General features: G+C 64.7%; 102 protein-coding genes and 1 riboswitch (1 of these 103 only partly in view). Of the genes, 56 read left to right on the forward strand and 46 right to left on the reverse strand.

Annotated features, from left to right (window positions below; translation table 11 throughout):
* From AQZ49_RS04095 to AQZ49_RS04110, 4 genes are all read right to left on the reverse strand, one after another.
* Window positions 1-1,957 (reverse strand): TonB-dependent receptor (locus AQZ49_RS04095; protein WP_231738729.1); only part of this gene is annotated, 1,957 nt, incomplete at its 3' end.
* Window positions 1,958-2,189: 232 nt separating this feature from the next.
* A complete protein-coding gene (locus AQZ49_RS04100; RefSeq protein ID WP_082701309.1) occupies window positions 2,190-3,167 on the reverse strand; it encodes a FecR family protein in 978 nt (325 codons plus the stop codon).
* On the reverse strand, window positions 3,164-3,805 hold the full coding sequence (locus AQZ49_RS04105; protein ID WP_231738733.1) for an RNA polymerase sigma factor: 642 nt from the start codon (window positions 3,803-3,805) through the stop codon (window positions 3,164-3,166). Before AQZ49_RS04105 ends, AQZ49_RS04100 begins: the two co-directional genes overlap by 4 nt.
* Window positions 3,802-5,874 (reverse strand): AMP-binding protein, encoded by a 2,073-nt coding sequence (locus AQZ49_RS04110; RefSeq protein WP_067613200.1) that lies wholly within the window; start codon window positions 5,872-5,874, stop codon window positions 3,802-3,804. Before AQZ49_RS04110 ends, AQZ49_RS04105 begins: the two co-directional genes overlap by 4 nt.
* Before the next feature lie 330 nt (window positions 5,875-6,204).
* Here AQZ49_RS04110 and AQZ49_RS04115 point away from each other — a divergent pair, with 330 nt between their 5' ends.
* The 10 genes from AQZ49_RS04115 (at window position 6,205) to AQZ49_RS04160 (ending at window position 17,107) form a co-directional block, all read left to right on the forward strand.
* The gene (locus AQZ49_RS04115; RefSeq protein WP_067613202.1) at window positions 6,205-7,902 is read left to right on the forward strand and encodes a WD40 repeat domain-containing protein; all 1,698 of its coding nucleotides are present in this window, start codon (window positions 6,205-6,207) and stop codon (window positions 7,900-7,902) included.
* Entirely contained in the window at window positions 7,902-8,468 is a 567-nt protein-coding gene (locus AQZ49_RS04120; protein ID WP_067613204.1) for an NADPH-dependent FMN reductase, read from the forward strand. The genes AQZ49_RS04115 and AQZ49_RS04120 overlap by 1 nt, the downstream gene beginning before the upstream one ends.
* Window positions 8,465-9,499: a formylglycine-generating enzyme family protein gene (locus tag AQZ49_RS04125; RefSeq protein WP_082701318.1), complete on the forward strand. Its 1,035-nt coding sequence runs from the start codon at window positions 8,465-8,467 to the stop codon at window positions 9,497-9,499. The genes AQZ49_RS04120 and AQZ49_RS04125 overlap by 4 nt, the downstream gene beginning before the upstream one ends.
* The gene (locus tag AQZ49_RS04130) at window positions 9,496-10,749 is read left to right on the forward strand and encodes an ATP-grasp domain-containing protein (RefSeq protein WP_067613206.1); all 1,254 of its coding nucleotides are present in this window, start codon (window positions 9,496-9,498) and stop codon (window positions 10,747-10,749) included. Before AQZ49_RS04125 ends, AQZ49_RS04130 begins: the two co-directional genes overlap by 4 nt.
* A gap of 241 nt (window positions 10,750-10,990) precedes the next feature.
* On the forward strand, window positions 10,991-11,641 hold the full coding sequence (locus AQZ49_RS04135; protein ID WP_197410911.1) for a protein-L-isoaspartate O-methyltransferase family protein: 651 nt from the start codon (window positions 10,991-10,993) through the stop codon (window positions 11,639-11,641).
* Between the two features lie 157 nt (window positions 11,642-11,798).
* Complete coding sequence (locus tag AQZ49_RS04140) at window positions 11,799-14,099, forward strand: TonB-dependent receptor (RefSeq protein WP_197410912.1); 2,301 nt, start codon at window positions 11,799-11,801, stop codon at window positions 14,097-14,099.
* A 175-nt stretch (window positions 14,100-14,274) separates the two neighbouring features.
* Window positions 14,275-14,685, forward strand: coding sequence for a PepSY-associated TM helix domain-containing protein (locus tag AQZ49_RS04145; protein ID WP_067613212.1), 411 nt, complete (start codon window positions 14,275-14,277; stop codon window positions 14,683-14,685).
* Window positions 14,686-14,692: 7 nt separating this feature from the next.
* Complete coding sequence (locus AQZ49_RS04150) at window positions 14,693-15,514, forward strand: hypothetical protein (protein WP_156428124.1); 822 nt, start codon at window positions 14,693-14,695, stop codon at window positions 15,512-15,514.
* Entirely contained in the window at window positions 15,502-16,731 is a 1,230-nt protein-coding gene (chrA, locus tag AQZ49_RS04155) for a chromate efflux transporter (RefSeq protein WP_067613216.1), read from the forward strand. Before AQZ49_RS04150 ends, chrA begins: the two co-directional genes overlap by 13 nt.
* Before the next feature lie 181 nt (window positions 16,732-16,912).
* Entirely contained in the window at window positions 16,913-17,107 is a 195-nt protein-coding gene (locus AQZ49_RS04160; RefSeq protein ID WP_067613218.1) for a hypothetical protein, read from the forward strand.
* A 49-nt stretch (window positions 17,108-17,156) separates the two neighbouring features.
* On the opposite strand, the gene AQZ49_RS04165 is transcribed toward AQZ49_RS04160, so the two are convergent.
* On the reverse strand, window positions 17,157-17,834 hold the full coding sequence (locus AQZ49_RS04165; protein ID WP_231738735.1) for a TetR/AcrR family transcriptional regulator: 678 nt from the start codon (window positions 17,832-17,834) through the stop codon (window positions 17,157-17,159).
* 142 nt (window positions 17,835-17,976) lie between these two features.
* Between AQZ49_RS04165 and AQZ49_RS04170 the strand changes: the two genes are divergently transcribed.
* Genes AQZ49_RS04170 through AQZ49_RS04205 form a run of 9 tightly spaced genes read left to right on the forward strand, consistent with a single transcriptional unit; the run spans window position 17,977 to window position 27,051 of the window.
* Window positions 17,977-19,155, forward strand: a complete 1,179-nt coding sequence (locus tag AQZ49_RS04170) for an amine dehydrogenase large subunit (RefSeq protein WP_067613219.1) — start codon at window positions 17,977-17,979, stop codon at window positions 19,153-19,155.
* Complete coding sequence (locus tag AQZ49_RS21695; RefSeq protein ID WP_082701322.1) at window positions 19,155-19,649, forward strand: MauE/DoxX family redox-associated membrane protein; 495 nt, start codon at window positions 19,155-19,157, stop codon at window positions 19,647-19,649. Before AQZ49_RS04170 ends, AQZ49_RS21695 begins: the two co-directional genes overlap by 1 nt.
* Window positions 19,649-20,239, forward strand: coding sequence for a redoxin family protein (locus AQZ49_RS04175; RefSeq protein ID WP_197410922.1), 591 nt, complete (start codon window positions 19,649-19,651; stop codon window positions 20,237-20,239). Before AQZ49_RS21695 ends, AQZ49_RS04175 begins: the two co-directional genes overlap by 1 nt.
* Window positions 20,240-20,242: 3 nt before the next feature.
* Window positions 20,243-20,791, forward strand: a complete 549-nt coding sequence (locus AQZ49_RS04180; protein WP_067613221.1) for a methylamine dehydrogenase light chain — start codon at window positions 20,243-20,245, stop codon at window positions 20,789-20,791.
* Complete coding sequence (locus AQZ49_RS04185; protein ID WP_067613223.1) at window positions 20,788-21,234, forward strand: c-type cytochrome; 447 nt, start codon at window positions 20,788-20,790, stop codon at window positions 21,232-21,234. Before AQZ49_RS04180 ends, AQZ49_RS04185 begins: the two co-directional genes overlap by 4 nt.
* Window positions 21,231-21,665, forward strand: coding sequence for a cytochrome c family protein (locus AQZ49_RS04190; RefSeq protein WP_067613225.1), 435 nt, complete (start codon window positions 21,231-21,233; stop codon window positions 21,663-21,665). The genes AQZ49_RS04185 and AQZ49_RS04190 overlap by 4 nt, the downstream gene beginning before the upstream one ends.
* Before the next feature lie 29 nt (window positions 21,666-21,694).
* Window positions 21,695-23,971, forward strand: a complete 2,277-nt coding sequence (locus AQZ49_RS04195) for a TonB-dependent receptor (protein ID WP_067613227.1) — start codon at window positions 21,695-21,697, stop codon at window positions 23,969-23,971.
* A 30-nt stretch (window positions 23,972-24,001) separates the two neighbouring features.
* On the forward strand, window positions 24,002-25,405 hold the full coding sequence (locus AQZ49_RS04200) for an aldehyde dehydrogenase family protein (protein WP_067613229.1): 1,404 nt from the start codon (window positions 24,002-24,004) through the stop codon (window positions 25,403-25,405).
* Window positions 25,406-25,410: 5 nt separating this feature from the next.
* The gene (locus tag AQZ49_RS04205) at window positions 25,411-27,051 is read left to right on the forward strand and encodes an AMP-binding protein (protein ID WP_067613231.1); all 1,641 of its coding nucleotides are present in this window, start codon (window positions 25,411-25,413) and stop codon (window positions 27,049-27,051) included.
* Between the two features lie 13 nt (window positions 27,052-27,064).
* Here the strand turns inward: AQZ49_RS04205 and AQZ49_RS04210 are convergent, their stop codons facing one another.
* The 5 genes from AQZ49_RS04210 to AQZ49_RS04230 form a co-directional block, all read right to left on the reverse strand.
* Window positions 27,065-28,453, reverse strand: a complete 1,389-nt coding sequence (locus AQZ49_RS04210) for a peptide MFS transporter (protein ID WP_067613233.1) — start codon at window positions 28,451-28,453, stop codon at window positions 27,065-27,067.
* Window positions 28,454-28,540: 87 nt separating this feature from the next.
* On the reverse strand, window positions 28,541-28,903 hold the full coding sequence (locus AQZ49_RS04215) for a hypothetical protein (RefSeq protein WP_369819068.1): 363 nt from the start codon (window positions 28,901-28,903) through the stop codon (window positions 28,541-28,543).
* Window positions 28,904-28,918: 15 nt separating this feature from the next.
* Window positions 28,919-29,239, reverse strand: a complete 321-nt coding sequence (locus AQZ49_RS04220; RefSeq protein ID WP_067613236.1) for a hypothetical protein — start codon at window positions 29,237-29,239, stop codon at window positions 28,919-28,921.
* An 87-nt stretch (window positions 29,240-29,326) separates the two neighbouring features.
* On the reverse strand, window positions 29,327-30,664 hold the full coding sequence (locus AQZ49_RS04225; protein ID WP_067613237.1) for a sensor histidine kinase: 1,338 nt from the start codon (window positions 30,662-30,664) through the stop codon (window positions 29,327-29,329).
* Window positions 30,654-32,054 carry a sigma-54-dependent transcriptional regulator gene (locus AQZ49_RS04230; protein ID WP_067613238.1) on the reverse strand — a complete coding sequence of 467 codons (1,401 nt, stop codon included), beginning with the start codon at window positions 32,052-32,054 and terminating at the stop codon, window positions 30,654-30,656. The genes AQZ49_RS04225 and AQZ49_RS04230 overlap by 11 nt, the downstream gene beginning before the upstream one ends.
* 447 nt (window positions 32,055-32,501) lie before the next feature.
* On the opposite strand from AQZ49_RS04230, the gene AQZ49_RS04235 reads away from it, so the two are divergent.
* From AQZ49_RS04235 to AQZ49_RS04250, 4 genes are read left to right on the forward strand one after another with little or no spacing between them, the layout of a single operon-like run.
* Window positions 32,502-33,794, forward strand: a complete 1,293-nt coding sequence (locus tag AQZ49_RS04235) for an efflux RND transporter periplasmic adaptor subunit (RefSeq protein WP_231738738.1) — start codon at window positions 32,502-32,504, stop codon at window positions 33,792-33,794.
* 11 nt (window positions 33,795-33,805) lie between these two features.
* Window positions 33,806-34,486: an ABC transporter ATP-binding protein gene (locus AQZ49_RS04240; RefSeq protein WP_067613241.1), complete on the forward strand. Its 681-nt coding sequence runs from the start codon at window positions 33,806-33,808 to the stop codon at window positions 34,484-34,486.
* Between the two features lie 12 nt (window positions 34,487-34,498).
* Entirely contained in the window at window positions 34,499-36,919 is a 2,421-nt protein-coding gene (locus tag AQZ49_RS04245; RefSeq protein ID WP_067613243.1) for an ABC transporter permease, read from the forward strand.
* Window positions 36,920-36,929: 10 nt separating this feature from the next.
* The gene (locus AQZ49_RS04250; protein WP_231738758.1) at window positions 36,930-38,171 is read left to right on the forward strand and encodes a TolC family protein; all 1,242 of its coding nucleotides are present in this window, start codon (window positions 36,930-36,932) and stop codon (window positions 38,169-38,171) included.
* 67 nt (window positions 38,172-38,238) lie between these two features.
* Here the strand turns inward: AQZ49_RS04250 and AQZ49_RS04255 are convergent, their stop codons facing one another.
* Window positions 38,239-39,348 (reverse strand): HlyD family secretion protein, encoded by a 1,110-nt coding sequence (locus AQZ49_RS04255; protein WP_067613245.1) that lies wholly within the window; start codon window positions 39,346-39,348, stop codon window positions 38,239-38,241.
* 77 nt (window positions 39,349-39,425) lie between these two features.
* On the opposite strand from AQZ49_RS04255, the gene AQZ49_RS04260 reads away from it, so the two are divergent.
* The 7 genes from AQZ49_RS04260 to AQZ49_RS04285 all read left to right on the forward strand — a co-directional run bounded on the left by AQZ49_RS04260 (window position 39,426) and on the right by AQZ49_RS04285 (window position 44,137).
* Window positions 39,426-41,027: a DHA2 family efflux MFS transporter permease subunit gene (locus tag AQZ49_RS04260; RefSeq protein WP_082701324.1), complete on the forward strand. Its 1,602-nt coding sequence runs from the start codon at window positions 39,426-39,428 to the stop codon at window positions 41,025-41,027.
* A 30-nt stretch (window positions 41,028-41,057) separates the two neighbouring features.
* The gene (locus AQZ49_RS04265; RefSeq protein WP_067613248.1) at window positions 41,058-41,651 is read left to right on the forward strand and encodes a TetR/AcrR family transcriptional regulator; all 594 of its coding nucleotides are present in this window, start codon (window positions 41,058-41,060) and stop codon (window positions 41,649-41,651) included.
* 156 nt (window positions 41,652-41,807) lie between these two features.
* On the forward strand, window positions 41,808-42,515 hold the full coding sequence (locus tag AQZ49_RS04270; protein ID WP_067613250.1) for a hypothetical protein: 708 nt from the start codon (window positions 41,808-41,810) through the stop codon (window positions 42,513-42,515).
* Window positions 42,516-42,588: 73 nt separating this feature from the next.
* Entirely contained in the window at window positions 42,589-42,924 is a 336-nt protein-coding gene (locus tag AQZ49_RS04275; RefSeq protein ID WP_156428125.1) for a hypothetical protein, read from the forward strand.
* A gap of 75 nt (window positions 42,925-42,999) precedes the next feature.
* The gene (locus tag AQZ49_RS22115) at window positions 43,000-43,146 is read left to right on the forward strand and encodes a lmo0937 family membrane protein (RefSeq protein ID WP_156428126.1); all 147 of its coding nucleotides are present in this window, start codon (window positions 43,000-43,002) and stop codon (window positions 43,144-43,146) included.
* 36 nt (window positions 43,147-43,182) lie between these two features.
* The gene (locus AQZ49_RS04280; RefSeq protein ID WP_067613253.1) at window positions 43,183-43,695 is read left to right on the forward strand and encodes a DUF1003 domain-containing protein; all 513 of its coding nucleotides are present in this window, start codon (window positions 43,183-43,185) and stop codon (window positions 43,693-43,695) included.
* Between the two features lie 61 nt (window positions 43,696-43,756).
* The gene (locus AQZ49_RS04285) at window positions 43,757-44,137 is read left to right on the forward strand and encodes a DUF3775 domain-containing protein (protein WP_197410913.1); all 381 of its coding nucleotides are present in this window, start codon (window positions 43,757-43,759) and stop codon (window positions 44,135-44,137) included.
* 50 nt (window positions 44,138-44,187) lie between these two features.
* Here AQZ49_RS04285 and AQZ49_RS04290 read toward each other — a convergent pair whose 3' ends face one another.
* The gene (locus AQZ49_RS04290; RefSeq protein ID WP_231738761.1) at window positions 44,188-45,252 is read right to left on the reverse strand and encodes a zinc-dependent alcohol dehydrogenase family protein; all 1,065 of its coding nucleotides are present in this window, start codon (window positions 45,250-45,252) and stop codon (window positions 44,188-44,190) included.
* Window positions 45,253-45,491: 239 nt separating this feature from the next.
* Between AQZ49_RS04290 and AQZ49_RS04295 the strand changes: the two genes are divergently transcribed.
* Window positions 45,492-45,989, forward strand: a complete 498-nt coding sequence (locus tag AQZ49_RS04295) for a Spy/CpxP family protein refolding chaperone (protein ID WP_082701326.1) — start codon at window positions 45,492-45,494, stop codon at window positions 45,987-45,989.
* Window positions 45,990-46,058: 69 nt separating this feature from the next.
* Window positions 46,059-46,400, forward strand: coding sequence for a hypothetical protein (locus AQZ49_RS04300; RefSeq protein WP_067613260.1), 342 nt, complete (start codon window positions 46,059-46,061; stop codon window positions 46,398-46,400).
* Between the two features lie 353 nt (window positions 46,401-46,753).
* Here the strand turns inward: AQZ49_RS04300 and AQZ49_RS04305 are convergent, their stop codons facing one another.
* The 3 genes from AQZ49_RS04305 to AQZ49_RS04315 form a co-directional block, all read right to left on the reverse strand.
* Window positions 46,754-47,539, reverse strand: coding sequence for a slipin family protein (locus tag AQZ49_RS04305; RefSeq protein WP_067613262.1), 786 nt, complete (start codon window positions 47,537-47,539; stop codon window positions 46,754-46,756).
* Window positions 47,540-47,612: 73 nt separating this feature from the next.
* Window positions 47,613-48,728, reverse strand: coding sequence for an OmpA family protein (locus AQZ49_RS04310; protein ID WP_067613265.1), 1,116 nt, complete (start codon window positions 48,726-48,728; stop codon window positions 47,613-47,615).
* Between the two features lie 59 nt (window positions 48,729-48,787).
* Window positions 48,788-49,351, reverse strand: a complete 564-nt coding sequence (locus AQZ49_RS04315) for a lipid-binding SYLF domain-containing protein (protein ID WP_197410914.1) — start codon at window positions 49,349-49,351, stop codon at window positions 48,788-48,790.
* Between the two features lie 439 nt (window positions 49,352-49,790).
* Between AQZ49_RS04315 and AQZ49_RS04320 the strand changes: the two genes are divergently transcribed.
* Entirely contained in the window at window positions 49,791-50,366 is a 576-nt protein-coding gene (locus tag AQZ49_RS04320; RefSeq protein ID WP_197410915.1) for a DUF1269 domain-containing protein, read from the forward strand.
* Between the two features lie 46 nt (window positions 50,367-50,412).
* Here AQZ49_RS04320 and AQZ49_RS04325 read toward each other — a convergent pair whose 3' ends face one another.
* The 6 genes from AQZ49_RS04325 to AQZ49_RS04350 all read right to left on the reverse strand — a co-directional run bounded on the left by AQZ49_RS04325 (window position 50,413) and on the right by AQZ49_RS04350 (window position 61,231).
* Window positions 50,413-54,750 carry a chemotaxis protein CheB gene (locus AQZ49_RS04325; protein WP_197410916.1) on the reverse strand — a complete coding sequence of 1,446 codons (4,338 nt, stop codon included), beginning with the start codon at window positions 54,748-54,750 and terminating at the stop codon, window positions 50,413-50,415.
* 117 nt (window positions 54,751-54,867) lie between these two features.
* Entirely contained in the window at window positions 54,868-55,059 is a 192-nt protein-coding gene (locus AQZ49_RS04330) for a Thivi_2564 family membrane protein (protein ID WP_067613269.1), read from the reverse strand.
* 154 nt (window positions 55,060-55,213) lie between these two features.
* Window positions 55,214-56,275 (reverse strand): 2OG-Fe(II) oxygenase, encoded by a 1,062-nt coding sequence (locus AQZ49_RS04335; RefSeq protein ID WP_067613271.1) that lies wholly within the window; start codon window positions 56,273-56,275, stop codon window positions 55,214-55,216.
* A gap of 75 nt (window positions 56,276-56,350) precedes the next feature.
* A complete protein-coding gene (locus AQZ49_RS04340) occupies window positions 56,351-58,795 on the reverse strand; it encodes an HAD family hydrolase (RefSeq protein WP_156428127.1) in 2,445 nt (814 codons plus the stop codon).
* 89 nt (window positions 58,796-58,884) lie between these two features.
* Window positions 58,885-60,204: an HD-GYP domain-containing protein gene (locus AQZ49_RS04345; RefSeq protein WP_067613272.1), complete on the reverse strand. Its 1,320-nt coding sequence runs from the start codon at window positions 60,202-60,204 to the stop codon at window positions 58,885-58,887.
* A gap of 100 nt (window positions 60,205-60,304) precedes the next feature.
* Window positions 60,305-61,231, reverse strand: coding sequence for a DMT family transporter (locus tag AQZ49_RS04350; protein ID WP_067613530.1), 927 nt, complete (start codon window positions 61,229-61,231; stop codon window positions 60,305-60,307).
* 172 nt (window positions 61,232-61,403) lie between these two features.
* On the opposite strand from AQZ49_RS04350, the gene AQZ49_RS04355 reads away from it, so the two are divergent.
* On the forward strand, window positions 61,404-61,955 hold the full coding sequence (locus tag AQZ49_RS04355; RefSeq protein ID WP_067613274.1) for a hypothetical protein: 552 nt from the start codon (window positions 61,404-61,406) through the stop codon (window positions 61,953-61,955).
* Here the strand turns inward: AQZ49_RS04355 and betC are convergent, their stop codons facing one another.
* From betC to AQZ49_RS04390, 7 genes are all read right to left on the reverse strand, one after another.
* Window positions 61,956-63,485, reverse strand: coding sequence for a choline-sulfatase (betC, locus tag AQZ49_RS04360; RefSeq protein WP_067613276.1), 1,530 nt, complete (start codon window positions 63,483-63,485; stop codon window positions 61,956-61,958).
* Between the two features lie 91 nt (window positions 63,486-63,576).
* On the reverse strand, window positions 63,577-64,212 hold the full coding sequence (locus AQZ49_RS04365; RefSeq protein WP_067613278.1) for an N-carbamoylsarcosine amidohydrolase: 636 nt from the start codon (window positions 64,210-64,212) through the stop codon (window positions 63,577-63,579).
* Window positions 64,212-65,399, reverse strand: a complete 1,188-nt coding sequence (locus tag AQZ49_RS04370; RefSeq protein WP_231738764.1) for a CaiB/BaiF CoA transferase family protein — start codon at window positions 65,397-65,399, stop codon at window positions 64,212-64,214. Before AQZ49_RS04370 ends, AQZ49_RS04365 begins: the two co-directional genes overlap by 1 nt.
* A gap of 3 nt (window positions 65,400-65,402) precedes the next feature.
* A complete protein-coding gene (locus AQZ49_RS04375) occupies window positions 65,403-67,289 on the reverse strand; it encodes a hydantoinase B/oxoprolinase family protein (protein WP_067613281.1) in 1,887 nt (628 codons plus the stop codon).
* Between the two features lie 13 nt (window positions 67,290-67,302).
* Entirely contained in the window at window positions 67,303-69,351 is a 2,049-nt protein-coding gene (locus tag AQZ49_RS04380; protein WP_067613284.1) for a hydantoinase/oxoprolinase family protein, read from the reverse strand.
* 53 nt (window positions 69,352-69,404) lie between these two features.
* Window positions 69,405-70,313, reverse strand: coding sequence for a hydroxymethylglutaryl-CoA lyase (locus AQZ49_RS04385; protein ID WP_067613286.1), 909 nt, complete (start codon window positions 70,311-70,313; stop codon window positions 69,405-69,407).
* The gene (locus tag AQZ49_RS04390) at window positions 70,313-71,020 is read right to left on the reverse strand and encodes a GntR family transcriptional regulator (protein WP_082701333.1); all 708 of its coding nucleotides are present in this window, start codon (window positions 71,018-71,020) and stop codon (window positions 70,313-70,315) included. The genes AQZ49_RS04385 and AQZ49_RS04390 overlap by 1 nt, the downstream gene beginning before the upstream one ends.
* 170 nt (window positions 71,021-71,190) lie before the next feature.
* Between AQZ49_RS04390 and AQZ49_RS04395 the strand changes: the two genes are divergently transcribed.
* Window positions 71,191-73,707 carry a TonB-dependent receptor gene (locus AQZ49_RS04395; RefSeq protein ID WP_067613288.1) on the forward strand — a complete coding sequence of 839 codons (2,517 nt, stop codon included), beginning with the start codon at window positions 71,191-71,193 and terminating at the stop codon, window positions 73,705-73,707.
* 6 nt (window positions 73,708-73,713) lie between these two features.
* Here AQZ49_RS04395 and AQZ49_RS04400 read toward each other — a convergent pair whose 3' ends face one another.
* From AQZ49_RS04400 to AQZ49_RS04415, 4 genes are read right to left on the reverse strand one after another with little or no spacing between them, the layout of a single operon-like run.
* Complete coding sequence (locus AQZ49_RS04400; RefSeq protein WP_067613289.1) at window positions 73,714-74,679, reverse strand: alpha/beta fold hydrolase; 966 nt, start codon at window positions 74,677-74,679, stop codon at window positions 73,714-73,716.
* A gap of 15 nt (window positions 74,680-74,694) precedes the next feature.
* Window positions 74,695-75,576 carry an SGNH/GDSL hydrolase family protein gene (locus AQZ49_RS04405; protein WP_197410917.1) on the reverse strand — a complete coding sequence of 294 codons (882 nt, stop codon included), beginning with the start codon at window positions 75,574-75,576 and terminating at the stop codon, window positions 74,695-74,697.
* Window positions 75,569-76,876 (reverse strand): glycoside hydrolase family 1 protein, encoded by a 1,308-nt coding sequence (locus AQZ49_RS04410; protein ID WP_067613293.1) that lies wholly within the window; start codon window positions 76,874-76,876, stop codon window positions 75,569-75,571. The genes AQZ49_RS04405 and AQZ49_RS04410 overlap by 8 nt, the downstream gene beginning before the upstream one ends.
* Before the next feature lie 41 nt (window positions 76,877-76,917).
* The gene (locus tag AQZ49_RS04415) at window positions 76,918-79,239 is read right to left on the reverse strand and encodes a TonB-dependent receptor (RefSeq protein ID WP_067613295.1); all 2,322 of its coding nucleotides are present in this window, start codon (window positions 79,237-79,239) and stop codon (window positions 76,918-76,920) included.
* Between the two features lie 165 nt (window positions 79,240-79,404).
* On the opposite strand from AQZ49_RS04415, the gene AQZ49_RS04420 reads away from it, so the two are divergent.
* The 5 genes from AQZ49_RS04420 to AQZ49_RS04440 all read left to right on the forward strand — a co-directional run bounded on the left by AQZ49_RS04420 (window position 79,405) and on the right by AQZ49_RS04440 (window position 83,634).
* A complete protein-coding gene (locus AQZ49_RS04420; protein ID WP_067613297.1) occupies window positions 79,405-80,043 on the forward strand; it encodes a TetR/AcrR family transcriptional regulator in 639 nt (212 codons plus the stop codon).
* 124 nt (window positions 80,044-80,167) lie between these two features.
* Window positions 80,168-80,629 (forward strand): cache domain-containing protein, encoded by a 462-nt coding sequence (locus AQZ49_RS04425; protein WP_231738769.1) that lies wholly within the window; start codon window positions 80,168-80,170, stop codon window positions 80,627-80,629.
* Between the two features lie 123 nt (window positions 80,630-80,752).
* Complete coding sequence (locus tag AQZ49_RS04430; protein WP_067613298.1) at window positions 80,753-81,148, forward strand: hypothetical protein; 396 nt, start codon at window positions 80,753-80,755, stop codon at window positions 81,146-81,148.
* 48 nt (window positions 81,149-81,196) lie between these two features.
* The gene (locus AQZ49_RS04435) at window positions 81,197-83,179 is read left to right on the forward strand and encodes a TonB-dependent receptor plug domain-containing protein (protein ID WP_067613300.1); all 1,983 of its coding nucleotides are present in this window, start codon (window positions 81,197-81,199) and stop codon (window positions 83,177-83,179) included.
* A 95-nt stretch (window positions 83,180-83,274) separates the two neighbouring features.
* Window positions 83,275-83,634, forward strand: coding sequence for a c-type cytochrome (locus AQZ49_RS04440; protein WP_067613301.1), 360 nt, complete (start codon window positions 83,275-83,277; stop codon window positions 83,632-83,634).
* 125 nt (window positions 83,635-83,759) lie between these two features.
* Here AQZ49_RS04440 and AQZ49_RS04445 read toward each other — a convergent pair whose 3' ends face one another.
* Together AQZ49_RS04445 and AQZ49_RS04450 are read right to left on the reverse strand one after the other, a co-directional pair.
* Window positions 83,760-85,172, reverse strand: a complete 1,413-nt coding sequence (locus tag AQZ49_RS04445; protein ID WP_067613303.1) for a porin — start codon at window positions 85,170-85,172, stop codon at window positions 83,760-83,762.
* A gap of 191 nt (window positions 85,173-85,363) precedes the next feature.
* Complete coding sequence (locus AQZ49_RS04450) at window positions 85,364-86,308, reverse strand: PQQ-dependent catabolism-associated beta-propeller protein (protein ID WP_369819077.1); 945 nt, start codon at window positions 86,306-86,308, stop codon at window positions 85,364-85,366.
* 242 nt (window positions 86,309-86,550) lie between these two features.
* On the opposite strand from AQZ49_RS04450, the gene pedF reads away from it, so the two are divergent.
* The 4 genes from pedF (at window position 86,551) to AQZ49_RS04470 (ending at window position 90,499) form a co-directional block, all read left to right on the forward strand.
* Complete coding sequence (gene pedF, locus AQZ49_RS04455; protein WP_369819078.1) at window positions 86,551-87,000, forward strand: cytochrome c-550 PedF; 450 nt, start codon at window positions 86,551-86,553, stop codon at window positions 86,998-87,000.
* The gene (locus tag AQZ49_RS04460; RefSeq protein WP_067613309.1) at window positions 86,993-87,859 is read left to right on the forward strand and encodes a substrate-binding periplasmic protein; all 867 of its coding nucleotides are present in this window, start codon (window positions 86,993-86,995) and stop codon (window positions 87,857-87,859) included. The genes pedF and AQZ49_RS04460 overlap by 8 nt, the downstream gene beginning before the upstream one ends.
* Window positions 87,860-88,011: 152 nt before the next feature.
* Window positions 88,012-89,763 carry a methanol/ethanol family PQQ-dependent dehydrogenase gene (locus AQZ49_RS04465; protein ID WP_067613311.1) on the forward strand — a complete coding sequence of 584 codons (1,752 nt, stop codon included), beginning with the start codon at window positions 88,012-88,014 and terminating at the stop codon, window positions 89,761-89,763.
* Window positions 89,764-89,827: 64 nt separating this feature from the next.
* Complete coding sequence (locus AQZ49_RS04470; protein WP_231738772.1) at window positions 89,828-90,499, forward strand: response regulator transcription factor; 672 nt, start codon at window positions 89,828-89,830, stop codon at window positions 90,497-90,499.
* Between the two features lie 12 nt (window positions 90,500-90,511).
* On the opposite strand, the gene AQZ49_RS04475 is transcribed toward AQZ49_RS04470, so the two are convergent.
* From AQZ49_RS04475 to AQZ49_RS04500, 6 genes are all read right to left on the reverse strand, one after another.
* Window positions 90,512-92,749: a hybrid sensor histidine kinase/response regulator gene (locus tag AQZ49_RS04475; protein ID WP_067613313.1), complete on the reverse strand. Its 2,238-nt coding sequence runs from the start codon at window positions 92,747-92,749 to the stop codon at window positions 90,512-90,514.
* A complete protein-coding gene (locus AQZ49_RS04480; RefSeq protein WP_082701335.1) occupies window positions 92,746-93,894 on the reverse strand; it encodes an FIST N-terminal domain-containing protein in 1,149 nt (382 codons plus the stop codon). Before AQZ49_RS04480 ends, AQZ49_RS04475 begins: the two co-directional genes overlap by 4 nt.
* 141 nt (window positions 93,895-94,035) lie before the next feature.
* Window positions 94,036-94,455 (reverse strand): DUF779 domain-containing protein, encoded by a 420-nt coding sequence (locus AQZ49_RS04485; RefSeq protein ID WP_067613317.1) that lies wholly within the window; start codon window positions 94,453-94,455, stop codon window positions 94,036-94,038.
* A complete protein-coding gene (locus AQZ49_RS04490; protein ID WP_067613319.1) occupies window positions 94,442-94,762 on the reverse strand; it encodes an EthD family reductase in 321 nt (106 codons plus the stop codon). Before AQZ49_RS04490 ends, AQZ49_RS04485 begins: the two co-directional genes overlap by 14 nt.
* Before the next feature lie 62 nt (window positions 94,763-94,824).
* Window positions 94,825-96,345, reverse strand: a complete 1,521-nt coding sequence (gene adh / locus AQZ49_RS04495) for an aldehyde dehydrogenase (RefSeq protein WP_067613321.1) — start codon at window positions 96,343-96,345, stop codon at window positions 94,825-94,827.
* A 258-nt stretch (window positions 96,346-96,603) separates the two neighbouring features.
* Window positions 96,604-97,173, reverse strand: coding sequence for a rhodanese-like domain-containing protein (locus AQZ49_RS04500; protein ID WP_369819071.1), 570 nt, complete (start codon window positions 97,171-97,173; stop codon window positions 96,604-96,606).
* Window positions 97,174-97,231: 58 nt separating this feature from the next.
* On the opposite strand from AQZ49_RS04500, the gene AQZ49_RS04505 reads away from it, so the two are divergent.
* Window positions 97,232-97,999, forward strand: a complete 768-nt coding sequence (locus AQZ49_RS04505) for a quinoprotein dehydrogenase-associated SoxYZ-like carrier (RefSeq protein ID WP_067613323.1) — start codon at window positions 97,232-97,234, stop codon at window positions 97,997-97,999.
* Window positions 97,996-99,006, forward strand: a complete 1,011-nt coding sequence (locus AQZ49_RS04510; RefSeq protein WP_067613325.1) for a quinoprotein relay system zinc metallohydrolase 1 — start codon at window positions 97,996-97,998, stop codon at window positions 99,004-99,006. The genes AQZ49_RS04505 and AQZ49_RS04510 overlap by 4 nt, the downstream gene beginning before the upstream one ends.
* Here the strand turns inward: AQZ49_RS04510 and AQZ49_RS04515 are convergent.
* The 3 genes from AQZ49_RS04515 to AQZ49_RS04525 are packed head-to-tail and all read right to left on the reverse strand — an operon-like array spanning window position 98,996 to window position 101,115.
* Entirely contained in the window at window positions 98,996-99,964 is a 969-nt protein-coding gene (locus AQZ49_RS04515) for a gluzincin family metallopeptidase (protein ID WP_067613327.1), read from the reverse strand. The genes AQZ49_RS04510 and AQZ49_RS04515 overlap by 11 nt on opposite strands.
* Window positions 99,965-100,002: 38 nt before the next feature.
* The gene (locus AQZ49_RS04520) at window positions 100,003-100,722 is read right to left on the reverse strand and encodes a cytochrome c biogenesis CcdA family protein (protein ID WP_067613329.1); all 720 of its coding nucleotides are present in this window, start codon (window positions 100,720-100,722) and stop codon (window positions 100,003-100,005) included.
* A 6-nt stretch (window positions 100,723-100,728) separates the two neighbouring features.
* Window positions 100,729-101,115 carry a thioredoxin family protein gene (locus AQZ49_RS04525; protein ID WP_067613331.1) on the reverse strand — a complete coding sequence of 129 codons (387 nt, stop codon included), beginning with the start codon at window positions 101,113-101,115 and terminating at the stop codon, window positions 100,729-100,731.
* A gap of 142 nt (window positions 101,116-101,257) precedes the next feature.
* Here AQZ49_RS04525 and AQZ49_RS04530 point away from each other — a divergent pair, with 142 nt between their 5' ends.
* The 9 genes from AQZ49_RS04530 (at window position 101,258) to cobO (ending at window position 108,557) form a co-directional block, all read left to right on the forward strand.
* The gene (locus AQZ49_RS04530; RefSeq protein WP_067613333.1) at window positions 101,258-101,797 is read left to right on the forward strand and encodes a sigma-70 family RNA polymerase sigma factor; all 540 of its coding nucleotides are present in this window, start codon (window positions 101,258-101,260) and stop codon (window positions 101,795-101,797) included.
* A complete protein-coding gene (locus AQZ49_RS04535; protein ID WP_067613335.1) occupies window positions 101,794-102,435 on the forward strand; it encodes a DUF1109 domain-containing protein in 642 nt (213 codons plus the stop codon). The genes AQZ49_RS04530 and AQZ49_RS04535 overlap by 4 nt, the downstream gene beginning before the upstream one ends.
* Window positions 102,436-102,521: 86 nt before the next feature.
* Window positions 102,522-102,803, forward strand: coding sequence for a BufA2 family periplasmic bufferin-type metallophore (locus AQZ49_RS04540; RefSeq protein ID WP_067613337.1), 282 nt, complete (start codon window positions 102,522-102,524; stop codon window positions 102,801-102,803).
* Between the two features lie 133 nt (window positions 102,804-102,936).
* Window positions 102,937-103,818 (forward strand): MNIO family bufferin maturase, encoded by an 882-nt coding sequence (locus AQZ49_RS04545; RefSeq protein ID WP_067613339.1) that lies wholly within the window; start codon window positions 102,937-102,939, stop codon window positions 103,816-103,818.
* Window positions 103,815-104,564, forward strand: coding sequence for an HvfC/BufC family peptide modification chaperone (locus AQZ49_RS04550; RefSeq protein ID WP_067613341.1), 750 nt, complete (start codon window positions 103,815-103,817; stop codon window positions 104,562-104,564). Before AQZ49_RS04545 ends, AQZ49_RS04550 begins: the two co-directional genes overlap by 4 nt.
* Window positions 104,565-104,660: 96 nt before the next feature.
* Entirely contained in the window at window positions 104,661-105,560 is a 900-nt protein-coding gene (locus AQZ49_RS04555) for a LysR family transcriptional regulator (RefSeq protein ID WP_067613343.1), read from the forward strand.
* Between the two features lie 161 nt (window positions 105,561-105,721).
* Complete coding sequence (locus AQZ49_RS04560) at window positions 105,722-106,834, forward strand: NADH:flavin oxidoreductase (protein WP_067613345.1); 1,113 nt, start codon at window positions 105,722-105,724, stop codon at window positions 106,832-106,834.
* Between the two features lie 33 nt (window positions 106,835-106,867).
* Window positions 106,868-107,094, forward strand: a riboswitch (cobalamin riboswitch).
* A 261-nt stretch (window positions 107,095-107,355) separates the two neighbouring features.
* Window positions 107,356-107,928 carry a hypothetical protein gene (locus AQZ49_RS04565; protein ID WP_156428128.1) on the forward strand — a complete coding sequence of 191 codons (573 nt, stop codon included), beginning with the start codon at window positions 107,356-107,358 and terminating at the stop codon, window positions 107,926-107,928.
* On the forward strand, window positions 107,925-108,557 hold the full coding sequence (gene cobO / locus AQZ49_RS04570) for a cob(I)yrinic acid a,c-diamide adenosyltransferase (RefSeq protein ID WP_067613349.1): 633 nt from the start codon (window positions 107,925-107,927) through the stop codon (window positions 108,555-108,557). Before AQZ49_RS04565 ends, cobO begins: the two co-directional genes overlap by 4 nt.
* 61 nt (window positions 108,558-108,618) lie before the next feature.
* Here the strand turns inward: cobO and AQZ49_RS04575 are convergent, their stop codons facing one another.
* Window positions 108,619-109,557, reverse strand: coding sequence for an AraC family transcriptional regulator (locus tag AQZ49_RS04575; protein ID WP_067613351.1), 939 nt, complete (start codon window positions 109,555-109,557; stop codon window positions 108,619-108,621).
* A 182-nt stretch (window positions 109,558-109,739) separates the two neighbouring features.
* A complete protein-coding gene (locus tag AQZ49_RS04580; RefSeq protein WP_067613353.1) occupies window positions 109,740-112,568 on the reverse strand; it encodes an ATP-binding protein in 2,829 nt (942 codons plus the stop codon).
* A gap of 606 nt (window positions 112,569-113,174) precedes the next feature.
* Between AQZ49_RS04580 and AQZ49_RS04585 the strand changes: the two genes are divergently transcribed.
* Window positions 113,175-114,071 carry an AraC family transcriptional regulator gene (locus AQZ49_RS04585; protein WP_067613355.1) on the forward strand — a complete coding sequence of 299 codons (897 nt, stop codon included), beginning with the start codon at window positions 113,175-113,177 and terminating at the stop codon, window positions 114,069-114,071.
* Window positions 114,072-114,157: 86 nt separating this feature from the next.
* On the opposite strand, the gene AQZ49_RS04590 is transcribed toward AQZ49_RS04585, so the two are convergent.
* A protein-coding gene (locus AQZ49_RS04590; RefSeq protein WP_197410918.1) for an OmpW/AlkL family protein crosses the window boundary here: on the reverse strand, window positions 114,158-114,431 show its end. 422 nt of this gene lie beyond the right edge of the window; 274 of the gene's 696 nt are visible here — the last part of the coding sequence; the start codon falls outside the window, past its right edge — the gene reads right to left on this strand; its stop codon occupies window positions 114,158-114,160.

Raw genomic sequence — 114,431 nt, forward strand, 5'->3', positions numbered from 1 at the left:
GCGGCGTGGTGGAACGAAACGGGTTGCCATAGGCGAACACATTGCCGGCCCGATCGAGTGGATTGTTAACGGCAAAACCGAGGTGCGTTTTCCCCCAATCCGCATCAATGTGCAGATCGCTGTCGAGAATGTTGCCCATGCGGCGATCCAGCGCCGGTTCAAAACTGAGCCGTGCGGGCCCGGTATAGCGCATGCCCCAGCGCAGGGCCCACTGCGCGCCGGCAAGTCCGAATTGGCGCGAAAGCGCACCTCGCAACGTATAGTCGGGCACCGCGGGCAAGCGTGCGTCATCCAGCGCAATGCCGAGCGCGTCATGCACCAGTCGGGCCGATTGCACGGTGGCGCCCAGTTCCAGCCTTGCATTGCGCCCAAGGTTGCGTTGCACGCTCGCCTCCAGCCCAGCGATGGCCGCATCGCCGGCATCGCGGGTTTCAATCAGGCCATTGGGCAACAGCAGGTCCGACTGCATGTTGTGCCACCACGTATAGAAACCGCCGACGTCGATCTGGCCATCACGCCATTCCTGGCGCCAGCCTGCCTCGATCGTGGTCAGTCTGTCACCGGGATAGGGATGGATGGCGCCATCGGTGTCATAATCCAGCCCACCTTGCCGATTGGCCATGCCGAACCGCACGAACAGCAACCGTCCGGTTTGCGGCCGCCACGCCAGGGCCGCCGTCGGGGCAACACCCAACTGATGGACTTCATCGGAGCCCGACGCGGTCAACCCCTGCCGGTGTTCGTTGAGCACATTCTGGAACAGTCTGCCCCCGCCCTCGATATCGAATTGCGGGGTCACCGGCAGTGTGACGTCCGCATAGATACCGGTGTCGGAATCGGCATGGTGCGAGGTGTCGATCTGCAACGTTGTACCGGCCCCGTTCGAGCCAAGCGAGCGAGTCTCGGTTTCCCACGCCTCGACGTGCGACAAGCCGGCCAACCAGCGCAGCGACCCCAGTTCACCGTTTACCCGAACTTCGTTGTCCCACACGGCGTATTGGCGCAAGTCGTTGAACAGGGCAGGGTTCGCAAGGCCGAAATCACTGGCGCCTTGTGTCGCATCAAGCGTGTCACCCACCTGGTGGGCCGTATAACCCATCACGAGAACGACATTGCTGGCGCCAAGCGGCCCGGCGGCGCGCAAGGCCACGTGGGTAAGATCGTTGTCGTGTGGCTCGGCCAGTTGCGCGGGGCGCGCCAACGCACCCGATGCATATGTGTATTGGCTGTCGGCAGTATTCAGTTCCTGCACCAGAGCCGTCAGATCAATCCGCCAATCGGCGCCAAGGCGCCAGCCCAGCGCCCCGCGTGCGCCAAATACCCTGGCCCGGTTGCTGTCATCCCGCGCACCGGTCTTGATCCAGCCCGGTTCATCCGACGCGTAAACCACCAGGCGCACGGCCACCATGTCGTTCACCACCGGCATATTGAGAATGGCCGAGCCGGAGGCGCCAACTCCGCCATGATCGACGGCCTCCGCCCCGGCCGTGATGCTCGCCGTGGCCCGAGCGAGGTCTGCCTGGTTGGTCACCACATGGTAGATGCCGCCCAGCGCACCGGTTCCGTATAGAGAACCCTGCGGACCCTTCAGCAGTTCCACGCGATCGACATCAACGAGCCTGAGATCGGGATCGGGCGCCGAATACGTCAGGCGGGAATCATCGACGATAACCGCGACAGTGGATTGGCTGGTCCCATCGAACGGGCTGTCGGCAACACCGCGCAGGAACATGCGGTTCCGTCCCGGCCCAAGATCGGTCAGCGTCAATCCGTCCAGTTCGGCGGCAACCAGTTCCGTGCTGGCATTGGCCCCGCCGCGCACATCTTCCATTCGAAAGACCGAGATCGCCATTGGCAGCGTAGAGCGGGTCTGCTGACGTTTTGCCGCCGTGATGACGATATCCTCGCCGGGCGGCAGGGGCGGCTGGACGCCCTGACGAAGTCCCGCTTTGGGCATCGGTGCCGGCTCGATCCGCCAGGCAGTGGGCCCGATCCGCCGCGCGATGTATCCTGTTCCCGCCAGCATATGCGCAAGCGCGGTTGCAAGGCGGGTTTCGTTATGGACGGGTCGCGTCACGACTGCGGGCAACGGGCCGACAGTTCCGATGGCTACGCCGGATGCTTCGGCGACACGCTGCAAGGCGGCCGCCAGTGGCAAGCCGGGCAAGGTAAACCGTCGATGGAGCGCTTCAGCCTCTGTGCGGGCGCAGGCTGCCGGGGGCGACCAACCGGTCGCCATGAGGACCGCGGACAATATCCAGCCCCATGAGCTGGGCAAGATCACGCACCGCCCTGTTCCCATCGACCGTTACCAGCGACCCCGAAAAACGAAGGTGCTCCAGATCGCCGGGCACCGTAACACGCGCCCCTGCATAACGGTTAAGATCACCAACGACCAGAGCGAGCGGGACGCTGTTATAATTGAGCTGATGATGGCGCCACCCGCCCATGGGTGAAATTCCGACAGTTTCGATCAGGACTTGTCCTGCCTGTCCATCAAACCTGAGCGATTGTCCTGCCTGCAACGGAGCGGGCGTGTCCATGGACCGGGCATCGACACGGACATGTCCCTCGGCAACCTCGACCCTGGCATTTTCCGGATCGGACTGGATGTCAAAGCTGGTGCCGATGTCATGCACCGTCACGGGGCCGGCGGTGATTGCAAGCGGCCGGGCCGGATCATGACGAATGGTAAAATAAGCACCGCCTTCCAGGGCAAGGTCACGCTCATCATGCCCGGAAATGGTCAGGCGACTGCGAGGCGCCAGATCGATTGTCGAGCCATCCGTCAGTTTGACGGGCATCGCGTTGGCGGCGGTGGCATAGACCCGCGCCTGAGGCACCTCGCGCCCCGGAAACCACACGAAGCCGATAGCAACAGCCGCCGCCGCCACCAAGGCCCAGGCCGACAACCTTGCACGCCGGCCCGGAAATGAACGGGTCGGCGCCTGGTGTTCAGCCAGGGCGGCGCGGATTGCGTCACGGTGATCGAGCAGGGTGGCATCCATGCGCGCGATGTCCTGATAGCACGCACGATGGCGCGGATCGGCCTCCAGCCAGAATGTGAACACATCCCAGTCCATCGCATCGTCTGCGCTGGCCACATGCCAAATGATGGCTTCATCGATGATCCGGCCGAGATCCGTCCTGTCGTCGCGATCCATCATGTCAAAGGCTCCGCTGGAGGCGTTCCCTCGCTCCGTGTCCCCAGACCAGACGCCATTGCGTCGCGATATCCGCAGTTGATCAAGGCCTGCCGCAAATGTTTCATGGCCACCGCAAGATGTTTTTCGACCCCGCTGCGACTGATACCCATCGTTCCGGCAACATCGGCCTGCGACATGTCGTCAAAGCGATAGAGCAGCAGCGCACGGCGCGCGCCCGCTGGCAGACCGGCGATGGCCCGGGCCAGAATTTCGGCTTCCTGACGCTGCTCGACCATGGCGTCGGCCAATGGCGCGGGATCGGGCCGGTCTTCCGGCATGGCGGTGGACGCACCATCCGCCTCCAGCCAGCCCCGATCCCGCGCCATGGCCCGCCGCGCGCCCCGCGCATGGTCCAACGCCAGATTGTTGGCCATGCGAAACAGATAGGCACGCGGATTGTTGACCGGCCCCGTCGCGCCGACCGCAAGTTTGATCCACAGGTCCTGCGCCAGATCATGTGCCAATTGCGGATCGCCCGTCCGTGCCGCCAGAAACCGCACCAGGGCGGGTCGGCAATCGGCAAAGACCGCCGCCAATCCGCCAACAGGACCATTCGCATCGGAACCGGTTTCGGCAAGGGGCATCTTCACACCGGTCATCGATACCCTTTGGCAAGGCGCATGCCGCGTTCCCGCGAATCGTCGTGACGAGATTCCAGCGAGATCGCCGTGAACATGACGCCCAATAGACCGAAAGCTGTCCGGGCCATGGACAAAACCGCCGTCTGATCCTCTGGATCGGTTATATCGTTCACAAGCGCCTCGAACAGATGGATGGATTTGCGATCGCGCGCGTGGATGGCGGCAAGACACAGCAGGGCGTCAGGCGGCGGGTCGCGATTGGTGGCCAACGCGCTGGCCCCATGCTGCACCAATCCCATGCCGACGCATTCCATGGCATAAGCCATGCCTGCTATCGCAAGGGGATTGCGTTCACCTGTTTCGCGCAAGGCATGCTCGATCATCAGACCGGCCGCGGAATGGTGCTCCGGCTCGAAAGCAAGCGCGGCATGGCCTCCGGCCCCGACCACCGCATTGAAAATGGCTGCCTTGCACGAGGCCTGGTTGGCTTCATAGGCGTCAAGGGCTGCAACCAGCCCCGGTCGATGCGCAAGCCGCGCACGGATCATCCGGACCGCGGCCATGACATGGCGCAAATGGTGATGCGCCTGCCCGAGATAGGCCAGATATGTCGCGCGACTGATGGTGCCCGACAGACCGGCATGCATGTGCGCCAATGCCAGAAAGGCAAGCCGCTGGCGAACGGTCGCCGCCTCCAGCCGGGTAAAAAAGGATGGTTCTGCGTCGAGCCACTGCGCACTGATCGCGTGCCGGTCCAGCCGGTCACCATCCGCAGTCCGGGCGCTTGTCCGCGCAAATGGCGAAACCTCCTGCCAGATATCGATGCGTGCATAGGCGGGCAGTTCGGCATTGACACTGGCCACCGCAGCATCGAGGTCGGCCAAGGGACTGGCCGGCACCAGCAGCGCGCGCGGCAGGGGCATACCATCCCCATAGACCATGGCCTGCGCCACACCTGGTTGCGCGAGCAGCCGCTCTTCCAGCCAGCGTGTTGCAACGGTGTGGCCATGGCTCGTTGCGATCACGCCGGGTTTGCGCCCGTCGACCCACAGCCGACCGGCCTGATCGATATGGCCAAGATCGCCGGTGTGCAGCGGCCACGACGCGTGGGAGGAAATCCCCTGCTGGCTGTCCAGCAGGATCTCCCCGTCAGGAGCCAGTCTTGCCCGCAGATGCGGCAAGACCCGCCCAACTGCGCCAAGCGGGTCGCCTTCGGCTGCCTCAAGCGCGACGATCGATCCTGCCTTGGGCACGCCATAGCCCTGCCGGACCGGCAATCCCAACTGCCTCGCGCGCGCGAACACGGCGGGCGGAACCCGTCCGCCGACCACCGCGACAATCGACAGATCAGGGCAATCAACCCCCGTCGTTTCGATCGCCGCAACCAGTTGCATCAGCAGTTCGGGTACCAGGATCAGGGTCGTAATACGGTGTTGGGCGACAAACGCCGCCAGCACCTGGCATTCGGGATGGAGCGGATCAGCCATGCCGATCAGCGCCTGTGGCGGACAAACATAGGTGCCGCCCGCAAGCAAAGTCGCAAACATGCCGCAGACCGCTTCCAGCAGGGTCCCCGGAGGCAGGACCGCCAGATGCCGCCCCGCCGCGTGATCGCCCAGGGCCGCGACCACATTGCGGGCCACCATCACCAGATGGTCGCCATCAAAAGCCATCACCTCCGGCGTGCCGGACGCGCCGGAGGCATAAGTGATCCAGGCTGTTCCGGCGGGAAAGCGACAGGTTGAACCGTGCCGCGGGACGTGTGTGCGGTGCCCGATCTGTCTGGCACGACAGTCGCTGATGACGTTCTGACGTTCGTTTTCAGAGAACGCGGCGGAAAGCGACAGGACGGGAATCCCGGCGGCAAGCAATGCCAGTTCCATCACCACCATGTCCGCGCAATAGTCGCCTTCCAGCACGACAGGATCAGGCAGAGCGGCAAGATCGGCATCAACCAGCGCCTGGGCGCGTGCCTCGACGGTGTCTGCCAGATTGCCGTACGTCATCGTCGGACCGACGATCGGCTCGATGGCAACGGCATCCGGGCGGAACGCGGCATGGGCCAGAAGTTGGGCTGAAACCGTCATGCGGCCTGACCAAACCACCCGGATCCGCCCGCAGATGATGCAACAGACCATGGCTTGCCGGCCCGACAGCGGCGAGCCATGGAGCGATCGGATGCGCGCGTTGGCGTTATGCGGATGGGCATATGACCACCCCGAGACGCCGCGCGCAGTGGGGCGCCTCAGTCGGTCGCGCAAAAAAGTTCGCACCGCGCGATCTTATCGAGCAGCCGGTATCCGCAATTTCCCTGAATCGGGAGCATCGATAGTCTTTACCATGCCGATTTACGTTTGCGATTGAAGGTGTCGATCGGGGCTTGGTGCACCGCCGATCGATCCCGCCGGAAGCACATTATGCATCATTCAGGTCCGATCGCGGGCGTCGCCGCCCAAGGCCCCTGGGTCGCCACTGCAGGCTATGACAATCGGCTGATCCTGTGGGATGCCGTCACGCGCTTGCCGGTCGCACGGTCCACGCACGATCATCTGGTCAACGCCTGCGATTTCAGCCACGATGGTCGCTATCTCGTCAGCGCCAGCAGCGACTATTCGGCGCGCATCTGGTCGCTGCCCGATCTTCGCCTGATCGCGGTTCTGACCGGTCATGACGATGATGTCGACATGGCACGCTTTTCGCCCGACGACAGCCTGGTTGCGACATGCGCGCTGGACCGGGTCGTGCGGGTGTTCGGTGCCGACGGCGTTCTGCGCCACGCCATGCAAGGCCATACCGGCAATATCCTCTCGCTGGCATGGCTCGATGACCACCGTTTCGTAACCAGCAGCGTCGATGGAACGTTGCGCACCTGGCATGCCGACAAGGGCATGTGCCTTGGCGTTGACGATCTGGGCATGCGCAGCGATTGCGTCGAGATCACCCGCGATGGCCGGATCATGGCAGGCGATGATCTGGGGCGCATCGCGGTCGTGCAGGGCGGCACACCGATCTTTGTTGCAGGCCACCAGGCCGGGATCAAGAAGCTGGTCATTGCCCGCGATGGCCAGCGCATGGTGACACTGGGCTATGACCGGATGCTGGCCGTGTGGGATGTGACAGCCGCCATTCCCCGCATGGTCGCCCGCTCCGAAATTCCGCCGCAAGTCTGGGCACGGGCCGCTGCGGTCTGCCCCGATGGACGCATCGCAGTGGGCAGTTTTGGAACGACGTTTGGCCTGTTCGACCCGCAGACCGCGCTGTGGGATATGGAAGGCGTTTCAGCAGGTCCGGCCATCAACGCGATCATCGAACAGGCCGGAACCATCCTGACAATCGGCGACGCCGGCGCATTGCAGGCCGATGGCGCCTTTGCGGGGAACGTCGGATCGTTGTGCAATTTCCTGTGCGCAGCACAAGGACGTGTGTTGACCGGTGGCCATCTGGGCGAAATCTGCGATGCGGCAAGCGGGGCCGTTCTCTACCGCCATCACGCGCCGCTCAACTGCGCGACATCGTTTGCCATGGGCGGCACGCCGCATGTCGCGATCGGCGCCTATACCGGCGAGATCCTGCTGTTCGAGGTCGGGTCGGACCTGACCCTGGTTCGCGTTATCCACCCTTATGCCCATGCCGTCAAAAGCCTGGCTTCGGCCGGTGGGCTGTTGTTTTCCGTCTGTGCCAACACCGATATCGCATGGCACGACCCCGCGACCGGCACTGAAATCCGCCGCTTGGCCCATGCCCACACCCGTATCGCCAACGCGGCATGCGCGCTGGCCGACGAAGGCTTTGCCAGCGTGGGGCGTGACCGGATGCTGCGGCTGTGGCTGAACGATTGCGCACCGGCGTTCCGGACACCCCATCCCAATTCGGTCAAATGCATGGCGGCAAGCCCGTGCGGCCGCTGGATCGCCAGCGGCAGTTATGGCGGCACGGTCGCACTGTTCGATCGCGCCACGCGCAGCTTTCTGCCGATGCGACGGATCAGCAAGGCGGGCATTTCGGCGTTGTGCTGGAGCGAAACCGGCGGATGTTTTCTGGCGGCCAGCTATGCCGGCGAGGTGATGCCTCTGCCGATACCCGAGACCCTTCTTGCGCAGCGGGCCGCGGCCTGATGCGCATCCTTTTCCTGTGCGGCAGCGCCAGGGCGGCCTCGCACAGCGCCCGTCTGCTGGATCTGTGTGTGGCACACCTGCCGTCGGGCACGATAATCGACCGGCTGTGTCCTGCCGAGATCAGCCTGCCGCTCGTCAATCCCGATCTCGAAACCGATCCGACGCTGCTGGTCGCATTGCGCGCCTTGCACGACCGGTTTGCCAGGGCCGATGCGATCATCCTCGCCGCCCCGGAATACAACGCCGGGATCGCGCCGTTTGTGAAAAACACCATCGACTGGATCTCGCGCCTGCCATGGATCGAGCGCGGAACCGACAATGCCTTTGCCGACAAGCCGGTGCTGATGCTGGCGGTTTCGGGTGGCACGGGCGGCGCCTTGATCCCGGCGCTTCGCGCGGTGCTGGGCTATGTCGGGGCGATCGGCTTTGGAGAGAGTTTTGTGCTGCCCTTTGCCGATGCCCAATGGGATGCGGGCGGCACGCTGACAGAGCCCGCGCTGGACGAGCGGCTGGCCCGGCTGACAGTCCGATTTTGTCACTGGGCCCGGCAAAAGGACGCCGCATGACCGCACATGCCCGCCTGTTCCAGGCACCGGTCTGGCACCAACCGAGGCTCGATGCCGCGCATTGCGCCAGTGGCACGATGACGGATCGCGAGCGCCTGTCCTTGCCCGACAGGCTGGTGGTCACCGACCTGCAAACCCGGGTCGGCGATGCCATGGCCAGCTTGCACGCGACACCTGTCGCAACTTTGCTGGCCATCGTCGGTGCAAAGCCACAATCGCTGGCGCGTCGCATCGCCGCCGGCCATCATCTGGCACTGTTGGGCGATCCGCGCATCGACACCATGGCACCCGACATGCTGGACCTCGCCGGCGGCCATGTCGAAATCGGGATTGACCCGGCCGATATCGAAGGCACCGTGGCAACGCTCGCACATTTGGGCATCGCGCGCGATTGGATCGCGAAAGAGGCGCCGCGTCATCGCGTGACGCTCGTGCCATATCGCATCGCCCGCTTTCCGGTGACCAATCGCGAATACCGTGATTTCCTGCTCGACACCGGCCATTGCGAAATGCCGAGCAGTTGGACGTCGCGTCGCTATCCCGTCGAGCGCGCCAATCATCCGGTCTACACCGTTTCGCCCGCATCGGCCGATGCCTATGCGGCATGGCTGGCCGCGCACACCGGGCGGGCATTTCGCCTGCCGACCGAGGCCGAATGGGAACATGCTGCGGCTGGACCGCAGGGGCGCGAATATCCGTGGGGCGCACATTTCGACCCGGCGCTGGCCAATACCGGCGAATGCGGCTTGTTCGACACGTCTCCTGTGGGTGTTTTCGTTGGCGGCGAGGCGCCATGCGGAGCGGCCGACATGGGCGGCAATGTCGAGGAGTTTACCGCAGACACATATGCAGCCTATCCCGGCGGCGATTTCGTGGCGGACCATCTGGTGCAGATACACGGCGCCTACCGAGTGGCACGCGGCGGTTGCTTCTCGCGGTTTGGCGACCTGGCGCGCACGCGGCGGCGTCACGGCCACAATCCGCGCTCGGCGGCCTATGCGATGGGCTTTCGTCTGGCAGAAACACCATGAGTCATCTGCTGATCGTCGAGCTGCCCGGCGGCAATGACACCGACATTTTTGCAGCGGCGCTGCACGCAGGACACCGGTTCACCTTGCTGACGGCCGATGCCCGGCATTATCGGGCGCAGGCCGAAGTGGCGCCATGGCTGGCCCGCGCCGAGGCGGTGATCGAGGTGCCCGGCTTTGCAATCGGGGATGCTATGGCAAGTATCGCATCCTGCAAATTTGACGCCATCGTGTGTTTGCAGGATTTGCGCATCGTCGAGACGGCCCTCATCGCACAGGCGCTTGGCCTGCGTCATCTCAATCCCGCGACGGCATCCTTGGCGCGCAACAAGGCAGCCGTACGGTCCCGCCTTGCCGATGCAGGCATCGCCCAGCCCCCCTATGCCGTCACGACAGGCCGCGAAGACCTGATCGCAACCGTCGACAGGCTGGGTCTGCCGCTGATCGTCAAGCCGGTCGACGGCTTTGGCTCCCAGCATATTTTCGCCCTGCGTGATGCGGCTGATCTGGTGTTGCTGCGGGCCTTGGCCGGCCCCGTTGCCGCCGGGCCAGGCGATTACGGGCTGGGTGTGGCAGCGCAAGGGCAATTGCTGGTCGAACGGCTGTTCGATGGCACGCTCATCGGCTGCGACACGATGAGCGCCGATGGCCATCATGTGCTGTTGGGCGTCAACGAGAAGCTGTTCTATCCGCCGCCCTCGTTCGCCATTTGCGGTGGTTGTCTGACCACCAACGCCGGGCAGTTCGGCGCTCTGGAAAGCTGGCTGTTTGCCGTGCTCGACGCGATCGGGTTCGATCATGGCGCGGCGCATGTTGAAGTGATGCTGACCGCCGACGGCCCGCAACTGGTCGAAGTCAATCCCCGGTTGGTCGGCGCGCGCATTCCCCGCCTGATCAGTGCGGCGCGCGCGCGATCGGCGCATGCCGATCTGATCGATCTGCACCTGCACGGCCGATTGCCGAAGCTGACCCCGCCAATGCATGCGGTCACGCGTTGGCTGACGGCACCGCGCGCCGGCCGACTGGCCGCCGTGACCGTGCAGCAGCAATCCGACCCCGCGCTGGTCGAGGTGATGCTGCTCGCCCGGCCCGGCGACACGGTGCGGCCACCACTCGACAATGCGGACAGGCTCGGCTTCGTCATGACCTGCGGCACGGACCGCGCCGCCATCGAAGCCCTTGCAGAGCGCATCGTCGAGGCGACCCACATAAGCGTGGTGCCGGACGGCATTGACCTTAGCGGTAGCGGTTGATCGGGATTGGACCGTCCGACCTCATATTATGTCGCCACATCGACAACGGTGATGCGGCTGCCATGTCCAAACGCTGGCTATGAAAGGCCCGAAATTGGGATACCTTGCCGACACCATCGCCGACCTTCAGCGCGGATCGACAACCGATGCGGGGCGTTCGCTTGTCGATCTGTGGCGCGAAGACGCCAAGATTGAATGGCTCTTGCAGGCACCTGCAGATGCCCGTCAGCGACGCACCCTGATGATCGATGCCATCCGCAGCAGAATGCAGGCACTGGCGGATCGGATCGATCCTTCGGCAATCGCCCGCGCACTCGGCGCCATGGCGCTGGTTCCCCGTGAACGCTTTGTCTGCCCGCTCATCGATGATTTTGCCTATCTGCCCATGCCGCTGGCAATCGGCCTGGAGCAGACCATTTCCCATCCCGAACTTGTTGCGGTATTGGCCGGCGCGGCTGATCCGCGTGGCGGACATGTGCTCGATGTCGGAACGGGGTCGGGGTATCAGGCCGCTGTACTTGGCCAGATGGCCGCGCGCGTCACGTCGGTCGAAATCCTGGAACCGCACGCACGACTGGCCCAACGGCGTCTTGCCAGCCTCGGCTATGGCAACATCGACGTGCGGGTCGGTGACGCGGTTGCCATGGGGGTCTGCACACCCGATACTTATGATGCCATCGTTGTCGCCGCAGGCAGCAGCGAAATTCCCCTGGAGTTCCTCTCGGCCCTAAAGCCGGGAGGGCGTCTGGTTATGCCCGTCGGCCCGAGCCAGGACGACGAGCAACTGGTTTTGGCGGAAAGGTTGAACGCCACCCAATGGCGCCAATCCACGCTGCGCCCGGCCCGGTTTGTGCCGTTGACGGGCAAGGGCCAGCGCCAGACAGCGCAGTGAGCAACCACCCCGGGTCAGCCCCGTGTTGCGCTTGCACGCAGCAACCACCTGAAATCCTGTGTCGGGTGGCCATTTGAGCGGCATTCCAGGCTTTGTCACATGATTGACACAGCCCAGACCTAGCCCCGCTCCCGGGCGTCTAAACGGGAGTATGATCATGAGAAACCTCCACTTGCTGCTATGCAGTTCTGCCGCGGCATTGTTGTCTTCGTTGCCCGCCATGGCCGATGCCGCTCCGCCCGCAGGCGCCCCTCCTGTGACGTCGGCCACCACCACCGCAACCGGGACCGAAGGGACCGATGTTTCGCAGATCGTGGTCACGGCCGAAAAGAACGACGCCGCCACCAACGCCCCCTCGAAAGCCTCGATCTACGAGACCCAGCCGGAATCGCTGATCACGCACAAGTTCATCGAACAATCGACGCCTGAAAGCGGTGACTACACCACCACCGTGGCGATCGCCCCGTCGGTCAACAGCTTTGGTGCGAATGGCGGCGGCGTTGGCGATGTCGGCAGCGCGACCATGCGCGGCTTTCAGGACGGCCAGTTCAACATCACCTATGACGGCATCGCCTTTGGCGACGCCAACGACACCACGCACCACCCGGCAGCGTTCTTCCCCAGTTCGACCATCGGCACCTCGGTGGTCGATCGCGGACCGGGTGCGGCGGGCGACATGGGGCAGGCCAACTTCGGCGGCGCGCTCCACTTGTTCTCGCCCCAGGTCAGCGACACCATGGGCGCCAGCCAGAAAGCGACGTATGGCAGCTTCAACACGCAGTCCTATGTCACCACGATCCAGACCGGCGCGATCAAGGAGCTGGGCGGAGCCAAGCTGCTGCTGAGCGCCGATATCCGATCATCGGATGGCCAGTTGACCGACATGGGCGGGGTCAGCCGCAATTTCCTGGCCAAGCTGGTGGTGCCGATCGGCAGTGATGCAACATTGACCGCGTTCAGCTCGATCAACCACATCCGCTATAACCAGACCGACAACACTTCGGGTACGATCGTCGGCTTTGGCATCAGCGGGCCGCAACAGGCGGCCTATGGCATCAACTTTGGACTGAACAACGATCCCACCGACGAACATTGCACCTGCTATAACTATGTTATCAAAAATACCAGTTTCAACTATCTGAATCTCAAGTGGAATGTTGCACGCGGCATCACCGTCGAAGACCACCTCTACTATTATTACTACGACAACCAGACCGTCTCGGCGCAAAGCGCGGGCGATCTGCTCAATCCGCCGACGACGGGACCGGATGCCGGAACCAGCTATTTCGTCAATGCCGCCGGGGTCACCACCACCGACATCGCCGGATACAAAAAGCAGAACAAATACGACACCTACGGCAACATTCTGCGCGTCAATGCCGATCTCGGCTTTGGCACGTTGCGCGCCGGGGGCTTGTACGAACATTCGAACGCCACGCGCTTTATCGCCAATTATGACCTGACCAACAACACCCCCGATACCACCGCAACGTATGGTTCGGCCGCCGCGGTGGCTGGCCCCAACACGTCGGTTCCCGCGTCGCTGGCCAATTATCAGTATTACGAGCCGTCGAGCTGGAACCAGGTCCAGGTGTTTGCCGATTTCGAATGGCGGCCGCTGGAAAACCTGACCATAACGCCGGGGATCAAGCAACTGCACTACGTCCGCAGCGTCGACAACGCGCTCGAAACCGGCACCGCGCTCGATGGCACCGGTGTGTTCTATTCCAACGGCAGCCGCACTTATAACAAGACGATGTGGTTCATCACCGCCAATTACCGGGTCCGGCCCAACTGGTCGTTCTATGCGCAGGCCGCGACCGGTTTCCTGGTGCCGCCGGTCAAGACCGTGTCGGCGGTGGCGGGCGGCACGGTTTCGCCGACAGCGCCGCAGACCACCACGACCTATCAGATCGGTTCGGTCTACACTGCGGGCAAGCTGACGCTGGATGGCGATTATTACTATATCGATGCCAACAACGTGCTCGTGGCAGACAAACACAGTGGCTGCTTTTGCTACCTCAATGACGGCAAGGGCCGCTATTACGGTTTTGAAGCGCAGGGCGCCTATCACATCGGCTATGGCTTCACCGGTTTTGCCAACGGATCGATCAACGTCGCGCGCAATACCAACGATGGCAACCCGGCCGACGGCGTGACCTATTTCACCAACTCCCCCAAGCGCACCGCCGCGTTCGGCCTGATCTACGACTATCACAAGCTGCAGGCGAGTGTGTCGGACAAGATCATCGGTCCGCAACTCGCGAGCGATGGCACGACCTGGCTCAATTCCTATGCGACGGTCGATGCCTCGGTGGCTTACGATCTTGGCCATGTGAAGCTGAAACTGGCCGTGTTCAACTTGTCCAATGGTCGCCCCCGGTTCGACTATGATGGCACCTACTCGGTCTATCAGGTCGGCCGTCAGGTGCAGGGAACCGTGCAAGTCAAGTTCTGACAGCGACGCCCATCAAAATCCTGACCGTTGTCTGCCATCCGAGCGCAAGATACTATCCCGGTTGCGGGAGTGTCTTGCGCTTTGATGTTCAGGCAAACCGGGGGTACCAATCGTGATGATGACCGCCTGGTGCCGGCCAGAGCAAACGGGTCATTGAAACCGAAAGGACAGATTTTTGCGCAAATGGCATCGCTGGCTGGCAGTTTTCGCCGGCGTCTTTATCGTATGGATCGCCGCCACCGGCATGGTCGGACAAATCATCTCGCTGGCAGGCGGCGAAGGTCACGATGCGCCCCCGGCTGCGGTTGCCGCTCCGGTGGCCAGTGGTACCCCTGGTATCTCTTATCCCATACCGAACGGGACTGATGGTTCGCCGGTTCCGGCCAAACCACATCGCAAACAGCAGGATCTGTACCATTTCATCATCGATCTTCATTCGGGCGCCTATTTCGGCATGTTCGGCAAGGTGATTTCGGCCATCATCGGCGCCGCATTGCTGTTCTTTGCGATTTCCGGAATGTGGATGTACCTCAACATGTTCCGCAAACGGAAAACCATCGGCCGCGCGGGCGTGTTCTGGAAATAGGCACCCGATGACCTGGGCGGAGCCAGCAGCGATGATAAAGGTCTGTGGCATCCGACTTGGGGTCAGTTCGCTGGTCCCGTTGCTGCTGGTGTCAGCCCTGGCGGTTTTGCCTGATCGGGCCTGCGCGGGCCCGCCATTCGAGACCGATGACCCGGAACCCGTCGAATTGGGCCATTGGGAGGTCTATACTTTTGCTGCCGGCGCCGTTGGCAACCACGATGCAACCGGGCTCGGTCCGTCGCTTGAGGTCAATTACGGCGCGGCCCCCAATCTTCAGCTCCACGTCATCGCGACAACCGCCTATGATGCGCCCTCGGGAAGTCCGGCGGCTTTTGGCATCGGCGATACCGAACTCGGCATGAAATATCGTCTTATCAGCCCCGGCGAGCACGACTGGTATCCCGAAGTCGGGGTGTTCCCCCTGATCGAACTGCCCTCTGGCAAAGCCGGTCGCAATCTTGGGGCCGGGCAGGTGCAAGTATTTCTGCCGCTGTGGCTGCAGAAAAATCTTGGCAAGTGGACGACTTATGGCGGCGGTGGGTATTGGCTCAACCCCGGTCCCGGAAACCGCGACTACTGGTTCACCGGTTGGCTGGTGCAAAGACAGATAACCGCGAAACTGGCCCTGGGTGGCGAGCTTTTCCACCAGACCGCTAGCATGGTGGGGCGCGGCGGCTCGACCGGCTTCAACTTCGGTGGCCAATATGATGTTTCGGACCACCACCACCTGTTGTTCTCGGCCGGCCACGGCGGACTGTCCTATGCGGTGGACGGGGCGGCCGTGAGCCATCCGGGGACATATTATCTGGCCTACCAATGGACGTTCTGAGCACCCATATCGACGATGCCCCGCCACGATCGCCGGCGTTGGCGCTGGAAGTGTTTGCGGTGGCACTGGGCCTGGGTCTTACCTCGTTTGGCGGTCCGGTCGCGCACATCGGCTATTTTGAGCGGACGTATGTCCGTCGGCGAAAATGGCTGACTTCGGACGAGTTTGCAGGGTTGGTGGCGCTGTGCCAGCTCATACCGGGCCCGGCCTCCAGCCAGTTGGGCTATCTGATCGGGTTGCGCCGGGCGGGCTGGGCAGGAGCCTTTGCCGCCTGGGTGGGCTTCACACTGCCATCGGCGGTGCTGATGTTCACGTTTGCGCTGTTCGTGCCGCAATTTTCGGGTCGGTCTGCCGATGCCTGCATGCACGGGCTCAAACTGGTGGCGGTCGTGATTGTCGCGCAGGCAATCCTGAGCATGACCAGGGCACTGTGTCCCGACGTGGCAAGGAAAAGTATCGCCGTGCTGGCGGCAGCCGTCCTGCTGCTGATCGGTTTGCCGGGATTGCAGGTGCCGGTTCTGACTGGCGGCGCGCTGCTTGGCGTGATGCTGTGCAGGAACGCACCTGCACGGCGCCATGCTCCGCCGTTGCCGATCGGCCCCGTACTGGGCGTGTTCTCGCTTGCCCTGATGCTGGCGCTGATGGCCGTCACCGGCCGCGATCATTCCTTGCTGGCGCTGGCGGCGATTTTCTATCGTTCGGGCGCGCTGGTGTTCGGCGGGGGCCATGTCGTGCTGCCACTGCTGCGCGCCGGTCTGGTGCCCGCAGGCTGGCTGAACGACACCACGTTCCTGTCCGGCTATGGTGCGGCGCAGGCGATGCCCGGGCCCTTGTTCACTTTTGCAGCCTACCTCGGCGCGGCGGTGGCCCCCCAGCATGCCAGCGTGTCAACCATGGCCCTGTGGTCGGCAGCGGCATTGGGGGCGATTTTCCTGCCCGGAATGCTGATTGCCGTGGCGGGCCTGTCGGTCTGGAACTGGGTGAATAGGCATGCGCAAGCGCGCGCGGCCCTGGCCGGTGCCAACGCGGCGGTCGTGGGGATCCTGGGGGTGGCGTTTTGCACGCCAGTCTGTTCAAGTGCGATCTTGCGCCCCACCGATCTCGCGATCGCCGCGTTGGCCTTTGTCTTGCTGATACGGTTTCGCCTGCCACCTGTTGCGATCGTCGCCATGTGCATCGCCGCGTCCACTATAGTATCGGCCCATGGGGCGGTTTGAGCCATCCTGCCGTTTTTTGAGCGTGTTCGAGGGCGCTGCTCCGGTGGTCCGATTCCGGCATTTGCGACCGTGCCATCCGGTTGGCGGGACGCCACTGTCAAAAACAATCCCCGTCGAATTGGCCTGAGAGCCCGGCGCAACCGAATAAGTCCCCGACGCCCGGCTGTTGTACGATCTCGGCATGGTGGCAGCGGCCCGCGCACGTCTGGGTGATGTGCCACAAGGCTATGATTCGCCCGATTATCGCTATGCGTTGAATGAATTTTGCGATGAAACCGGGGCGGCTGCCCTGCTGAAGGCAGATCTGGCTGCGGCGCCCGCCGACACGCTGTTGCATGACGACACCGGCGCCCGTGCTTGTCCAAGCCAAAGATGAAAATCGGAGGCTGATGCTGGCACGATGAACCACGGTCGGCCAGGTTTTCTCAAATCTCCGGCACATAAGTATTAACAATATTTATGAAACTTTTGATCGATATCCGCTTTATCTGTGGCATGGATGACAGAAATGGCTTTGCATACCCTGCAAAAACTGTCGACCCTTCCATCGAAAACGAGATGAACAGGGAAAGATCGTCGCAGTCCTTCTGCTGAAGATCGGGTCGCATCAGGGCGACGATATCATTGATAGGGGCCCTGGCCCTGGCATAGAGTTCGTGCATGCGATCATGGACAAACTGGTCATGATTTGACAGGGCCCATAGCTCGGGAAACAGGCGCGTGGTCTTTTTGCTCTGGATATCCTCCAGAACCAGGCTGCAATATCGTTCCAGCCGCTGTTCCGGTGTCAGACCGCTTTGATAGACGGTGGTTTCGAATTCGCGTTCATAAGCGGAAATCACGGCTTCCAGCAATTCGCGCACGAGTTCCTCCCGCGTGCGATAATGGTAGGTAAGGTTGCCGAACTTGATCCCGCAAGAGGCTGCGATGCGTCGCATCGACATTGCCTGCCAGCCTTCTTCGATCAGTATCCCCAGCGCAGAACGCAAGATCATCTCGCGCGTTTCATGGCCCTTTGTATAGCCGACTGTGCGACTGGGCACGATCAGGTCAGGGACCAGCACATCATCGACAGGGTCTTGCGACATCAGCAAACGCTCCATGGCATCGCCGGGAAGGGGGTCTCCCGCAAATTAGGTCACTAGACAAATTTAGGTCAATTGACAACTTTTGAAATGTGGCGGCATTGTCGCGCTCTGGTCACACCTGCCGTCGGCGGGCGTTTTCATGGGGAGGACACGGGCAATGCGGTGGTTTGTCGGCTTGCTATCATCTGCGCTGGCCGTGGCGAGCGCGCAGCCAGCGCTGGCCCAGGCCGCATCGGTGTCCGCCGCGTTGCCGGTCGAACCGATCCCCACGGTCACCGCGCTGCCCGCCCAATGGCCCAGGAGCTGGGTGCTGATCAACGATTTCAATTTCAATTCGATCGTCGATGGCCGGGTGGTAGTGGTCGATACCGCCTCGGCCAATCAACCGCTCAAAGGGATCGTGCGGTCGGCGCAATTCGGCAATTCCTTGATCTCCACCCGGCGTGGCGAACTGTTGACCGCCGAAACGTTCTATTCACGGCTGACGCGCGGCACGCGCACCGATGCGATCACGTTCTGGAAACTGGGCGATCTGCAACCCGGCGGCGAAGTGGTGCTGCCTGGCGGCAAGCGCCAGTTGTCGGTGACGTATCCGCAGTTGTTCCAGTTCACCAATGCCGAAAAATGGGCGCTGGTGGCCAATTTTACCCCCGCACAGACTGTCAGCGTGGTCGATCTCGATGGCCGCAAGGTGCTGGGCGAGGTCGATTTGCCTGGCTGTTCGCAGATCTACCCCACCGGCGCGCGCGGCTTTTCCAGTTTCTGCGCCGACGGTTCGCTCTATTCGGTCACGCTCGATGCGGCGGGCAAAGTGTCGGGCACCGCGACGATCAAGGCCGTGCAGGATATCGACAACCAGGCCTTGTTCAGCACGCCGGCGTGGATCGGCCAGACCGCCTGGTTTGTCGGCCAGCGCGGGCTGATCCAGGGGTTCGATTTTTCGGGCCCCTTCGCCAAAGTGATCCCCGGTGCATTCAGCGTCGGCACTGCCGATGGCGCCGCGCCCGAATGGCGCCCGGGCGGCTGGCAGGTGATCAACGCCGATACTGCCGGGCATCTCTATGTGCTGATGAACCCCGCCGGACACGAAGGCGGCCACAAGGATGGCGGCACCGAAGTCTGGGTGTTCGACCCCGCCCACAAGACACGCATCGCGCGTATACCGCTAAAGGCGCAGTCGCTGGCGCTTGCCGTGACGCATGAGGATGTCCCGCATCTGGTACTCGCCCGCGCCGACGGGGTGATCGACATCTATGACGCCGCCAGCGGTGCGTTTGTGCGCACGCTGGGCGCCACGGTCGCGTTCAACCCCATCGTCATCACCCCGGTGCCCTGATGCGTGCGCTGGCCTTGTTCCTCGCGCTCGTGCTGGCGCTGTCGGCGGCCCACAAGGCGCATAGCAGCGACCGGCTGAGCACGGCCACCGGGCGGCTGGCGGGGGTGTCGGGCCCGCTCGCCACCGTGCTGATGGTCATGATCGGCGCGATCGAGGCGGTTGCCGCGCTGTGCCTGGTGCTGCCGGGCGGGCTGTTCGCCGGGGCACTGATCGCCGCGCTGGTATGGTCGGCCTATGGCCTGGCCCTGTGGCGGCACCGTGGCGCGACGCTCGATTGCGGGTGCGATCTGGTGGCGCGGCCCCATCGCATCGGCCGCCCGCAAATCCTGCGCCCCGTGGTGCTGGCGCTGCTGGCGCTGGTGCTGGCCATGCTGCCACAGCAGTCACCCGACCCGCTGGCCGTCGATGTGATGGCCGCGTTCGGGGCGCTGGCGCTTTATCTTGCCGCGCTGGAAATCATGGCGATTCCGCGCCCTCGCTGGAGGACTTCGTGATGGTGATTTCGCAATTGCTGCTGTGGGCGGCGGTGATCGTCGAGGCGCTGCTGATCGCCGCGCTGGCCCGCCAGATCGGCGTGCTGCACGAACGGATCGCGCCGGCGGGCGCGCTGTCTTTGCCGCAAAGCGTGAAAGTCGGTGAGACGGCCACGCCGCTGACGCTGACCACGGTGGACGGCGCCGCGCTTGTGGTGGGCGGTCGGCGCGACGGGCGCAGCCAGTTACTGTTCTTTGCCTCGCCCGATTGCCCGGTGTGCAAATCGCTGTTGCCGGTCGTCCGCTCGGCCGCGCGCGCCGAAGCGGGCTGGCTCGACATCGTGATTGCAGGGGACGGCGCGCTGGCCGGCTATCGCCAATTGGCCAGGGCGCACGGGTTGGAGGACATGCCGATGGTGCTGTCCGAAGCGCTGGGCCGCGCCTTCGGCGTGTCGAAACTGCCCTATGCGGTGCTGATCGACGAAGCGGGACGGGTCGCCTCGACCGGGCTCGTCAACAGCCGCGAACATCTCGAAAGCCTGTTTGTCGCCAAGGAACATGGGGTCGCCTCGATCCAGGAATTCCTGGCCAAGCGAAACGGAGAAGCCTGAGCCATGGCCGGTCTGGACAAATTTGCCGAACATCTGACGCGCACGATCGCGCGCGGCACCTCGCGCCGCAGCCTGCTGGCCAAGCTGGGCCTCGGGATGACCGGCGCCGCCGCCTTTCCGGTGTTGCCGGTGGCGCGCGCCGCCACCCATCCGCAGGGCCCGGCGCATCTGCCGGTCACCTCGGGCAACATTCAGGACCCGGGTGACCGCACCAGTTGCGATTACTGGCGCTATTGCGCGATCGACGGGTTTTTGTGCACGTGCTGCGGCGGCGCGGTCAACGCCTGCCCGCCGGGCACCGAAATGAGCCCGATCACCTGGATCGGCACTTGTACCAATCCCGCCGACAACCGCGCCTATATCATCAGCTATAACGACTGTTGCGGTACGACATCGTGCGGGCAATGCCTGTGCAACCGCAACGAGGGCGACCGCCCGCAAGTGCGCGCGCAGTCGAACAACGATTACGACTGGTGCCTTGGTCTCGGCAGCAGCGTCTATTCCTGTTCGACGGCGGTGATCGTCGGTGTCGCGCTGGATCATCCCAAATGAAGTGGGCGCTGGCGCTGATCCCGGCGATCCTGATCACCACCGGCGCGCAGGCGCAGGACGGCGCGGCAGTGTTTGAACGCTGCGCCGCGTGCCACACCGCCACGGGCGCAGGCGTGCCGGGCGCGTTTCCCCCGCTCAACCGCGATGTGCGCACGCTGGCGGCGCGGCCCGAGGGCCGGCGCTATCTGGCGCTGGTGGTGATGGTCGGGCTGATCGGCCCGCTACAGGTCGAAGGACAGACATTTCGCAATGTCATGCCTGCGCAAAGTGGGCTCGATGCCGCCGCCGTGGCCGCCGTGCTCAACCATGTCGGCACACGCATCAGCCATGATGGCCCCCCGTTCCGCGCGTTCTCGGCCGCTGAAGTGGCGGGCTATGCCGCCGATCCTGGCAAAATGGGCCCGGCCGACCTCGCCGCGCTTCACGCACGGCTGGCGCCATGATGCGCCGCGCGGTGCCGGCGCTGATGGCGGGGCTGGCGCTGGCCGGGGCTGCGCCGGGCGGGCGTGATGCCGATCAGGCGCATGTCGATTATATGCTCAAATGCCAGGGCTGCCATCGCCCCGATGGCAGTGGCGATGACCGGTCGGCCCCGCCGTTGCGCGGCATGGTCGCCCGGTTTCTGGGCGCACCGGGTGGCCGCGAATTTCTGGGCCGGGTGCCCGGCGTGGCAACCGCCAATCTCGACGATGCGCGGCTGGCCAACTTGCTGAACTGGACGCTGTACCGGTTTGACCCTGACCATGTGCCGGGCAATTTCCGACCTTACACGGCGGCGGAACTCGGCCTGTTACGCCAGCAACCCCTGCGGCTCGACCGCGTCGCGACAAGAACGCGGCTGGTCGCAGGTTTCACAACCGCAGGAAAACCATGAAAATTTAGCCATTCCGGGAGGGGATAGAGATGAACAAGGACCTGCTGCGGCACGCATCGCGTGCCGCAATGATGATCTGCGGCCTGGGCACGGCGATGCCCGCACTGGCGCAGACCGCACCGGCGCCCGCCGCCGATACGGCAACCGGGCCGGAAATCCTGGTGGTCGCGCAAAAGCGCAAGGAACGCGCGCAGGACATTCCCGGCACGATCGTCGCGATCAGCGCCGAGACGCTGGCGCGGGCGCATGTCACACAGGCGGGCGATATTGTCAGCCTGGTGCCCAACCTGCATTCGTCGAACACCACCGGGGATTCGACGCCGCTGTTTTCGCTGCGCGGCATTTCGATGTCGGACTATTCGCTCAACCAGGACGGCCCGATCGCGACGTATTACAACGAAGTCTACAAGGGCAATCCGGCGCTGCTCGGGCTCGGTTTCTTCGATGTCGATCACCTTGAAGTGCTGTCCGGCCCGCAAGGCACGCTCTATGGCAAGAACACCACCGGCGGCGCGGTCAACCTGATCGACCGCGCGCCGACGTTCGACACCAACGGCTATGCCACGGTTGGCTTTGGCAATTACAACGCCTTCACCGGATCGGCGGCGTTCAACACCGCGCTCAGCCCGACACTGGCGCTGCGCGTGGCGGTGACCGGCGACGTGGCCGACGGCTGGTTCAAGGACGTGACCCCCGGCCAGCCCGCGTTCGATTCAAAGCGCGACTGGGGTGCGCGCGTGTCGCTGCTGTACAAGCCCAACAGCCAGTTCAGCGCCCTGCTGCGGCTCGAGCAGACATTTCAGGACCCCTATAACTACGGCATCTATGCCCAGCCCGGACCGGGCGGCGAAGGGGCCAGCGTCTATGCGCCGGGCAGCCCGCTGATCTATGCGCGCCCCGCCTCGCTCGGCAATTGGCAAACCCAGTCGTACAACGATGGCCGTCGCCGTAATCTGACGCAATCGGCGTCGCTGACGATGAACTATGACTTCGACAACGGCCTCGCGCTGACATCGATCACATCATACGATTATGGCGATCTGGTCATCCCCGAACACACGTCGGGCGCGCCCAACGATTCGATCGCGATCTGGTATTATGACACCGCCCGCCAATTCACCCAGGATCTGCGGCTGACAACCAAGTGGTCCAGGCCCTGGAATTTCATCCTCGGCGCCTATTACAACCGCGAAATGGTGTGGAATGCCAACCGGTTCCAACTGTTCACCGATCTGCCCCCGGTCAGCGATGCCAGTTGCGCCGCCAACGCCTATTCGGCCGATTGCATTGTGCAGAACCAGTTTAACCAGTTGAAGCACAGCTATGCGCTCTATTTCGACGGCAACTGGCGGCTCGGCAATGTCGTGCTCCGCGCGGGGCTACGCTATAACTGGGACGACGGGCGCCAGTACAATTTCAATTCGATCGTCTATGGCCCGACTGGCGATCCGCTGTACAACAACATTCCCGGCACTGGCACGTCCAATCTGGGCGCCACCGCCGCGCAAAGCTTTTCGACCAGCCGACTGACCGGGAAGCTGGGGATCGATTACATCGTCGATCGCAATGTGCATTTTTATGGCACGTGGAGCACAGGCTATCGCGGCAACAGCTTCAACGCGCAGGCATTTTTCCTGCCGCAGGAATTCAACCAGGCGCTGCCCGAAACCATTTCGGCGTTTGAAGCGGGCGAAAAGGGGCAGTTCTTCAACCGTCATCTGACGGTCAACCTGGCCGGGTTCTACTACCGCTATCACGATCAGCAATTCATCAGCGTCGATCCGACCACCGCCGCGCAAACATTGGTCAATCTCGACCGGTCGCATATCTATGGCGCGGAAAGCCAGATCGCGCTGTGGATCAATGACAAACTGTCGCTGCACAGCAACCTCGGCTGGCTGAGCGCCAAAGTCGACCAGGGCGTGGTCGATGGCCTGAACGTATCGGGCAACCAGTTGATCAACGCGCCGCATTTCTCGATCGACGGCGGTATCGACTGGACCGTGGCTGAGGGCAATTTCGGCGCGATCTCGTTGCATCCTTTGCTCAGCCATGTGTCGAGCCAATTTTTCGACATCCACAACAAGGCATTCCTGACGCAGAACGGCTATGAACTGTTCGATGGCCACATCGACTGGGTCTCACCCGACAAGCAGTGGACGCTGACGGTGTGGGGCAAGAACATTGCCAACCGGTTCTATTTCACCTCGCGCTATGATCTTGAAACCGGATCGGCGTTCAATTTCATCTACAACCACATCGGCGCGCCCCGCACCTTCGGCTTCACGCTCAGTCGCAAGTTCTGATAAACCGGATACAAAAAACTGGAGAGGTTCATGGCTGACTATCGTATGCTCATCGGCGGGCAACTGGTCGATGCTGCGCAGCATCTCGATGTGATCAATCCGGCCACCGGCGCGGCGTTTGCGCGCGTGCCGCGCGCCAGTGTCGCCGATGCCGATGCGGCGATTGCCGCCGCCAAGGCGGCGCAACCTGCGTGGGGTGCCACGCCGATCGCCGATCGCCGCCTCGCCCTGACCGCGCTGGCCGACGCGATTGCCGCCAGGGCTGCCGAACTGGCGCGGCTGGTGACCCTTGAACAAGGCAAACCGCTGCCCGAGGCGCAAGGCGAACTGGCGTGGACCGAGGGCTATCTGCGCCACTATGCCACGCTGGATTTGCCCGACCGGATCATTCAGGACGACGACACCGGCTATATCGCCGTGCGCCATCAGCCGCTCGGCGTGGTGGTGGGGATCATCGCGTGGAATTTCCCGCTGCTGGTCGCATGCTGGAAAATCGGGCCCGCCGTGCTGGCGGGCAACGCCATCGTGCTCAAGCCCGCACCGACCACCCCGGTCACCGCGCTGGTGCTGGGTGAAATCTGCAAGGAGGTGTTTCCGGCGGGCGTGGTCAACGTGATCACCGATGCCAACGATCTGGGGCCGCACCTGACCGCGCATCGCGATGTGGCCAAAGTGGGCTTCACCGGATCGACCCCCACGGGCAAGGCCATCCTGGCCAACAGCGCTGACACGCTGAAACGCATCACGCTCGAACTGGGCGGCAACGATGCGGCGATCGTGCTGAACGATGTCGATGTGCGCGCCGCCGCCGCCGGGATCTTTGCCAGTGCCTTCCTCAATTGCGGGCAGGTCTGCCTGGCCATCAAGCGCGCCTATGTCCACGCCGATATCCATGACGCGATGTGCGCCGAACTGGCGCGTCTGGCGCAAGCGGCGGTGGTCGGCGACGGGCTGGAACAGGGCACCACGATCGGCCCGATCCAGAACGCCGCGCAGTACGAAAAGGTCAAGGCCTTCCTCGACAGCGCCCGGCGCGATGGCACGGTGATCGCAGGGGGCCAGGCGATCGGCCGCGCGGGCTATTTCATCGAGCCGACGATCGTGCGCGACGTGACCGACGGGGCGAACATCGTCGATGAGGAACAGTTCGGCCCGATCCTGCCGGTGATCCGCTTTGACGACATCGACGATGTGATCGCCCGCGCCAACAGTGGCGATTATGGCCTGGGCGCATCGGTGTGGAGCGGCGATGTCACCCGCGCCGCAGACCTTGCCGCGCGGCTGCAGGCGGGGCAAGTGTGGGTCAACCAGCATATCGCCATCGGACCGCACATCCCGATGGCCGGGTTCAAGCAATCGGGGCTGGGCGTCGAACAATCGGTCGAGGGGCTGGCCGAATATACCCAGCTTCAGGTCATCAACATCGCGCGGTAGGGATCATGACCGAGCAACTTTCCATTTCGCGGGGCCCGACCGACACACCCCTGCTCGATGTCACCATCGGTGCGGCGCTGCGCGATGCGGCGGCGCGCTGGGGCGATCGTCTGGCGCTGGTGTCGCGCCATCAGGGCATTGCCTGGACCTGGGGGCAATTCGATGCGCACGTTGACCGTATTGCCACGGGCCTGATCGCGCGCGGCGTGCGCGCGGGCGACCGGGTGGGGATATGGGCGCCCAATTGCGCCGAATGGGCGGTGATCCAGTTTGCCACTGCGCGGATCGGCGCGATCCTGGTCACGATCAACCCTGCCTATCGCACCAGCGAAGTCGAATATGCGTTGAACAAAGTCGGCGCCTCGGTGCTGGTGACGGCGGCGCGGTTCAAGTCGAGCGATTATATTGCCATGCTCGCCGAAATCTGGCCCGCCCGCACGCCCGGCCTGCGACTGGTGGTCACGCTGGGCGACACCGAACACCCGGCATGCCTGCGCTGGGCCGATCTCGGCGCGCCGGTCGATCGTGCGCAACTCGATGCCGCCGGTGCCGCGCTTGGCCCGGATGATGCGATCAATATCCAGTTCACCAGCGGCACCACCGGCCTGCCAAAAGGCGCCACGCTGACCCATCGCAACATCCTCAACAACGGCTATTTCACCGGCCGCACGCTGCATCTGACCCCGGATGACCGGATCTGCGTGCCAGTGCCGCTCTATCACTGTTTCGGCATGGTGCTGGGCAATCTGGCGGCCGTCACCAGCGGCGCGGCGGTGGTCTACCCTTCCGACAGTTTCGACCCGCAGGCGGTGCTCGATGCGGTCGGGGCCGAAGGGTGCACCGCGCTCTATGGCGTGCCGACGATGTTCATCGCCCTGATCAACCATCCGGCGCTGGCCATGGCGCGCACCGATACCTTGCGCACCGGGATCATGGCCGGATCGCCCTGTCCGTTGGCGACGATGCGCGAAGTCATGACGCGGCTGCAGATGGATCAGGTGACTATCGGCTATGGCATGACCGAGACCAGCCCGCTGACCACCCAGACCGCGACCGACGATCCCATCGCATACCGTGTCGGATCGGTCGGCCGCGTGCATCCCCATGCCGAGGCGCGGATCATCGGCCTCGACGGGCAGACCCTGCCGCGTGGCCAGCAGGGCGAATATTGCGCGCGCGGCTATGCCGTGATGCAGGGATACTGGGACGAACCGGCGCGCACGGCCGATGCGATCGATGCCGAGGGCTGGATGCATTCGGGCGATCTGGCGACGATGGACGAACAGGGCTATGTGCGGATTACCGGGCGGATCAAGGACACGATCATTCGCGGGGGCGAAAACATCTCGCCGCGCGAAATAGAGGAATTCCTGCTCGACCACCCCCACATTGCCGATGCACAAGTGTTCGGCGTAGCCGACGCGCGGTTTGGCGAGGAAGTCTGCGCCTGGGTGATCGCGCGGCCCGGCGCCAGCCTGACTGCCGAGGATGTGGTGGCGCACTGTCGCGGGCGCATTGCGCATTACAAAGTCCCGCGCCACGTCCGCGTGGTCAGCGCCTTTACGATGACGGTCACCGGCAAGGCCCAGAAATTCGAGATGCGGCGGGCGATGGAGGCCGAACTGGCCGCTGCCGAACGGGCGTAGGCGCCCACCTGCCTCAGGCGCTGGCCGGTTCGGCGATCAAGCGTTTGGCCACGGTCAGCTTGAACAGGCTGAAGGCAACCAGACCCACGGCAGCGCTGGCGACGTGCAACAGCCAGAACTGCGGGGTGGGCATCGACGAATACCAGCCGCCGACCACGCCCACCACTTTGTTGGCGGCAAAGAACGCCAGATAGTAGATCCCGGTAATCGTCGCGCTGAGCGCACGCGGGGCCAGCCTGGTAAACAGCGCCAGGCTGACCGGCAGGATGTGCGCAAAGCCGATCGAATTGAACAGGTGAAACATCGCCGGCCAGAACAACCCGATCTTGCCGCCACCGGCCTGCGTCGCCGCCAGCCACAGGCACAGGCCCGCCGCCATCGAAAACACGCTGCCGATGATAATCTTGCCCAGTTCGTCGGGTTCGGTGCCGGTGCGCGCCACGCGCCATTTCCAGAATGCGGCAACCGCCACCAGCATCGAAAAGCTGAGCGTGGCATCGAGCGTGATCATCCAACTGGTCGGCAAAGTATGGCCCATGAATGTCAGTGCGAACGCCGCGTCGGCCCACACGAGATAGGCGTTGAAAATCTCCTGATTGGTCAACAATGCCACCGCCAGCACCGGCACCAGCAGGCAGATCGCCAGAATGCGCCCGCCATCGCCGCGCACCAGCGTTGCGCGCGGCGACCCGCCGCCGGTCTGGCGCGCCACGGCGCCTGGATCGGCGGGCAGCCAGGGCTTTGCCGCAAGATAGATCAGCAACCCGGCGACCATCACCACGCCCGCGCAGCCAAAACCCCAATGCCAGCCAAGGTCTTCGCCCAGCGTGCCCGAAATCAGCGGCGCGGCGATCACGCTGACATTGATCGCCACGTAGAAAATCTGGAACGCCATCGCCCGGCGCAGATCGCCGGGGCGATAGAGTTCGCCGACCTGGCAGGCGATATTGCCCTTGAACAGGCCGACACCGACCACCAGCGCGATCAGGGCAAACAGAAATGCGCTTTCGATCGCCATCAGAAAATGGCCGATCGCCATCACTGTCGCCCCGGCAATCAGCGTGGCGCGACGCCCCAGCCAGCGGTCCGCGATAAAGCCGCCCGCGATCGGGGTTAGATAGACGAGCGCGGTATAATCGCCGAACAGCGCCGATGCGAGTGGCTGACCCGATTTGCCGTACCAATGCTGCGACAGCCAGCCAAGGCCCTGCACATGGCCGACATGCGCGGGCAGCAACAAGTATTTGACCATATAGAGCGTCAGCAGTGTCTGCATCGAATAGTACGAAAACCGTTCGCACCCTTCGACCACGGCCAGAAACCCCAGCCCTTTGGGATGGCCCAGAAATGCACGATCGCTGGCATCGGTTTCCGGTTCGAGCGAAGCGTCTTCAAGGATCATTGCGTCATTTCACTCGGCATTTCCCGTTTGCAGGCAAGATTGCGGTGCGTGTCGCGATTGCGCAACCGAATTCTGGCGCGGCAGCGATCACTGATAATGCAGGGTATTCTCGAACCCGGTGTTGTCTTTGCCCATCCTGGCCAGTTTTCTCAGGTTGGCGCGCAGATGCCGTTCAAAGCGGCGGTCATCATAGATACCCGTCGCCCGATAGTCGTCCTGACCGAGCAATTGTTTGATTCGAGAAGCAAAAGCGGCCTGATCAGCGGTGTACGCGGGGGCCTTCACAGCACGGCAGACCCATTCCTCGGCGGCCGCCTTGTCATAGTCGTCCCGGGCTTCATATCCCTGCATCTCGGCCGCGACCTGATCGCGCCCCGCAGCGACGATACGGTTTTCCAGCCATTGGCGAACCAGATCACCGTCCCACGCCTTTGACGAAACGCCCATCATGCCCTCCTTCATGGCCTAGTTACCGTCGGCGTCGACCGTAAAGACCACCGGCTTGCCGCGCGATGCGGGCTCCCACCCGGCCAGCAGGGCTGCGCGGATGCCGCGCGCCACAATGGCGTCGCCAATTTGCAGACGGCCGCGCTGCAAACCTTTCAGCAGGCGTTTGGGCGGGGGAAATTCCAGCAAGGCGCCGCGCTGCGTTCCTTGCCGGAGCAGCGCAACAACTGTGCCCTGCCAGCCCTCGGACTCGCTCCATTGCGGTTCGCGCTGGACCTCCCAGTCATAGGGGTGCCCCTCAACTTCAACGGTTCCGGCTAGCCTGTGGGTCTTTGACATGTCGATGCGACTAGCACGTTTCCGGCGGCAAACCACCGGAATGCCGTCGTCTGGTCGGTTCGCTTCCCAATTGCGACGCGGGGCCGCTCAGATCAGGATCTCGAACCCGAAATCGGGGCCCTGCCTGATCATCGTGATCGCGCCGCGATGGAGCAGCACCACCTGCCGCGCAAAGCTGAGGCCTACACCGGTCCCGGCGGGCTTGGTGGTAAAGAAGGGCAGGAAGATATCTTCCGCCAGTGCAGGCGACACACCCGGACCGTTGTCGAGGATGGTTATGCGGGTCCGGCCGGTAGAGGTTTCGGCAAAGGTGATCGCAATGCGTGGCTCGGCCGCGTGGCCGACGGCTGCTTCGCCGCCGTTCTTGAGCAGGTTCAGAATCACTTGCCCCAGCAGATCCGCGTCGGCCTTCATCTGCTGCGAAGGCCGGGCCAGTTTGCGCGACACCGTCACGCCCTGGCCTTGTGGCGAGGCGCCGAAGATCTGCACGAACTGCGCTATCCAGGTTTCGATATCGAAAGTGGTGATCGCGAGCGAGGGCGTGCGGCTGAATTCGCGATAGCTTTCGACAAAGTGCAGGATACCGGCGGCGCGGCGCGCCAGCGCTTCGACCGCCACCCGCGCATCGGCGATGCCCGGATCTGCGCCGGTATCGGCCTGCGCGACCAGCGCGGCGGCGGTTTCGGCCAGCGATGTCACCGGCGTCATCGAATTCATGATTTCGTGCGTCAGCACGCGCACCAGATCGGTCTGCGCGGCGACTTCTGCGGCGTCGAGTTCGCCCTGTATCACTTCGATCGAGACGATCCGCCAGGTTTCGCCGTGTTGCTCAACCTCCGCGGCGGCCACCATGGCGCGCTGGTCCAGCCCGTCGAGATGCACCCGGCAATGCCTGCGCTGGCCCGGCCCGATTGTTTCGAGCGCCTTGACCAGCCCTTCGCCATAGCGCGCAAAAGCGGCGATATCGCGTTCGTGCCCACTGCCGAACAGGCGCCGCGCGGCCTTGTTTGCCGGGCGCACTGTGCCGGTGGGGCTGATCGTCAGCAGCGCGCCTGGCGTTTCATCGACCAGGGCTGAGGCAAAATGGTTTTGCGATGCCAGATTGGCGCGTTCCTGGCGCAGCCATGAGATCACGCCGTCAAACGCCATGCCCAGTTCGTCGAACCCGGCGCCTTGCTGACGTTGCGCAAAACCTTGCGTCAGGTCGCGATGGTCGAGCGCTGCAACAAACCGGGCAATCGCCATATTGGTGCGTTGCGTGCGTTGCCACAACAGCGCCGCGATGCCCGCAGCACCGATCAGCAGTGCCAGCTTGGTGGCCTGCAATTCGGGCAGGGGCCAGATTGCGATCAGCACGGCCAGGGTCGCTGCCAGCGCAAGGATCAGCGCGGCCAGGCTTGCCGCATGGCGGGCCCTAAAGGCCATGTTTTTCCATCCGGCGATAGAGCGTGCCTCTGGTCAGGCCCAGTTCGGCGGCGGCGTTCGAGATATTGTAGCCATGCTTTCTGAGCGCGCGTTCGACCAGCGCGCGTTCGGCGCGGTCGAGATTGAGATCGTCGGGCGCGGGTGTGGCAAAGGGTGCGCTGCCGACGCCAGCCGCCGGTGCCGGGCGGGTGCTGGGCAGGGGAAAATCCTCGGGCATAAACCGGTCGTTTTCGCACAGGATCACCGCGCGTTCGGCCGCATGCCGCAGCGCCCGCACGTTCCCCGGCCAGTCATAGGCGACCAGCATCGCCAGGGTCTCGTCGGTCAGCGCGCGCAAGGGCCTGGCATAACGGCGGGCATAGATCGCCAGAAAATGGTCCAGCAACAGCGGGATGTCTTCGCGGCGATCACGCAGCGGCGGCAATTCGATTTCGACAGTGTTGAGGCGGAACAGCAGATCCTGCCGAAACCGGGTTTCGTCGGCAAGCTGGGGCAAGGGCAGGTTGGTGGCCGAAATGACGCGCACGTCAAAGGGCACCGGCCGCGTCGCGCCGACCGGTGTGACCTGGCGCTGTTCCAGCGCGGTCAGCAACTTTGGTTGCAGATGCAGCGGCAGATTGCCGACTTCGTCGAGGAACAGGGTGCCGCCGTCGGCCGCCTGAAACCGTCCTGCCCGGTCGGCCCGCGCGTCGGTAAACGCGCCCTTGACGTGGCCGAACAGTTCGGAATCGAACAGGCTTTCGGCCACGGCCCCCAGATCGACAGTCAGCAGGATATCGTCCTTGCGCCGCGAATGGCGGTGCAGTTCGCGCGCGACGAGTTCCTTGCCGGTGCCGTTTTCGCCCAGGATCAGCACGTTGGCATCGGTCGGCCCGGCCTTTTCGATCAGCGAATGGACCCGCGCCATGGCGGGCGAGGTGCCCAGCAGCGACGAGGCGCCGACCGGCGCGGCGATCGTGCGCGCCTTGGCCTTTTCGGTCCGGGCGCTGCGGCGCGACACACGCAATTCGGCCGCATTGCGCACGGTCGCGGTCAGGCGTTCGTTCGACCAGGGTTTCGACACAAAGTCGGTCGCGCCGCGTTTCATCGCCTCGACCGCGATTTGCACACCGCCGTGCGCAGTGATCAGCACGATCGCTGCATCGGGATCTTCGTGGCGGATGCGGTCGAGCCAGCGAAAGCCCTCGGCCCCGTCGGTGGCGCCGCGCGAGAAATTGGCATCGAGCAATATGGCGTCGGGCTGACGCGCGCGCATCCGTTCGAATGCCGCTTCGGGCGTGCGGAACAGTTCGACGTCGCGAAACAGGTGGCGAACCACGAGTTGCGCCGCCAGCAGGATATCTTCGTCATCATCGATGACAAAGCAAAGGTCGAAGCGTGGGGTCGGCATCGGCGTCTCCGGGGAAGCGGCTAATCTGGCACCTATCAACAATCGTGCCAATGTCCGATTCCGGGCGCCGGATTGTCCACGACCGGACACTGCCTTTGCGGCCGGCTTCGGTCAAATCCATGGAAAAGCGCGATTGTTGCCCCTCGGGCCGATTTGGCACGCATTCTGCGTAGCGATGCAAATCGGCACCCCGCCGATCGTCTGCAAGGATCGAACCAATGGCCCGTTTTCGCTATTTCGCCCTGCCTGCCCTGGGCAGCATCACCCTTACCTTCGGCCTGTTTGCGCTCGCTGCCCCCTCGATCACGCAGCTCGTCACCGGGTTTGCCGTCTGACGTGACGGGTCGCCGCCACTGTCCGGAACCGGACAGTGCGTGTCCGGTTCCGGACATCGTGGCGCCGCCGTTCCGGCCCTTTCGTTTTTCGCACATCTTTCACGAGGCAATCATGGCATCGTCCAGCCCCGATGGGCCAACGTCGATTTCCGGCGCGACCATGGATCGGGTTATCGCCAGACCCGCATGGCGCTGGCGCAGCCGCCGTATGCTGGCGTACACCCTGCCGCCGCTGGCGATTGCCGCTGCCGCGTTCGGCTGGCAGCAGATGCCCGCCAGTGGATCAACCGACATTGCCGCTGCCGACATCACCATCAGCCCGGTCGAACGCGCGCCGTTTGCCGACGTCCTGCCGGTGCGGGCGACCGTTGCACCGGCGGTGACCACCTTCATCGGCGCCGTGGCCGGGGGGCAGGTCGAAAAGCTGCTGGTGCAGGATGGGGCGCGGGTGGTTGCGGGCCAACCGCTTGCGACGCTCGACAATCCCACGCTCAAGCTCGATATCCTGACCCGCGAGGCCGCCATCGCCAGCCAGCTTGGCAGCGTATCGGGCGAAGATCTGTCGCTCGAACGCAACCGGCTGGACCGCACCAACCAGATTTCGACCGCCGATTATGATCTGTTGAAGGCCCAGCGCGACTTGTCGATCCGGCGCCAGTTGCACGATCAGGGCTTTGTGTCCGACGAAGGCGTCAAAAGCTATCAGCAGGAAGCGGACTATCAGACCAAACGGCTGAGCCAGTTGCGTCAGGGGCAGACGCGCGAGGATGGCATTGCCTCGGTCCAGGCGGCGCGGCTGGCCCAGACACGCAACCGGTTGGCCAACAATCTGACCGCAGTCGAGGCGCAATTCGGCGCGCTCGTGCTCAAGGCACCGGTGGCCGGGCGGCTGAGCAATTTCACCATCGAACCGGGCCAGACGCTCAAGGCCAATGACCAGGTCGGGCAGATCGACAGCGAGGGCAACTGGAAACTGGTGGCCGATGTCGACGAATATTACCTGGGCCGGGTCAGGGCCGGACAACTGGCGAGCGGCGACAACAACGTTCAACTGGTGGTCACCAAAGTGTTGCCGACGGTGACCGCCGGGCGTTTCCATATCGAACTGGGGTTCCGCAACGCGCCGCCCGCCGGGCTCGGTCGCGGGCAGGCCTTTGATGTCAGGGTGATCCTCGGCGCGACCCGCGCCGCGCTGGTTGCCCCGGTCGGCGGCTGGCTCGACGCGGGCGGCGGGTCATCGGCGTTCGTCGTCGATGCCGATGGCCGCCATGCACGCCGGGTGCCGGTCCGCGTCGGCCGCCGCAATCCCGAACGCGTCGAAATCGAAACCGGTCTGAAGGCCGGCGACCACATCGTCACATCCACCACAGCGTCCATCAAGGGCGACATTCTCAACATTCGCTGACGGAGTATCGCATGATCCGCCTACAGAATATCCAGCGTCGCTATATCTCTGACTCGGTTGAGACGACCGCGCTGGCCGACATCGATCTTGACGTCGAGGCAGGGGAATTCCTGGCCATCATGGGCCCGTCGGGTTGCGGCAAGTCCACCCTGCTCAACACGCTGGGCACGGTCGATCGGCCGACCAGCGGGCATTACTGGTTTGCCGGCCAGGATCTGGCCCGTCGCGATGAAGCGGCGCTGGCCCGGTTTCGCGCCGAAACGCTCGGCTTTGTCTTTCAGAGTTTCAACCTGATCGACGAATTGACCATTCAGGAAAACATCGAACTGGGCCTGACTTATCGCAAGGATGCGCCCGGCGACCGGCGCGAGCGGGTGGCCGCAGCGATGGACCGGGTCGGCGTATCCCACCGCGCCCGCCATTTTCCGCACCAACTGTCGGGTGGTCAGCAGCAACGCGCCGCGATTGCGCGTGCGATCATCGGCGAACCGAAACTGATCCTGGCGGACGAGCCGACCGGCAACCTGGATTCGGAAAATGGCGCGCAAGTCATGGATATCCTGACCAGCCTGAATGCCGAAGGGGCGACGATCGTCATGGTCACGCACTCGCCCGCGCATGCCGACATGGCACGGCGCCGGATCGACATGCTCGACGGGCGCATTGTCTCGTCGGTTGCGCGCGCGATCTGAGGAGCACGCCCCATGACCCGCTTTGCACTGATCGCCTTCTATCGTTCGCTCGCCCGGCACAAACTCCACGCCGTGCTCAATATCGGCGGGCTGGCCGTGGGCCTGGCCGTGTTCATCGTCCTGTCGCTCTATGTGCGGTTCGAAACGAGTTTCGAAACCTGGTTGCCGCACCATGACCAGATCTATGTGGTCCAATCGCAGTTCGTATCCGATGCGACGGACCACCCGACGCCGTATTCGCTCGGGACTTTGGCCGATTATATCAGACAGGATTTTCCGGGGGTACGGGTCGTGCGTGACCGGCAGACTTCGGCAACGATCCTGCGCGGGGGGACGTCTGCCAGGGAACAGATCGATCAGGTCGATCCCGATTTCTTCGCCATGTTCGATCTGCCCGTGGTCCGGGGCGATGCCCGCTCGGCGCTGGCCGATCCGTCGAACCTGATCATGACGACGACCATGGCACAGCGCTATTTCGGCGCGGCCAATCCGATCGGTCAAACGCTGACGGTGTCATTTCTGGGGCAGCAACATCTTTACCGGGTGGCGGCGATTATTGCCGATCTGCCGAAAAATTCGGATTTGCGGTTCGACCTGCTGGTGCGGCTGGTGCCGCCGCCAGTGCCGCCGACCGGCCAGTATGATTTCTTTCGCGAATGGTCGTCCGCCACGGTCAGCACTTACCTGCAATTTGCCGACGCTGCCGCTGCCCGGCAACTGGGCAGTCAGCTTGACGGTCTGGTCGATCGCCACGGCCATTTCCGCGATTCGCAGGTCAAGCCGAGCGATACCCTGAAGCTTTCGCTCAAGCCGCTTGATGACCTCCATTTCGACCATCCAGGGTCACGGCTGACCGTCGTGACGCTGGGCGTGGTCGGCGCGCTGACCCTGCTGATCGCGATCGTCAACTATATCAACCTGGCCACTGCCCGCGCCGGTCTGCGCGCGCGGGAAGTCGCCATGCGCAAAGTGCTTGGCGCCGATCAGCCCGCGCTGGTGCGCCATTTCATCGGTGAAGCGATCCTCACGTGCGCTATCGGGGCCTTTTTGGGCCTGGTTCTGGCCGAGATCGGGCTGCCGCTGGTCAATGCGGCGGGCGGGCTCGATCTGCGCATCGCCTATTTTGCGCATGACGGCGTGGTGGCTCCGCTGGCGCTGCTGGTGATCGTGGTCGGCTGCCTGTCGGGCATCTATCCGGCGCTGGTGCTGGCGCGCTTTCCTGCCGCTGCAGTGCTGGCCTCGGCGCGTTCGCCGGGCGGGGGTCGCGCGGGCAACCGCGTGCGCGAGGCATTGGTGGTGTTCCAGTTTGCGATAGCCATCGCCTTGATGATCGGAACCAGCATTCTGGTCGCTCAGACACGCCACGTGCGCACCGCCGATCTCGGCTTTCCGCGCGATGGCCTGCTCGTTATCCCGTCGCTGGCCAGCGCCGATCTCGATGACGGCACGCGCAGTACGCTGCTTCATGCGCTCGCCGCGCTGCCCGGTGTCAGCGGGACGACGATCGGCAACGGGGCCCCAGGCTACACCGACTGGGATGCCGAAACCAATGTCGCCATCCCCGGCCAGCCCGGGCGCACGCTCGGCTTTCGCCAGGTCACTGTCGGTCCCGACTATTTTCGGGTGCTTGGCGCGCACTTGCTGGCAGGGCGGGTATTTGACGGCGCGCATCCCGGCGACGACAGCGCCACCGCCGGACCGTCTGACGCGACTGCGGTGGTGATCAACCGCACCGCGGTGCAAGGTCTGGGCTTTGCCTCGCCTCAGGATGTAATCGGCAGGACGATCGGCGGAAAGGCCCCCATGGTCGTGGTCGGCGTGGTCGATGACTTGCGCTTTCTCTCGCCGCGCCTTGCGCTTCAGCCGACGCGCTATGAATTGCAGACCCGCCAGATCAGCGAACCTATCGCGCTGGTGCGCTTTTCCGGCGATCCGCGGGCGACTTTGCAGGGGGCGCAGGATGCCTGGCGCAGGATCGCCCCGCATGTGCCGTTCGAAGGCCGAACCGCGGTGCAGAACCTCGACCGTTTTTACAGCGCCGACGATCATGCCGCGCGGCTGTTCGGGTTTGGCGCGGGGCTGGCGGTGCTGATCGGCTGCGTCGGTCTGTGGGGGCTGGCCAGCTTCAACACCGCGCGGCGGGTCAAGGAAATCGGCATCCGCAAGACCCTCGGCGCGTCGGCGACGGACATTATCGCGCTGTTGATCGGCCAGTTCCTGCGCCCCGTGCTGATTGCCAATGTGGTGGCCTGGCCGTTGGCCTATGTCGCCATGCGCACCTGGCTGAGCGGATTTTCCGATCCGATCGGGTTGTCGCCGGTCTATTTCGTGGGTGCCAGTGGGTTGGCGACGCTGATCGCGGTGCTGACCGTGCTGGGCCAGTCGCTGCGCGCGTCACGCGCGGCGCCGGCCTGGGCGCTGCGTCATGAATAGGGCCGGTCGTATGGGGATGCTGGTTGCGGTGCTCGCAACCGGCACGCCGGCCCTTGCCGACACGCTGCAGCAGGCCGTCGATGCAGCCATTTCCACCAATCCGACCCTGGCGTCGGCCCATGCCCGGCAACGGTCGCTGGCCGAAACGCCCGAACAGGCGCGCGCGGCAGGTCGGCTGACGGCGGCGGCGGATGCCTCTGCCGGGTATGACATCACCGACTATGACAAAGGCGGCGGCGCGACGATTTCGGCCAATCTGCCGATCTGGACCGGCGGCCGGGTGTCGTCATCGGTGCGCGCCGCGACCAGCGATGTGTCTGCCGGTGAAGAAGGGGTGCGCGATGCCGAGGCGCAACTGATCGACACGGTCGTTTCGGTCTATGCCCAGATGCTGTACGATCAGCAGGCCCTCGACATCGCCTTGGACGACAACACGCTGCTCGATCGCCAGGTGGCCGAGGCCAGGGCACGGCTTCGCCTGGGCCAGGCCACGCGTACCGACGTGGCGCAGCTCGAAGCGCAACGCGCATCGGGCGATGCCACGCTGGCCGCTGCGCGCGCGGCGCTGGCCACCGATCAGGCGGATTATCGCGCGGTGGTCGGGCATGATCCGGGCGCGCTGGCACCCCCTCAGGAAAAGCTGGCGGTCCTGCCGGGCACGCTCGATCAGGCGCGCAGCCGCGCGCTGGCCGAAAACCCGGTCTATCAGCAGCACTTGCGCGCCGCCGATGCGTCGGGCGCGCGCATAGCGGTTGCGCGCGCAAACGGGGCGCCCACGTTGTCGGTGGGTACGGGCTATGGCTATGGCTCCAACCTGGCCGAGCCGAGGGGCGGTTTTTACGTGCGCGCCGCGATGGCCGCGCTGGTGCTGCACGTGCCGATCCTGACCGGCGGTCTGGTCGCGTCACAAGTGCGCCAGGCCGGGGCCGACCATCGCGCCGACGAGTTCGACGCCGATGCGGCGGGGCGCGAAGCGGTGCGCCTGACCGAAGCGGCCTGGATTGCGCTGAACAATGCACAGGCCCAGGTGGGCGCCAACACCGACCGGGTGGCCGCCGCCGATCTGGCGCTCAAGGGCGTGCGGGCGGAATATGGCTTCAGCCTGCGCACCACGCTCGACATCCTGGTGGCGGATGAAAGCTTGCGCGCAGCCCAGCTCGCGCTGGCGCGCAGCCGCAGCGATGCGCTGGTGGCACAGGCCGAACTGTTGCGCGCGACAGGCCGGTTGACCGCCGACTCGTTTGCCGAGTGACCGGCCATTTCCGCTATGACGGTGCGATGATCAGCAGACTTGATGTCGCGGTCTTGCGCGGGGGCCGTCACTGCACGGCGCCCACGTGCACCGTGGCGGTGACCGACAGGCCCGGACGCAGCGCCGGATTGTTGGCCTGACCGGGGTCAAGCCGGATGCGGACCGGGACACGCTGGACGATCTTGGTGAAATTGCCGGTGCCCGGTTCGAACGGCAACAGCGCGAACGTGGAGGCAGAGCCGGGCGCGAGGCTGTCGACCGTGCCCGCCAGGGCCGGGCCGCCCAGCGCATCGACGTGGATCGTGGCGCGCTGGCCGGGACGCATGTGGCGGGTCTGGGTTTCCTTGAAATTGGCGGTCACATAGATTTGCGCGGTCGGCACCAGCGTCAGGGCGCGTGTGCCGGGCTGAACAAAATCGCCGACGCGGACTTGCCGATTGCCGACCACGCCGTCGATGGGCGCGAAAATGACGGTATGGCGCAGATCCTGTTCGGCCAGATCGAGCGCGGCCCGCGCGTGCGCCTGCGCCGCCTCGGCGGCGGCCAGCGCCGCTTCCAGATCGGCGCGATGCGCCCTGGTCACCGCGGCCTGATGGCGCGCCACACCGAGTTCGGCAACCGCCCTGGCCTGGGCCTGATGCGCGCCTATGGCACTGGTGCGATAGCTTTCGGCATCGCGCGCAGCGACGGCGCCTGACCCGACCAGCGCGGCATAGCGCTGGTCATCGGCGGCGGCATGCGCGGCATTGGCTTCGCTCGCGCGGATGACCGTGGCCGCAGCGACGGTCTGGGCGGCGGCCAGCCGTTCCTCGGCGGTCTGGCGCGTCAACGCGGCGCGCGCTGCGGCGACGGCAGCGGTGGCATCGGCCAGATCGGCGGCGGCGCTGGCGCGGCGGGCGGTAAATTCTTCGGCATCGATGCGCAGCAGTGGTTGGCCCGCGTGCACCGGCTGGTTTTCACGCACCAGCACCGCGCTGACAAAGCCCCGGATGCGCGGCGCGATGGTGGTCGAATCGGCGGCGACATAGGCATCGTCGGTCGACTGGCGGGCCGGTTCCATCTCGATCCACGCCGCGCCCAACGCGGCGGCGATCACGGCGATTGTTGCGGCAATCGCCCCGCGCCCCACTTTTGGACGGGTGGCGACAGGGGCGGTCTGGACAGTGGATGCATTCACCGTGGGATCAACTCTTGTTCAAATTACGAATATCATATATATTACGATCATCATATGTCCAGAAAGATATCGTGCCCATGACCCCTCCCCGGATTTTCGCGTCAGGGCAGGATTGGTCGGCCAATCCGCAAGCCATGCCCACGCGGCGCAAGTTCCTGATCTTCGGGTTGATGGCGTTCGGCCAGTTTCTCGCGCTGTTCGATATCCAGATCGTGTCCGCTTCGCAGCGCGAAGTGGCGGCGGGGCTGTCGGCGGGCCCCGATGAAGTCAGTTGGGTGCAGACCGCCTATCTGATGGCCGAACTGGTGATGATCCCGCTGTCGGGCTATCTCGCACGCGCACTGTCGACGCGGTGGCTGTTTGTCGGATCGGCGATGATGTTCACGCTCAGCAGCCTGTTGTGCGGGTTGTCGTGGTCGATCGGGTCGATCGTGGCGTTTCGGGCGCTGCAGGGTTTTACCGGCGGAGCGATGGTGCCGCTGGTGTTCGCGGTCGGCTATACGCTGTTCGAGGGCAAGCAACGCGCGATGATCCCGGCCATTCTGGGCACGGTCGGGGTGCTGGCGCCCGCGCTTGGTCCGGCCGCCGGGGGCCTGATCACCGATGCGCTGAACTGGCGCTGGTTGTTCTTTGTCAATGTGCTGCCCGGCCTGGCGGTGGCGGGATCGTGCGCGGTTCTGTTGCGCGTGGATCGTGCCAATCCCGCCATGCTGCGGCGGATCGACTGGGCCCATCTGGCGGCGATGGCGGTGTTTCTGGCGGGGCTTGAATATGTCCTCGAAGAAGGGCCGCGTCATGACTGGCTCGGTGACGACACGATCGCGATTGCCGCCTGGGCCGCGCTGGTCGGATTTGGGCTGTTCATCGAACGCGCGGTGTTCTCGCCGGTGCCGATCGTCAGCTTGCGGCCGTTTCGCCGCCCGACCTTTGCCTTTGCCTGTCTGTTCAATCTGGTGATCGGGTTCGGGCTCTATTCCTCGATCTATCTGATCCCGATCTATCTGGCGCAAGTGCGCGGGTACAATGCGCTGCAGATCGGCGAGACGATCTTTGTGGTGGGCTTTGCGCAATTGTGTTCGACGATGGTGGCGGCAACGCTGTCGCAGCGGATCGATCTGCGCTGGATGATCGCGGTGGGGCTGTCGCTGTTTGCCACCAGCTTGTGGATGACCTCGGGCATGACCAGCCAGTGGGGCTTTGCGCAATTGCTGGTGCCGCAACTGGTGCGCGGGTTTGCGCTGATGCTGTGCATCGTTCCGGCGGTCAGCATGGCGCTGTCGGGCGTGCCGCCGCAGGATCTGGGCGCGGCATCGGGGCTGTTCAACGTGATGCGCAATCTGGGCGGCGCGATCGGCATCGCGGTGGTCAACAGTTGGTTGCAGGATGACACCCGCATCGCCGCCGCCCGCCTGTCAGAGGCGCTGGGCCATTCGGGCCGCGCCGCCGGCGATGCGCTGGCCGTGCTGGGCGCGCGGATGGGCACTTTCACCCCCGATCCGACCCATGCCAACGAACTGGCCGGGGCCACGCTGGCGCGGTTGATCGGGCGCGAGGCGCTGGCGATGGGGTTTGACGATGTGTTCCGGGTGATGGCATGGATGTTCATCCTGGCGCTGGTTCTGGTGCCATTCTGCCGGATCGATCCCGGCGCCCCGCCGCCCGCCGATGCCGCGCACTGACCGAACCCAAGGAGCAAGCTGAGGCAGGCCATGGCTGACAAGAGCGCACACAAGGCCCGGGTTCGCGCCCGGATCATCGACGAGGCGGCAATCGCGCTGCGCACGTGCGGCACCGACAGCCTGAGCGTGGCCAACCTGATGAAGCGGGCCGGGCTGACCCACGGCGGCTTTTACGCGCATTTTGAAAGCCGCGAAGATCTGGTGGTCCACGCCATCGACCGGATGTTTGACGACAGCATCAGGTTGATCGATCGCCATCTGGCGGCCGGGGCCGGGCTGCCCGAGCTGGGCGCGCTGGTCGATGCCTATCTGTCGCCGGCTGCGATGCTGCGGCACGATCGCGGCTGCCCGCTGCCCTGGCTGGCGGGCGAAGTGCCACGCTTGCCGGCCGCCGCACAGACGCGCTTTCGTGTCGGCATCGACAGGATGCGCTCGGCCATTGCCGGTGTGCTGCGCGCCAATGGCGAGGATGAGGGCAAGGCCGAGGCACTGGCCGCCTCGGCTGCGGCCGAAATGGTCGGCGCGATGGCGCTCGCCCGCGCCCTTGGCGAAACCGATGCGGCGCTGGCCATGCTGGCGGCCGCGCGCCAGGCGATCAGGCACCGGCTGCACGTACCAGCCTGACAGGGTATATTCCGAGGCTATGCCGCCGCGGCGAAAGTTCTAGTGCACGGCTACGGCGCAGTCGCAGACGCGCCGGGAATTTTTCCGCCATTTTCCGAATTTGCGACCGAGCCCGTTGGGCCTTCGGTTTGAAAATTCGCACTGGAGCTTTATATCATGACAAAATTCAACACATTGACGCCCAATCTGGGCCTTGCCGCGTTGCTTGCGGCGGCGATGCTGCCGGTCGCGGCCCATGCCGGCGAACAGACCCGCGCCGAAGCCGCGATTGCCGCCGCGCAAGGCAAGATCGACGCAGGCGACAAGATCGGTGTTGCCCAGCAGGCGCCCGAACTTCAGGGCCAGGCGCGCCAGGCCCTGCTGTCTGCCCAGGACTTGCTGTCGCACCACCAGAAGCGCGATGCGATCGCCGCCGCACAGCATGCCGGTGAACTGGCCGATCAGGCACTGGTCAGCGCCAACAGCCGCAAGGCGCAGGCCGACCGCGACCGTCGCAGCGATCTGAAGGATGTCGCCGTCTCGGCGCAGACCTCCGCCGCCGACGCCAACGCACGCGCCAGCTCTGCCGAAGCGGCCACCGCGACCGCCAACAACCGGGCCGATGCCGCCCAGCAGGCGACAATGTCGGCCAACAATCGCGCCGAAGTGGCCGAACAGTCGAGTGCGACCGCCAATGCCCAGGCCGACGCCTTGCGCAATCCGCCCGCACCGACGGTCACCTCGGTCGCCGTCACAGAGCATGAAACCCGAACGGCGACGTCCGCGCCGATGCACCATCGCGTGCATCATGTCGTTCGCCGGCACACCACCCACCCGGTGCTGGCCAAGTCGACCACCACGGTCGTCACCACCAGCCATCCCTGACTTTCAACGCCGGTGGGCCAGGCCCACCGGCGTTGTGCCGGTTGAAGGCGCGGTCGATTGCGGGAGCAAAGCGATGCTGTGTCATGCCCTTGCCGCATCTGGCAGCGCCCTTGCCCTGGTGGCGCTGGTCGCCACGACCGCACCGCAATGCGTGTGGGCCGCGACCGAGCGATCCTCTGCGCTGGCCCAGGTCGCGGGAAATTCGGCGGTCGAAGTGCGATGTGCCACAGGGGGCGCCGGTGCCGGATATCGGTGTCTGGAGGGTCAGCCTTTGCCGCCGCTGGCGACGATGATCTGGATCTACCCGGTCTGCACCGACGCGCTGACCGACGGTTGCCTCGATCGTGTCGAGGCCGTAATTTTGTCGGCGCGGGGGCACCGTGCCACCCGACGCCAACGCCCCGATTGACGGGCGCGCTCGCGACCTGCGGGCGGCAACGCCGTTCTTTTGGCGCAAATCTGCTGCAACCCAAGGAGACTATCCATGCTCTATACAATCGCAATTGTCCTGTTGGTGCTGTGGCTGCTCGGCTTTTCTATCTTTCCAGCCGCAGGCGCACTGATCCACCTGCTGTTGATCGTCGCACTGGTCGTGTTCGTACTGGGCGTGGTTCAGCAGCGCAGGATCTGACCGGTCGATCGCAAGGCCAGGCGCGTGCAGCCGACTATGCCGACGACTGCGCCCGAGGTGATCGAGATCGGTGCCACCACGGCGCATCTGCACGCCGCGCACCATCTCGAATCCGGTCTGTTGCAACAGACGATCGACCGGGTGACCCGGGTAATGGGCTGGCCGGGATGTGTGGTGTTGCTGACCCTGACAATCGTGGTGTGGGTCCTCGCCAATCTGGCGGCCGCCCGGCTGGGATTGCGCCCGCCCGACCCGCCGCCGTTCGATGGATTGCAGGCGGTGACTTCCAGCGGCGCGCTGGTGGTCGCGGGTCTGATCCTGACGACCCAGCGGCGCGAAGACCGGCTGGCCGAACATCGCAGCCAACTGATTCTTGAACTCTCGATCTCCAACGATCAGAAGATCGCCAAGATTGTCGGCCTGCTCGAAGAGAGCCGGCGGGACAATCCGGCGATCACCAACCGGATCGACGATGTCGCGGCGGCAATGTCCATGCCGTCGGATGCCGCCGCCGTGCTGGAGGTGATCAAGGAACTCGGCGAGGGATGACAGGCGACCCCGCCAGTTGTCCTGCCCGCCATCATGCCCCCCGTGACGAAGGATGCCGATCATGCCGGAATTGACGATCACCCCCGATACCGTCCTGGCGATCGCGCAGATGGCACGGCAATTCGATGTCAAAGTTGCTGAATCCGATCCCGACAGCGGATCGAACCCCAGCGATGACATGGGCGTCGATGCGCTCGAATTCGGGCCCGACGACGATCTGCAGCGCGAACTGGTGTCGGTGATCAGCGACCTCAACGATGATGAACAGCAGGATCTGGTCGCGCTGATCCTGCTGGGCCGGGGCGATTTGACGCTCGACGAATGGTCGGCGGCGCGGCTGACGTGGAACGATATCGGCCGTGCGCACACCCCGCGCTTTGTCACCGGCATCCCGCTGGTAAGCGATTACCTGGAAGACGGCCTGTCGTTGCTGGCAGACTGACGCATCGTGCGGGGGCTTCCCCGCACGATGCTTTGGCATCTGGCGAAGGGTCAGGCCTCGATGATCACCTTGAGCGCACCGGTCCTGGCCGCGTGCGCAAACGTGTCATAGGCTTCCAGGATTGCATCAAGCTTGAAACGGTGGGTGATCAGCCGTTTGGCATCGATCCGGCCCGACTTGACCACTTTGAGCAGCATCGGCGTGCTCGATGTGTCGACCAGCCGGGTGGTGATGGCGATGTTGCGATCCCACAACCGTTCGAGATGCAGCGCAACCGGCACGCCATGCACGCCGATATTGGCAATGATCCCGCCGGCCGCGACGATCTGTTCGCACAGTTCGAATGTCGCCGGGATGCCGACCGCCTCGATCGCGGTATCGACGCCCTTGCCTTCGGTCAGCGCCATCAGCGCGGCCACCGCATGACCGTCGCCGCTGTTGATGGTGTGTGTCGCACCAAACCGTTTGGCCACGTCCAGCCGCTTGTCATCGAGATCGATCATGATGATCGCGCCCGGCGAATAGAATTGCGCGGTCAGCAGCGCGGCCAGCCCGATCGGTCCGGCACCGACAATCGCCAGCGTTGCGCCCGGCGCCACTTTGCCGTTGAGCACGCCGCATTCAAAGCCGGTCGGTAGGATGTCGCTCAACAGCACTAGCGCTTCGTCATCGGCGCCCTCGGGGATCGGATAGAGGCTGGTATCGGCATGCGGAATGCGCACGAATTCGGCCTGGGTGCCATCGATCGTGTTGCCCAGGATCCAGCCGCCGGTGGTGCAATGCGAATACATGCCACGGCGGCAATATTCGCATTTTCCGCAAGCGCTGACGCAGGAAATCAGCACGTGATCGCCCGGCTTGAAGGCGGTGACCGCCGGGCCGACGCTGTCGACCACGCCGACGCCTTCATGGCCAAGGATGCGCCCCGGCTGGCAACTGGGCAGATCACCCTTGAGAATGTGCAGGTCGGTGCCGCAGATGGTGGTCCGGGTGATGCGGATGATGGCATCGCCGGGCGCGTCGATCTGCGGCCTGGCATGGCGTTCGAACGATGGCTTGCCCGGTCCGTGGTAGACCAGCGCCTGCATCGTCGATTGCGTCGGGGTGTCGTTCATCGTGGCTGCCTTTGTGCGGGGCGCTGGGTGGGGTGCGCCAGGCGCGAAAAATAGCCCCGGCGGATCGGGCGGGCAGCCTCGGAAATTACCCAATGGCACGCGATCGGATCCGCGCGGGCGGCCTTGCGTAGATTCCGCTGGCTGACAGCGCGGGATGCAGGGGCCACCGTGCAGTCTGCCCCACCGGCCGCCCGGCGCGCCGGTGCGAGGGGCCAGCCATACCCGCAAAGGATCACTCGATGTTCAACAGATCAAACCCGTTCGCCCTGTTGCCGACCCGCCGTAGCCATGGCCCGGTCATGCTCGCCGGTCTGGTGGGCGCCGCCATGGCCTTTGCGCCCGCGCTTGCATCGGCCCAGGACGCATCGCATTATCACCACCACGTGTGGGGCAAGACCGCGCACGAAAGCGAAGAAACGATCGACCTGCGCATCAGCGATCTGCACACGCGGCTGCATATCACGCCCGACGAGGAAACCGCCTGGAGCGGTGTCGCGCAGACCATGCGCGACAACGAAGCGCATATGCAGGAACTGATTGCCGCTCGCGAGGCCGAGCCCGAACACCATGTCTCCGCGCCCGAAGACCTGCGGGTCTATGAACACTTCACCCAGGCGCATGTCGAGGGTCTGAAGCTGCTGCGGTCGTCGTTCGAAACGCTCTATACCGCGATGCCCGACGCGCAGAAGCTGGTCGCCGACGATGTGTTCGACAAGTTCGGCAACGGCCACGATTGACCGCGGCGGCGGTGCTGCGCGCCGCACGCCGACCGGCTTCACCCCACCTTTTTTCGAGGATATTTCGCCATGAACAGTGTTACCCGGATTGATCGATCCGCCCATCATCGCGGCCTGCGCCTCGGCGCCCGGCTTGCCACGGCGGCGGTGCTCGCGCTGGCGCTGTGCACCAGCCCGGCCATGGCCGGGCCGCGCGGCGGCGGTGGCGGCGGCGGCGCACGTGGCGGCGGTGGCGGTCATGGTGGCGGCGGGCACGGCGGCGGCGGGCACGGCGATGGTCGCGGCGGTCGCGGCTATGGCGGATGGGGCGGCGGCTATTATCCCGGCCCTGCGATTGTCTATGGCGGGCCTTACTATTGCACGCCGCCGTTGATCTACTTCCCCGCCTATCAGTACAACACCTGCGAATAAGCGATGCGCGATGGGCCGTGCAGACGACCCATCGCCACGCCAGCGTGTCTTGGCGCGCGCTGTTACACGCTGCACCGATTCAAACCGGAAGAACACCCATGACCGTCGCGCAACACAGGCCGATCAACCGGCACCCTGCGGCGCTGGCAAGCTGGCTGTCGATCCAGACCAATTGGTATGCGCACAAGATATGCGGCAACCAATGGTGGCAATTTTTTCAGCAATGACCTGATCGCGCATGGCGGGCACGGCGCGCAAACTGCACCTTGCGGTTCCCCTTGGCGTGCCGTTTTCAGACCTGGCAGCAGCCTCCTTCGACCGGCATCCGACGATGCCGGTCGAGCGCTGTTCGATCAGGACACGTCCGGCTTGTTCGCCGCCGTTTCCAGCAACGACAGGAACGGTTTGACGATATCGATCGGCATCGGGAACACCACGGTCGAATTCTGTTCCGCGCCGATTTCGGTCAGCGTCTGCAAATACCGCAACTGCATTGCCGCCGGGATGCTCGACAGGATGGTGGCCGCATCGACCAGCGTCTGCGAGGCTTGGAATTCGGCCTGGGCATGGATCACCTTGGCGCGACGATCGCGCTCTGCCTCGGCCTGCTTGGCGATCGCGCGAACCATGTTTTCGGTCAGTTCGACCGTGCGGATTTCGACATTCGACACCTTGATGCCCCATGTCTCGGTCTGCGCATCGAGGATCGCCTGAACATCGGTGGACAGTTTCTTGCGCTCCGACAGCATCTCGTCGAGGTCGTGCTGGCCCAGCACCGCGCGCAAGGTGGTCTGCGCCAGCATGTTGGTGGCGGGCAGATAGTCCTGCACCTGGATGATCGCGTGTTCGGGATTGATCACATTGAAATAGAGCACCGCATCGACCTTCATCGAGACATTGTCGCGGCTGATCACATCCTGGCTGGGGATCTCGATCACCTGGATGCGCAGATCGACCCGCACCATCTGCTGGATCAGCGGGATCAGCAGGACCAGGCCGGGCCCTTTGACATGGTCGAACCGGCCCAGCGTGAACACCACCGCGCGTTCGTATTCGCGCAAGATCCGCACGCTCAACGCGGCCACGAACAACACGCCAAAGATCACGATCGGCGTAACCGATTGCCACAAGGGGATCATCGCTGGTTCCTTTTTCCGGTAAAAAAAGGGCCGCGAAAGTGCGGCCCTTTTTCAGTCAATCAGGGGTGCGCGATCAGTTGCCCGCGCCGGTCCCATAGGTGATTTCAACGCGGCGGTTCTGCAGTTCGCGCACACCGTCGGCGGTGGGCACGCGCTGGTTGGCCTTGCCATAGGCGTGGCTGCTGATGCTGGTGGCAGCAATGCCATGGCCGGTCAGATAGGCCTGCACCGCTTCATCGCGCCGGGCCGCCAGGCCAAGGTTGTAGCGCACCGAACCCGAACTGTCGGTATAGCCCGCCAGCGTGATCGGCACGGTGCCGCAATTGCCATAGGCCTGGATCGCGCTGTCCAGAATGTTGGCGGCTTCGGGAGAGATTGCCGACTTGTCCCAATCGAAGAACACGATGTACGGGCCGTTGTTGCAGACCGGTGCAACCGGCGGCGGAGGAGGAGGGGGCGGCGGAGGCGGCGGGGGCGGCGGCGGGGGCGGCGGAGCGGCTGCGACCTCGGGTGCCGGGGCCGCGTGCGAGCCGAAGTTGAACGTCAGCGTGGCGAGCAGCGAATGCGACCGCAACGTGCCTTCGCGGGTGGTGCCGTCGGAATAGCCGAACTGGTTGGCGCCGCTCGGGTCGAAATAGCGATATTTGACACCCAGGTCGACCGAATGGCTGACCGGTACGGTCAATCCGGCAATGCCCTGCCACGCAAAGCCGTGATCATGGCCGCTGATGATCCCGGAACTGGCCAGATTGTCGAACAGGAACGTGTCGGCATAGCCTGCGCCGCCACCGGCATAGACCTTGACGCCGCCCCAATGGCCCAGACCGAGCAGGACGTTGCCCATGATCGCATTGGTCCGGGTGCGTCCGTAAAGGCCCGAGGACTGGTCGTAATAGCCGTTGGGCGGGGTGGTTCCGGTCGGCCGGTTCTGCGATTTCAGCACCGAATTGTCATGGAACGCTTCGGCTTCAAGGCGGAAATGGCCAAAGTCATAGCCCACCGCGCCACCGGCTTCCCAGCCGTGCTTGAAGGCGTCGGTCTGTTCATAGCCCGCGCCGTCGCTGATGGAAACATGCCGCTGGGCGACCGCGCCGCCTTCGATGGTGATATAGGGACCGGTGTCATCGGCATAGGCCGATCCGGCCAGTGCGCTCGACGCAAGCGCCGTCGCGATTAGGATTTTCCTCATGATTTTTCCATTGGTTGGGCGAGCCGGAGAGCGGCCCGCCGGGAGTAAGTCAGGATGGTTCAGCGCGGGTGGATCGCCGAAATCTTGGTGCCCTGCAGCGTCAGGTCGGCCATCAGGCCCTTTTCGTTGAACGGAAAGGCATAGACGTCCTTGGTCATGGTCGTCGAATTGGCTTCTGCGCCTGCGCCGGTGGTGATGATCGCGACGCTGGGGCCGGTGCCGGCGTCAAAGTTGCCGCTGCGGCGCAGATGGCGCAGCGCGGCATTGTTCATCAGGAACAGGGCATAGCTGAATTTCTCGCCACCGATCTGCAGGCCCCAGGACCCGCCAGACAAGTTGTAGAAGCCCGCCGGACGACCGTCGATCAACAGCACGCCGTTGCCGCTTTCGCCGCCGAACACCAGGCCCGCCTTGAAGATCGAGGGGAACACCAGCACGGCGCGGGCATGGCGGGCAAAGAGGCGCGAACGCGGTTCGCGCGCTTCGAGCGATTGCAGCGCCTGTTGGCCCTGTGCGGTGATTTCGGCGGCGGATCGGGCGCTTGCAGACGTTGCGGTCAGCGGAACGGCCACGACGGCCATGGCCACGGCGGCAACGGCAAACAGGCGATGGGAAATTTGCATGGCGGCGTACTCCAGATAGTGATGTGAAATATTATGCTTCACGGGGCGAACGGAGTGTCCAAATGCCCGCGCATGATTGACCAGTTCGCAAAACGGTCCGAAAAAATACCAGATATTGTGGAGATTGTTTCGGACCATCCGTGATTTCATCTGGATGCAGTGCTCCAATGGCTGATTTTATTGTGCTGATGAACCCTCGGAATGTACGCATGGCTTGGCCAATTCCGGGCTGTTGGTGCGGGATTTTTGGCGATCCTGTTGCCACCACGGCGGGGCCTGAGGGCGGTGTGCCCGGTCGTGCAGGCTCTGGGTAGTTTCCGAGGCTGCGCCACGGCGCGCGGGGCGCCTACCGGTACATCAGGCGGCCTGACAGTCCGCCATATCCAAAGATCCCCATCCCGCATGTCAGCGGTACCCAGCCTACAGGAACGAGGCCATCATGCACGAACCCGCCGTCTTGCCCCCCGAAGCCATCCCGGCTGCCGCTGTCGGCACTTTTGCCAGCCACGCCACAGCGGAGACCGCCGTCAAGGAGCTCGGCCTGGCCGGGTTCGACATCAGCCATCTCAGCGTTGTCGGCAAAGGCTACCACACCGACGAACACGTTATCGGCTTTTTCAACAAGGGCGACCGGGTCCGTTTCTGGGGCACGCGCGGGCTGTTCTGGGGCGGGTTGTGGGGCCTGTTCTTCGGCGGCATCTTCGTAACGGTGCCGGTGGTCGGCCCGGTGGTGGCGCTTGGTCATCTGGGCGCGATGATCGTCGCCGGGATGGAAGGCGCGCTGATCATCGGCGGCGCCAGTGCGCTGTCGGCTGCGCTCTACGGGATCGGTATCCCCCACGACAGCGTCATCCAGTACGAAACCGCGATCGCGGCGGACAGCTTTCTGGTGCTGGCGCACGATACGCCCGCGCGCATCGAAGTGGCCCGCACCATTCTCGAAGCCGCCGGAGCGACGCGCGTCGATGTTCACGTCGGGCTTGGCCAGCGCAAGGCCGTGCCCGAAGTCGCGTGATTTTGGTCCTGAAGCACGATGCGTTTCAGATTGAACGCATTGTGTTTCAGGTGGCGGTGGCCACCAGCACCTTGCGCGCGAGTTCGGGAATGGATTTCGCGCCCATGCGGTGCATGATTTCGGCGCGATGGTTTTCGACCGTGCGCTGGCTGATACCCAGATCGGCGGCGATGTTCTTGCTGGGCTCTCCGGCCAGCACCATGGCCATGACCTGTCTTTGTCGCGCGGTCAGGCCCTGGGTCCGTCGCGCGGCGTCGGCGTGGGCTTCGTCATCGATGCGGATGCCGTGCGATTGTGCCGTGGCCCGGCTGATGCTGGCCAGCAGATCGGCACTGCCGACCGGCTTTTCGATGAATTCACAGGCGCCCGCCCGCATGGCGTGAACGGCCAGGCCGATATCCCCGTCGCCCGTGATCAGGATCACCGGCACATGATCGCCGCGCGCGCGCAAAGTATCGAGCAGGCCGATCCCGCTCATGCCCGGCAGACGCACGTCGACCAGCAGGCAACCGGCCGTGCCCGGACGATAGGCCTCCAGAAACGCCTCGGCGGTGGCAAAATCCTCTACCTGGCAGCCATGGCCAACCAGCAGTTCGCATAGCGCGGCGCGGATTTCCGGCTCGTCGTCGATAACATAGGTCACGCCTGGCGAGGCGCCGTCTTCGCCGGCCAACGGCGATCCTGCGGGCACCAGCAAGCTGGTGATGGTTTCCATCAGCACGCGCGATTCGACCGGCTTGCTCATGTGAACGCACTTGCCGCGCGTCGTGTCGACACCGGCGATCCGCGCCACCGCTTCGGTAGAGATGTCGCCGGTCAGAATGATCGCGGGCAGATCCTGCGGCACCATCGCGCGCAGCCGCACCAGCAAGTCGACCCCGGTGTGCCCGGCGGGCAAGTTGTAATCGGTCAGCAGGATGTCGGGCCTGATCGCGCTGTGCGTGATCAAGGCGATCGCCGCGGCAAAATCGGCCGCGCTGGTGACGCTGTGGCCTGCCGAACGCAACAATTGCGACAGCAGGTCGCGCAAGTCCGGATCGTCTTCGACCACCATGATCGCCGTGCCCTGGTGCGCCGCGCGCGTCGGCAGGACGAGCGCGGATGGTTCGGGCGCGACCGACGGTGGCCGGATATCGCGACACGGTACGGTGACCGTGAAGACAGACCCTTTGCCCGGTGCCGATCGCACATCGATGGGGTGGCCGAGCAGTTTGCCAAGCCGCCGCACGATCGCCAGCCCCAGCCCGAGGCCGCGATTGCGATCGCCCGATGGGTCGTCGATCTGGTGAAACTCTTCGAAAATCGCGTGAAGCTGCCCTGCCTCGATGCCGATGCCGCTGTCGCGCACTTCGATGCACAGATTGTCGCCGCGGCGGCGGCAGGCAAGCATCACGCGGCCGCGCGGGGTGCACTTGATCGCGTTGCCCAGCAGATTGCGCAAGATCTGCTTGATCAGCATTGGATCGCTGTCGACCATGGCCGCACAGGGCCGTACCACCAGGGTCAGGTTGTGCGCCTGCGCCAGCGGGGTGAATTCCTCGCGCAGGCGATCGAGCGTCTGGGTGATGGCAAACTGCGCGCGTTGCGGATTGATTGCGCCGACTTCGATCTGGTTGATGTTGAGCAAGGTGTCGAGCATGCCCGACAAACCGCGCAGCGTCTTGTCAAACCGCATGAACAGCGCGTTTGCGGCGTCGCCCGTGACCATCTGCGCCAGTTGTTCCTTGAGCAGCGTCAGCACTTGCAGCGGTTGGCGCAAGTCATGGCTGGCGGCGGCGAGAAACCGCGATTTTGCCATGTTGGCGCGTTCGGATTCGAGCTTGGCGGACTCCAGCGCGCCCATGATCTGCTTGCGGTCGGTAATATCGGCAAACGTGATGACCACACCATCGACCCGGCTGTCGTGCGCCCGATAGGGGAAAATCCGCCGCATGAACCACACCGTGTCCGGCGCTTCGGCACCCGGCACGGTGATTTCGCGTTCGATCGTCGTGCCGTCTTTCAGCACATGCCGGGCATCGTCGAGCAAAGCGGGATCATCGGCAACCGGCCGCAAATCTGCCAGTGACCGGCCAAGATCACCGGGAATGACATTGAACAGCGGCTTGATCGCGGGAGTGAAAAAGCGGATCCGCAAACCGGTGTCGAGAAACATCGTGCCGATATTGGTGCTGGTCATCACGTTGCGCAAATCGTCCGAAGCCAGCCGCTGGCGATCGAGCGTTTCCTGAAGCTGACCGTTGAGCGCGGTCAGCTCTTCGTTGAGCGACTGCAGCTCTTCCTTGGATGTCAGCAGTTCCTCGTTGGCGGACTGGAATTCCTCGTTGACCGACAGCGCTTCTTCGTTGATCGCCTTGTGTTCCTGGCTGATGATCTCGCGCTGTTGCAGCGCGGCCTGGAATTCGGCCTGGGTTTCCAGCAATTCGCGTTCAAGTTCGGCAATGCGCACGCTGTCGGCGGGCGTGCGATCGGCCGCCGCCTCGGCGTCGTCGGTCGGCTCATCGATGAAACAGACCATCATGAGCTCTTCACCCGCCTCGGTCAGGCATTCGATTTCAAAGCGAAAGCGGCTTTGCGGGTCATCATGTCCGCCGCGCACGATCCCGCCATCGACGTGCCGTTCGCCGGCCGCCGCACGGCTGAGCGCCCGTCGCAGGCGTGTGCGCAACGATGGCGATGCCATGGCCAGCAGGTCGAGCGTCGCATAGCCGGGCGCCACGCGCAGATAGCGCGCCGTGGGTCCGGTCGAAAACAGGCATTCATGCTGTTTGTTGATCAGCACCGCCGCCGGGGCATGGCGTGCCAGGACCGCGCGATGGCAGATCTCGGCAAGGCTGGCCTGGCGCCCGGTCGTGATCTGGCCATCGGTGGTTTCCAGGCGGGGGGGCTTTCCTTCCAGGGTGAACGAAATCCCCGCATCGCCGGGACGGCTGTGCGCCACCGCACGGTAACAGCAATCGGCACCGGGAATCGGCGCAAACCGGTCCTCGGCCTTGCCCACCGTTTCGGATGTGCCGAGCACTAGCGTGCCGCCTTCGCGCAAGGCGAAATGGAACAGCGCGAGCACTTTGGCCTGCGCCTGAAGGTTGAGATAGATCAGCAGGTTGCGGCAGGAGATCAGGTTGATCCGCGAAAACGGGGGATCGGTCAGCACGTCCTGGACCGAAAACACCACTTGCCCGCGCAAACCCGGCACAACACGATACCCCGATGGCTCGGCAATGAAATGGCGTTGCAGCCGGTCCGCCGAAACCTGGTTCGCGATCTCCGGCGGATAGAACCCCTCGCGCGCGGTGGCGATCGCATCGGGATCGAGGTCAGAAGCGAACACCTGCAGCTTGATGTCGCGCCGCGTGGCGGCGATCGCATCCTGGCAGATGATCGCCATCGAATAGGCTTCTTCACCGGTGCTGCATCCGGCCACCCAGATCCGCAGCGTCTGCCCGGGGAGCAAGTTGCTGATCGCTTCGGGCAGGATCGCGCTTTCCAGCACATCGAACATGCGCGGATCGCGAAAGAACGACGTCACGTTGATCAGCAGATCGCTGACCAGCAGCGCGCATTCGCCCGGCTCGTCGCGCAACCGGTCGAGATAGGCGGCGGTGTCGTTGCCCGGGATGCCCAGCAGCCCCATGCGCCGCGCGATCCGACGCGCCATCGTACCGGGCTTATAGGGGTGAAAATCGTGTCCGGTGCGTACATGCAAATGGTCGAGGATGGCGGCGATGTCGGCCGCTTCGTCGCGCTGGAACGCAATGTCCGCATCGCCGGGCGCGCTGGCCACGCGCAGTGCAAAGGTCGCCAGCGCTGCGGGTATCCGGGCCAGCGCAAGCACATGATCGACCACGCCGGTGGCGATGGCACCGTCGGGCATGCCGGGATATTCGGCCTCTTCGAGCGCCTGGGCGATAATGCAGCCGCCCGCCTGGCGCAGCGCGGGCAGGGCGGCGCTGCCATCCTGGCCGGTGCCCGACAGGATCACGGCGGCCGTCTGCGGGCCGCATGACCGCGCCAGGGATTTGAGCAGGCGATCAAACGGCAGCCGCGCGCCCTGGCGCGTATCGGGCACCGTCAGATGGAGCAGGCCCGAACGCACCGAAAGATAGCAGCCGGGCGGAATGACATAGACATGGTTGACCGCCAAGGGGCACCCGTCGCTCGCCTCGACCACCGTCATCGCCGTGTGTTGGCCGAGCAATTCGACCATCAGGCTTTTGTGGGTCGGGTCAAGATGCTGGACGACGATGAACGCCATGCCGGGCGCTTCGGGCAGGGCATCGAACAGCCGCGACATTGCCTCCAGCCCGCCTGACGAGGCCCCGATTGCGACAATCGGCAGTGTCTCGCCAAGCGTGGCCGTGGCGGGCCCCTCGTACGTTGTCAAAATGTCGTCGATCGGGCGGCGATGCCGGACGTGATGGTGTTGCGTGTCATGGGTGTTCCCCTCGGCGCGGCCCGTACCACAGGATCGACCCGGACTAGCTATCAATATTGGCGCCGATCACTTTCCGACGTGGATCGCAGTCAGCAGATCAATGATGCCGAACACCTTGAGCAGCCACAGCACCACGGCGATCACCACCACGCCGTTGAGGATCTGCTTGATCCGGGCATCCATTGGAATCATGGAGTTGATGAGCCCGAGAATGACCCCGACAACGATCAGGGCGACGATAATACTTATGAACGGCATCGCGACGGGCTCCTGGCAAGAACAATGGGCGCCCGACTGCGGGGCGGGGAGCCGTGCTGCCGGGCGCCGCCCCGGGGGAGGGGCATATCCTCCATAGGTCGTCGCGGTTTCATCGCCAGACTCGGAATCTACCCAGCGCGCCGCGTTCGCTGCTTCAGCGGACGATGGAAAGGCCGCCGCCCGAACCGAGCGCACGCAGCCGCCGACTGGTATCCTCATCGAACAGGAACGGGATGAACATATAGCGCAGGCCGCGCGTGACCGGCGTCACCTCGTGCACCAGCGAACAGGAAAACACCGCCGCGCCGCCCGGCGGTGGGCGATAACCCTGGGTGCCGAATTGCGGGAAACGCAAGTCGCCCCCCTCGTAATCATCGTTCAACGCCACGCTGACCGCGAAACGGCGGTGCGCGGTGCCGACCTGATTGTTGTCGATATGCGCGCGGAAATGGCCAAATCCCGCCTCGTACCGCCCGATCTGGCAGCGTTCCATGCGGGTCGCGCAAAAACCGAAAAAGCGTTCCACTTCGGGGACAAGGCGGCTGCCGATGCGCAGGGCCAGTTCGTTGCACAAGGCGCGATCCTCGATCAGCAGATCGCGGCGCGCCTTGTTTTCGGTGACCAGTTCCAGCACCGTGCGCCCGTCGCGCTCGACCGCAACCAGCCCCGGCTGGCCGCCGTCCTGGTCGAACCGGCGGATCAGATCGGCGCAGAATTCGGGTTCGAACACGCGCGGCACGATCAGCACCGGGGGGGGATAATTCTCGGCGGCGGGCATCCGGGCCAGTGCCGCCGCGACGGCCTTGCCATGCGCGGCGGGCGCGCTTTCCTGCACGGCGACATTGTCCCACACGCGCTGGCGGCGATCGAGAATGACCGAAAACTGGCGATAGGCGGGGTGTCCCTGTGCATCGCGCGCCAGCGCGCCGTGCATGCGGCTGATCAGGCGGCGCTCGTCCTCCACCACCAGCGTCATGGCGTTGCGATCGCCCTGCCAGTGCGGTGCGCGCGCGGCGTCGCGCGGGTCGACCGAAATCACGAACACCGCGGCGCCTTGCAGATCGGCCTCCATCAGACCGGCTAGCAGACGCGCCGAGGTCGAGGCGGTGGTCGATCCGACGAAGGCCAGCACGACCGGGCGCCCGGCATGTTGCGACAAGTCGACGCCGCTGCCCGGCGTGACCACCGCAGGTGCATATTCGCCCGTCGCCAGCATGAAATTCGTCTCCGTGGGGTCACCGCTGTGTGCGTGACGCCACACATAGAGGCGTTGTCCGGGAAAACCAGAGCTCTACGCCGGGCCGCCGATCGTTCTGAATACCACCACGATCATCAGCGCGGTGTCGCCTTGGGCAGGCGGCGGTTGCAACAGCGCAAAGCCGGCCGGGTCGGGACAATGCCACAAGTGTTCGGTCAGCGCGGTGATGCGATCGAACTGCGGCACGATCGGGCATGCGCGCAGATGGCTGTCATGGCGGTTGTCCAGATATTCGTCGGCGGGCATCGCGGTGATCGACAGCACTTCGACATAAGGCGCCAGCGTGCCGAACGGCACGGCCGCGACAAACCGGCCGGCGCCGACCGGAATGCACAGCGCGCAAAATCCATCATGGGTGGGCCGGATCGGCAGCGAGACCGGAGTGGCATCGCGCGTATCGCTCAGGATCACGCTGATCTGGCCAACGTCCCCGGCGAGGTCGGCGGCGGCCAGCGGCATGTGGAATCGCATCGTGGCCAGATGGGTCAGGCGCGTGGCAAAGCCTTCTTCGGCCAGTTCGGCGGGCAGGAACATGCGCCGCACGCCCTTTTGATAGAACAGCCCCTGTTGCAACAGGCCTTGGCGGGCAATCTCGGGGTCAAACAGGGCCAGCGTTTCGCCGGTGCCCAGATTGACGTCGTGTTCGAACGCGCGAACCACCGCCAGTTCCTCGCGCAAGGGCAGAAACATCAGCCGCATCAGCGTCGCGGCATTGGCCTTGCGCCACAATTCCACGCCAATCCCCGCCACGGCATCGCCACTGACGACCCGCACGATCGAGCCGTGCGCGGCCCCGGCAAAGGCCAGGCAGCCGGTCTGCACCGCCTCGCGCACGTCGCTCTGGCGTTTGGCAATGTCGTTGGCGCCGCGAACGGGTGTGCCGTCTTCGGCATAGTCGATCACAGAGCCTTGCGCGGCGGTGGCCAATTGTTCGATCAGCGCGACATTGGCGGTCATCGCGTTGAGCAGCGCGTAATCGTAGTGCTCGCTCGACAGATAGCCGCGCTTGTCGAGCCCCGAAATCTGCATCTCGCGCAAGATCAGATAGCGTCCGGCGACATGCACGCCCAGCGATCGCGCCAGCAACGGGTCGATCAGCGACTGAACCGATCCGTTATAGCCCAGATCGACCAGCATCAGCGTATCGCCCGGCGCCGGGCGCACACGCTGGCGAACATGATTGACCAGCCGTTCGCCCAGAGCCTGCGCGGCCAGGATGATCGGGCGCCGGTTGGTGGGCACGCGGCACCAGTCGGCCAGCGCGCGCCAGCCTTCGTCCCAACTGCGCCCGTCGCACAATCGGGCAATGGTTGCATCGGGCAGGCGCAATTGACGCGCCAGCAACACGGGATCGATGCCGCGATTTTCATCGAGATGACGCATGATCGCGGTGTCTTGCGCAAAGGTCGCGAATGTCGCGGTCAGGCGGCTGATCTCGACCGGATGGATCGAACCGTCTGTCCCCACGGCCTCGTGCATGCGCATCGGCAGATGCCCATCGCGCATCAGGAACAGCCAGTGTACCGCGCCGCCGTATTGCGCCTGCAAGCCTTTGGCTTCGTGCCGCAGCCATTGGTCATAGCCGAGCAGCACCGGGCCCAGCGTGGCAAAGCCGAACTGGTGCGCCGCATTGTCGAGGCGTGGCATGCCATGGGCCAGCGCCGGGCGGTGCGGTTGCGGCGCCTGCAGGCCGTCGCGGTCATGCCCATGCATCAGCGCGGCAACCGCGCTTTCCAGCCGCAATTGCTGCGCGGTGCGCTCGGTAAACTGGCGCAGATGCAGCGTGTGCACCCCGAACGGTTCTACCCCGCCGACATCGGCGGCCTGGTTGTCACCGATGTGCAAAATCTCGCCGGGCTTTGCCTTCATGCGCGCCAGCACATCGCCATAGAGCCCGGCGGCCTTGGGCTTGCCATGGGTCGAGGAACAGAACACCCGGTCGATCAGCGCGGCGACATCGGCCCCGGCGGCGCGCGCGACCAGATCGTGCAACTGGCGCGGGCTCAGATACGTGTCGGACACCAGGATCACCTGCATGCCGCGTCGCCGTGCCTCGTGCATCAGCGCGATGGTCGGCGCAAAGCCATAACACGATTGCGCCTCCGCCTCGATTTCGGCGGCAATCGCACGGGCACGATCGGCATCGCGCGCGCGCGGCATGATCGACCGGTAGATCTCGTCGATAGAAATGTCGTGCACGCCGCGCGCAGACCGCGCGATCTGGCGCGCGCGGCGTTCGCCATGCATGCGCTGATACGGGTTGCAATCGGGCAACAGCGCAAACAGGTCGGTCGGCGCGTGGCAATCGCGCCATAGCAGCGTGTCGAAACAGTCGAGACTGAGCACTTTGAGGCCGGCAAACCAGTCGAGCACCTCGGGCAATTCGTGGGGCAGGCAATGCGTGCGGAGTTCGGGTCGCACGGCCAGGCTGGACGCACCGTTGCGCTTGTGCGGCTGGGGCACGAAGGGGGCGTTCATGGTCTGGCTTTCGGCTGGATGCTGGTTCGCGGGCCAGACTAGCGCCGCCATGGTAAACGGGGCGCAGCCGTTCGCTTAGGGTATTGCCCCTAGGCAGCCTGTGATGCGCCGCCCTTGGCGGCCGGGGCCACGCGCTCGACCGCGGCGGTCAGCGCGGTGGCGGCCTTGGCGCGGCAGGCCTCGGGCAAAGTGTCGATCGATCCCGCACCGGTGATCGCATCGGCACCGAAACAGGTGTTGAGGTCGATCCACACGGTATCGATCGGCCGGGCATTGGCCGGATCATAGAACACCGCGACCAGCGGCCGATCGGGCGAGTCCCGGTTCTGGTCGAGCACCACTGCCAGCCGGCCGCTGCGCAAGGCCACCACCGATCCGGTCGGCCAGACGCCCACGGTCGCCTCGAACACCGCCAGCAGCTCGCTGTCGAATGCGCCGACATCCGCCTTCATCGTGCGCAGCGCTTCGGCCGGGTTGCTTCCGCCCGCGGCAAGCGTGTCATAGCTATCGCAGATTGCTGCCATCCGGCCCAATTTGCTCAAGCCATTGCCGCCGATGGCGTTGGGCCAGCCGGTGCCGTCGATACGTTCGTGGTGTTCAAGGCAGGCGCGCGCAACCGTATCCGACAGGCGGCAGCGCACGATGAAATCGTGGCCAAGCTGGACGTGGCTGTGCCAGATCTCGGCGGGCAATGTCCGCGCATCGACGCCTTCGGGTGCCACCTCGACCGGCAACAGGCAGATCCCGGCATCGAGCAACAGCCCGGCCAGACCCGCTGCGTGCAGATCGATCGGGTCCAGCCGCAGATTGCGGCCCAGCGCTATCATCAGCGCGCTGGTCGCCAGGGCATGGCGAAAAACATCCTCGCGGTCGCGGCGAAACCGCATCAACCCGTTGAAGGCAAACGGATTGGTCTGCACAGAGGTGATGATCGAATTGATCACCGGGCTGATCGTGGCAGGCGTGATCGCCTTGCCCAGCCGCATTTCCAGAAACGCCCCGCTCACTGCCTTTACCCCGCGTTCGGCAAGCGCGCTGGCGCGGCCAAAGCCGCGCGCCACTTCGCCGGGCGGTGCCGACAGCACGCGGGCCACGCCCGCCTGCGCCGGTGCCGGCGGGCTGACCAAGACGTCCCGGGGCAAAGGGGCGGGCCGTGCGGGGAGAAGGCGGCGGGCCGGTGCGGGGGGCGGGGCTGGCGATGCCGCGCGCGCGGGCGCCGCATCGGGATCGATCCCGCGTTCGGTGTCGATGATTACGGCGGGCACATAGCTGGCGTGCAGCCGGTCGAGCATGTCGGGGTCGGTCAACAGGAACCGCGCCCGCCAGAAGGGATGGCTGAACCAGTTGCCTTCGAGCTTGTGGATGTACATGCCGAGCATGACATCACCTGGGTCGATCCGCTTGAGCATGGTTCCTCGTGCCGAAATTCCTGAAGATAGGGTCCCTCGCTCGGGCAGGATCAGGATGGCAGCACGGGGTGAATTCGGCTTGTTAAGAGCCTAAGGATAATTACCGATACGCGCGGCGAAGGTGCGGCAATCCGGTTGTCGCGATGACGATGCCGATCAGGATCATGCACGCCCCGATGGCAAAGCCGCCGTCGATCCGATCGCCCATCAGGATGATCCCGGCGGCGACGCCAAACACCGGGGTCAGGAAACTGAGCACGCCCAACCGCGTCGCGCTGTATCGGCGCAGCAGCGCAAACCATGTCAGATAGCTGCCGAATGCCACCACCGCGACTTGCCAGACCAGCGACAGGGCCAACGCCGCATCGGCGTGCACCGCGGTTTCACCCAGCGTCAGCGCGGTCGTGGTGGCCAGCAGGCCCGCCCCGACCAGTTGATAGAACAAGGTGATCGTTGCGGGCGCATCGGCCAGTCGCGATCCGCGCAACACGATCGCGGTAATCGCCCACGATGCCGCCCCGGCCAGCGCCAGCGCATCGCCCAGCCGCATCGCCGGATAGAGGCCCGGATCGCCGCGCCCCAGAAAAGTCAGCGCCACGCCTGCAAAGGCCAGTGCCACGCCCAGCCATTGCGCGGGACGCAGGCGTTCGTCGCGGTGCACCAGCCCCAGCCCGAATGCGATCATCAGCGGCGCGCAATAGAGATAGACGGTGACATGCGATGCGCTGGTGCGCCGCAGCGCTTCGCCGGCAAACACGAATTCCAGCCCGAAGAACACGCCCACCGCCAGCCCCGGCAACACCGTCGCGCGGGTCATTGCACGCAATTCGCCGCGTGCTGCGGCCAGGCCGAGCGTCGCCATCGCCGCCAGCGCCGATCGCACGCCCAATTGCAGGATCGGGCTCATCTGGGCGGCGGCCGCCTTGATCGTGACTTGCTGGGTGCCCCAGATCAGGCACAACACCGCCATCACGGCGGCGGCGCGCATATCGATCGGTCGGCGATCGACCGGCTGGCGTTGCGACATGGGTCCCGATCCATACAAGATGATCATAAGGCGCCGAATCGGGCGCGCGCAGGGGGTCACTGCCTGTTTTTGCGCGATAAAGCACCACTCATCGGATTTTATGGTGTAGTGCGAGCAGCGCGCCTTATGACGCATGGGGTGCATGGTCGGATTGCACGGGACACACGACGCGATGCTGCCACTTTTTCCGGTCGGCCTGATGCTGGCGACCACGTTGACCGTCGACAAGTCCATCGCGGACGAGGTGGGGCCCGACCCGCTGGCGCCGGCGCGTTCGGGCCTGGTGCAATGCTATGATCCCGATCCCGCCAGCCACACCTGCCGCTTGATCGCGGCCTATCGCCGCGCGTCCGACGGCGCGTGGACCAAGATTGCCACGGTGATGCCCGACCCGGTCCAGCCGCTGACGGTGGATATCGAAACCCCGGTCGCGGTGCGCGCGGGCGAAGTGTGCGGCACGTTCGACCGCGATCAGGTGATGGCGGCCAAGCTGTCGTTCTACGAGCGGCAGGTGCCCGCCGATCACGCGCTGCCACTGCTGGCGCAGATTGCCGATGCCATGGCCGGCGCGTTCGGGCATGAGATCTGCACGCGCTTTGTGGCGCAGAACGGCGCGCTGGTGGCGCGCCCGCACATGACAGGCCTCGCCACCCATTTCCCCGACCAGCGTGTGATCTGGGTGCGACCCGATGGCGGCTATCGGGTCGCGCCGCGCAACGGCTGATCAGCGCACGCGGGGGAACCGCGCGGCGGCCTCCAGTTCTTCAAGATCCATGTGGTTGCGCACATATTCCGATGACGCATCGCGCGGCGGGGACCAGTCCCACGCCGTCAGGTGCCCGGTGGCATTGGCCTGCGCCACCAAAGTGCGGCGGCGCTGGCTGGCCAGCACTTGCGCGGTGATCGTATCGAAATCCCAGCGTTCGGCAACTTCGGCCCGAAACGCGGCGACCAGCGTGGCATGGGCCGGATCGGCGGCCAGATTGACCAGTTCGTCGCGATCGGCAGACAGGTCATACAACTGGTCGGGATCGACCGGGCAATGGATGAATTTCCACGGCCCGCGCCGGATCATCACGATCGGCGCCACCGCGCCTTCGCCCAGATATTCGCCGATCACTTCGTCGGCGCCCTGTTCGCCGATCAGCCACGGCACCAGGCTATGGCCATCGACCGGTGCGGCAAAGGTGGGCGCCAGCCCGGCCAGATCGACGCATGTGGGCAACAGATCGAGCAGCGATACGTTCTGATCGACCACGCGCGGGGCAAACCGGCCCGGCGCGCTGACCATGACCGGGATATGCGCGGCGCCTTCGAAAAAGGTCATCTTGTACCACAGCCCGCGTTCGCCCAGCATGTCGCCATGGTCGGTGCACACGATCACCACGGTGTTCTCGGCCAGCCCGGTTTCGTCGAGCGTATCGAGCACCTGGCCGATCTGTTCGTCGACAAAGCTGATCGCGCCGAAATAGGCGCGCCGGGCGGCCAGGATCTGCGCCGTGCTGACCGGGGTGTCGTCCATCGCCGAAACCGCGCGCAGCCGCGCCGAATGCGGATCGCGCGCGTCGGGCGCAATCTCGACACGGGGCAGGGGAATGTCGATCCCTTCGTACATGTCCCAATATTTGCGCGGGATGGCATAGGGATCGTGCGGATGGGTCATCGAGGCGATCATGAAGAACGGACGATCGTCCTTGTCGCGCACGATATCGTAGAGCTTGCGCCGGGTGGTGAAGATCACCTCTTCGTCATAATCGATCTGGTTGGTGCGCACCGCAGGTCCGGCGGTCAGCACCGAATCCATCGAATGGTACCAGTGCGGACGATGGTCGGGGCGGGTCCAGTCGGGGGTCCAACTGAAATCGGCGGGATAGATATCGGTGGTCAGCCGTTCCTCGAAACCATGCAACTGATCGGGGCCGACAAAATGCATCTTGCCGGTCAGGATTGTGCGATAGCCGCCCGCGCGCAGATAGTGCGCCACGGTGGGCGTGTCGGCGGTCAATTCGCAGGCATTGTCATAGCCGCCGATGCGCGACGGCAATTGCCCCGACAGCATCGAAAACCGCGACGGCCCGCACAACGGGCTGTTGCAATAGGCCGATTTGAACACCACCCCGTGTTCGGCCAGGCGGCGCAGATTGGGCGCAATCACCGGCGAATGGTCGAGCGTCGGCCCATTGGTCAGAAACGGCAAGGCCTGCGCCGTCATCTGATCTGCCATCAGCACAAGGATATTGGGACGGGTCGTCATGGCCGCACGCGCTCTCATCACAAAGTTGACTTGGAATGCACAACTTAGCGGCGCGGCGTGTGGGGGGAAGAATTTTCCCGCTTAATTTTGGCTAATGGCCCGCCTGCGCCAGCAAGGTCAGGATATCCGGCTCGCCCACCACTTCGGCATATTTGGCCTGCAAATCGAACAAGTTGGCCTCGTGCGGGGCGGCATGACGGTCGCCGCAGGCCTCGCGCACGACAAACGGGATAAAGCCGTGCTGGCAGGCATCGAGCGCGGTGGCGCGGATGCAGCCCGATGTCGAGGTGCCGCAGATGATCAGCGTGTCGATCCGCAGCGCGGTCAGCGTGGCGGCCAGATGGGTTGCGAAAAACGCGCTGGCATAGCGTTTGGTGATCACCAGTTCACCGTCGCGCGGGGCCAGCCGGGCGGGAAAGGCGCCCAGCGGGTTGCCGCGTTCAAAACAGCGCAACGCGGGCACTTTGCGAAAGAACACCCCGCCATCGGCGCCGCCCGGCGCATATTCGACATTGGTGAAGATCACCGGATGGCCGCATGCGCGCACCGCCTGCGTGACGCGGATGGCGGATTCCAGCGCGCTTTCGATCCCGGCATAGAGCGGCGATTGCGGCACCAGATAGGCATCGACCATGTCGACCACGATCAGCGCCGGTCGCTGGCCGAACGCCAGATGCCCGTCGAACGCGCCGGCATAGTTGGCCGCCAGGTCGGATGCCGGTGCCATCAGATCACCCCTTGCGCCGCAAACGCTGCCAGGTCTTCTCCGGTCAGGCCCAGCAGGTCGCCATAGATTTCGGCATTGTGCTGCCCCACGATCGACGGCGCCGCGCGGCGCACGCTGCCAGGCGTTGCCGACAGGCGCGGAAACACGCTTTGCATCTTCAGCGGGCCAAACCGTTCGGTGTCCACCTCGATGATCGCCTCGCGCGCCTGAAAATGCGGATCGGCCAGCATGTCGGGCGCACGATAGACCCGGCCTGCGGGGATCGAATACTGCGTCATCAGCGCATCGACCTGATCGACCGTCAGCGTGCGGGTCCACGCATCGATCAGGCGATCCAGCTCGTCCTGATTGGCGCCGCGCGCCAGATGCGTGGCAAAGCGCGGGTCGTGGCCCAGTTCGGGCTGCCCCATCGCCTCGGCCAGCCGTTGCCACAGCGAATCCTTGTTGGCGCCGATCATGAATTCGCCGTCGCGGCAGGTATAGACATTGGACGGGGCAATGCCTTTCAGCACCGAGCCCGACCGTTCGCGGATCAGCCCCGAACGGTCATATTCGGGCACCAGCCCTTCCATCACCTGCAGCACGCTTTCATAGAGCGCGGCGTCGATCACCTGGCCCTGGCCGGTGCGGCTGCGCGCGTGGAGCGCGGCGAGCACGCCCATGCAGCCGTACGTCGCGGTCAGCGTGTCGCCGATCGAGATGCCCATCCGGCTGGGCGGGCGATCGGGTTCGCCGACGATATAGCGCCAGCCGCCCATCGCCTCGCCAATCCCGCCAAACCCCGCGCGCGTGGCATAAGGGCCGGTCTGGCCATAGCCTGACATGCGCGCGATGATCAGCCCGGGCTGTTCGGCCAGCAGCACATCGGGGCCCAGGCCCCACTTTTCCATCGTACCGGGCTTGAAGTTTTCGATCAGCACGTCGGCATGCGTGATCAGCCGGCGCACCAGCGCTTGCCCTGCGGGCACGCGCAAGTTGGCGCTGACCGAACGCTTGTTGCGCGCGATCACTTCCCATTGCACTTTGTCGTCGCCCTGGCCCCATTCGCGCATTGGGTCGCCCGTCACCGGGGGTTCGACCTTGATCACCTCGGCGCCCATGTCGCCCAGCAATTGTCCGCAGAATGGCCCGGCCAGCAACTGGCCCAGTTCGACGACGCGAATGCCGTCCAATGCTCCCTTGGTCACGACTTACTCCGCTGCCGCAAGATGGGGCCATTGCGGCTGAACCGGGGCAGGCAGGCCGGTTTCATCCAGGCACGCCGCGCGCAACGCGGCAATATCGGGGCCAAAGTCAAACAGCGCCAGCGGCCCGCGATCGGTGCGGATCTGTGCGCGCAAGGTTTCGGTCGCGGCCGCATCGACGGTGCCCGTGGCATCGGCGACCACGCCATAGGCCAGCGCGCCGCCGCTTGTCACCAGACCTTCGCGGATTTCGCGGCCCACCAGCGCCGGATCGCGGTCGAGCGGATCGCCCCAGCCACCGCCGCCCCAGGTGATGAAGTGCAACTGGTCGTCGGCCTCGACCGCCAGATCCTCGACTTTGTTGCCGACGATCTGCATCGTGCCATCGGCCTTTTCCAGGATCTTGCGCGCCCGTCCGCCCGGTTTGCCGCCATTGACCCCCCAGGGCGGCACGAACCAGCGATCGTCGTGGATGGCGATGACCCCGGCGCTGAGAAAGCGATAAGTCATGTGGATGCCGTCGCCGCCACGATGCAGGCCCGCGCCGCCGCTGTCGGGCGCGCATTCATAGCGTTCGATGCGCAAGGGGAAATAGCGTTCGAGGAATTCGTTGGGCACGTTGGTAAAGCCCGGCCACAGCGAATGCCCGTCGGGCCCGTCGCCCATCGGCCGCCCGGGAATCCCGCCAAAGCCGATCTGGAACAGTTGGAACCATTCGCCCCCGCGATCGGCGCGGGTGTCGTTGCCCGCATAGAACAGGTGCGGGCTCGACGAAAATCCGGCGGCGTTGAGGAATTCGGGGGTCTTTTGCCCCAGCAACCCGCCCAGAATGTCGAAGATGCGGCCCAGTGCATGGGTGCGCCCCGACAGCGCTGCCGGAAACTTCGGCTTCAGCAGCGATCCTGCCGGAATGCGCACGTCGATCAGATCGTAGAACCCGTCGTTGAACAGGATCTGTGGGTCGAACACCATGATCATGTAGATGCCGAAGAACATCTTGAACATGTTTTCGTTGAGATAAAAATTGATCGAGGCGGCCGATTGCGGATCGGTACCATCGAAATCGAGCACCACCTGTTCGCCTTCGCGGTGCATCGTGCAGCGGATGCGATAGGGCCCGGCGCCCATGCCATCGTCGCAGATATAGTCTTCAAAGCTGACCGGTTGTTCGGCGATGGCCATGCCGATCAGCGCCTTCATCGCGCGGTGGTTGCGCGCCAGTAATTCCTGGGTGGCGGAAAAATAGACATCGTCGCCAAACCGTTCGGCCATTTCGATCACCCGCCGCGCGGCCACCCGGCAACTGGCGATCAGCGCATTGAGGTCGGCCAGGCACCAGTCGGGCTTGCGCGTCTGGTGTAGCACCAGTTTCAGCAGGTCGGCGTTGAACGCGCCCTGTTTCCACAGCTTGACCGGGGGAATGCGCACGCCTTCCTCAAAGATCGCATGCGCGTTGATCGGCATCGATCCGACCACTTTGCCGCCGATGTCGCTCTGATGTCCGAACATCGAGGTATAGCCGATCAGGCGCCCGTCCTTGAACACCGGCAACAGCACCAGCCAGTCGTTCGAATGGCTGATCGCGCCATCGACCGAATAAGGGTCGGACAGGAAAATCAGGTCGCCATCTTCCAGCGTGCCATCGAAATTGCGCAGGAACCCGTCGATGAAACTGCCGAACTGGCCAACGATCATCTTGCCGGTGTGATCGGCGATCAGCGGAAAGGCATCGCCCTGTTCGCGGATGCCCGGCGACATCGCGGTGCGCACCAGTGTGGCGTCCATTTCGATGCGCGCGTTGCGCAGCGCGTTTTCGATGATGTCGAGCGTGACCGGATCGATCGCCACGCGGTTGAACGGAACGGGGTTGGTCTGGACTATCGTTGCAGGCATCGTCGGGTGTCCTTCAGGCCAGCGTGATCAGGATATTGCCGCAAGCATCGACCGTGCCGACGCAGCCGGTTTCAATCAGGGTGGTGGAATCCATTTCGCACACGATGGCAGGTCCCTGGATCACATCGCCCGCGCGCAGCCGCGCCCGGTCATAGATTGCGCCGGTCTGTTCGCGCCCGTCCATCCACATCACGTGTTCGCGCATGAATGCCGCGCGGGGATTGCCGTCGCCGCGCGCGATCTGCGGCGCGGGCAGATCGGGCACCTGGCCCTGTGCCACCGCGCGCAGATTGACGATTTCGTGCGGGGTTTCCATGTTGAAGGTAAACAGCCGCAGATGTTCGGCGTCAAACCGCGCCAGGATGCCGCCCATGCCGTCGCGGCGCAGATCGTCGGCGGTGATCGTCAGCGGCACTTCGAATGCTTGCCCGGCATAGCGCACATCGACTTCGAACAGGCTCGACACTTCGGCCTCGGGCACGCCATCGGCGATCAGTTCGGCGCGGGTCTGCGCGGCCATCTCGTCGAGCACCGCGATCAGGTCTTCGGCGCTGGTCTGCGCCGCCAGCCGGGAAAAACTGCGCGCGGTTTCGGTGCGCATGCGCGTGGTGGCATCGCCCAGCGCACACAACACGCCGGGCGAAACCGGCGAAATCGCGGGCCAGCTTCCCATCAGGCGGGCCACCGCGTTGACATGCAGCGGACCCGCGCCGCCAAACCCCATCAGCGCGAAATCGCGCGGATCATATCCCTGTTGCACCGAAATCATGCGCAGCGCGCCGAACATGTTTTCATTGACGATATCGATGATCCCGCGCGCCGCCTCCATCAGGCCGATGCCCAGCCGGTCGGCAATCGTCTGCACCGCCGCGCGCGCGCCCGCGCGGTCGAGCCGGAACGTGCCGCCCAGCAGGTTTTCAGGCAGATAGCCCAGCACGACATTGGCATCGGTAACGGTCGGCGCGGTGCCGCCCTTGGCATAGGCGACCGGCCCCGGCACTGCGCCCGCCGATTGCGGCCCCACGCGCAAGGCGCCGGTCAGGTCGGGGACATAGGCGATCGACCCGCCGCCCGCGCCCACCGTCTTTACATCGAGCGCAGAGGCGCGCACCGACAAGTGGCCGACTTCGGTGGTGCGCTGGCGCCGGGGTTCGAGGTTTTCGATCAGCGCCACGTCGGTCGACGTGCCCCCGACATCGAGCGTCATGATATTGCGGATGCCGGCGTTGCGTCCCACCCAAATCGCGCCGGTCACCCCGCCCGCCGGGCCCGACATCAGGATGTTGACCGGCTGCGTCTCGGCCTTGTGCGCGCTCATCAGGCCGCCGTCCGACCGCAACAGCGACAGATTGCCCGCCATGCCCGCTTCGGCCAGCCGCGTGCGCAGATTGGCGACATATTTGCCGACGATCGGCCGCACCGCGGCATTGGCCACGGTGGTCAGCGTGCGTTCGTATTCCTGCATTTCGGGCAGGACTTCGTGGCTGAGCGAAACCGGCGCATCGGGCATGATCTCGCGCGCGATGGCGCCGATCCGCGCCTCGTGCGCGCCGTTGACATAGGCGTTGATCAGGCTGACCGTCACCGCCTCGACCCCCGCCGCCTTCAGCAGGCCAAGCTGGGTGCGCACATCGTCTTCATCGAGCGGGCGCACTTCGCGGCCATCGGCGCCGATCCGGCCCTTGACGGTGACGGTGTGTTCCAGCGCGGCGAGCGGTTGCGGTTTTGGCCAGATGATCCAGCCCGCCAGCCCGCCGGGGACAAAGCTGCGCGCGATCTGCATGATATGGCGATAGCCTTCGGTGGTCACCAGCCCGACTTTGGCGCCTTTGCCTTCCAGCACCGCGTTGGTCGCCACCGTCGTTCCGTGCAGGAAATAGGCGATCGCATCAGGCGCGATGCCCGCCGCCGCACAGATCGCGGTGACGCCGTTCAGGATGCCGACCGAACTGTCGTGCGGGGTCGACGGTGTCTTGTGGCGCCAGAAGGCACCCGTGCCGGTTTCGAGCAACAGCAGGTCGGTGAACGTGCCGCCCACATCGACACCCAATCGGTAACCCATGCAAAAACCCCCGCAAGATGTTGGATCGTGCCCCGGTCGGGGCCCTTTAGCTGCTATGACAGTTTCGGAAAGCGTGGCGCGCGGGCCACCATGCCCGGTAAAGTGCGATCCATCAGCGCGCCCAGCCAGTGGTTGGTATCGATCAGCGCGCCAAGGTCGAGCCCGGTGGCAATCCCTGCGCGTTCGAGCATGTAGACGACATCTTCGGTCGACACATTGCCCGAGGCACCGGGTGCAAACGGACACCCGCCCAGGCCGCCGATCGCGGCATCGACGGTAGTTGCCCCGGCCGCGATCGCCGCCCAGACATTGGCCAGCCCGGTGCCGCGCGTGTTGTGAAAATGCACCCGCACCGGGATCGGCGCGATCAGGTCTCGCACCTGAGCGACCAGCCGGCCGACATGCGCGGGATTGGCCACGCCGATGGTGTCGGCCAGCGCGATCTCGACCGGCCCGGCCTGCGCCAGCGCCGCCGCCATTGCCAGCACGCGCGCCTCGGCCACTTCGCCCTCGAACGGGCAGCCGAACGCGGCGGCGATGGTCACCTGGCCAGTGCGCCCGGCGCCCTGCGCCGCCGCGATGATCGCACGGGCGGCGTAGACCGATCCGTCGCTGGTCTGGTTCTGGTTGGCCATGGCAAATGTGTCGGTGGCCACCGCCACCGCGCCCAACTGATCGATCCTCCCGGTGGCGAGCGCGCGCTCGGCGCCGCGCTGGTTCATCACCAGCCCGATATAGGTCACATCGTCGCGGTCGGGCAAACCGGCGGCCACCGCGTCGGCATCGGCCATCTGCGGCACCGCGCGCGGGTTGACGAAACTGGTCACTTCGATCCGCCGTGCTCCGGCGGCAATGGCGCGGTCGATCAGCGCCAACTTGTCCGGCGTGCCGATCGCGGTTTTTTCGTTCTGTAGCCCGTCGCGGGGGGCGACTTCCAGAACTTCGATCGAATTTGTATACATTATGCCCTTGCTCCCAGCGACGGGATCATGCTTGCGGCGCCCTTGGCCTGGCCTGTGGTGCCGGTCATGCCGCGATGCGCATCGGCATAGGCGTGATAGGCGCGCAGGATATGGCTCGACATGATGGCATGGGCCCAGGCGCCATCGCGCCGGTCGAACGCGGCGATCAGTTCTTCGTGTTCGGACCATGACCGGCGCAGCTCGTCGGGGCCATAGTGGTGGGCGGTGCGCCACACCACCGGCTGTTCGACCAGCGAGCCGAGCTGGGCGACCAGGCGGCGCGATCCGGCCGCCTCCAGAATGCCTGCGTGGAACAGCCGGTTGCCTTCAAGAAAGGCGGTCACATCGGGGCGCGGCTGCGCGATGGCCTGTGCAATCCGGGCGTTTGCGGCGCGCAGACGGGCCAGCGAATCGGGGGTCATCCGTTCTGCCGCGCGGTGTGCGGCATAGGCTTCGAGCATGGCGCGCAGGTCGAACGCCTCGCGCACGTCATCGAGCGACCATTCGGGCACATAGCTGCGCTGCGTGTCGGTGCGCGCGACCAGCATGTCGGCCTCAAGCCGACGCAGCGCCTCGCGCACGGGGGTGCGCGAAACGCTGCATTTTTCGGCCAGGGCCTCTTCGCCCAGTTGTGTCCCGGCCGGCAGTTCGCCGGACAGGATCATGTTTCGGATCGCCGTATAGGCTCGGTCAGACGCGCGTGACATGCATTCTCCCAAGGAGCTTGACCTTTGGTATTTGTATACAATACTCTGCTCTCACGGCAAGCCCCGATCGTCCCGCCCCAAAACCGAACCGGGGCGGTGTGATCGCCACAGGGGGTGGCGGCGCCGTGCGTGCGGTCGCGCAGTACAGGGGCAATACAGGGAGGCAAGCAATGCGATTCTCACCGTGGCTTCAGACATCATGCCTATCACTCACCGCCGGGCTGACGCTTGCGGCGACGCCGGTGCTGGCGCAGCAGACGCCTTCGCCCAATCCGGCCGAGGATATCATCGTTACCGCGCGGCGCCAGAAAGAGCGTCTGCAGGATGTGCCCGCATCGGTTACCGTGCTGACCGCAAGCGAACTGGCCAACACCGGGGCCAAGCGGGCCGAGGATTTCACCCAGTTGACGCCGGGGGTGACGATCGTCACCGGCACGGCCGAGGCGGGCGACACCCAGATCAACATTCGCGGCATGAACGGTGCGCGCGATGCCGAAAGCTCGGTCGCGCTGGTGATCGACGGCATTCTCAAGACCAATGTCGCCGATCTCAACCAGGATCAGGGCACGCTGAGCCAGGTGGAAATTCTCAAAGGTCCGCAAGGCGCGCTCTATGGTCGCAACGCGGCGGCAGGTGCGATCGTGGTGCAGACGATCATGCCGACCGAGGTGACCACCGCGGCGTTCGATGCGTCTTATGGCATGTACAACACCACCGATGCCAAGGCGCATGTGGCAGGCCCGCTGACCGACCGGATCGGCTATGTCGTCTCGGCCTCGTTCTTCAACACCGATGGCTTCTATCACAATGAATACACGGGCAATTCAAAGACCGTGGATGAAAAGCGCAACTGGTCGGTCGACGGACGGCTGGTCTATGGCAAGGGCACTGACACCCAGCTCGATTTCAAGATGCGCTATGCCGAATTCCACGGCGCCTCGCTGCCGTTCAACGCCGCCTTCGCGCTGCCCGGTTTTGCCGCCTTCAACCCCACATTCGACGAGGATGTGAACCAGCATCCGTTCCATTTCTACAGCAATATCAAACCGACCAACGACCAGTACAGCTTTGACACCTCGCTCAAGCTTGATCAGCGGCTGACCGACACGATGAAACTGGTCGGCTGGGTGATGTTTTCCAACGTCGATCAAAGCCTGGAGGCCGACGGCACTTCGGCCGATTTCGGCCGATTCCTCAGCGCGGCGAACCCGGCGGCGCAACCGGCAGTAACGGCGTGCTTCACCTCGACTGCCGCACTGACCGGCTATCCGGTCAATTCGCCGGGCTTTGTCGGACCGACCCCGGTTCCGTTCCTGTTCGCCCCGACCACCGGATCGACGTTTGGCCCCTATAGCCCGACGACATGCGACGGCACGCAGTACCAGATCCGCCGCCAGCACGACATCAGCACCGAATGGCGGCTGGAATCGACCGGCAACGGACCGCTGAGCTGGCAGGTCGGCGCCTATTACCTGCATATCGCGCGCACCGTCGGGGTCAGCCTGGGCGGAGATGAAGGGCAGGGCATCCTGCCCAATCTGTACAACGCGCCCGATACCACCAACCCGACCACGCTGCTGCTGGCCGATCAGTTCGGCACCAATGTCTATGCCGGGTTCGCCTCGCTGGAATACAAGCCCACGCCGCAATTCACCGGCGGGCTGGCGCTGCGTTATGACAGCGAAAGCCGCAGCGCCGATCCGATCGTGCCGAACGTGGCCGATCCGTTCACTGGCGGGCCGATCAATCCGGGGCAGGCCTATGGCCCGCTGACCCCCGAACACGCGACATTCGGCCAGTGGGAGCCCAAAGTCACGCTGAGCTGGAAACCGACCGAGACGGTCAACGTCTATGGCGACTGGGGCATCGGGTTCAAATCGGGCGGGTTCAACAACCAGGGCTCGGCGGCGCTGATCCAGACCAATTTCGTCGACACGATCGGCGCCGACGTGCACATTTCGGATGAATACAACAAAGAATGGTCGAGCGCGTTCGAGGCGGGGATCAAGGGGCAGTTGCTCGACAATCTGGTCTCGTTCGATCTGGCGGGCTTTTACACCCAGGTCCACAACATGCAGTTCTTCGAATTTTTCGTCGGCAGTTTCGGCCTGCTGCGGGTGGTGTCGAACATCGATCTGGTCGATCTGGGCGGCGCGGAATTCAACCTCAACGTCAAACCGGCCAAGGGGATCAAGCTGTTCGGTTCGTTCAACTATACCGACAGCTCGATCAAGCGGAACAGCGCGCGACCTGAAACGGTGGGCAACGAATCGCCCTATACCGCCAAATACACGCTCAATCTGGGGGCCGAGGGCGAACATGCGGTGGCCGCATCGACCAGCGTCTATGCCCGGCTCGACTATCGCCTGACCGGGCCGACCTGGTTCAGCACGGTACAGAACAACACCGTTCCCACGCTGTTTTCAGGGTTGCTGCCCATTTCGGCGCTCGCGCTGCCGGCATCGGTGGGCAATGCCAATTTCAGCAAGGCGCGGCGCGATGCGTTCGGCATCGTCAACTTGCGCGCAGGCGTCCATGCCGGGGCCTATACCGTGTCGGTGTTTGCCAACAACCTGCTCGACAAACAGTACCTGAGCGAGGTGATCCCGGCGGTCGAATTCGGCGGCTCGTTCGTCTCGCCCGGCAGTCGCCGGCTGGTCGGCGTGGAATTGGGGGCAAAATTCTGATCGCGGCTATGCCCGCCGGGTTGCCAGGGCCCGGCTGGCGACGGCGGCGATCCACCGGGCGGTCGCCAGCGGCTGGGTGAACGGCAGCATATGGCCGCCGTCGACCAGCGTCAGGTCGGCCCCCGGAACCTGCTCGACGAACTGCTGCCCATGCAGGGCGGGGGGAAGAATGCGGTCGCCACGGCCAAACAGCACGTGGACGGGGCGCTCGATCGCGGCATAGCCCGCCTCGATCGCGGCCATCGCGGCGGGCACGGCCTGGATGTCGCGCGAGGCGCGATCGAATGTCTGCGGGCGATAGAGCAGCGCGCCGCCGCCCAGCGTGGCATAGTCATCGGGCATCGGGTCGGGATCGAACACCACCGATCGCGATGACTTGCCCATCAGGCGCCCGGCCGGGCCGACCACCAGCCAGCCGATCAGCGCACGCGCCACGGCCGAGCGGATCGTCAGGATGCGCAATGCCGATGGCGCATCGCGCCGCTGGCGGGTGAGCGGGGCAACCAGCGCCAGCCCGGCCACCAGATCGGGCCGCGCCTCGACCAGCGCCAGCGACAGGGCCCCGCCGAGCGAATGGCCAACCAGCATGACCGGTCCGGTTTCCAGCCGGACGAGCAGCGCCGCGACCATCGCCGCCTGGGCGTGCAGATCGGGATGTTGTCCACGCACGGTCGAATAGCCGCAGCCCGGACGATCGATCGCAATCACACGGAAGGTTCGCGCCAGATGCTCGACCAGCGCCGGGGCGAAATTGCGCAATTGTCCGCCTAGCCCATGGATCAGCACGATCGCCGACCCACTGCCCTGATCGGTATAGTGCAGTCGTGCGCCGGGGACATCGCAGAACCGCCCGATCGGCGGTGCCAGCCGCTCGGCGCGACGGGTGGCCATGAGCGTGACCAGCGCCGACGCGCCGGCGAGGCCGGACAAGGCCGCAGCGATATCGCCAAGAATTTCCGGGGTCCCGGGCATTACCGCGCCTGGCGTTCAACGGGCATTGATCGGTCCCATCTGCAGTTCGATGGCGGTGGCTGCGGCCCGCATACCGGCTGCGGTGGGATGAAACGGCGCGGCTAGGGCGCCGGTCGGCGACGCGCCATTGACCCAGGGATCGGACGAACAGGCATCATGGCCGTGTCCCAGGCGATCGAGATCAACAAACGTTGCACCTGCCGCGTGGGCCGCATCGCGCGTGATCTGGCCCAGCCGCGCCGCCAGATGGCGCGCGCGATCGGCCGCGCCAGCATCCATGCCGAGCGCAGGGCAGGTGCCGCTGTCGGGCAACAGGCGGAAATAGCCCACGAACACCAGCCGGGCCTGCGGCGCGCGACGATGCACGTCCGCCGCGATCAGCCGCAAATTGGTCCGCGCCGCGTCAAGCCCGGTGGATACTTGCGCCTCGGGCCAGACCCTGCACCCGACAACCATGCGAAACAGCAGGCCGCGCCGCGTGCAGGCGGCGCTGACCAGATTTTCGGCAAAGTGGGCGTCGTTGCCACCGATCGTGACCGTCACCAGCCGGGTTTGCGGGCCGATCGCTTCGATCTGCGCGGGTTGGAAATATTGCCCGCCATAGAGCACGTGGCGCGTGGTTGCGCCCGAACACGTGCGGTCGACCAGCGACAGAGCGCGATCGCGCGCGATCAGGTGGGCATAGTTTCGCTGCGATTGCGCGCACAGCAGCGGGCTGCGCGCCTCGCGCGGAAAAATGCCCGGCCCGGCGCCAAACGAGCTGCCCAGCGCGACATAGTCGGCTCGCCCGCGCCAGGGATGGGTGCCTTCAAACCACACCACGGCGAACAGGCCGATCGCCGCCAACGCGATCAGCCCGCCGAGGCCCGCCAGCACTCTGGCCCACCATCTAGACACGATTGGCGTGGGCCCGTGCCCCCAGAAACTGCGCGCTGGGCTTGGGCTGTCGGGCAAAGCTGGCGCGATCGACCGCGACCAGCCCGAAATGCTGGCCATAGCCGCTGGTCCATTCAAAATTGTCGAGCAACGACCAGTGGATATAGCTGCGCACGTCGATCCCCTCATCCAGACAGGCGCGCACGTCATCGAGCGCGGCGGCGATGAAGGCGACGCGGCGGCTGTCATCATTGGTGGCAATGCCGTTTTCGGTGACATAGATCGGCTTGCCGGTCATGCGCGCCATGAACCGGATCGTCTCGCCCAGCGCCTGCGGATAGAATTCATAGCCTGCGGCGGTCATTTCCGCCCCTTCGGGCGGGGGCAGCGCTCCGCTCGCACCGACCCGGATGCGCGTATAAGTCTGCACACCGACGAAATCGGCGGTTTTGGCCACATCGAGCCACGGGCCGTACAGCGCATGCGTTACCAGATCGGCCAGATTGGGTGTGCCCACCCCCTGCACCGATTGTGTCGTCAGCGTCAGGCCGACCGGCAGATCGCTGCGCACCGCCTTGATCGCCTGCACCGCCCTGGTGTGTGCATCGACCAGCACCGGCAGCGTGCGATCGGGATCGGCAAACAGCAGGCTGGAAAAACGCGCCGAGCCGGTGGCGCGGGCCGCCGCCGCGATCATCGCCGCCACCGCTTCGTGCCGCCCCGGCGGATGCGGCATCATGCGCAACAGCAGCGGAATGTTGGCTTCGTTGAACGTGGTGGCATAGGCCATCAGGGCGCCCAGATGGCGCGCCACCGTGTCGGCAAAACGCGCAAACAGGTCGGCCGCGTCGGGCATCTCGAACCCGCCCCGCGCGGCAAACCAGCGCGGCACACTGAAATGGTTGAAGGTGACCATCGGCGCCAGGCCATGGGCGTGGCAGCATTCGAGCACGCGGGCATAGTGATCGAGTTCGGCGCGCGAAAAGCGGCCCGGTTCGGGTTCGATCCGCGCCCATTCGATGCCGATGCGATGGGTGTTGAAACCCAACCCGGCGGCCAGCGCGATGTCCTCCTTATAGCGGTGATAGCTGTCGCAGGCATCGGCAGAGGGTTGCGCAAACACTGTTTCGGGCAGGTTTTCCAGCAGCCAGGCGTCGGAATTGACATTGTTGCCTTCGCTCTGGTGCGCCGAAATGGCGGTGCCCCACAAAAACCCCGGCGGGCCGGAGCGCGCGCGCGCAAGGGCCGCATCGGCGGCGACGGGGATGGTCGCGCCCAGCGCCGCCGCTCCGCTCAGAGCAATTGCATCGCGTCGAGACATTCGGGTGCTCCGTGGTGGTGTGTCAGGCATGGCGGTGGTCATCAGAAGTGCCAGTCGAGCGTGGCGCCGAACCGGCGAAACGCGGCGTCGGGCAGGACTTGCGAATAGCCCCCGGTGTCGAAAAAGCTGGAGAAGATCTGCGCGGCAAAGCGCTTGTCGAACAGGTTGCGGACAAACAGGCCAAGGCGGAGGTGGTCTGCCGTGTCGCCGATGCCGATGCTGGCATTGACCAGGCTGTATCCGGCCTGGATCGTGCCGGGATCGCCCACGCCGAATTGCACGCTGCTGCGCGCGGACCAGTCGATACCGGCATGGGCGGCCAGGTCGTGGCCGATCTCGGTGCGATAGCCCAGCGATCCGGTTTCCGACCAGCGCGGCGCATTGGTCAATCGGTCGCCCGCGGCATTGAAGGTCGGGCCGGGCAAGTTGCACCCTTGCGCCAGGGTCTGGCCGGCATAGCAGGGCGGATCATAATTGGTGTAGTGCGCGTCGTTATAGGTCACCCCGCCGGTCAGCGTCAGGCCGGGCAGCGGCCGCGCGGTGGCCTGTGCCTCCACCCCTTGCGCGCGCAATCCGCCGGCGTTGCCGGTGCGGAACGCGCCGGTCGGGCCGAGCGAAGGATCGAACACTTCGGTCTGGAAATCGCTGAACTTGCTGTGGAACAGCGCCAGATCGAGCGTAAGCCTGCGATCGAACAACGCGGCCTTGATACCCAGTTCGACCGAAACCACGGTTTCGGGATTGATCTGGAAGACATAGCCGCTGACGGTGGAAACCGCCGCGCCCTTGTACCCGCGCGATGCCGTGGCATAGGCCATCGTGTGCGGCGCCAGATCATATTCGACGCCGGTGCGCCCCGACCAGTCGCCATGATCGCGGCTGCCACCGCTGACCAAGGACGGCGGCACATAGGCCAGACACCCCGGCACGCCGCCGGTCAGCAGCGCGGCGGGAGAGCAGACCCCGGCCAGCGGCGAGACAAAGAACGACGACGTCAGGTCATCGACGGTATAGCGCGCCCCGGCGATCACGCGGAACCGGTCGGCCAGATGGACCGTGGTCTGACCGAAGGCGGCATAGCTGCGGCTGGTCACCGCATAGTTGGACAAGCCGCCGACCGTAGACAGCCGCAGCGCAAACCCGTTGGGCAGATAGCCCAAACCGCCCGACTGATCCTGCTGCGCGGTGGTGCCCTGTTCGAAGTAATAGAGCCCGAACACCGGATCGAACACGTGCCCGGTCGGCAGGCTGAGCCGCAACTCCTGCGAAAACTGGTGTGCCTCAAGGTCAGAGGTGTTGTGGTTGAGCACGGTCAGCGGGGTTTCGTCCGCTTCGAGATTGCTGTCGCGTTCGAGATGGCGATACGCGGTTACCGAGGTCATCGTTGCCTCGCCCAGCCGGTAATCGACCGTGATCTGGCCGCCCCATGATCGCGTGTGGAGATAGTTGTCGGTGCCGATCGCGGCGACATCGTTGTCGGGGCCGGGCACCACGCCCAGCGCGGTCAGTGTCGTGCGCACGAACTGGTTGCCGACGGCGGGCGCGTAAGTGCCCTGGCCAAAGCTGCGCACGGTCCACACGCCCGGATCGCCTTCGCCATATTGCATGTCGGCGATGGCATAGATCGTCAGGCGATCGTTGGGTTCCCACAAGGCCTTGGCCTTGAACGCCTGATCGTTGGTCGCGGCGACGGTGCCGGGGCCGAGTGTGCGCAGCGGCGAATTCTGCATGTGGTATCCCGCCGACAGGCGTAGCGCAAAGCGGTCGCCGACGGGAATGTTGATGATGTCATAGACTTCGACCTGATCGCGGCTGCCGACTTGCAGATGCGCCTCGTCGGACAGCACGTTCAATTCCGGGCGATGCGTGGTGATCGAGATCAGCCCTGCCGTGGTGTTCTTGCCGAACAGCGTGCCTTGCGGCCCGTGCAGCACTTCGACACGATCGACATCCGACAGGATCGACAGGACATTGACGCGGGGCAGGGTGATGTTGACATCATCGAGCGCCAGGCCAACCGCCTGTTCCACCGAATAATCGAACGAATTGGTGCCGATGCCACGGATCGAAAAGGTCGGCTCGGCGGGTGTTTCGGTAAATTGCACGCTCGATGCGAACTGGCGGATGTCCGACAATTGGGTCGCCGCGCTGTTGCGCAGGGTCTTGCCCGATACGACGTCGATCGCGATCGGCACTTTCTGCACGGATTCGCTGCGCCGCTGTGCGGTCACGATGATGTCGCCGACCGGCGCGGATGCGTCGGTGCTCTGGGCTGGCGCGGCGGGGGTGGTCTGGGCCGACACGGCGGTCGCCAGGCCGAGCGCGCTTCCTGTGGCGAGCAGGATTTTGACGATTGTCCTCATGGCAAACTGAACTCCTCTCCGCGTCGTTCGTTTATAAACGAATCGAACGTTCTGTTTGTTTATGATGATTGCAGCGGCGGGCGCAACCGGAAATTCGCGTGGGGGCTGGACGGACAGAACGATCGTTCCGTATATGCAGGGTCGGGCACCGGCAAAAGGCAGCGCATGACACCCATTTCGCAAGGTTCGGCCAATCCGGGAAAACGTCTGCGGCGGTCACAGGCGGAACGACGCGCCGAAACGCGCGATCGGGTGATCCAGGCGGCGATCGCCAGCCTGTTCCGCAACGGCTACAGTGCCACCTCGATCTCGGTGGTTGCCGCCGATGCCGGGGTCAGCCGGGGCGCCATGACGCACCAGTTTCCGGCCAAGACCGACCTGATGCTGGCGGTCGTGCGCGCGGTGTTCGACGATGACGGCGCCCTCTACAACGACAGCATCGCCACTTTGTCACCCTATGACTGGCTGCTGGCGCTGCCCGAAACGATGTGGCGGGTGATCAGCCGCCCCTCGGGCATCGCGGTGATCGAAATCATGCTGGCCTCGCGTTCGGACCCGGACCTTGCCGAAAAGCTGCGCGCGCTGCAGGCGCAGATCGACACCCAGGCCCATGCGTGGAGCGCACAGCGGGTGCGCGATGCGGGCTTTGAGCCGCATCCCGATGCCGAGGCGATCCATGATCTGTTTGTCGCCGCGGTGCGCGGGATGGCGCTTAACGCGGTGGTGATGGACAACACCCAAAGCGTGAAGCGTCAGTTGGAGATCCTGTCGGGGATTATGCGCAGCGTCTATCTGGTCGCATGATTGCGCAAACAGGACGCCCAACTGATCGATATCAATGATCGCCAGCGATACCGCGGCCACTGTGCCTGCGCGATGACCCGACGGCGTGGCCGATCCGGGCACTCGGGTACAGGAGGTTGCGGCCATGGTGATGTTTTCGCGATTGGGAATGATCGGCGCATGCGCGCTGTTGCTGGCCTCGCCTGCCCAGGCGGCGGGTCATGCCACCTCGCACCAGGCGCAGGACTTGCTGGCGACTGCGGTGGCCGAGCTTCAGTCCGCCGGCTCGCACAAGGCCTTCGCCGAATTCGACGCGGGCAAGGCACCCTACAAGGCGGGCGAACTCTATGTCTTCGTGTTCACGTTGGATGGCGTCTATGAAGCGTCGGGCGCCAATCCAAAGCTGGTCGGCACGCGCGCGATCGACATGACCGATGCCGAAGGCAAACCCCTGGTGCGCGAAATGATCAAAGTCGCCACCACCACCGGCCAGGGCCGGGTCGACTATGTCTGGCTCAACCGCGCGGACAACCATGTCGAACACAAACGTTCGCTGGTTCAGCGCGTCGGCGATCATATCGTCGGGGTCGGCTATTACGCCGGCTGACCGGCACGCGCGCTTCGGGTCGCAAAATACAACCCCAATGCAAGGGACAAGGGGCAGACTTTAGTGCGATAGACAGCCCACCGTTCCGGCATAAGTTTGCCCCCGATAACGGGAGGGGGCCATATGATCGGGGTCTGGCATGATCATGCCGGATTGGCGGTAGAGGTGTTTGCGATTGCATCCACGCTGATCTTTGCAGTGCCGTTTATCGTCGCGCCCGCGCGCTGGGGGCGGGCGATGGGTTGGACCGTGCCGCATGACACGGCACTGATGGCCTATTACGCGCGGTGCCTGGGGTGCCTGGCCCTGTCATTCAATATCATGGGGCTGTGGGCAGCGCTCGGTCACCCGTTCTATCTTGTTGCCTATATTGCGCCGGTCGCCTGTTTTGCCGCGACGATGGTGCTGCTGCATGTCTATGGTTGGTGGCGCGGCGAACAGCCCTGGACCGAGACCGCGGAAATTCCGTTGTGGGCTGGTCTGGTCGTGCTGTGGCTGGCAGTGATGCCCGCTGTCTGATTGCAACCGGGTCACCGGTAAAACCTTACAATGTGAAAGCTGATCCTGATGCCTGTCCTGCTGATCCTTTCTGCCGCGCTGGCCAATGCGCCGGCACCCGATACCGCCGACGCGCCGCCGATCGTGGTGACGGGGCAGCCGCTGGGCGATCTGCCCACCGCTTCGGCCTATGAAGTGTCGACCATCGATGCCGCGCGGATCGAGCAAGTGCCGTCGGGGCGGATCGAGGATGCGCTGGGCGATGTGGCGGGGGTGCAGCTCTATCGCCGGTCGGACAGCCGCGCGTCGAACCCTTCGGCCGACGGGTTTACCTTGCGCGGGCTGGGCGGCAACGCGGCCAGCCGCACGCTGGTGCTGCTCGATGGCATTCCGCAGGCCGATCCGTTCTTTGGCTCGGTGCCGCTGACCGCGCTCAACCCCGGCGATATTGCCGATATCCGGGTGATCCACGGCGGCGGCAGCGGCGCCTTCGGGTCGGGCGCGGTGGCGGGCACGATCGACATGACCAGCGCGGGCCCCGATCAGCGCGGGCTGGTTTCGGGCGAATCGCTGGTCGACAATCGCGGCGACACCACGGTGTCGGCGGGGGTGGCGCCGCATCTGGGCGACGGGTTTGTGGTGGTGTCGGGGCGGTGGGATCGCGGGCCCGGTTTCTGGACCACGCCGGTCAACGAACGCGTCGCCGCCAGCGCCAAGGCGCGGTATGAAAGCTGGGACCTGGCCTTGCGCGCGGTGACCCAGGTTGCGCCCGATATCGAATTGCAAAGCCGCCTGGCCGCGTTTGGCGATGACCAGACACTGCGCTTTGTCGGCGCCAACACGGGGATGAGCGGTGAAGATGCCAGCTTGCGGCTGGTCGGGCGCGGGGCGTGGCAATTCGATGCGCTGGTCTATGGGCAGGTGCGCAATTTCAACAGCCTGACGCTCAGTTCGACGACTTATCTGCCGGTCGATAACCAGCGCGACACGCCATCGACCGGGGTGGGCGGCAAGATCGAGGTGCGCCCGCCGGTGGGGCATGGGCAGGTGCTGCGGCTGGGTGCCGATCTGCGCGACGTGACCGGGTATGAAGACGAAGACAGCTACACCAAAGGCGTGATCAGCGGGCACCACCGCGAAGGCGGCAGCAACGACGATCTGGGGATCTATGGCGAAGATGCCTGGACGCTGGGCGCGCTGCAACTGACCGCAGGCGCGCGCGCCGACCACTGGGTGATCCGCGACGGGCAATACCAGTCATGGACGCTGGGCTGGTCGCCGATCCTCGACACGCACTATGCCGACCGGTCGGGCTGGAACGGCTCGTTCCGGGGTGGGGCGCTACTCCATGCGACCGGCGCGCTCGATCTGCGTGGATCTGCCTATTCGGGGATGCGCCAGCCCACGCTCAACGAACTGTACCGCACTTATACGGTCTTTCCGGTGACCACCGCGGCCAACCCCAATCTGGTCAACGAACAAGTGCGCGGGTTTGAAGGCGGGGTCGACTGGCGCCCGGTCAAGGGGCTGAAACTGACGGTGACCGGGTTTGACAACAAGGTTGACCACGCGATCGCCAACATCACGCTGACCGCCACCACCCAGGTGCGCGAAAACGTCCCCGCGATCCATGCGCGGGGTGTCGAGGCCGGCGCGCAGGCGCAGCTCGGCACACTGGCACTGGGCGGGTCGCTGGAATGGGTGCACTCGCGGATGGAGGCGCCGGGGCAGAATTTCGACGGACTGGTGCCGCCACAGACCCCGCGCCTGTCGCTCAGCGCCAATGCCGCGTGGACCCCGCGCGCCGGCACCACGCTGGGGGTCACGCTGCGCCATGTCGGCACGGCCTATGAAGACAGCCTGGAAACCGCGCCGCTGCCGGGTGCGACAACGTTTGGCGCCTATGCCACCACGCCGCTGGTCGGGCGGTTCAGCCTGGTGCTGCGCGGCGAAAATCTGGGCAATGCCACCGTCGTCACGCGCAATTCGGGCGGCACGATCGATATCGGCACCCCCCGCACGGTGTGGGCCGGGGTGCGCGTCGGGTTGTGATACCGATCCCTTACCAAAGTCCAATGTCGCACGGGCCGGTGTCATGCCACCGGTTTTGCCAGTGCATTCACATCTGACCTTTGGGGAGAATTGGCATGTCTGTTATGAAGTCGCTGGCCCTTGTCGGCAGTGTGTTGGCCTGTGGCGCGGTGGCGCATGCAGAGCCTGCGCCTGCCACGTTTGCGCGCTGCGCGGTCTGCCACAATGCCGCAAAAGGCGCCCCGGCCAAGATCGGCCCGAACTTGTGGGGGGTCTATGGCAAAAAGGCCGCCAGCGGGCCTTATGCCTATTCCGCTGCGCTCAAGGCCGCCAAATTGACCTGGAACGAGGAAACGCTCGACAAGTGGCTGACCGGCCCGATGCAGATGGTGCCCGGCACGATGATGTCGTTCCCCGGCCTGAAAGACCCCGCCAAGCGCGCCGAATTGATCGCCTGGCTTAAAACCCAGCGCTGATCGGTTGGCCACGCAAAAAGAGACCGCGCCGGACAATCCGGCGCGGTCTTTTTTGTGCCTGCCGCCTACAAAAAGGCCCGGCAGTGGTGCACTGCCGGGGCCTTGTTGTGGTCTGACGATCCGGATCAGAAGAACAGGATGCCGCCGAGCGAGATCGCGTCGCTGGAATTGGTGTTGCCGTTGTCGGCTACGGCTTTGGTGTGGGTATATTCGCCGATCAGCGTGACCCAGCTGGTCAGGCCATAGCGCACCTGGCCCACGCCGCTGGAATTCTTGTGCACCAGTGTCGGATTGGCCAGCGCATCGGCGGTGCCGGTGGTGTCGAGCAGGCTGGCGCCATAGCTGCCGCCGATGCCGAACTTGCCGAAAGTGGCCATTGCCTGCACGTAATAGCCATCGCTCTTGCGCGCGAGGCCGTCGGCATCGACATCGAACAGGCCGAATGCCTCGGTGCCCAGACCCTTGGCGGTGTACCAATAGCCGGTCAACGCGATCGGCCCGACAGTGACTTTGCCGCCCAGATCGACACCGTCGCCGGTGTACGAGGTGCCGACCACGGTATCGTGCTTTTGCGAAATGCCCGATACCCACAGATGCAGCGCCGCGCCCGACAGCTTCGCATCATAAGTCACTTTGCCCTGGAAACCGGGGGTGGAATTCTGCTGGCCCGGGCTGGTCAGCGAATCGAGCGGCTGGAACACCCCGGCGGAAAGCTGCAAGCCCTTGAAATTGGGCGAGGTATAGGTGATCTGCGGCTGGAAATCGGTGTAGATATAGCCAAGCCCGATGCGCCCGAGCGAGGTGTTGCCCGGCGCCGTGTTGCCGCCGGTCGAGCCCACCGCGAGCAGCGTGATATCGTTGAGAATGGCGTCTGATCCGAACAGGCCGATATCGCGGCCGATCTTGAATTCGCCGATGTCCTTCTTGCCGAAGGTCATGTAAACTTGGCGGAAATCGATCCCCGGCGTGGAAAAGGCGGTGGCGTGGCCGCCGTTGTTTGCGCCAAGCGCCCCCCAGGCCGTGCTGTTGATGCCCGGATACATGCCGAAATGCGCGCCGACGTCCCAACCGCCCTCGGTGGTGGTGACATCGATTTTGAGAAAGCCGGGCAGCAGGCCGTTGCGTACCGAACTGGTGCCGTTTGCGCCCGTGCTGGCCAGACCGCCGACCACCGCGGCCGCGTTCTTCTGCGGGCTGTCATAGACGTAAAAGCCGTTGATCGAGCCTGAGAACTTGATCGTGGCGGGGCCGACCACCATGCCGATGCCGGAATCTGTCATCTTGACCACATGGCTCATGTCGAGCGCGGTCTGGGCTTCGGCGGTCGGGGTCGCGGGGGCGGCCGGCGGCGGGGTTGCGGCCTTGGCCTGTTCGGCCTGTTCTTCCTTCAGCAATTCGGCATATTCATCGTCGGACAGGATGCCTTTGTCATGCAGACGCTTGAGCAGCGCCTCGCTGGTTCCGGCCTGGGCTGCGGTGGACACCAGGCACAGCGCAAGCACGGCGGTGCTACCGCCCAAAAGACGTGTTACAGACATCGCAATCCCCCTCAATTTTCCGCACGGTCTGTGCAGAATTGGGGTGCACCATGCGGCGCACGGGCAAGGGTCGGAATTGGACTTTGGGTCCTGATACTTTGGGACAATACTGCGAAAGTCAGGACATTTTCAGCGGGCGCGGCTTCGCAATGCGCAACAGGCGCGGTGGATATTGACGATTCTCCTGAAAATCAGGGCGCGATTGCCACGCCCCATGGCGACTGACCGGCGGGCACGGTCGCGCGCACGCTGCGACTGGCCAGATCGACCACGCTGACATCGTCGGTCATGCCGTTGGCAACAATCGCGCTCTTGCCATCGGGGCTGATCGCCAGATGCCAGGGGCGCCCGCCGACACGGACATAGCCGATCACGCCATGGGTGGCGACATCGACCAGCGCAATATGGTTGGCCCGGCCCAGCGCGATCACCGCCAGGCGCCCGCCGTCAGTAAAGCGGATGCCGCAAGGCATGACTTTGTAGGCGGGGGTGCCGGGCGGAGTGAACGCCAGCGTGCGCACCACTTTGTGCGTGGCCGGATCGATCACCTGGACGACTTGGCCGGTTTCGGCGGCGACCCACAGTTCGTGGCCATCGGGGGTGAATTCGACATGGCGCGGGCGTTGTGCGGTGGGCGTCTGGTCGATTGCCTTGTGCGTGGCCAGATCGACCCAGGTGATCAAATGCTGGTCTTCGCTGGTCACCACCAGCCATTTGCCATCGGGGCTTTCGGTCACGCCTTCGGGTTCGCGGCCGACCGGGACCTGCCAGGCGACTTGACCTTTGGCGAGGTCGATCGCGGTGGTCGCCGCGTCATCCTCGTTGGCGACATAGAGCAGGCGGCCATCGCGCGAGGGCCAGAACTGTTCGGGGTCCTGCCCCGATGGCAGGGCGGTCATCAGCTTGCCCGTGGTTCTGTCGCGCACTTCGACCGCGTTGTCGGTGCCGACGGCCACAAACAGTTTCGTCCCGTCGCGTGACACTGCGATCCCGCGCGGGCGCTGGCCGACGTCCCACGTCGCGGTCACCGTGTCGGTGGCAAGGTCGATAACGGTCACGCTGTTGCCCCGCTCGTTCGAGACATAGGCGGTGCCGCTGTCGGCCAGGGCGATGCCCCCCGGCGCAAGAACAAGCATGCCGCCCAGCAACATGCTGCGGCAAAGTCGAACGGGTGTGGTGCGCAATCCGGGCATGCTGCGTTCTATCCCGCGCCCGGCCCGAAGGGCAAACGGTACTAAGGTACTATGGGTCTGCGCAGCACGGGTGCGGTATCCCGCGCACAGAGCCGAACACGGTTTGGCGCATGACATTCGGACGACCGCACGATGCCCATCCCGGCAGCGTGATTGCGCCCAAGGAGGAACCTGAGATGAACCGCATGTTGAAGCCCAGGGCGTTGGGACGCCTGGCACTGGCTGGCGCAGTGGCGCTGTCCGGTCTTGCCATCAGCACGCAGTTGCTGGCCCATGGCAATGTCACGCCGCAACCGGTCGACACCAGCGCGCTGCCCGATATCAAGCCCGACAACGACACCTGGCTGACCCACAATCCCTATCGCGGCAATGCCAAGGCGATTGAAATCGGCGAATCCGCCTATGGCCAGAATTGCGCACGGTGCCATGGCCTGCAGGCGATATCGGGCGGGATCGCACCCGATCTGCGTCTGCTCGAACTGGGCGACAGCGGCGATGAGTGGTTTGTGCAACGCTATCACCACGGGTCGAGCCATGACGGCAAAGTCTATATGCCGCCGATGGGCGAAATCCTGGGGCAAAAGGCCGGTTGGGCGATCCGCGCCTGGCTTGAAACCAAACACACCGATGATTGACCGGATCACCCGCCGCGCGCTGCTGGGCGGCGCACTGGCCGCAGGGTGCGCGGGCCTGCTGCCGGCTGAAGTCGCCGCCGCGCCGCTGGCCAAAGTGCGCCAGACCGGGGTGCTGCGCGTGGCCGTCTATGGCGACAACCGGCCCTGGTCGTGGGACGATCATGGCGCGGTGCGCGGGATCGATGCCGATCTGGGCCGCGCGCTGGCTGCGAAGCTGGGCGTGCGCGCCGACGTGGTCGCCTTTATGCCCGGCGACGATCTGGCGGCGGATTTTCGCAACACCGTGTGGCGCGGCGGGTTGCTGGGGTTTCAGGTGTGCGATGTCATGCTGCACGTGCCGTTCGACCACGATCTGATGCTCAAGAACGACCAGGTGGCGATCATCGCGCCCTATTACCGCGAAGGTTTTGCGATGGTCTGCGGCAACGAACAGAGCGATTGCGAAGTTCTGCCGCCGCAATTGCACGGGCGACGGCTGGCGGCGGAAACCGCCTCGGTGTCCGACGCCTATCTGGTCGGCGGGTTTGGCGGTCTGCTGCGCAGCAATGTACACCATTATCAGGGCGGGTACGAAGCGGCGCAGGCCGTCGCCGACGGCAATGCCGATGCCGCCCTGGCCACCCGCGCGCAAGTCGAGGCCGTGCTGCACGACTATCCCGGCAAGACGCTGCACCGCCGCAAGGGGCCGATCCCGGCGATGGCTTCGCCCGGCTGGGACATTGCCATGGCGGTCAAGGACAACAGCCGGACATTGGGCGATGCGCTGGAAACGATTGTGGCCGAGATGATCGCCAGCGGCCAGATGGCCGCGCTGTTTGCGACCCACGGCGTCGAATGGCACGCCGCCATCGCGGGTTGAACGCACTCGATGGGTCCAAGGTCCAATTGCTGCATCCGGCCCAACCGATAGGGTCCACCATGGGAGCGGGGGAGGGCCGAACAACCGGCCACGCTTCACGACATCTTTGGCCGCAACAGACAAGGGGGCGGCAAAGTCAAAGGAGAGCTTGCATGAAATCGAGATTGAAGCGCGGCCTTGGCAGTCTGGCGATGACGGTCGCCATCGCATTCGCGGCACCGGTGATGGCGGCCGATGGCCCGACCAGCCAGGACATCCTCAACGACGCCCAATCGACCGGCGACGTGCTCAGCTATGGCCTTGGACCCTGGGCGCAACGGTTCAGCCCGATGACGCAAGTCAATTCGGACAATGTGGCGGGCCTGGTGCCGGTGTTCGCTTCGTCGCTGGGCGGCGAAAAGCAGCGCGGGCAGGAATCGCAGCCGCTGGTCTATGACGGCACGATCTATGTCACCGGGTCCTATTCGCGCGTGTTCGCGTTTGATTCGCACACCGGCGAAAAGAAATGGGAATATGACGCGCGCTTGCCTGACGGGATCATGCCGTGCTGCGACGTGGTCAACCGGGGCGCCGCGATCCATGGCGACAAGATCATCTTTGCAACGCTCGATGCGCACCTGATCGCGCTCAACCGGCTGACCGGCAAAGTGATCTGGAACAAGACGATTGCCGATTATCAGGCCGGCTATTCGGCGACGGCCGCGCCGCTGATCGTCAACGACAAAGTGATCTACGGCAATTCGGGCGGCGAATTCGGCATTGTCGGCCGGGTCGAGGCGCGCGATGTCAACACTGGCGAGCTGATCTGGTCGCGCCCCACGGTCGAAGGCAATATCGGCATGCTCAACGGCAAGCCCAACGGCATGACCGGCACGCTCAACGCAAGCTGGCCCGGCGATATGTGGAAGACCGGCGGCGGTGCCACCTGGCTGGGCGGTACATATGATCCGGGCACCAACCTGATCTACATCGGCACCGGCAACCCCGGCCCGTGGAACAGCAACATGCGTCCGGGCGACAATCTCTACACCGCCTCGACTCTGGCGATCGATCCCGACACCGGCGTGATCAAGTGGCATTACCAGACCACCCCGCACGACGGGTGGGACTTTGACGGGGTCAACGAATTCATCCCGTTTGACGCGACGATCGGCGGCAAGCCGATGAAGCTGGGCGCCAAGGCCGACCGCAACGGCTATTTCTTTGTGCTCGACCGCACCAATGGCAAGTTCATCAGCGCCAACAAGTTCGTCATGGAAACGACCTGGGCCAATGGCTACAACCCCAAGACCGGCCGGCCCAACTTCATCGACGAGGACCGCCCCGGCGCGCCCAACGGCGCGGAAAAGGGCAAGACCGTGTTTGCAAGCCCAAGCTTTCTGGGCGGCAAGAACTGGATGCCGATGGCCTATTCGCAGGCAACCGGCCTGTTCTATATCCCGTCGAACGACTGGGGCATGGACATCTGGAACGAACCGATCGCCTACAAGAAGGGCGCGGCCTACCTCGGCGCCGAATTCACCATCAAGCCGATTGCGCCCGACCACATCGGCGTGCTGCGCGCAATGGACCCGACCACCGGCAAGATCGTGTGGGAATACAAGAACAAGGCCCCGCTGTGGGGTGGCGTGCTGACAACTGCGGGCAATCTGGTGTTCACCGGTACGCCCGAAGGCTATCTGAAGGCGTTCGATGCCAAGACGGGCAAGGAACTGTGGAAGTTCCAGACCGGGTCGGGCGTGGTCGGATCGCCGATCACCTGGGAACAGGACGGCGAACAGTACATCGCGGTGATGTCGGGCTGGGGCGGCGCGGTGCCGCTGTGGGGCGGCGAAGTCGCCAAGACGTTCAAGGACATCAGCCAGGGCGGATCGCTCTGGGTGTTCAAACTGCCCAAGCACTGAAGTCAGGTCGTGCCTGCTCTCCCACTTGGGCAGAGCGGGCACGACAAATCGGGACAAGCGGACTATGCTGCATTCGAACAACGACGGGATGATGGTCGTGCCGATGGAGCGGGTACTGATAGTCGATGATCATTCGCTGGTGCGCGATGGCTTGCGCAGCCTGCTCGAGATCAGCTTTCCCGACTGCGACATTCTGGAGGCGGCCGCGCTGAGCGAGGCGGTCGCCGCGTTGCAGGGGGCGGGCGAGGTCGACATGATCCTGCTCGACCTCAACATTCCCGACGTGTCCCGGTTTTCCGGGCTCAGCACCTTGCGCGACGGGTTTCCCAGCATTCCGGTGGTGATGGTGTCGGGCGCGCTCGACCGCGCCACCGTGCGCGAGGCCCTGGCCGCAGGTGCCGCAGGGTTCATTCCCAAATCGCTCAAACGCAGCGAAATCATCGACGCGCTCAAGCAAGTGCTCGAAGGCGAGATCTATATCCCCGGCATACTGGAACAGGACAGCGACACCGCGCGCGAAGAAGCCTCGATCCTGGGCCGGATCGAGACGCTGACGCCGCAGCAGAAAGTCGTGCTGCGCCATCTCGTCAATGGCAAGCTCAACAAGCAGATCGCCTTTGAACTCGATGTGTCGATGACCACGGTCAAGGCCCACGTGTCGGCGATCCTGTCGAAATTCAGCGCCTATTCGCGCACCCAGGTGGTGATCCTGGCCAACCGCGTGGGATTTCACTGAGAAACAGCGGGCTCAGTTCAGCAGAGTCCGCATCAGCGCGCGCAATTGTGCCGGTTTGACCGGTTTGTGCAGCATGGTCAGACCGGCGCGCTGGATGCGCAGTTTGACCTCTTCGCTGCGGTCGGCCGACACGATCAGCGCGGGGATCTGCGCGCCCAGCCTGGCGCGCAAGGCGGCAATTACGTCATCGCCCAATTGGCCATCGTCGAGATGGTAGTCGGCGATGATCAGTGCAGGCGGCCATGACCGGGGCGTGCCTTGGGCCATGCGGTCGGCCAGCGCAGCGATCGAGGGTGCGGTGATCACGCGATAGGACCAACGTTCGAGCAGCGCCTCCATCCCCTGCAGAATGGCCGGATCGTTGTCGATGATCAGCACGCTGCCATCCTGGCTGATCTCGCCGGGGCGGTCGCGTCCGCGCGGCACCGGCAGCGCTTCGCGCAAGGGTTCGGCCAGTGGCACCAGCACCGAAAACCGCGATCCCTCGCCCAACACGGAGGCCACTTCGACGCGGTGGCCCAATGCCTCGCTGGCGCGCTTGACGATCGCCAGTCCCAGCCCGTTGCCCGCAGGCCCGCGGGTCTGCGACAGGCGGTGGAATTCATCGAAGATCGCCACGAAATGTTCGGGCGCGATGCCGCGCCCGGTGTCGCTGACGGCGATCCGCACCAGATCGCCCTCGGCGGTGACGGTGACCGCGACTTCGCCCTGGCGGGTATAGCGCAGCGCGTTCGACAGGAAATTCTGCAGGATGCGGCGCAACATGCGCACATCGGAACGCACCCACAGCCCGCTGTCGGGGATGACCAGATTGAGCCCAGCCTGTTTGGCCGGGGTGGCGAATTCGATGCGCAAGGCGCCAAGCATACGGTCGATTTCGATCGCGCCGAGTTCGGGTTTGACCGCACCTGCATCGAGGCGCGAAATCTCGAACAGCGCTTCGAGCAGGCCTTCGACCGAATCGAGCGCAACCCCGGTCTGGCGAACCAGCGCGCGCGTCGGCAGGGCAAGACGCCGCTCGCTCAAGGCCGCGACAAACAGCCGCGCCGCGTTCAGCGGTTGCAACAAGTCGTGGCTGGCCGCCGCGAGAAAGCTGGTCTTGGACCGGTTGGCGACTTCGGCGGCAGTCTTGGCGGTCAGCAGTTCGCGTTCGACCGCGCGGCGTTCTTCCACTTCGGCTTCGAGCGCGCGGGTGCGTTCGGTTACCCGCTGTTCCAGCGTCTCGGCCGCCTCGCGCAAAGTGCGTTCATAGAGCGCGCGGTCGGTGACATCGTCAAAGCTGTAGGCCATGCCGCCCGACTGGATCGGGGTCGAGCGCACTTCGACCACGCGGTCGCCCAGCCGGCAGGTCGCGGCATGGCGATCGCCCGGTCCCTCGCGCCACGCCAGGATGGTGTCATCGTTCAGCCCGATCGCCCGGCAATGCGCCAGCAGGCCATTGTGCGTGGCAATTGCGCCGTGATCCTGCACCGGCAGTGCCAGCAGGCGGGCCAGCCCGCCGTTATAGACCTGCAACGCCCGGTCGCCGTCATACAGGCACACCCCTTCGGACAACGTGTCGAGCGTCGCCTGCAGCGCCAGGTTGTGTTCGGCCAGTTGCCGCGCATGCTGGCGCGCGTCTTCGACTTTGACCCCGGTGATATCGGTATAGATCCCGACGATGCCGCCTTGCGAGGTACGCATCTCGTTGATCTGCAACCAGCGGCCATCGGCCAGCGCCTGGATATGGATGCCCCGCGCCATCGTGTGGCGCGCCATGCGTTCGGCCACCCAGCGATCGGGCGACACCATCGATCCGATCGTGCGACGGTTCTGCGCGACCGCCTGTGCCAGATCGGCAAACCGCGCATCTGCGCCAAGGTGGGCGGTTTCCGGCCAGAGCCGCGAAAACGCCGTGTTGGCGATGACCATGCGATCTTCGGCATCATAGAGCGCAAAGCCGTCCGACAGTGATTCGATGGCGTCGCGCAACAAGGCGCGCATCGCATCGGCGGTGCGGTGCGCCTTGGCAATGTCGGCATTGGCGCGCGACAACTGTTCGAGCGCGGCCTCGAGCGCGGAGGTGCGGTCGCGCACCAGCGCTTCGAGCGTGATCGCGGTCTCGAACATCGAAAAGGCGCTGCCTTCGAACGAACTGGCGCGTTCGACCCGATCGATCAGCGCGGCATTGATCACCTCAAGCTGTTGGACCCGCGCGCGCAGCGCAGTCACCTCATCCGGTTCGGACAGCAGGGCGGTCGGCGTGGTCATCGCCCGATGGCAAGCCCGCTCAGGGTCTGGTTGATATGCGCGGCGCGGAACTGTTCGCCATACGTGTTGAAACCCACCACCCCGCGCCGGCTGTAAAGCTGCGAAACGGCGCCCGACAACTGGCGGCTTTCGGCGTCGATGCGGTTGAGCACGCAGTCAAACGCGATGATATGATCGATACCGCCCAGATCGCTGTCGATCTGATCAAACAGCGTTTCAAGCTGGTTCAACCGGTCGAGCGGTTGCCCCACGGTCAGCACCACGCCGCTGTCGATCGCGCAATAGAATGTCAAGCTGTTGTCGGCATTGACCGACTGGATCGCGCGCACGTGATAGGCGCCGCCCGCGCGCACCATGGGCGGGTGCGCGGCAAAGAATGCCGCATCCAGCAAGTCCGGGCTGCCGCCTGCGACACGGCGATATTCCTCGGCCGCCGGGCGCGCGTTGATCTGGTAGACCACGCGGGCGTTGGGATCGGCCGACGTCACCACCATCTTTTCCGCGCCGGGTGTGTAATGCTGGGCGCTGAACACGCGCAACGGACGGCGGCTGGCGAGCAGCACGACCACCGCCGCATCGGTCAGGAACCGGTCGCCGACCAGAATGCCGGTTTCATGAAACAGCATGCCATCGCCCGATGATCCGCCCACCAGCAACGTGGTGCCCAGCGCTTCCTGCACGGTCATCGCCAGCAATTCCTCGCGATGCGACAGGCCGTCGACCAGAAACAGCGCGGCATGATTGGCAAAACCGTCGATCGCCAGTGCGTCGCGATCGAGCACGCCCGCCATCGTGCGAATGGCCTGGCCGCCACTGGCCGGATCGAAATGATCGAGATCGTCAAAACAATGGACCGCCATGCGAAAGCTTTCCGCCGGAAAGCCGATGAACACGACGCAATCTTCGTCATACCCGCGTTCGCTCAGTTCGCCCGCGCTAGTGCATCCGACCAGCGGCACATTGCCGACCGCGCGGGCAATCGCGCTGGCCAGGGGTTGGCGAACGAAGCGATGCGAACAGAACACGATGGCGCCTGCAATCCGGCGACCGTCCAGCCCGCGCGCTAGGTCGCGGGCGACCGACTGCGCATCGCCACAATGCGACGTTATGACGATCAGATCATCGTCCACACAGGCGTTTGCCACCCATCCATCTCCCCAAAGCGCGGTTTCTTCGCCGCCTGCTGCGTGCGGGGTCTTAGCCCTCGTCCGGCCCCCGCGCAATCACGGGGCACGCGACACTGATGGTGCAGCGACCGTACGGATAGCGCGACTTTGGTCGTATCATCAATCCGACCCATGCGGCGGATCGCCGATCAGGGCCAGTGCCGCGACCTCGGCATCGTCAAACACCCGGACTTGCCCGATGAAGCGCATGGCCTCGCTTGCCTCCAGGCTCATCCCGGCGGCGCGCCCCGGTGCCGCATCGAGCACCATCTGGCTGTACCGCCAATATTCGAATTGGGTGGCGCCGATCCACACCGGCGTATCGCCTGCGACCACGCCCAGCAGCAGATCGCCCGCACCGATGCGAAATTCGCCGCGCAGGAAACACATCGGTGCCGATCCGTCGCAGCACCCGCTCGACTGGTGCAACATGATCGGACCATGGCGATCAACCAGCGCGCCGATCAGCGCTTCGGCCGCCGGTGTGGCGACAACCCGGGGCGGCGCGTCAGCCCGGGGCGGCGCGTCAGCCGACGACACCGGTCAGCACCGTCACGCCGCCATCGGCAAAATTGGCGATATCGCCCACGGCGGCCTGACCTTCGGGCGACCCGAGCGAGGCCGCCATGGCCTGGGCATTGGCAAAGAACAGGTGCGCCATCCGGTAATAGGCGGGCTTGGCCCCATCCGGGTCGGGCAGGCCCTTGATCAGCACGGTCCGGTCGATGCCGCCAATCCGGTCGACCAGCGGCAGGTGCGTTGCCGCGTAATAAGCCTCGAACGCGGCAGGATCTGCGGGCTGGTTGTACAGCACCGTCACCACCACCGCGTCTTGTGCATCAGACATCGTTCTCTCCCCGGTCGTCCAGTGCGGAACCGGCCAGGTGGCCCGTCCCGCACTGTGCAGTATCAGAAAAATCCAAGCTTTTTTGGGCTGTAGCTGACCAGCAGGTTCTTGGTCTGCTGATAGTGATCGAGCATCATCTTGTGCGTTTCGCGGCCGATGCCCGACTGCTTGTACCCGCCGAACGCGGCATGCGCGGGATAGGCGTGATAGCAATTGGTCCACACGCGCCCGGCCTCGATCGCGCGGCCAAAGCGATAGCAGGTGTTGGCATCGCGGCTCCACACCCCGGCGCCCAGGCCGAACGCGCTGTCGTTGGCGATCGCCAGGGCTTCTTCCTCGTTGCGGAATGTCGTCACCGACAGCACCGGACCGAAGATTTCTTCCTGGAAAATGCGCATCTTGTTGTGGCCCTTTAGCACGGTCGGGGTCACATAATAGCCATCGGCCAATTCGCCGCCATGCACCGCGCGGCCACCGCCGGTCAGCACTTCGGCGCCTTCGCCGCGCCCGATATCGATATAGGACAGGATCTTTTCGAGCTGTTCGTTCGAAGCCTGCGCGCCGATCATCGTCGAAGGGTCGAGCGGGTTGCCCATCTTGATCGCCTCGACCCGCGCGATGGCGCGTTCCATGAACCGGTCATAGATCGATTCGTGCACCAGCGCGCGGCTGGGGCAGGTGCACACTTCGCCCTGGTTGAGCGCGAACATTGCAAACCCTTCGAGCGCCTTGTCGAAGAAATCGTCATCGTGCGCGGCCACGTCGGCAAAGAAGATGTTGGGGCTCTTGCCGCCGAGCTCCAGCGTGACCGGGATCAGGTTTTCGCTGGCATATTGCATGATCAGCCGCCCGGTCGAGGTTTCGCCGGTGAACGCGATCTTGGCAATGCGCTTGCTGGTGGCCAGCGGCTTGCCCGCTTCGAGGCCAAAGCCGTTGACGATGTTGAGCACGCCTTCGGGCAGGATGTCGGCGATCAGTTCGGCCAGCACAAGGATCGACATCGGCGTCTGTTCGGCCGGCTTGAGCACGATGCAGTTGCCGGCCGCCAGCGCGGGCGCGACTTTCCACGCCGCCATCAGGATCGGAAAGTTCCACGGGATGATCTGGCCCACGACGCCCAGCGGTTCGTGAAAGTGATAGCCGATGGTGTCGGCATCGATTTCCGAAATCGAGCCTTCCTGTGCGCGGATGCAGCCCGCGAAATAGCGGAAATGGTCGATCGCCAGCGGGATGTCGGCGGCCATCGTCTCGCGGATCGGCTTGCCATTGTCGATCGTTTCGACCAGCGCCAGCAGATCGAGATTGGCTTCAAGCCGGTCGGCGATGCGCAGCAGGATGTTCGAACGCTCGCCGGGGGCGGTGCTGCCCCAGCGCACCCGCGCGGCATGCGCGGCATCGAGCGCGGCTTCGATATCTTCGGCGGTGCCGCGCGCGATCTGGCACACCGGCTTGCCGGTGACCGGCGAGATGTTGTCAAAATACTGGCCGCGCACCGGGGCAACCCAGCGCCCGCCGATGAAATGCTCAAATCGTTCCTTGATCACCGATTTGCCAGCAAATTTGCTGATGGCTTCCTGCAGCATTGCACTCTCCCGTCACACCATACCATGAACCATGCGAGTTCCGGCCACTTTGCGACCGGGACCCCTTGCGGCCTGTCTGCGCGCGCGCGAGGGTGGCGCCAATTGTACCTTGGAACTAGGGTGTGTGGGGATTTGGCTCAGGGCGGGCTGCGAACGGCCGCTTTTTGCGCTTCCGGTGCTCACGTACTGAAGTACGCTGCGCGCCGGTTCTCAAAATCAGCCATTCTCGTTCCACCCTGAGCCAAATCCCCACACACCCTAGGCGGCTTCAGGAACCAGTTCGGCCAGCGCGCGTCCGGCATCGTGCCACCCGTCGATCCCTTCGGCCAGCCAGAAAACGCCGGGCAATCCGGCGCGCGCCAGACGGCGCGCGGCGTTCCAGCTCATCCAGCAATCGGCGCGGCAGAACACCGCGATCGGCCACGCGGGATGATCCTGGCGCCAACGCGCGGTATGGCGCAGCAAGGGCTGCCACAACGCCGGATCGACCGGCGCGCGCCCGGTTTCGGGAAACCACAGCGCGCCGGGGATCGACTGGTGCGCCTCGGCCAGCCGCCATTGCCCGCTGTGCGCATCGCGCAAGGCGCCCTCGGCGGGCAGGACATCGATAAACAGCCCCTGCGACCCGAGCATCAGCGCCTCGGCCAGCGCGATGCGGCGCGCCGGGTCGGGCAAGCGGTCGACCACGCTGCGATAGCGCGCACAGCGATAGCCCTCGGCATCGAACAGCGCTTCGTCGGCGCAGGCGGTCGTCGCACCGGCGAGAGACAGCCCGGCATGGAGCAGCATCGTCCGCCGGGTCAGCCGATGGGTGCGCAACGCGGTCATATGTCCTCCCTTTGGCCAATGTCGCACGCCCGGCGGTCGCGATATATTGGCTGTTGGTATGAGAGGATTGATGGCAGGCACCGCGCTGATCGCGCTGATGACGGGCGCGGCCCATGCTGCCCCTGCGCCCGACCCCCTGCAATCGCCAATGTGGGACATGCAGGCAGAACGGCTGTTCGGCCACGATCGGGTGGTGTTCGATCCGCGCGTGCATATTGCCGTGCCGATGCTGGCGGAAAACCAGCATGTCTTTCCGGTGACGCTCGATGCGCGTGCCTTGCCCGATGTGCGGCGGATCGTCGTGCTGGTCGATCTCGATCCGATCCCGGTCCCGGTTGATTTCGTGCCCGGCAAGGCCGCGCCCTGGCTTGGCTTGCGTATCAAGCTCGATCAGCGCACCCCGGTGCGGGTGGCGGCGCAGACTGCCGATGGCACCTGGCATGTGGCCGGGCTGTGGGTCGATGCCGCAGGCGGCGGCTGTTCGGCCCCTCCGGCCAGCCGGGCCCATGGCGACTGGGCGGTGCATCTGGGCGAAGTGCGCGGCGCGGTCTGGCACGGCACCGACGGCGGCGGAGCGGCAGTCACCCGGCTGCGCTTTTCGGTTCGCCACCCGATGGATACCGGGCTGGTCGACACGATCCCCGCCTACAATCTGGAAACCGTGCGGGTGACGGCCGGCGGCGAGACGATGGCGCAGATGACGGTATCGGGGTCGATGTCGGAAGATCCGGCGTTTACCCTGCTGTTGCCCGCAGGCGAAACGCGGCCGATCACGATTGCCATGCGCGACAGCAACGGGCGCGAATTTACCGGGCGCCTGCCATGAACCGGCTGACCCGGCGCGGCGCGCTTGCCATGCTGGGGGCCTCTGCGCTGGCGGTGCCGGTGCACGCCGAACGCTTTGCCGGGCACTATCGGCCTCAGGCCGAACCCCTGGCCGAGGGCGTGTGGCTGGTGCGCGGCAGCGACGCGCCGATTGCCTTTGAAAACGGCGGGGCGATCGCCAACAGCGTGATCCTGGCGACCGCCGACGGGCCGATCCTGTTCGATTGCGGCCCGTCGCAAGCCTATGCCCAGGCGCTGTCTGCGCTGGCGCAAGGCCTGACCGGCAAGCCGCCGGTGCTGGTGCTGATCAGCCACTTGCACCCCGATCATGCGCTCGGCGCCTCGGCGTTCGATCCGGCGATCGTGGCCGCGCTGCCCGGCACGATTGCCGAGATCGAACGCGATGGCCCCGGCATGTCCGACGCAATGTTCCGCATTCTGGCCGACTGGATGCGCGAGACCCAACTGGTCATCCCGGCGCGGCGGCTGGCGCCCGGCGAGCTGTCGGTCGGTGGGCGCGCGCTGACGCTGCTGGCGATGAACGGGCACAGCGGCTGTGATCTGGTGGTGCGCGACCATGCCAGCGGTATCGTGCTGGCGGGCGATCTGGTGTTTCACGATCGCGCCCCGGCCACGCCCGATGCCGACCTGGCGGCCTGGCGCGGGGCGCTCGACCGGCTGGCGGCGATCCCGCGCACGCTGCTGGTGCCGGGCCATGGCCCGGTCGATCGCGACGGCAGCGCGATTGCCCAGACGCGCGACTGGCTGGCCTGGCTCGATGCTGCGTTGCGCGATGCGGCCGGGCGGGGCCTGGACATGACCGAGGCGGGTGACATGCCCATCCCGCCGCGTTTTGCCCGCATGGCCGCCGCGCGATACGAACTGCAACGCAGTGTCAGCCATTTCTATCCGGCGATCGAGGCCAGCGTGCTGCCGCGCATTGATCAGCCCGAGGGCGGATCACAGCCAAACGGCGGCCGAACCGGCAATCGGCCGATCACAAAGTGATCGACCGCCGCAATCCGGCCAGCGCGGCGCGATCATCAAACATGATGTGCCCCTCGCCATCGTCGGCAATGCCCAGGTCGGCAAACACCGATGCCAGATCGACCGTCATCCGCGATGTCGCAAAGCGGTGATAGAGCCTGCCAAGCGTGTCTGATCCCAGCGCGGCATCGCCGGTTGCCATCAGCAATTCGGGATCCCAGTTCGCCACGTTCCCGCCACTTGCCCGGTTGATGTGCCGCAGTGCGTCACGCAGCGAGCGCGTGCCAGCGCTGTCGCGGTAGATCGCGATTTCCGCCTGGAGCCAGAAAATGGCGCCACCCCAATAGAGCCGACCCCAGGCATTCGTGCCATCCATGCCGGCGTCGGTCGCCTGCGGCAGGCCCCTTGGCAAGCCGTCAATTGCCTCGCGCCAGACGTCGGCTGCCGGCAATTGCCCGGCCAGCGCCCGCGCAATCGGCTCGACATAGGTGGCATTGCCTTCCTGCAGCCACAGCGCGCGACGCGGCAGGTCGGGCATCGCCGTATGCACCATCTCGTGCACCAAGACCCAATCGCGGTCGAATGCGTCGCTGCCGGCATCCAGACCCACGCCGATGCGCGTTGCCGCGCCGTCATAGCCGAATGTCGTGGCGTGCCCGACGCGGCTGCCCGGTTCCGCCACGATCAGGATCGCGTAATTGCGCACCGGAAAGCGGCCATAATAGGCGGTGACAGCCAATGCCGCGCGGCGAACCCAGCGCAAGATCGCCAATCGGGCGGACTCTGTAAAACGATCGGCAAAGACCACCGCGATCGATCCGCCGCCGATGGTGATCGTCTGCCGCTGCCTGTTGCGCAGCGCCGCGTACATCGTGTCTGGATCGCTGTAATCCATCGCCTGGCTGGTTCCCAGAGTACCGGCCGTCACGGCGGTCGCGCACAGGCCAAACAGCACGGCGCGTCGGTTCGCTGCACGCATTGCGTACCCCTGTAAGTCAGAACACGGCGTGTTCCCGATCAATAGCGTGTGGTGAGTGCGGTTAGCGAATCCGAGCTGACATCCTCGATTTTCGTCTCAAGCCAGTGATCTCCGCCAGTGATCACCAGCACGCCGATCGCGATCATGACCATGCCGAGCGCAGCCTTGGCGGTCCGCCCTGCGCGCAGCAGGTCGGTGCGCCACCTGGCCAGCGCCGCCCGCGCGCCATAGGCCAGGATCGTCAGCACGCTGGCCACGCCCAGCGCAAACGCGAACATCACCCCGGCCGCCGAAACCAGGCTGCGTCCCTCGGTCGCGAGCACCACAGCCGCCCCCAGGGTCGGTCCGACGCATGGGCTCCAGACCAGGCCCAGCAGCAGGCCGGTGCCGAATTGCCCGGCAACCCCTCTGGTCTGCAAGGCGCCCTGGCGTTGTCCGGCCCAGGCCACGAGCGGGGCGGCCAGGTGCGCCAGCACCGCCTGCAGGCGGGCAATTGCCAGGACCGCCCCGGCGCAGATCAGCAGAACGGCGCCAAGCAGCGCAAAGCTGCGATTGTCGATGCCCAGGCTTGCCCCCACCGTCGCCGCAAACATGCCGACAGCGGTAAAGCCCGACACCAGTCCGGCAGCCAGCACCAGCGGACCGAAACGCCCTCGCTGCGCCGCGCTGCCCATCACGATCGGAACCAGCGGAAGCACGCAAGGCGACAGGATCGTCAACGCTCCGGCCACAAAGGCCAGTAGGGGATTGAGCACCATGGCCGATCAGCGCACGGCTGCGGCGAGCGCATGATGGATCACGCCTTCGTCGGTGTTGAAGTTGACCCGGTCGACTTCGGTGCCGCCCTTGAATGCGATCAGCGTGCCCTGCTTGATGACATGGAGCGCCTGCCAATCGGCCTTCTGGGTGTCGTAATCGATGCGGAAAATATGCAGGTGGTCATAGGCCCGGTCGGCGGTCAGCTTCTTCAGGGTGCCTTGCTGAGAGCGGCAGATCGGGCACCACGATGCAAAGACATCGACCAGTATGGCTTCATGGTTGGCCTGCGCGGTGTGGAACGCGGCGGGGGTGAACGGGGTCTCCTGCGCGGCAAGTGCGGGTGAGGCGAGCAGGCTGAGCGAAACGGCCAGAATGGAGAGTGGGCGGCGCATGGCGTGTCCTTTGGCAGCGGTGTGTGCTCTCCAAGTTCGGCCAGGCGGCGCGGTTGGTTACACGTCGCGGCGGCCTTTTCAAAAAATCGTCCGGCCGCTGTAACTTTTGGCGCCCCTCGCACGAAACACGATCAGAGGGCGCATGCGGGCGAGCGAAGTTCAATTGAGGGCATGGATGATTGCCGGGCTTGCCGGCGATGCGCATGCGCATGCCCGTTTGCTGCGCGACTTGCTTCCTGTGCTGAGGCGTTTTTTTCGCCGGCGCATGGCTGGCCGCGACGATGAAATCGAGGATCTCGTGCAGGAAGTGCTGATTGCCGTCCATTCCCGTCGCGCCACCTGGGATCCCGCGCGCCCGTTCACCGCGTGGCTGTTTGCCATCGCGCGCTACAAGATGATCGATCATTTTCGCCAGCATCGCAGCCACTGTTCGATCGAGGATGTTCAGGACATTCTCGCGGTCGAAGGCTATGTCGAGGCCTTGAGCGCGCGCGCCGACATGGGCCGGTTGCTGGCGATGATCCCGGCCAAGCAGGCACAGGCCATTCGCGCCACCCGGATCGAAGGCCTGACTACCGCCGAAGCCGCCGCACGCGCGGGGATCGGCGAAGCCGATGTCAAAGTGTCGGTCCATCGCGGGCTGAAGGCACTGGCCCGGCGCGTGAAGGACAGCATCCAGTGAAGGCCGAAGAGCTGATCATCGCGCTGGCGCAGGATGTGCCGCCCGTTGCGCCCAACTGGTTGGGCAGGCGGCTGGTCGCGGGCCTCATGCTGGGCGGCGGCGGAACGCTGGCGCTGGTGGGGATGGGCCTTGGCGTCCGGCCCGATCTGATGATCGCCATGCATGGTCCGGCATTCTGGATAAAGGGGATATACACCGCCTCGCTCGGGGTGGGCGCGCTGGCCGTGACGGCACGGCTGGCACGGCCCGATCCGGGGCGCATGGGGCGGGTGTGGATGCTGGCGTTGCCGGTGCTGGGGCTGGCGACGATCGGCCTTGGCCAGATGATCATGGCCCCGCGTGCGCAATGGCTGTCGATGTGGCTGGGGCACAGCGCGCGGGTTTGCTCGGCCCTGGTGGTCCTGCTGGCGGTGCCGATCTTTGGCGGGCTGCTGTGGTCCTTTCGGTGGCTGGCGCCGACGCGGTTGCGTGCGGCAGGCGCGATGGCAGGTTTTTGCGCCGGCGCATGGAGCGCGACGCTTTATTGCCTGCACTGTCCCGAAGTTTCAGCCATCTTCGTGCTTGCCTGGTACACGCTGGGCATCGTTGTGGCGGCGGGTCTTGGCGCCCTTGTCGGCCCCCGTCTGTTGCGGTGGTAGGAAAATTTCTGCGCCGGTGTGTAACCGGTACGGGTCTCAAATCGAATGGGTAAATGCCGCTTGGGCACATTATCCAGGAGATTTCCATGACCACCACCACCACCCAGATGGGCGCGCGTTTTGGCTTTGCCGCTGCTGCTGCCCTCGTTGCGATGGCCGCCGTCGGCGCCAGCGCCCCGGCCTATGCCAAGAGCCACGAAGCCAAAGTCGCCCCCTGCTATGGCGTCAACGCGTGCAAGGGCCAGTCCGACTGCAAGAGCGGCAACCATGACTGCAAGGGCCAGAACAGCTGCAAGGGCCAGGGTTTCAAAGCGGAATCCAAGGGCGCCTGCAAGGCGGATGGCGGCAGCCTGACCCCTCCGGCCTGATCGTCCCGCTTTCCCGGCCAGACGCCCCCTAGTCTGTCTCACGGCCGGGACACCTGGCGGACCGCCCCCGTTTCCCCTCATGCCCGCATGGGGGCGGTCCGCTCTTTCCAAACTATCGGGATAGCCCACGATCATGGCACACCGTCAATTTCCGGCCCCCTGCGCAGAGGCGCGCTTTGGCCTTGGCCTGCGCAAACCGCACTATGCCGAGGTGTTGGCAGGCGGCGCGCCGCTCGATTTCGTCGAGGTGATCTCGGAAAACTTCATGGTTCCGGGCGGACGTCCGCGCGATACCTTGCGCCGGGTCCGGGCGCTGCATCCAGTGGCGCTGCATGGCGTATCGATGTCGCTGGGATCGGCCGACGGGCTCGATCGCGATTACCTCGGGCGCCTGAAATCGCTGGTCGACGAAATCGAACCCGCGTTCGTTTCCGATCATCTGTCGTGGACGCGCGCGGGATTGGGGCATGACGGCATGCAGAGCCACGACCTGTTGCCCCTGCCATACACGCAGGAAGCGCTGGACGTGGTGTGCGCCAACATCAGCCATGCGCAGGACGTGCTTGGCCGCACCATGCTGGTCGAAAATCCGTCGAGCTATGTCGGGTTTGCCGCGAGCGACATGACCGAGTGGGAATTTCTGGACGCGATCACCCGCCGCACCGGTTGCGACCTGCTGCTCGACGTGAACAACATCTTTGTCAGCGCAACCAACCACGGTTGGGACGCGCAAGCCTATCTCGAAGGCCTGCCGCTGCATCGTGTGCGCCAGATCCATCTGGCCGGTCACACACAGCGCACGATCGACGGGCGCGGACTGCTGGTCGATACCCATGATCAACCCGTGCCCGATGGCGTCTGGGCGCTCTATGTGGCGACGATGGACCGGCTGGCGGCCGCCGGGGCAAAGCCCTGGGTGATGATCGAGCGCGACGACAATATCCCGCCGCTTGGCGAATTGCTGGATGAACTGGCACTGGCGCGCAGCCTGGCCGACGCAAGGATCATGGCATGAGCCTTTCCACCCTGCAGAAGGATTTTTGCGCCTGGCTGCGCGAGGACGACACCGTCGTTGCCGCGCGCCTTGGCCTGGCGGATTCGCGCGGCCTGCCAGTCTATCAGAACAATTACCGTGGCGCGCTGATGGCGTGCCTGTCCGAAGTTCTGTCCCACACTGGGCTGTGGCTGGGGGACCAGGAATTCGCCGCCGCCGCCGCGCATTATATCGACGCGCACCCGCCAGTCAGTTGGACGCTGGATGCCTATCCCGAAGGGTTCCCGGCCTTTCTGGGCGAATTCTATCCCAATGATCCCGAAGTGCGGGAATTGGCCTCGCTCGAATGGCACTTGTCGGAATGTTTTGTGGCGCCAGATGCCGAGGCGCTCGACCTTGCCGGTGCTGGTGCGATCGATTGGGAATCCGCCGTGCTGCAAGTGGTGCCTTCGGCCAAGGTCATGACGCTGATCAGCAATGCGGCAGAAATCTGGTCGGCACTGGCAGCGGGCGAAACCCCGCCTGCCGCGATCACCGCCACCCGGCCCAGATCGCTGGTGCTATGGCGCCGGGCGTTCACATGCCACTATCGCTATCTGGACGACCAGGAAGTCGATGTGTTTGCGCAAATGGCTGCGGGCCTGGGATTTTCCGAATTGTGTCAACACCTGGTGGACCAGCATGGGTTTGACGCAGGGATCGCCGCCGCTGGCGGTTTTCTGGCGCGTTGGGCCGGTGAAGGGCTGCTCGTCGTGCCGTCCCCATGACAGTGTCGAAGATGCGATAGACGCCGATCCGGTCGTTGCCGGCGTCTGCCGGAAGACGAGCTTGTCGACAAAAAATATATCACTTACCGTTATAATATGGACATCGCCGACGTTGACCTGTTTCGCGCCATTGTATCGGCTGGCAGCCTGTCGGCCGCTGCCCGGCATTTGCACACGACACCGATGCTGGTCAGTCGCAGGCTGGCGGGCCTCGAAGCGGAACTGGGCGCGCGCCTGTTCCACCGCACGACGCGCTCGCTGTCGCTTACGCCCGAGGGAGAGGCCTTTCTGCCGCATGCCGCCGCTTTGATCGAGGCGCGCGACTGCGCGTTGGACTCGGTCGCGTCGGGTGCGTCGGGCCTTGCGGGCGTGTTGAAGATCACGGCGCCCAACGTTATCGGCCATTCGGTGGTGGTCCCGGTCGTGGCCGAACTGATCGCCGGCAATCCGGCGCTGCGCGTCGATCTGACGCTGAGCGACGGTTTTCTGGACATTGCGACGGCAGGTATCGATGTGGCGGTCCGCGTGGCGGTGATGAAGCCGTCGGACATGATCGCCACGCGGGTGGCCGACAATCCGTTTACACTATGCGCGTCGCCCGCCTACATCGCACGCTCTGGCGTGCCTGCCACCTCCCAAGATCTGGCCGGTCATCCGTGCATCAGACTTCACGCCCTGGACACCTGGTCCTTCCTGCGCGACGGAGAGGCGCACCGCGTCCGGATTGCCGGGCCACTGGCGGCCAACACCGTCGATGCGGTTCGCGCGGCCTGCATGGCGGGCGTCGGCATCGCCATGTTGACGTATTGGGACGTGCACGATCAATTCGAAAGCGGGGAACTGACGCGGATCGTGCTGGCCGACGTCGAACCGGTCGAAGTCGGGATATGGGCGGTGTTCCTGGCGCGTACGCACATGCCCGCGCGGGTGAGAGCGTTTATTGATGCCTTGCGCGACAAGTTGCAGACCAGAGCACCGCCTGCGCCCGAGGCATAGCCCCGCTCGGCGCTCATATTATAACGAAATTCGATATATTGCTTATCGGCGAGCCTGTCTTCTGCATCGCCACCCTGACCGCTAGATCCGGATCAGCAAGTCAGCAATCGCGCAACTGTCAGGCGATTGGCTGAATTTCACGCTTGTTGGAGGTCAGGACAATGAATATCGACACATCCGCGCTTTTTTCGCCGATCGTTATAAACGGCTGTACCGTAAAAAACCGCATCGCCGTTGCGCCGATGACTCGCATTTCAGCAACCGAAGACGGCCGTGCTACACAAACCATGGCCCGCTATTACGAACGTTTTTCGCGCGGCGGTTTCGGCGCGGTGATTACCGAAGGTATTTACACCGATCAGGCCTATGCCCAGGGCTATGTTCATCAGTCGGGGGTGACCGATGCGGTGCAAGCCAGTGCCTGGCAACCGGCGGTCAACGGGATCAGGGCCCATGGTGCCCTGGCCATTGCCCAAATGATGCACGCCGGTGCGATCAGCCAGGGCAATCGCTTTCGCGATGGTGCGGTGGGCCCGTCTGCCGTTCAGCCAAAGGGCGAACAGATGGCGTTCTATCACGGCAAGGACCGTTATGCCTTGCCCGCCGCGATGACCGAAACGCAGATCGCCGATGCCATCGAAGGCATTGCCGCATCGGCCGGACGTGCGATCGAGGTGGCCGGGTTTGATGCCATCGAAATCCATGGCGCCAATGGCTATCTCCTCGACCAGTTTCTGACCGATTATACCAACAGGCGGTCGGATCGGTGGGGCGGCTCCACGACGAACCGCATGCGCATGATCCTTGAAACGCTTAAAGCGGTGCGCGCGCGCGTCGGCGCCGGGGTGCCGGTTGGCGTGCGTATTTCGCAAGGCAAAGTGAACGACTACTACCACAAGTGGGCGGATGCCGAGCGCGATGCGGAAGTGGTATTCGGCAGCCTGGCGCAGGGCGGTGCGGACTTTATCCATGTAACCGAATTCGAAGCGTGGCAGCCGGCCTTTGCAGCGGGTGGCCCATCTTTGATGCGCCTTGCCAGGCGCCATGCCCCCGGTACGGCGATCCTGGCCAATGGCGGTCTGCATTCGATCGCACAGGCCGTTGCGGCACTTGATGATGGCGCCGACATCATCACCATCGCACGCGGGGCGCTGGCCAATCCCGATTTGCCGCAACGCCTGCACGATGGCCGTCCTCTCGCCGACTTCGATCCGTCAATCCTGGGGCCGATTGCCGACATCAAGCCATCCGAACTGGTCGGCCAGGCCGCGTGATCGCATGTCTTGCGCGGCATCCGATGGTTGCCTATTGCTGGTGGCGCAAAGGGTGCCCGCAAGGGCTTAATCGGGAAGTTTGCTGGCCGTCGCGATGAATCGGCATCGATTCGCGCGGCGCGCCCGACCAACACTGCTCCCGCAACTGTGACCGGGGATGCGCCTCGCCATTATGCCATTGGGGATTTTTCCCCGAGAAGGCGGCGATCAGCGTGATGATCCGGGAAGTCAGGAAACCGGCCTTTTGCGGTCGTTCCTTCGTCCGGGCGGGATGTACCGGATGAACGAGGTCTGCCTGTGCCACGGCGCCCCTTGGGGGTGATGTGCAACAGGTGCCCCTTGGCGGACGACATCAAGCATGTCGGTGACGCAAAGGAGAGCAGCGATGGTCGGTATCAGGTAAATTGTGCGGCGTGGCGGTTGCCACCAGTTACACCTGTGCCCTTCGCATTTCCGGGCGCCAACATGGTTGCATCGTTCTGTTTCGAAACAGACTCTAACCAACCTTGAAGGATCGTTCGATGACCAGACAAGACCGAATTGATGGTGCCGTTCTTGCCGCGCTGGCGACCGTGATGGTGGTTACCCGCAGCCATTCGCTGAGCCAGGCCGTGCATGTGCCCGATACCAGTTGGGCGAGCTTTTTCGTGGCGGGCTATTACGTGCGTTCGCGGCTGGCGTTCCCGGCGCTGTTCCTGCTGGGGTTTGGCATCGATCTCGTCATGATCAACCACTTCGGCACGTCGAATTTCTGCTTTACACCGGCCTATGCGATGCTGATCCCCGCCTATGGGACGATGTGGCTGGCGGGACGGTTTGCCCATGCGCGACTGGCCCCTGCGCCATCGTCGATCCCGGCGCTGTTCGCGCTGGTCTGTGGCGCCACGCTGGGGGCCGAAGTCCTGTCGAGCGGGGGCTTCTATTTCCTCGGCGGACGGTTTCCCGACCCGACATTGGCGGGTTTCCTGCCCCGTCTGGCCCGCTATTTTCCGTTCACCCTGATGGCGACGCTGATCTGGACCGGGGTGGCCGCCGCCATGCATGGCCTCGTCGTGGCAACGCGTGCGGCACAGCGTAACCGGGCACGCGGATGAGCGAAACGGCAAACCCGCCCGCCAGCGGCACCGCGGACGAGGCGGAGCGTCATCGCACCCGCACCCGCAAGCACAAGGCGGTGGTCGATGCCAAGATCGCGGCCGCAACGATCGACAAGGGGCTGCTGCTGGTGATCACCGGCAACGGCAAGGGCAAATCGTCGAGCGCGTTCGGCATGGTCGCGCGCATGCTCGGCTATGGTCGGCGCGCGGCGGTGTTCCAGTTCATCAAAGGCAGCGACGATATCGGCGAGCGGGCGTTCTTTGCGCGCCAGGACGGGTGCAGTTGGAACATCTGCGGCGAAGGCTTCACCTGGGAAACGCAGAACCGCGAACGCGACATCGCGGCCGCACGCGCGGGCTGGGCAAAGGCCAGGGCGGCGCTGGCCGATCCAGCGATCGCGCTGGTGGTGCTCGATGAACTGACCTACCTCGTGACGTATCGCTATCTGGACCTCGACGAGATCATGCCCGCAATCCTCGCCCGTCCGCCAATGCAGCACGTGGTCATCACCGGACGGTCGGCGCATCAGGCGCTGATCGATGCGGCAGACACCGTCAGCAGCGTGCAGGACGTCAAACACGCCTTTCGCGCCGGTGTTCGCGCGCAGGAAGGCATCGATCGCTGAAGGCCAGCCCCGCTGCCGGTCGGCCCACCGGCCGCGGGGCTGGACCGTCCGGCAAGTCGCGCTACGGCGAGGGACTGATCGGGAGATGGGTCGTGCGGCCATGGCTGCGACGCCAGGCTGCCGGTGTTTCGCCCGTCGCCTGCGAGAAAGCGCGGGAAAAGTGGCTGGGGTCCGAAAAGCCGCAGGCCTTCGAAATCTCTGCCAACGGCCCGTCGGATAGCCTGAGCGCCGCTTTTGCGGCCTCGATCCGGCGTTCAAGCAGCCAGCGATGGGGTGGTCGACCGGTCGCCGCACGAAAGGCGCGCGCAAAATGGCTGGGTGAAATGCCACACAGCCCGGCGACTTCCGCCAGCGAGACCGCCTCGCCCAGGTTCGCCTCAAAGAACGCCTTGGCGCGCTTTTCCTGCCACGGCGCAAGGCCGCCTACGCTTGCCTGGCGCGGGTCCCGAGGCGGCCCGGCATAGGCATGGGTCAGATGGGCATGAATCGCGAGCGCCAGTTGATCGAGCAAGAGCTGATCAACTGGCGATTGACGCCTGACCAGTTCGGCGCCGACCGATGCCAGGGAATGGAGCACCGGATCACCGGCACCATGGTCGGGTCGACGCAGCCCTTCCGGTGTCCTGCCGAATGCGCTGTCCGACAATTCATCGATGGTCGCTTTGGCGATGTACAGCCGCAGAAAATCGCAGGCAGACCGGTAACGCGCGATCGGCCCGTTTTCCAGATGGCCGATGACCACGCCGCCAGCGGGCATCGGCGGAACATGGTGCTCACGGCCATTGAGCCACAACTGCATTTCGGTGACCGGCTGCAGCATGACATGGATGGTATAGGCATCCTCTGCGCGCGGCGCCTTGGTCGGCTCGCGCTGGGGGCGATCGCTCTTCAGGCGGCTGAAGGTGATCGGGGGGGACTTGCCGAGCGTTGAAACCAGGGTCGGTGCGGACAGGCCAAATCGCTCGCTGATCTCTTGTTCGAGGGACGCTTTGGGTTTCATCGGGGGATCCTGGCACAGGCGCCTTGCGCCCGGTCTGCAGGCGAAGCGCGTTGGCGAGGATGGTAAGGGAATTGCCGCACGGTAAATTGGAGAATCCGATCACAATGTGATGCGCTGGTACACGCCGTTTGCGCGCCTCGGCGGTGGGGCGTACGCATGCCGCATCATGCCCGTGCCGGCGATCAGGGCGTCTGCAACTGGTCGAGCAGGGCCGATGCACGCCGCAGCTCGCCGGTCTGGAACCCTTCGGAAAAGCGGTCGAGCGTCGCCTGCAGCATTGCGCCTGCCGCAGCGACGCGATCCTGGCGGCGCCACAGACCGGCCAGACTCGTCGCCGCGCGCAATTCCCACGAAAGCGCACCCTGCTGGCGCGCCACGGCTCTTGCGCGTTCGAAGTACCGTTCGGCTTTTGCGTCGGCGTCATGCCCGCCCGCCTGCCCATAGTGTTCGCCGCGCAGACGCAGGATTTCGGCGTTGCACCACCCGCACAAGTCCTGATCGGCCTTCGCGGCAAGTGGTTCGGTCACGTGGCGCGGATCGATCGTTGCCAGCAGCATCCGCTGCATCTCGCTGACCGGCTCGACGATGGTGAAAGTGCGCGCATGGCCGGTTTGCGGTGTCGCCCGGCGGTGTTCAAGCGCCGATGCGAACCCGTCGCCCAGCCGTTCCCACCGCCCGAGCGTGTAGCGGCGACCATAAGTCAGCAGTTGGTCGGTGTAGCGGCCGGCCAGATCCTCGTCTCCCGACCAGAACGCGATCGGGCATGCCCCCATCGCCAGGGTAAACGTCATCGACAAAGGCCCGTCCCGACCGGCCATGGTCATTGCCTCGGCACTCAACGCGATCGCCTGGTCGACCCATCCTTCGATCCACAGCGACCGCGCCATGAATATCCGCATGGTAACCTGGCGATCGATCGTGGCGGGAATATAGATCAGCGGGATGGTCTTGGCCGGATGACGGATCACCCGCTCTGCAATCGATCGCGACCTGGGGAAATCGCCCGTGAAATGATTCACTTGTGCTTCGGTGCGGTCGATCGCCAGGCGGCCAAGCGGATGGATCGACTGGCGCATGCTGTGGCCCAGTCGAACCACGTCGTTCAGCGCGGCACCATGGTCACCGCGTTCGATGTTGTAGACGGCGCGGGCGAGGAGCGGTTCGATCTTGAACTTGCTCTCGCCGACGATCGGGCACAGCGCATCAACCCGGTCGAACAGTGCCTGCAACGCGGCCTGATCGGACGAGGAGTTGAGTGAAAATTGCACCAGTGCGGTGACCAGCCGGAGCTGGGCAACCGGCGATTGATCACCCGTGAAGAAAGCGAGCGCCGTTTCGGCCCTGATCTTGAATTCGTCGATGAGCGAAAGCTGAAACGTGAACGGCAGCGAACCGGTAATCAGTTGCGCGCCCATCTCCACATCGCCATCGGCGCCGAACGACCAGTCGAGCGCGGCGCGCACGTCATCGATCGCATAGCCATGCACATCGAGCCATTGCTGGCGGTTCATCGTCTCCCACTGCGCTTCGGCGCCAATCAGGAGATCGCGAAAATGGCCCGCATGACGACGGTGCATGCAAGCGGATTCGCCGCTTTCGGCCAGTTTCTCGGCGGCATAGATGCGCGTGATGTGCAGCAACCGGTACAACACCCGGGTGCCGCCGGTGTCGGTGTTGACCATAGATTTGGCGGTCAACAAGGCGATCGCGTCGAGCACATCGTCAGTCGGCAGCGCATTGTCGGCGATCACTGCGACAGCGGATTCCAGCGAAAACCAGCCGCGAAAGACCGAAAAGCGCCGAAACACCATCTGTTCCGGGAGCGAAAGCAGATCATGGCTCCAGTCGAGCGCGCCGCGGATCGATTGCTGGCGCGGTTGCGCGCTGCGACTTCCGCGCGCGCCCAGCATCTGCCGTTCGCCAAGCGAGGTGGCCAGGGCATTGATGCCGAACAGATCGACCCGGGCGGCAATGAGTTCGATCGCCAGCGGCAGCCCGTCCAGCCGTCGGCAGATGTCGGTGACTGCAGGCACTTCATTGTCGCCGAACTGGAAACTGTCGGCGCTTTTTGCCGCCCGATCGACGAACAACCTGACGGCCGGATAGTCAAGTGCCGTCGCGGCATCGAGGATCGCGTCGGCGGCCGGTGTCTCCAGCGGCTGCAGGCGAACGACCGATTCCATGCTGATCCGCAACGGTTCACGGCTGGTCGCCAGGACTTGTACGCCGGTCGCGCGCTCGATCAGTTCGGTCACCAGCGAAGCGACCGCATCGATGACGTGTTCGCAATTGTCGAGCACGAGGAGCACATCCTGGTCCGCCAGGAATGCGACCAGATTGCGCACCGGATCGCGCGAGAGGACCGCGACATCGAGCGCAGAGGCAACCGCCGCAGGCAGCAGATCGGCGCTGCCGATCGTGGTGAGATCGACGAAACACAGGCGCCGTGGACGGTCTGCGACGGCATCGCCCACGGCCCGCGCCAACGCGCTTTTCCCCACACCGCCAGGGCCAACGATGGTGATCAGCCGGTGGCGGTCCAGCTCTGCAACGACCGTTGCCATGATCGGCGCCCGTCCCACCAGCGGGTTGGCGGATTCGGGCGGCGCGCGTGATAATGCCTGCTGTGGAGCCGGGACGTGGGCCGAACCGCCGGATACGACCGGGGCAGTAAAAATATAGCCGCGCCCCGCAACGTTCACCAGAAAGCCGGCACCGCCCAGACCATCGCTCAACAGCTTGCGCAGCGCTGCGATGTGGACACGCAGATTGCTCTCGTCAACGAAAGTGTAGGGCCACGCCGCCGCCAACAACTCGTTCTTGGTGAGGACTTCGCCAGATCGCCCGGCAAGCGCGATCAGGATGTCGAGTGCCCGTCCTCCGATCCGAACCCTGCGCCCATCCCTGAACAGGGTTTTGGCCCCGCATGACAGCTCGAACGGCCCAAAGCGCAGTGTATCCTGTGCATTCGAGGTTTTCTGGTCGGACACTTCACCCCTCAGCGTCGCCAATCAGCGGGCAACTTCCCCCATGCCCGGCCAATCGAAAGTCGTGGATGAGACTCAGATTTTCGGTAGCTATTGATATCGATAACGTATCGCATCAGCCGCGTTGTCGGCAACCGATTTGTGCGGTGCCTGCGTCAGGTTCTTAACAAGATTTACAGCGTACGAAAACCTTGTGGCCACGCGCCCTGGCCATGAACCCTATTGCCGCAAGCGTGTTGGCGCCAATCTCGCGTCGCGATATTGGCAGGCGCGGCGCGGGTGCCACCGGTCACGAAGATGCCGGAACAGGCGGGGCCCGGTGCGGCAGGGGTCTCCGGCAAAGGTATGCCTGGACCACTGGGCGCGATTCTGGCGTCCGATCTCACGCCATCGGCGCTGTTGGCCGGACGATCCAGGCACGGTCTGAAATACCGGGTCCCGGGATCGCGGCACGAAAATGTCGCGTTGGAACGGGGGATTGCCTCGCGCGGGGTCAGTTCGTGCGGATAAACGAGTTTTACAACGCTTAACTTACGCTTCGCCTGGCGTTGACCTAGAGTTGGTTGCGACGGGGGCCCATGGTTGCGGTGGAAATTCACGCGGCCAGTGCCTGATGCAAGGAGGGCAAAGATGAGCCGCGGCTATGCACAGACCCGATCATACCGGGATTTCTTCCGCATTCATGCGCCTCTGGCCGCGGTCGATCGCGCGGTTGACAGTGCCCCGCCGTTTGCCCGGTCAAATCGTGGTCTGGTGCTCAACATCGATACGGGTGCCGAGACACCCGGTGAAATGCGCATCGAGCTGGACACGCTGCCGGTGATCCCGTTCGCGGCGGCGACCAGGGGTCTGGTGAGTCTGGCCATGGATCCGGCAGCCTATGGAGACGATCAGGGCGTCGACCTGTTTCTTCCGCGCTCTGCGTTTGATCGCGTCGCCGACCACTATGGCGCGGCCCGGATCGCATCGCTTTCACTGCCCGTCGGGGCCGCTCGGGAAGATGTCGTGCTGGCGCATCTGGCGTCTTGCCTTGAACGGGCGCTCGAGCCGTCATCGGCATCCAGCACGGCGACGATCGATCAGGTCTCGCTCGCGCTCAACCTGCACCTTGCACAGCGCTATGGCGGCCTGAAGCCGCCACGGACGCCCGATCGTGGCGGGCTGGCGCCATGGCAGTTGCGGCTGGCCAGGAACGCCCTCGACCGGAACCTTGATGGCGGTGTGTCGCTGGATACCGTCGCCGATGCCTGCGGGCTGTCGGCAAGCCATTTTTCGCGCGCGTTCAGCCGCAGCACCGGCGTGGCCCCGCACCGCTGGTTGATGCAGCGACGGATCGAAATCGCCAAGGACATGATCATGGAGCGCGGCATGCCGCTGGCGCAGATTGCGCTTGCGTGCGGTTTTTCCGACCAGAGCCATTTTACACGCACGTTCGCGATGATGACCGGGTTTACGCCCAGACGTTGGCGGACGGCGCAGGACACATCGCCGGTTTGCCAGGCGATACCGGCGCAAGTCTACGCCTGATAGCAGGCCGCGCAAAGCGCTGTTCATACCGCCCGCCCCTCATCCCCGCCCGACCAACAATCATATCACCAGGTTATGGTGGCCGGTCAGAAATGATATGACGCACCGGCGGCCACGACCAGGGGATCGAGGCGGACCGCCGCACCGATCGGCACCGGCCCCAGATTGGCCGTGGCGTTGGTCCTGAGCGCAGCCTTTTTCGCGTCGATGGTCAGCGCGAAGTGCCGCGAAATCCGATATTCCGCGCCGATCTGGCCGACGACGCCGAAATGATCGTGCACATTCAACCGGGTTACCGCATCATCGTGATTGGCGAACACCAGCAACAGCGCCGGACCACCGCCAATATAGGGGCGGAAC

Source organism: Novosphingobium sp. FSW06-99 (assembly GCF_001519065.1).
In the GTDB taxonomy this organism is placed as follows: domain Bacteria; phylum Pseudomonadota; class Alphaproteobacteria; order Sphingomonadales; family Sphingomonadaceae; genus Novosphingobium.

Bases quoted from the DNA above. Each gene is read 5' to 3' on its own strand.
- AQZ49_RS04150 (WP_156428124.1), top strand. From the start codon at position 14,693: ATGACCTGGGCGGAGCCAGCAGCGATGATAAAGGTCTGTGGCATCCGA.
- betC (WP_067613276.1), bottom strand. From the start codon at position 63,485: ATGACGACCCGTCCCAATATCCTTGTGCTGATGGCAGATCAGATGACG.
- AQZ49_RS04180 (WP_067613221.1), top strand. From the start codon at position 20,243: ATGGCCGGTCTGGACAAATTTGCCGAACATCTGACGCGCACGATCGCG.
- AQZ49_RS04125 (WP_082701318.1), top strand. From the start codon at position 8,465: ATGACCGCACATGCCCGCCTGTTCCAGGCACCGGTCTGGCACCAACCG.
- AQZ49_RS04410 (WP_067613293.1), bottom strand. From the start codon at position 76,876: ATGTCTCGACGCGATGCAATTGCTCTGAGCGGAGCGGCGGCGCTGGGC.
- AQZ49_RS04425 (WP_231738769.1), top strand. From the start codon at position 80,168: ATGGTGATGTTTTCGCGATTGGGAATGATCGGCGCATGCGCGCTGTTG.
- AQZ49_RS21695 (WP_082701322.1), top strand. From the start codon at position 19,155: ATGCGTGCGCTGGCCTTGTTCCTCGCGCTCGTGCTGGCGCTGTCGGCG.
- AQZ49_RS04340 (WP_156428127.1), bottom strand. From the start codon at position 58,795: ATGAACGCCCCCTTCGTGCCCCAGCCGCACAAGCGCAACGGTGCGTCC.
- AQZ49_RS04290 (WP_231738761.1), bottom strand. From the start codon at position 45,252: ATGAACGACACCCCGACGCAATCGACGATGCAGGCGCTGGTCTACCAC.
- AQZ49_RS04375 (WP_067613281.1), bottom strand. From the start codon at position 67,289: ATGCCTGCAACGATAGTCCAGACCAACCCCGTTCCGTTCAACCGCGTG.
- AQZ49_RS04505 (WP_067613323.1), top strand. From the start codon at position 97,232: ATGAGAGGATTGATGGCAGGCACCGCGCTGATCGCGCTGATGACGGGC.
- AQZ49_RS04240 (WP_067613241.1), top strand. From the start codon at position 33,806: ATGATCCGCCTACAGAATATCCAGCGTCGCTATATCTCTGACTCGGTT.
- AQZ49_RS04285 (WP_197410913.1), top strand. From the start codon at position 43,757: ATGCCGGAATTGACGATCACCCCCGATACCGTCCTGGCGATCGCGCAG.
- AQZ49_RS04475 (WP_067613313.1), bottom strand. From the start codon at position 92,749: ATGACCACGCCGACCGCCCTGCTGTCCGAACCGGATGAGGTGACTGCG.
- chrA (WP_067613216.1), top strand. From the start codon at position 15,502: ATGGACGTTCTGAGCACCCATATCGACGATGCCCCGCCACGATCGCCG.
- AQZ49_RS04565 (WP_156428128.1), top strand. From the start codon at position 107,356: ATGACCAGACAAGACCGAATTGATGGTGCCGTTCTTGCCGCGCTGGCG.
- AQZ49_RS04315 (WP_197410914.1), bottom strand. From the start codon at position 49,351: ATGCAAATTTCCCATCGCCTGTTTGCCGTTGCCGCCGTGGCCATGGCC.
- AQZ49_RS04420 (WP_067613297.1), top strand. From the start codon at position 79,405: ATGACACCCATTTCGCAAGGTTCGGCCAATCCGGGAAAACGTCTGCGG.
- AQZ49_RS04305 (WP_067613262.1), bottom strand. From the start codon at position 47,539: ATGATCCCCTTGTGGCAATCGGTTACGCCGATCGTGATCTTTGGCGTG.
- AQZ49_RS04235 (WP_231738738.1), top strand. From the start codon at position 32,502: ATGGCATCGTCCAGCCCCGATGGGCCAACGTCGATTTCCGGCGCGACC.
- AQZ49_RS04210 (WP_067613233.1), bottom strand. From the start codon at position 28,453: ATGATCCTTGAAGACGCTTCGCTCGAACCGGAAACCGATGCCAGCGAT.
- AQZ49_RS04100 (WP_082701309.1), bottom strand. From the start codon at position 3,167: ATGATGGATCGCGACGACAGGACGGATCTCGGCCGGATCATCGATGAA.
- AQZ49_RS04330 (WP_067613269.1), bottom strand. From the start codon at position 55,059: ATGCCGTTCATAAGTATTATCGTCGCCCTGATCGTTGTCGGGGTCATT.
- AQZ49_RS04380 (WP_067613284.1), bottom strand. From the start codon at position 69,351: ATGGGTTACCGATTGGGTGTCGATGTGGGCGGCACGTTCACCGACCTG.
- AQZ49_RS04575 (WP_067613351.1), bottom strand. From the start codon at position 109,557: ATGAAACCCAAAGCGTCCCTCGAACAAGAGATCAGCGAGCGATTTGGC.
- AQZ49_RS04295 (WP_082701326.1), top strand. From the start codon at position 45,492: ATGTTCAACAGATCAAACCCGTTCGCCCTGTTGCCGACCCGCCGTAGC.
- AQZ49_RS04185 (WP_067613223.1), top strand. From the start codon at position 20,788: ATGAAGTGGGCGCTGGCGCTGATCCCGGCGATCCTGATCACCACCGGC.
- AQZ49_RS04120 (WP_067613204.1), top strand. From the start codon at position 7,902: ATGCGCATCCTTTTCCTGTGCGGCAGCGCCAGGGCGGCCTCGCACAGC.
- AQZ49_RS04225 (WP_067613237.1), bottom strand. From the start codon at position 30,664: ATGGCCTTTAGGGCCCGCCATGCGGCAAGCCTGGCCGCGCTGATCCTT.
- AQZ49_RS04460 (WP_067613309.1), top strand. From the start codon at position 86,993: ATGATTGACCGGATCACCCGCCGCGCGCTGCTGGGCGGCGCACTGGCC.
- AQZ49_RS04525 (WP_067613331.1), bottom strand. From the start codon at position 101,115: ATGCGCCGCCCACTCTCCATTCTGGCCGTTTCGCTCAGCCTGCTCGCC.
- AQZ49_RS04300 (WP_067613260.1), top strand. From the start codon at position 46,059: ATGAACAGTGTTACCCGGATTGATCGATCCGCCCATCATCGCGGCCTG.
- AQZ49_RS04490 (WP_067613319.1), bottom strand. From the start codon at position 94,762: ATGTCTGATGCACAAGACGCGGTGGTGGTGACGGTGCTGTACAACCAG.
- AQZ49_RS04165 (WP_231738735.1), bottom strand. From the start codon at position 17,834: ATGGAGCGTTTGCTGATGTCGCAAGACCCTGTCGATGATGTGCTGGTC.
- AQZ49_RS04220 (WP_067613236.1), bottom strand. From the start codon at position 29,239: ATGTCAAAGACCCACAGGCTAGCCGGAACCGTTGAAGTTGAGGGGCAC.
- AQZ49_RS04355 (WP_067613274.1), top strand. From the start codon at position 61,404: ATGCTGCCACTTTTTCCGGTCGGCCTGATGCTGGCGACCACGTTGACC.
- AQZ49_RS04140 (WP_197410912.1), top strand. From the start codon at position 11,799: ATGAGAAACCTCCACTTGCTGCTATGCAGTTCTGCCGCGGCATTGTTG.
- AQZ49_RS04215 (WP_369819068.1), bottom strand. From the start codon at position 28,903: ATGATGGGCGTTTCGTCAAAGGCGTGGGACGGTGATCTGGTTCGCCAA.
- AQZ49_RS04260 (WP_082701324.1), top strand. From the start codon at position 39,426: ATGACCCCTCCCCGGATTTTCGCGTCAGGGCAGGATTGGTCGGCCAAT.
- AQZ49_RS04395 (WP_067613288.1), top strand. From the start codon at position 71,191: ATGCGATTCTCACCGTGGCTTCAGACATCATGCCTATCACTCACCGCC.
- AQZ49_RS04270 (WP_067613250.1), top strand. From the start codon at position 41,808: ATGACAAAATTCAACACATTGACGCCCAATCTGGGCCTTGCCGCGTTG.
- AQZ49_RS04275 (WP_156428125.1), top strand. From the start codon at position 42,589: ATGCTGTGTCATGCCCTTGCCGCATCTGGCAGCGCCCTTGCCCTGGTG.
- AQZ49_RS04510 (WP_067613325.1), top strand. From the start codon at position 97,996: ATGAACCGGCTGACCCGGCGCGGCGCGCTTGCCATGCTGGGGGCCTCT.
- AQZ49_RS04265 (WP_067613248.1), top strand. From the start codon at position 41,058: ATGGCTGACAAGAGCGCACACAAGGCCCGGGTTCGCGCCCGGATCATC.
- cobO (WP_067613349.1), top strand. From the start codon at position 107,925: ATGAGCGAAACGGCAAACCCGCCCGCCAGCGGCACCGCGGACGAGGCG.
- AQZ49_RS04515 (WP_067613327.1), bottom strand. From the start codon at position 99,964: ATGCGTGCAGCGAACCGACGCGCCGTGCTGTTTGGCCTGTGCGCGACC.
- AQZ49_RS04135 (WP_197410911.1), top strand. From the start codon at position 10,991: ATGATCGATGCCATCCGCAGCAGAATGCAGGCACTGGCGGATCGGATC.
- AQZ49_RS04445 (WP_067613303.1), bottom strand. From the start codon at position 85,172: ATGTCTGTAACACGTCTTTTGGGCGGTAGCACCGCCGTGCTTGCGCTG.
- AQZ49_RS04450 (WP_369819077.1), bottom strand. From the start codon at position 86,308: ATGCTTGTTCTTGCGCCGGGGGGCATCGCCCTGGCCGACAGCGGCACC.
- pedF (WP_369819078.1), top strand. From the start codon at position 86,551: ATGTTGAAGCCCAGGGCGTTGGGACGCCTGGCACTGGCTGGCGCAGTG.
- AQZ49_RS04170 (WP_067613219.1), top strand. From the start codon at position 17,977: ATGCGGTGGTTTGTCGGCTTGCTATCATCTGCGCTGGCCGTGGCGAGC.
- AQZ49_RS04230 (WP_067613238.1), bottom strand. From the start codon at position 32,054: ATGCCGACCCCACGCTTCGACCTTTGCTTTGTCATCGATGATGACGAA.
- AQZ49_RS04350 (WP_067613530.1), bottom strand. From the start codon at position 61,231: ATGTCGCAACGCCAGCCGGTCGATCGCCGACCGATCGATATGCGCGCC.
- AQZ49_RS04385 (WP_067613286.1), bottom strand. From the start codon at position 70,313: ATGTATACAAATTCGATCGAAGTTCTGGAAGTCGCCCCCCGCGACGGG.
- AQZ49_RS04115 (WP_067613202.1), top strand. From the start codon at position 6,205: ATGCATCATTCAGGTCCGATCGCGGGCGTCGCCGCCCAAGGCCCCTGG.
- AQZ49_RS04195 (WP_067613227.1), top strand. From the start codon at position 21,695: ATGAACAAGGACCTGCTGCGGCACGCATCGCGTGCCGCAATGATGATC.
- AQZ49_RS04560 (WP_067613345.1), top strand. From the start codon at position 105,722: ATGAATATCGACACATCCGCGCTTTTTTCGCCGATCGTTATAAACGGC.
- AQZ49_RS04400 (WP_067613289.1), bottom strand. From the start codon at position 74,679: ATGCCCGGGACCCCGGAAATTCTTGGCGATATCGCTGCGGCCTTGTCC.
- AQZ49_RS04200 (WP_067613229.1), top strand. From the start codon at position 24,002: ATGGCTGACTATCGTATGCTCATCGGCGGGCAACTGGTCGATGCTGCG.
- AQZ49_RS04415 (WP_067613295.1), bottom strand. From the start codon at position 79,239: ATGAGGACAATCGTCAAAATCCTGCTCGCCACAGGAAGCGCGCTCGGC.
- AQZ49_RS04245 (WP_067613243.1), top strand. From the start codon at position 34,499: ATGACCCGCTTTGCACTGATCGCCTTCTATCGTTCGCTCGCCCGGCAC.
- AQZ49_RS04335 (WP_067613271.1), bottom strand. From the start codon at position 56,275: ATGCTGGCGACGGGCGAATATGCACCTGCGGTGGTCACGCCGGGCAGC.
- AQZ49_RS04250 (WP_231738758.1), top strand. From the start codon at position 36,930: ATGGGGATGCTGGTTGCGGTGCTCGCAACCGGCACGCCGGCCCTTGCC.
- AQZ49_RS04205 (WP_067613231.1), top strand. From the start codon at position 25,411: ATGACCGAGCAACTTTCCATTTCGCGGGGCCCGACCGACACACCCCTG.
- AQZ49_RS04540 (WP_067613337.1), top strand. From the start codon at position 102,522: ATGACCACCACCACCACCCAGATGGGCGCGCGTTTTGGCTTTGCCGCT.
- AQZ49_RS04585 (WP_067613355.1), top strand. From the start codon at position 113,175: ATGAGCCGCGGCTATGCACAGACCCGATCATACCGGGATTTCTTCCGC.
- AQZ49_RS04345 (WP_067613272.1), bottom strand. From the start codon at position 60,204: ATGCTCAAGCGGATCGACCCAGGTGATGTCATGCTCGGCATGTACATC.
- AQZ49_RS04550 (WP_067613341.1), top strand. From the start codon at position 103,815: ATGAGCCTTTCCACCCTGCAGAAGGATTTTTGCGCCTGGCTGCGCGAG.
- AQZ49_RS04320 (WP_197410915.1), top strand. From the start codon at position 49,791: ATGCACGAACCCGCCGTCTTGCCCCCCGAAGCCATCCCGGCTGCCGCT.
- AQZ49_RS04430 (WP_067613298.1), top strand. From the start codon at position 80,753: ATGATCGGGGTCTGGCATGATCATGCCGGATTGGCGGTAGAGGTGTTT.
- AQZ49_RS04545 (WP_067613339.1), top strand. From the start codon at position 102,937: ATGGCACACCGTCAATTTCCGGCCCCCTGCGCAGAGGCGCGCTTTGGC.
- AQZ49_RS04520 (WP_067613329.1), bottom strand. From the start codon at position 100,722: ATGGTGCTCAATCCCCTACTGGCCTTTGTGGCCGGAGCGTTGACGATC.
- AQZ49_RS04465 (WP_067613311.1), top strand. From the start codon at position 88,012: ATGAAATCGAGATTGAAGCGCGGCCTTGGCAGTCTGGCGATGACGGTC.
- AQZ49_RS04160 (WP_067613218.1), top strand. From the start codon at position 16,913: ATGGTGGCAGCGGCCCGCGCACGTCTGGGTGATGTGCCACAAGGCTAT.
- AQZ49_RS04175 (WP_197410922.1), top strand. From the start codon at position 19,649: ATGGTGATTTCGCAATTGCTGCTGTGGGCGGCGGTGATCGTCGAGGCG.
- AQZ49_RS04280 (WP_067613253.1), top strand. From the start codon at position 43,183: ATGCCGACGACTGCGCCCGAGGTGATCGAGATCGGTGCCACCACGGCG.
- AQZ49_RS04105 (WP_231738733.1), bottom strand. From the start codon at position 3,805: ATGACCGGTGTGAAGATGCCCCTTGCCGAAACCGGTTCCGATGCGAAT.
- AQZ49_RS04130 (WP_067613206.1), top strand. From the start codon at position 9,496: ATGAGTCATCTGCTGATCGTCGAGCTGCCCGGCGGCAATGACACCGAC.
- AQZ49_RS04110 (WP_067613200.1), bottom strand. From the start codon at position 5,874: ATGACGGTTTCAGCCCAACTTCTGGCCCATGCCGCGTTCCGCCCGGAT.
- AQZ49_RS04500 (WP_369819071.1), bottom strand. From the start codon at position 97,173: ATGACCGCGTTGCGCACCCATCGGCTGACCCGGCGGACGATGCTGCTC.
- AQZ49_RS04390 (WP_082701333.1), bottom strand. From the start codon at position 71,020: ATGTCACGCGCGTCTGACCGAGCCTATACGGCGATCCGAAACATGATC.
- AQZ49_RS04310 (WP_067613265.1), bottom strand. From the start codon at position 48,728: ATGAGGAAAATCCTAATCGCGACGGCGCTTGCGTCGAGCGCACTGGCC.
- AQZ49_RS04435 (WP_067613300.1), top strand. From the start codon at position 81,197: ATGCCTGTCCTGCTGATCCTTTCTGCCGCGCTGGCCAATGCGCCGGCA.
- AQZ49_RS04470 (WP_231738772.1), top strand. From the start codon at position 89,828: ATGCTGCATTCGAACAACGACGGGATGATGGTCGTGCCGATGGAGCGG.
- AQZ49_RS04190 (WP_067613225.1), top strand. From the start codon at position 21,231: ATGATGCGCCGCGCGGTGCCGGCGCTGATGGCGGGGCTGGCGCTGGCC.
- AQZ49_RS22115 (WP_156428126.1), top strand. From the start codon at position 43,000: ATGCTCTATACAATCGCAATTGTCCTGTTGGTGCTGTGGCTGCTCGGC.
- AQZ49_RS04440 (WP_067613301.1), top strand. From the start codon at position 83,275: ATGTCTGTTATGAAGTCGCTGGCCCTTGTCGGCAGTGTGTTGGCCTGT.
- AQZ49_RS04530 (WP_067613333.1), top strand. From the start codon at position 101,258: ATGCGGGCGAGCGAAGTTCAATTGAGGGCATGGATGATTGCCGGGCTT.
- adh (WP_067613321.1), bottom strand. From the start codon at position 96,345: ATGCTGCAGGAAGCCATCAGCAAATTTGCTGGCAAATCGGTGATCAAG.
- AQZ49_RS04365 (WP_067613278.1), bottom strand. From the start codon at position 64,212: ATGGCACCGGCATCCGACCTGGCGGCCAACTATGCCGGCGCGTTCGAC.
- AQZ49_RS04555 (WP_067613343.1), top strand. From the start codon at position 104,661: ATGGACATCGCCGACGTTGACCTGTTTCGCGCCATTGTATCGGCTGGC.